This is a genomic window from Nocardioides sp. (assembly GCF_050246775.1).
In the GTDB taxonomy this organism is placed as follows: Bacteria; Actinomycetota; Actinomycetes; order Propionibacteriales; family Nocardioidaceae; genus Nocardioides.
The window spans coordinates 1-113,641 of sequence record NZ_JBFWVK010000003.1; the positions used below are offsets into that span (position 1 = coordinate 1).

At 69.1% G+C, this 113,641-nt stretch carries 112 protein-coding genes and 1 riboswitch (1 of these 113 cut by a window edge); of the genes, 16 read left to right on the top strand and 96 right to left on the bottom strand.

Annotation, left to right across the window (positions count from 1 at the left end; genetic code table 11):
- Positions 1-385: 385 nt before the first annotated feature.
- Genes AB7I40_RS14985 through glpD form a run of 3 tightly spaced genes read right to left on the bottom strand, consistent with a single transcriptional unit; the run spans position 386 to position 4,127 of the window.
- Complete coding sequence (locus AB7I40_RS14985) at positions 386-982, bottom strand: DNA-3-methyladenine glycosylase (protein ID WP_428345891.1); 597 nt, start codon at positions 980-982, stop codon at positions 386-388.
- Positions 975-2,396, bottom strand: a complete 1,422-nt coding sequence (argH, locus tag AB7I40_RS14990; RefSeq protein WP_428345890.1) for an argininosuccinate lyase — start codon at positions 2,394-2,396, stop codon at positions 975-977. The genes AB7I40_RS14985 and argH overlap by 8 nt, the downstream gene beginning before the upstream one ends.
- A 12-nt stretch (positions 2,397-2,408) precedes the next feature.
- Positions 2,409-4,127 carry a glycerol-3-phosphate dehydrogenase gene (gene glpD / locus AB7I40_RS14995; protein WP_428345889.1) on the bottom strand — a complete coding sequence of 573 codons (1,719 nt, stop codon included), beginning with the start codon at positions 4,125-4,127 and terminating at the stop codon, positions 2,409-2,411.
- Between the two features lie 65 nt (positions 4,128-4,192).
- Between glpD and glpK the strand changes: the two genes are divergently transcribed.
- Complete coding sequence (gene glpK / locus AB7I40_RS15000) at positions 4,193-5,713, top strand: glycerol kinase GlpK (RefSeq protein ID WP_428345888.1); 1,521 nt, start codon at positions 4,193-4,195, stop codon at positions 5,711-5,713.
- Positions 5,714-5,719: 6 nt separating this feature from the next.
- Here glpK and AB7I40_RS15005 read toward each other — a convergent pair whose 3' ends face one another.
- Genes AB7I40_RS15005 through argC form a run of 8 tightly spaced genes read right to left on the bottom strand, consistent with a single transcriptional unit; the run spans position 5,720 to position 13,074 of the window.
- The gene (locus AB7I40_RS15005; protein ID WP_428345887.1) at positions 5,720-6,916 is read right to left on the bottom strand and encodes an argininosuccinate synthase; all 1,197 of its coding nucleotides are present in this window, start codon (positions 6,914-6,916) and stop codon (positions 5,720-5,722) included.
- Between the two features lie 35 nt (positions 6,917-6,951).
- On the bottom strand, positions 6,952-7,479 hold the full coding sequence (locus tag AB7I40_RS15010; RefSeq protein WP_428345886.1) for an arginine repressor: 528 nt from the start codon (positions 7,477-7,479) through the stop codon (positions 6,952-6,954).
- Positions 7,476-8,426: an ornithine carbamoyltransferase gene (argF, locus tag AB7I40_RS15015; RefSeq protein ID WP_428345885.1), complete on the bottom strand. Its 951-nt coding sequence runs from the start codon at positions 8,424-8,426 to the stop codon at positions 7,476-7,478. Before argF ends, AB7I40_RS15010 begins: the two co-directional genes overlap by 4 nt.
- A complete protein-coding gene (locus AB7I40_RS15020; RefSeq protein WP_428345897.1) occupies positions 8,423-9,559 on the bottom strand; it encodes an acetylornithine transaminase in 1,137 nt (378 codons plus the stop codon). The genes argF and AB7I40_RS15020 overlap by 4 nt, the downstream gene beginning before the upstream one ends.
- A 32-nt stretch (positions 9,560-9,591) precedes the next feature.
- Entirely contained in the window at positions 9,592-10,485 is an 894-nt protein-coding gene (argB, locus tag AB7I40_RS15025) for an acetylglutamate kinase (RefSeq protein WP_428345884.1), read from the bottom strand.
- The gene (argJ, locus tag AB7I40_RS15030; protein WP_428345883.1) at positions 10,482-11,633 is read right to left on the bottom strand and encodes a bifunctional glutamate N-acetyltransferase/amino-acid acetyltransferase ArgJ; all 1,152 of its coding nucleotides are present in this window, start codon (positions 11,631-11,633) and stop codon (positions 10,482-10,484) included. Before argJ ends, argB begins: the two co-directional genes overlap by 4 nt.
- Positions 11,630-12,040, bottom strand: coding sequence for an ACT domain-containing protein (locus AB7I40_RS15035; RefSeq protein ID WP_428345882.1), 411 nt, complete (start codon positions 12,038-12,040; stop codon positions 11,630-11,632). The genes argJ and AB7I40_RS15035 overlap by 4 nt, the downstream gene beginning before the upstream one ends.
- Positions 12,037-13,074 (bottom strand): N-acetyl-gamma-glutamyl-phosphate reductase, encoded by a 1,038-nt coding sequence (gene argC / locus AB7I40_RS15040; RefSeq protein WP_428345881.1) that lies wholly within the window; start codon positions 13,072-13,074, stop codon positions 12,037-12,039. Before argC ends, AB7I40_RS15035 begins: the two co-directional genes overlap by 4 nt.
- 72 nt (positions 13,075-13,146) lie before the next feature.
- Here argC and AB7I40_RS15045 point away from each other — a divergent pair, with 72 nt between their 5' ends.
- On the top strand, positions 13,147-13,941 hold the full coding sequence (locus tag AB7I40_RS15045; RefSeq protein WP_428345880.1) for a maleylpyruvate isomerase family mycothiol-dependent enzyme: 795 nt from the start codon (positions 13,147-13,149) through the stop codon (positions 13,939-13,941).
- A gap of 4 nt (positions 13,942-13,945) precedes the next feature.
- Here the strand turns inward: AB7I40_RS15045 and pheT are convergent, their stop codons facing one another.
- The 3 genes from pheT to AB7I40_RS15060 form a co-directional block, all read right to left on the bottom strand.
- The gene (pheT, locus tag AB7I40_RS15050; RefSeq protein ID WP_428345879.1) at positions 13,946-16,426 is read right to left on the bottom strand and encodes a phenylalanine--tRNA ligase subunit beta; all 2,481 of its coding nucleotides are present in this window, start codon (positions 16,424-16,426) and stop codon (positions 13,946-13,948) included.
- A complete protein-coding gene (pheS, locus tag AB7I40_RS15055) occupies positions 16,426-17,523 on the bottom strand; it encodes a phenylalanine--tRNA ligase subunit alpha (protein WP_428345878.1) in 1,098 nt (365 codons plus the stop codon). The genes pheT and pheS overlap by 1 nt, the downstream gene beginning before the upstream one ends.
- A gap of 110 nt (positions 17,524-17,633) precedes the next feature.
- Positions 17,634-18,737, bottom strand: a complete 1,104-nt coding sequence (locus AB7I40_RS15060) for a hypothetical protein (RefSeq protein WP_428345877.1) — start codon at positions 18,735-18,737, stop codon at positions 17,634-17,636.
- 49 nt (positions 18,738-18,786) lie between these two features.
- Here AB7I40_RS15060 and AB7I40_RS15065 point away from each other — a divergent pair, with 49 nt between their 5' ends.
- On the top strand, positions 18,787-19,578 hold the full coding sequence (locus AB7I40_RS15065) for a DUF817 domain-containing protein (protein WP_428345876.1): 792 nt from the start codon (positions 18,787-18,789) through the stop codon (positions 19,576-19,578).
- Positions 19,579-19,584: 6 nt separating this feature from the next.
- Here AB7I40_RS15065 and AB7I40_RS15070 read toward each other — a convergent pair whose 3' ends face one another.
- From AB7I40_RS15070 to AB7I40_RS15100, 7 genes are all read right to left on the bottom strand, one after another.
- Positions 19,585-20,640 (bottom strand): ATP-binding protein, encoded by a 1,056-nt coding sequence (locus AB7I40_RS15070; protein WP_428345875.1) that lies wholly within the window; start codon positions 20,638-20,640, stop codon positions 19,585-19,587.
- 27 nt (positions 20,641-20,667) lie between these two features.
- Positions 20,668-21,498, bottom strand: coding sequence for a TrmH family RNA methyltransferase (locus tag AB7I40_RS15075; protein ID WP_428345874.1), 831 nt, complete (start codon positions 21,496-21,498; stop codon positions 20,668-20,670).
- 53 nt (positions 21,499-21,551) lie between these two features.
- Positions 21,552-21,944 (bottom strand): 50S ribosomal protein L20, encoded by a 393-nt coding sequence (gene rplT, locus AB7I40_RS15080; protein WP_428345873.1) that lies wholly within the window; start codon positions 21,942-21,944, stop codon positions 21,552-21,554.
- Positions 21,945-22,018: 74 nt separating this feature from the next.
- Positions 22,019-22,213 (bottom strand): 50S ribosomal protein L35, encoded by a 195-nt coding sequence (rpmI, locus tag AB7I40_RS15085; protein WP_428345872.1) that lies wholly within the window; start codon positions 22,211-22,213, stop codon positions 22,019-22,021.
- Positions 22,214-22,275: 62 nt separating this feature from the next.
- Positions 22,276-23,031: a translation initiation factor IF-3 gene (infC, locus tag AB7I40_RS15090; protein WP_428348110.1), complete on the bottom strand. Its 756-nt coding sequence runs from the start codon at positions 23,029-23,031 to the stop codon at positions 22,276-22,278.
- A gap of 220 nt (positions 23,032-23,251) precedes the next feature.
- Positions 23,252-23,767, bottom strand: coding sequence for an SseB family protein (locus AB7I40_RS15095; RefSeq protein WP_428345871.1), 516 nt, complete (start codon positions 23,765-23,767; stop codon positions 23,252-23,254).
- 4 nt (positions 23,768-23,771) lie between these two features.
- On the bottom strand, positions 23,772-24,752 hold the full coding sequence (locus AB7I40_RS15100; RefSeq protein WP_428345870.1) for a ribose-phosphate diphosphokinase: 981 nt from the start codon (positions 24,750-24,752) through the stop codon (positions 23,772-23,774).
- Positions 24,753-24,840: 88 nt separating this feature from the next.
- Between AB7I40_RS15100 and AB7I40_RS15105 the strand changes: the two genes are divergently transcribed.
- From AB7I40_RS15105 to AB7I40_RS15120, 4 genes are read left to right on the top strand one after another with little or no spacing between them, the layout of a single operon-like run.
- Positions 24,841-25,269, top strand: coding sequence for a hypothetical protein (locus AB7I40_RS15105; protein WP_428345869.1), 429 nt, complete (start codon positions 24,841-24,843; stop codon positions 25,267-25,269).
- A complete protein-coding gene (locus tag AB7I40_RS15110) occupies positions 25,269-26,486 on the top strand; it encodes an amino acid deaminase/aldolase (RefSeq protein WP_428345868.1) in 1,218 nt (405 codons plus the stop codon). Before AB7I40_RS15105 ends, AB7I40_RS15110 begins: the two co-directional genes overlap by 1 nt.
- On the top strand, positions 26,473-27,039 hold the full coding sequence (locus tag AB7I40_RS15115; RefSeq protein ID WP_428345867.1) for a 4-amino-4-deoxy-L-arabinose transferase: 567 nt from the start codon (positions 26,473-26,475) through the stop codon (positions 27,037-27,039). Before AB7I40_RS15110 ends, AB7I40_RS15115 begins: the two co-directional genes overlap by 14 nt.
- A 10-nt stretch (positions 27,040-27,049) precedes the next feature.
- Complete coding sequence (locus AB7I40_RS15120; RefSeq protein ID WP_428345866.1) at positions 27,050-27,967, top strand: aldose 1-epimerase family protein; 918 nt, start codon at positions 27,050-27,052, stop codon at positions 27,965-27,967.
- A gap of 1 nt (position 27,968) precedes the next feature.
- Here AB7I40_RS15120 and AB7I40_RS15125 read toward each other — a convergent pair whose 3' ends face one another.
- The gene (locus tag AB7I40_RS15125) at positions 27,969-29,423 is read right to left on the bottom strand and encodes a hypothetical protein (RefSeq protein WP_428345865.1); all 1,455 of its coding nucleotides are present in this window, start codon (positions 29,421-29,423) and stop codon (positions 27,969-27,971) included.
- Positions 29,424-29,547: 124 nt separating this feature from the next.
- Between AB7I40_RS15125 and AB7I40_RS15130 the strand changes: the two genes are divergently transcribed.
- Complete coding sequence (locus AB7I40_RS15130; protein ID WP_428345864.1) at positions 29,548-30,177, top strand: ABC transporter ATP-binding protein; 630 nt, start codon at positions 29,548-29,550, stop codon at positions 30,175-30,177.
- Positions 30,174-31,658 (top strand): DUF6297 family protein, encoded by a 1,485-nt coding sequence (locus AB7I40_RS15135; protein ID WP_428345863.1) that lies wholly within the window; start codon positions 30,174-30,176, stop codon positions 31,656-31,658. The genes AB7I40_RS15130 and AB7I40_RS15135 overlap by 4 nt, the downstream gene beginning before the upstream one ends.
- On the opposite strand, the gene AB7I40_RS15140 is transcribed toward AB7I40_RS15135, so the two are convergent.
- The 9 genes from AB7I40_RS15140 to rpe all read right to left on the bottom strand — a co-directional run bounded on the left by AB7I40_RS15140 (position 31,659) and on the right by rpe (position 38,431).
- Positions 31,659-32,108 (bottom strand): PH domain-containing protein, encoded by a 450-nt coding sequence (locus AB7I40_RS15140; protein ID WP_428345862.1) that lies wholly within the window; start codon positions 32,106-32,108, stop codon positions 31,659-31,661. It lies immediately after the preceding gene.
- The gene (gene hisG / locus AB7I40_RS15145; protein WP_428345861.1) at positions 32,092-32,949 is read right to left on the bottom strand and encodes an ATP phosphoribosyltransferase; all 858 of its coding nucleotides are present in this window, start codon (positions 32,947-32,949) and stop codon (positions 32,092-32,094) included. The genes AB7I40_RS15140 and hisG overlap by 17 nt, the downstream gene beginning before the upstream one ends.
- 6 nt (positions 32,950-32,955) lie before the next feature.
- Positions 32,956-33,219 carry a phosphoribosyl-ATP diphosphatase gene (locus AB7I40_RS15150; protein ID WP_428345860.1) on the bottom strand — a complete coding sequence of 88 codons (264 nt, stop codon included), beginning with the start codon at positions 33,217-33,219 and terminating at the stop codon, positions 32,956-32,958.
- 132 nt (positions 33,220-33,351) lie between these two features.
- Complete coding sequence (gene ribH, locus AB7I40_RS15155; RefSeq protein ID WP_428345859.1) at positions 33,352-33,840, bottom strand: 6,7-dimethyl-8-ribityllumazine synthase; 489 nt, start codon at positions 33,838-33,840, stop codon at positions 33,352-33,354.
- A complete protein-coding gene (locus AB7I40_RS15160; protein ID WP_428345858.1) occupies positions 33,837-35,084 on the bottom strand; it encodes a bifunctional 3,4-dihydroxy-2-butanone-4-phosphate synthase/GTP cyclohydrolase II in 1,248 nt (415 codons plus the stop codon). The genes ribH and AB7I40_RS15160 overlap by 4 nt, the downstream gene beginning before the upstream one ends.
- A complete protein-coding gene (locus AB7I40_RS15165; protein WP_428345857.1) occupies positions 35,081-35,776 on the bottom strand; it encodes a nicotinamide mononucleotide transporter family protein in 696 nt (231 codons plus the stop codon). The genes AB7I40_RS15160 and AB7I40_RS15165 overlap by 4 nt, the downstream gene beginning before the upstream one ends.
- Complete coding sequence (locus tag AB7I40_RS15170; RefSeq protein WP_428345856.1) at positions 35,773-36,396, bottom strand: riboflavin synthase; 624 nt, start codon at positions 36,394-36,396, stop codon at positions 35,773-35,775. The genes AB7I40_RS15165 and AB7I40_RS15170 overlap by 4 nt, the downstream gene beginning before the upstream one ends.
- Before the next feature lies 1 nt (position 36,397).
- On the bottom strand, positions 36,398-37,432 hold the full coding sequence (gene ribD / locus AB7I40_RS15175; protein WP_428345855.1) for a bifunctional diaminohydroxyphosphoribosylaminopyrimidine deaminase/5-amino-6-(5-phosphoribosylamino)uracil reductase RibD: 1,035 nt from the start codon (positions 37,430-37,432) through the stop codon (positions 36,398-36,400).
- Between the two features lie 76 nt (positions 37,433-37,508).
- A riboswitch (FMN riboswitch) is annotated at positions 37,509-37,661 on the bottom strand.
- A gap of 107 nt (positions 37,662-37,768) precedes the next feature.
- Positions 37,769-38,431, bottom strand: coding sequence for a ribulose-phosphate 3-epimerase (rpe, locus tag AB7I40_RS15180; RefSeq protein ID WP_428345854.1), 663 nt, complete (start codon positions 38,429-38,431; stop codon positions 37,769-37,771).
- Positions 38,432-38,503: 72 nt separating this feature from the next.
- On the opposite strand from rpe, the gene AB7I40_RS15185 reads away from it, so the two are divergent.
- Complete coding sequence (locus tag AB7I40_RS15185) at positions 38,504-38,851, top strand: iron chaperone (RefSeq protein WP_428345853.1); 348 nt, start codon at positions 38,504-38,506, stop codon at positions 38,849-38,851.
- Here AB7I40_RS15185 and ligD read toward each other — a convergent pair whose 3' ends face one another.
- Entirely contained in the window at positions 38,852-39,814 is a 963-nt protein-coding gene (gene ligD / locus AB7I40_RS15190) for a non-homologous end-joining DNA ligase (protein WP_428345852.1), read from the bottom strand. It abuts the gene before it with no gap.
- 22 nt (positions 39,815-39,836) lie between these two features.
- On the bottom strand, positions 39,837-42,170 hold the full coding sequence (gene lon / locus AB7I40_RS15195) for an endopeptidase La (RefSeq protein ID WP_428345851.1): 2,334 nt from the start codon (positions 42,168-42,170) through the stop codon (positions 39,837-39,839).
- Between the two features lie 120 nt (positions 42,171-42,290).
- On the opposite strand from lon, the gene AB7I40_RS15200 reads away from it, so the two are divergent.
- Positions 42,291-43,013, top strand: coding sequence for an AAA family ATPase (locus AB7I40_RS15200; protein WP_428345850.1), 723 nt, complete (start codon positions 42,291-42,293; stop codon positions 43,011-43,013).
- A 29-nt stretch (positions 43,014-43,042) separates the two neighbouring features.
- Here the strand turns inward: AB7I40_RS15200 and AB7I40_RS15205 are convergent, their stop codons facing one another.
- From AB7I40_RS15205 to carA, 15 genes are all read right to left on the bottom strand, one after another.
- A complete protein-coding gene (locus tag AB7I40_RS15205) occupies positions 43,043-44,467 on the bottom strand; it encodes an RsmB/NOP family class I SAM-dependent RNA methyltransferase (RefSeq protein WP_428345849.1) in 1,425 nt (474 codons plus the stop codon).
- Positions 44,460-44,876, bottom strand: a complete 417-nt coding sequence (locus AB7I40_RS15210; protein ID WP_428345848.1) for an MmcQ/YjbR family DNA-binding protein — start codon at positions 44,874-44,876, stop codon at positions 44,460-44,462. The genes AB7I40_RS15205 and AB7I40_RS15210 overlap by 8 nt, the downstream gene beginning before the upstream one ends.
- 1 nt (position 44,877) lies before the next feature.
- On the bottom strand, positions 44,878-45,801 hold the full coding sequence (fmt, locus tag AB7I40_RS15215; protein WP_428345847.1) for a methionyl-tRNA formyltransferase: 924 nt from the start codon (positions 45,799-45,801) through the stop codon (positions 44,878-44,880).
- Between the two features lies 1 nt (position 45,802).
- Entirely contained in the window at positions 45,803-46,348 is a 546-nt protein-coding gene (def, locus tag AB7I40_RS15220) for a peptide deformylase (protein WP_428345846.1), read from the bottom strand.
- Between the two features lie 61 nt (positions 46,349-46,409).
- Entirely contained in the window at positions 46,410-48,449 is a 2,040-nt protein-coding gene (locus AB7I40_RS15225; protein ID WP_428345845.1) for a primosomal protein N', read from the bottom strand.
- A gap of 122 nt (positions 48,450-48,571) precedes the next feature.
- Positions 48,572-51,088, bottom strand: coding sequence for a M4 family metallopeptidase (locus AB7I40_RS15230; RefSeq protein WP_428345844.1), 2,517 nt, complete (start codon positions 51,086-51,088; stop codon positions 48,572-48,574).
- A gap of 133 nt (positions 51,089-51,221) precedes the next feature.
- A complete protein-coding gene (metK, locus tag AB7I40_RS15235) occupies positions 51,222-52,412 on the bottom strand; it encodes a methionine adenosyltransferase (RefSeq protein ID WP_428345843.1) in 1,191 nt (396 codons plus the stop codon).
- 89 nt (positions 52,413-52,501) lie between these two features.
- Positions 52,502-53,707 carry a bifunctional phosphopantothenoylcysteine decarboxylase/phosphopantothenate--cysteine ligase CoaBC gene (gene coaBC, locus AB7I40_RS15240; RefSeq protein ID WP_428345842.1) on the bottom strand — a complete coding sequence of 402 codons (1,206 nt, stop codon included), beginning with the start codon at positions 53,705-53,707 and terminating at the stop codon, positions 52,502-52,504.
- A gap of 13 nt (positions 53,708-53,720) precedes the next feature.
- A complete protein-coding gene (rpoZ, locus tag AB7I40_RS15245; protein ID WP_428345841.1) occupies positions 53,721-54,053 on the bottom strand; it encodes a DNA-directed RNA polymerase subunit omega in 333 nt (110 codons plus the stop codon).
- Positions 54,054-54,063: 10 nt separating this feature from the next.
- Positions 54,064-54,660, bottom strand: a complete 597-nt coding sequence (gene gmk, locus AB7I40_RS15250; RefSeq protein WP_428345840.1) for a guanylate kinase — start codon at positions 54,658-54,660, stop codon at positions 54,064-54,066.
- Between the two features lie 3 nt (positions 54,661-54,663).
- The gene (gene mihF, locus AB7I40_RS15255) at positions 54,664-54,984 is read right to left on the bottom strand and encodes an integration host factor, actinobacterial type (RefSeq protein ID WP_428345839.1); all 321 of its coding nucleotides are present in this window, start codon (positions 54,982-54,984) and stop codon (positions 54,664-54,666) included.
- Between the two features lie 95 nt (positions 54,985-55,079).
- On the bottom strand, positions 55,080-55,913 hold the full coding sequence (gene pyrF / locus AB7I40_RS15260; protein WP_428345838.1) for an orotidine-5'-phosphate decarboxylase: 834 nt from the start codon (positions 55,911-55,913) through the stop codon (positions 55,080-55,082).
- The gene (locus AB7I40_RS15265) at positions 55,910-56,998 is read right to left on the bottom strand and encodes a quinone-dependent dihydroorotate dehydrogenase (protein ID WP_428345837.1); all 1,089 of its coding nucleotides are present in this window, start codon (positions 56,996-56,998) and stop codon (positions 55,910-55,912) included. Before AB7I40_RS15265 ends, pyrF begins: the two co-directional genes overlap by 4 nt.
- Positions 56,995-60,306, bottom strand: coding sequence for a carbamoyl-phosphate synthase large subunit (carB, locus tag AB7I40_RS15270; protein WP_428345836.1), 3,312 nt, complete (start codon positions 60,304-60,306; stop codon positions 56,995-56,997). The genes AB7I40_RS15265 and carB overlap by 4 nt, the downstream gene beginning before the upstream one ends.
- Entirely contained in the window at positions 60,306-61,442 is a 1,137-nt protein-coding gene (gene carA / locus AB7I40_RS15275; protein WP_428345835.1) for a glutamine-hydrolyzing carbamoyl-phosphate synthase small subunit, read from the bottom strand. Before carA ends, carB begins: the two co-directional genes overlap by 1 nt.
- 125 nt (positions 61,443-61,567) lie before the next feature.
- Here carA and AB7I40_RS15280 point away from each other — a divergent pair, with 125 nt between their 5' ends.
- Positions 61,568-62,626, top strand: a complete 1,059-nt coding sequence (locus tag AB7I40_RS15280) for a M4 family metallopeptidase (RefSeq protein WP_428345834.1) — start codon at positions 61,568-61,570, stop codon at positions 62,624-62,626.
- On the opposite strand, the gene AB7I40_RS15285 is transcribed toward AB7I40_RS15280, so the two are convergent.
- The 7 genes from AB7I40_RS15285 to AB7I40_RS15315 form a co-directional block, all read right to left on the bottom strand.
- The gene (locus tag AB7I40_RS15285; protein ID WP_428345833.1) at positions 62,619-63,905 is read right to left on the bottom strand and encodes a dihydroorotase; all 1,287 of its coding nucleotides are present in this window, start codon (positions 63,903-63,905) and stop codon (positions 62,619-62,621) included. The two genes, AB7I40_RS15280 and AB7I40_RS15285, sit on opposite strands and share 8 nt — an antisense overlap.
- Positions 63,902-64,855: an aspartate carbamoyltransferase catalytic subunit gene (locus AB7I40_RS15290; protein ID WP_428345832.1), complete on the bottom strand. Its 954-nt coding sequence runs from the start codon at positions 64,853-64,855 to the stop codon at positions 63,902-63,904. Before AB7I40_RS15290 ends, AB7I40_RS15285 begins: the two co-directional genes overlap by 4 nt.
- The gene (gene pyrR / locus AB7I40_RS15295) at positions 64,852-65,448 is read right to left on the bottom strand and encodes a bifunctional pyr operon transcriptional regulator/uracil phosphoribosyltransferase PyrR (protein ID WP_428345831.1); all 597 of its coding nucleotides are present in this window, start codon (positions 65,446-65,448) and stop codon (positions 64,852-64,854) included. Before pyrR ends, AB7I40_RS15290 begins: the two co-directional genes overlap by 4 nt.
- 109 nt (positions 65,449-65,557) lie before the next feature.
- A complete protein-coding gene (locus AB7I40_RS15300) occupies positions 65,558-65,971 on the bottom strand; it encodes a hypothetical protein (RefSeq protein ID WP_428345830.1) in 414 nt (137 codons plus the stop codon).
- Between the two features lie 149 nt (positions 65,972-66,120).
- A complete protein-coding gene (locus tag AB7I40_RS15305; protein ID WP_428345829.1) occupies positions 66,121-67,506 on the bottom strand; it encodes a hypothetical protein in 1,386 nt (461 codons plus the stop codon).
- 98 nt (positions 67,507-67,604) lie between these two features.
- The gene (locus tag AB7I40_RS15310; RefSeq protein WP_428345828.1) at positions 67,605-68,963 is read right to left on the bottom strand and encodes a dihydrolipoyl dehydrogenase family protein; all 1,359 of its coding nucleotides are present in this window, start codon (positions 68,961-68,963) and stop codon (positions 67,605-67,607) included.
- Positions 68,960-70,312, bottom strand: coding sequence for a dihydrolipoyl dehydrogenase family protein (locus tag AB7I40_RS15315; RefSeq protein WP_428345827.1), 1,353 nt, complete (start codon positions 70,310-70,312; stop codon positions 68,960-68,962). Before AB7I40_RS15315 ends, AB7I40_RS15310 begins: the two co-directional genes overlap by 4 nt.
- Positions 70,313-70,434: 122 nt before the next feature.
- On the opposite strand from AB7I40_RS15315, the gene AB7I40_RS15320 reads away from it, so the two are divergent.
- The gene (locus tag AB7I40_RS15320) at positions 70,435-70,800 is read left to right on the top strand and encodes a VOC family protein (protein WP_428345826.1); all 366 of its coding nucleotides are present in this window, start codon (positions 70,435-70,437) and stop codon (positions 70,798-70,800) included.
- Between the two features lie 7 nt (positions 70,801-70,807).
- On the opposite strand, the gene AB7I40_RS15325 is transcribed toward AB7I40_RS15320, so the two are convergent.
- The 24 genes from AB7I40_RS15325 to AB7I40_RS15440 all read right to left on the bottom strand — a co-directional run bounded on the left by AB7I40_RS15325 (position 70,808) and on the right by AB7I40_RS15440 (position 95,494).
- Positions 70,808-71,632 (bottom strand): DUF1206 domain-containing protein, encoded by an 825-nt coding sequence (locus AB7I40_RS15325; protein ID WP_428345825.1) that lies wholly within the window; start codon positions 71,630-71,632, stop codon positions 70,808-70,810.
- 47 nt (positions 71,633-71,679) lie between these two features.
- The gene (nusB, locus tag AB7I40_RS15330; RefSeq protein WP_428345824.1) at positions 71,680-72,090 is read right to left on the bottom strand and encodes a transcription antitermination factor NusB; all 411 of its coding nucleotides are present in this window, start codon (positions 72,088-72,090) and stop codon (positions 71,680-71,682) included.
- Complete coding sequence (gene efp, locus AB7I40_RS15335; RefSeq protein WP_428345823.1) at positions 72,090-72,653, bottom strand: elongation factor P; 564 nt, start codon at positions 72,651-72,653, stop codon at positions 72,090-72,092. Before efp ends, nusB begins: the two co-directional genes overlap by 1 nt.
- 134 nt (positions 72,654-72,787) lie before the next feature.
- A complete protein-coding gene (locus AB7I40_RS15340; protein ID WP_428345822.1) occupies positions 72,788-73,567 on the bottom strand; it encodes an SIMPL domain-containing protein in 780 nt (259 codons plus the stop codon).
- Between the two features lie 86 nt (positions 73,568-73,653).
- Complete coding sequence (locus tag AB7I40_RS15345) at positions 73,654-74,097, bottom strand: type II 3-dehydroquinate dehydratase (RefSeq protein ID WP_428345821.1); 444 nt, start codon at positions 74,095-74,097, stop codon at positions 73,654-73,656.
- Entirely contained in the window at positions 74,094-75,203 is a 1,110-nt protein-coding gene (gene aroB, locus AB7I40_RS15350) for a 3-dehydroquinate synthase (protein WP_428345820.1), read from the bottom strand. The genes AB7I40_RS15345 and aroB overlap by 4 nt, the downstream gene beginning before the upstream one ends.
- Positions 75,200-75,706, bottom strand: coding sequence for a shikimate kinase (locus tag AB7I40_RS15355; RefSeq protein ID WP_428345819.1), 507 nt, complete (start codon positions 75,704-75,706; stop codon positions 75,200-75,202). The genes aroB and AB7I40_RS15355 overlap by 4 nt, the downstream gene beginning before the upstream one ends.
- The gene (aroC, locus tag AB7I40_RS15360; protein WP_428345818.1) at positions 75,703-76,881 is read right to left on the bottom strand and encodes a chorismate synthase; all 1,179 of its coding nucleotides are present in this window, start codon (positions 76,879-76,881) and stop codon (positions 75,703-75,705) included. Before aroC ends, AB7I40_RS15355 begins: the two co-directional genes overlap by 4 nt.
- Positions 76,882-76,915: 34 nt before the next feature.
- Positions 76,916-77,701, bottom strand: a complete 786-nt coding sequence (locus AB7I40_RS15365; protein WP_428345817.1) for a prepilin peptidase — start codon at positions 77,699-77,701, stop codon at positions 76,916-76,918.
- 10 nt (positions 77,702-77,711) lie between these two features.
- On the bottom strand, positions 77,712-78,521 hold the full coding sequence (locus AB7I40_RS15370; RefSeq protein WP_428345816.1) for a shikimate dehydrogenase: 810 nt from the start codon (positions 78,519-78,521) through the stop codon (positions 77,712-77,714).
- Positions 78,521-79,681 carry an endolytic transglycosylase MltG gene (gene mltG / locus AB7I40_RS15375; protein ID WP_428345815.1) on the bottom strand — a complete coding sequence of 387 codons (1,161 nt, stop codon included), beginning with the start codon at positions 79,679-79,681 and terminating at the stop codon, positions 78,521-78,523. Before mltG ends, AB7I40_RS15370 begins: the two co-directional genes overlap by 1 nt.
- Positions 79,674-80,135 carry a Holliday junction resolvase RuvX gene (ruvX, locus tag AB7I40_RS15380; RefSeq protein WP_428345814.1) on the bottom strand — a complete coding sequence of 154 codons (462 nt, stop codon included), beginning with the start codon at positions 80,133-80,135 and terminating at the stop codon, positions 79,674-79,676. The genes mltG and ruvX overlap by 8 nt, the downstream gene beginning before the upstream one ends.
- The gene (alaS, locus tag AB7I40_RS15385; protein ID WP_428345813.1) at positions 80,132-82,810 is read right to left on the bottom strand and encodes an alanine--tRNA ligase; all 2,679 of its coding nucleotides are present in this window, start codon (positions 82,808-82,810) and stop codon (positions 80,132-80,134) included. Before alaS ends, ruvX begins: the two co-directional genes overlap by 4 nt.
- Positions 82,810-83,223 (bottom strand): DUF6167 family protein, encoded by a 414-nt coding sequence (locus tag AB7I40_RS15390; protein ID WP_428345812.1) that lies wholly within the window; start codon positions 83,221-83,223, stop codon positions 82,810-82,812. The genes alaS and AB7I40_RS15390 overlap by 1 nt, the downstream gene beginning before the upstream one ends.
- Complete coding sequence (locus AB7I40_RS15395; RefSeq protein ID WP_428345811.1) at positions 83,220-83,726, bottom strand: hypothetical protein; 507 nt, start codon at positions 83,724-83,726, stop codon at positions 83,220-83,222. The genes AB7I40_RS15390 and AB7I40_RS15395 overlap by 4 nt, the downstream gene beginning before the upstream one ends.
- Before the next feature lie 11 nt (positions 83,727-83,737).
- Entirely contained in the window at positions 83,738-85,078 is a 1,341-nt protein-coding gene (locus AB7I40_RS15400) for a replication-associated recombination protein A (protein ID WP_428345810.1), read from the bottom strand.
- Positions 85,079-85,104: 26 nt separating this feature from the next.
- Positions 85,105-86,322, bottom strand: coding sequence for an ABC transporter ATP-binding protein (locus AB7I40_RS15405; protein ID WP_428345809.1), 1,218 nt, complete (start codon positions 86,320-86,322; stop codon positions 85,105-85,107).
- Complete coding sequence (locus tag AB7I40_RS15410; protein ID WP_428345808.1) at positions 86,319-87,368, bottom strand: ABC transporter ATP-binding protein; 1,050 nt, start codon at positions 87,366-87,368, stop codon at positions 86,319-86,321. Before AB7I40_RS15410 ends, AB7I40_RS15405 begins: the two co-directional genes overlap by 4 nt.
- A 10-nt stretch (positions 87,369-87,378) precedes the next feature.
- Positions 87,379-88,395, bottom strand: a complete 1,017-nt coding sequence (locus AB7I40_RS15415) for an ABC transporter permease (RefSeq protein ID WP_428345807.1) — start codon at positions 88,393-88,395, stop codon at positions 87,379-87,381.
- 135 nt (positions 88,396-88,530) lie between these two features.
- Positions 88,531-90,270: an ABC transporter substrate-binding protein gene (locus tag AB7I40_RS15420; protein ID WP_428345806.1), complete on the bottom strand. Its 1,740-nt coding sequence runs from the start codon at positions 90,268-90,270 to the stop codon at positions 88,531-88,533.
- Positions 90,271-90,346: 76 nt separating this feature from the next.
- Positions 90,347-91,339 carry an ABC transporter permease gene (locus AB7I40_RS15425; protein WP_428345805.1) on the bottom strand — a complete coding sequence of 331 codons (993 nt, stop codon included), beginning with the start codon at positions 91,337-91,339 and terminating at the stop codon, positions 90,347-90,349.
- A 161-nt stretch (positions 91,340-91,500) separates the two neighbouring features.
- Positions 91,501-93,276, bottom strand: a complete 1,776-nt coding sequence (aspS, locus tag AB7I40_RS15430; protein ID WP_428345804.1) for an aspartate--tRNA ligase — start codon at positions 93,274-93,276, stop codon at positions 91,501-91,503.
- Between the two features lie 166 nt (positions 93,277-93,442).
- The gene (gene hisS, locus AB7I40_RS15435; RefSeq protein ID WP_428345803.1) at positions 93,443-94,777 is read right to left on the bottom strand and encodes a histidine--tRNA ligase; all 1,335 of its coding nucleotides are present in this window, start codon (positions 94,775-94,777) and stop codon (positions 93,443-93,445) included.
- 6 nt (positions 94,778-94,783) lie between these two features.
- On the bottom strand, positions 94,784-95,494 hold the full coding sequence (locus AB7I40_RS15440) for an MBL fold metallo-hydrolase (protein ID WP_428345802.1): 711 nt from the start codon (positions 95,492-95,494) through the stop codon (positions 94,784-94,786).
- Between the two features lie 108 nt (positions 95,495-95,602).
- Between AB7I40_RS15440 and AB7I40_RS15445 the strand changes: the two genes are divergently transcribed.
- On the top strand, positions 95,603-96,922 hold the full coding sequence (locus AB7I40_RS15445; protein WP_428345801.1) for a DUF349 domain-containing protein: 1,320 nt from the start codon (positions 95,603-95,605) through the stop codon (positions 96,920-96,922).
- A 102-nt stretch (positions 96,923-97,024) separates the two neighbouring features.
- On the opposite strand, the gene AB7I40_RS15450 is transcribed toward AB7I40_RS15445, so the two are convergent.
- The 17 genes from AB7I40_RS15450 to pgsA form a co-directional block, all read right to left on the bottom strand.
- Positions 97,025-99,262 (bottom strand): RelA/SpoT family protein, encoded by a 2,238-nt coding sequence (locus tag AB7I40_RS15450; RefSeq protein WP_428345895.1) that lies wholly within the window; start codon positions 99,260-99,262, stop codon positions 97,025-97,027.
- A gap of 195 nt (positions 99,263-99,457) precedes the next feature.
- The gene (locus tag AB7I40_RS15455; protein ID WP_428345894.1) at positions 99,458-99,976 is read right to left on the bottom strand and encodes an adenine phosphoribosyltransferase; all 519 of its coding nucleotides are present in this window, start codon (positions 99,974-99,976) and stop codon (positions 99,458-99,460) included.
- A gap of 41 nt (positions 99,977-100,017) precedes the next feature.
- On the bottom strand, positions 100,018-101,256 hold the full coding sequence (secF, locus tag AB7I40_RS15460) for a protein translocase subunit SecF (RefSeq protein WP_428345800.1): 1,239 nt from the start codon (positions 101,254-101,256) through the stop codon (positions 100,018-100,020).
- The gene (secD, locus tag AB7I40_RS15465) at positions 101,256-103,043 is read right to left on the bottom strand and encodes a protein translocase subunit SecD (RefSeq protein WP_428345799.1); all 1,788 of its coding nucleotides are present in this window, start codon (positions 103,041-103,043) and stop codon (positions 101,256-101,258) included. The genes secF and secD overlap by 1 nt, the downstream gene beginning before the upstream one ends.
- A 1-nt stretch (position 103,044) precedes the next feature.
- Positions 103,045-103,317: a preprotein translocase subunit YajC gene (gene yajC / locus AB7I40_RS15470; protein ID WP_428345798.1), complete on the bottom strand. Its 273-nt coding sequence runs from the start codon at positions 103,315-103,317 to the stop codon at positions 103,045-103,047.
- Positions 103,318-103,393: 76 nt separating this feature from the next.
- Positions 103,394-104,446: a Holliday junction branch migration DNA helicase RuvB gene (gene ruvB / locus AB7I40_RS15475; RefSeq protein ID WP_428345893.1), complete on the bottom strand. Its 1,053-nt coding sequence runs from the start codon at positions 104,444-104,446 to the stop codon at positions 103,394-103,396.
- 28 nt (positions 104,447-104,474) lie between these two features.
- Positions 104,475-105,077: a Holliday junction branch migration protein RuvA gene (gene ruvA / locus AB7I40_RS15480; RefSeq protein WP_428345797.1), complete on the bottom strand. Its 603-nt coding sequence runs from the start codon at positions 105,075-105,077 to the stop codon at positions 104,475-104,477.
- Positions 105,074-105,601 (bottom strand): crossover junction endodeoxyribonuclease RuvC, encoded by a 528-nt coding sequence (ruvC, locus tag AB7I40_RS15485; RefSeq protein ID WP_428345796.1) that lies wholly within the window; start codon positions 105,599-105,601, stop codon positions 105,074-105,076. Before ruvC ends, ruvA begins: the two co-directional genes overlap by 4 nt.
- 166 nt (positions 105,602-105,767) lie before the next feature.
- Complete coding sequence (locus AB7I40_RS15490; RefSeq protein ID WP_428345795.1) at positions 105,768-106,535, bottom strand: YebC/PmpR family DNA-binding transcriptional regulator; 768 nt, start codon at positions 106,533-106,535, stop codon at positions 105,768-105,770.
- 13 nt (positions 106,536-106,548) lie between these two features.
- On the bottom strand, positions 106,549-107,148 hold the full coding sequence (pdxT, locus tag AB7I40_RS15495) for a pyridoxal 5'-phosphate synthase glutaminase subunit PdxT (RefSeq protein ID WP_428345794.1): 600 nt from the start codon (positions 107,146-107,148) through the stop codon (positions 106,549-106,551).
- Between the two features lie 20 nt (positions 107,149-107,168).
- Positions 107,169-108,080: a signal peptidase I gene (locus AB7I40_RS15500; RefSeq protein ID WP_428345793.1), complete on the bottom strand. Its 912-nt coding sequence runs from the start codon at positions 108,078-108,080 to the stop codon at positions 107,169-107,171.
- Positions 108,077-108,670 carry a SipW-dependent-type signal peptide-containing protein gene (locus AB7I40_RS15505; RefSeq protein WP_428345792.1) on the bottom strand — a complete coding sequence of 198 codons (594 nt, stop codon included), beginning with the start codon at positions 108,668-108,670 and terminating at the stop codon, positions 108,077-108,079. The genes AB7I40_RS15500 and AB7I40_RS15505 overlap by 4 nt, the downstream gene beginning before the upstream one ends.
- Positions 108,663-109,292, bottom strand: a complete 630-nt coding sequence (locus AB7I40_RS15510) for an LPXTG cell wall anchor domain-containing protein (protein ID WP_428345791.1) — start codon at positions 109,290-109,292, stop codon at positions 108,663-108,665. The genes AB7I40_RS15505 and AB7I40_RS15510 overlap by 8 nt, the downstream gene beginning before the upstream one ends.
- On the bottom strand, positions 109,289-109,909 hold the full coding sequence (locus tag AB7I40_RS15515; RefSeq protein ID WP_428345790.1) for a signal peptidase I: 621 nt from the start codon (positions 109,907-109,909) through the stop codon (positions 109,289-109,291). The genes AB7I40_RS15510 and AB7I40_RS15515 overlap by 4 nt, the downstream gene beginning before the upstream one ends.
- Positions 109,910-109,929: 20 nt before the next feature.
- Positions 109,930-110,508 (bottom strand): alternate-type signal peptide domain-containing protein, encoded by a 579-nt coding sequence (locus tag AB7I40_RS15520; RefSeq protein WP_428345789.1) that lies wholly within the window; start codon positions 110,506-110,508, stop codon positions 109,930-109,932.
- A gap of 197 nt (positions 110,509-110,705) precedes the next feature.
- A complete protein-coding gene (gene pdxS, locus AB7I40_RS15525; protein WP_428345788.1) occupies positions 110,706-111,596 on the bottom strand; it encodes a pyridoxal 5'-phosphate synthase lyase subunit PdxS in 891 nt (296 codons plus the stop codon).
- A gap of 24 nt (positions 111,597-111,620) precedes the next feature.
- Complete coding sequence (gene pgsA / locus AB7I40_RS15530; RefSeq protein WP_428345787.1) at positions 111,621-112,259, bottom strand: phosphatidylinositol phosphate synthase; 639 nt, start codon at positions 112,257-112,259, stop codon at positions 111,621-111,623.
- Positions 112,260-112,428: 169 nt separating this feature from the next.
- On the opposite strand from pgsA, the gene AB7I40_RS15535 reads away from it, so the two are divergent.
- On the top strand, positions 112,429-112,566 hold the full coding sequence (locus tag AB7I40_RS15535; protein ID WP_428345786.1) for a hypothetical protein: 138 nt from the start codon (positions 112,429-112,431) through the stop codon (positions 112,564-112,566).
- On the top strand, positions 112,563-113,641 hold the 5' portion of the coding sequence (locus AB7I40_RS15540) for a N(5)-(carboxyethyl)ornithine synthase (RefSeq protein WP_428345785.1). The gene runs 64 nt beyond the window's last position; only the first 1,079 of its 1,143 coding nucleotides appear in the window; the start codon lies at positions 112,563-112,565; its stop codon lies beyond the right edge, outside the window. Before AB7I40_RS15535 ends, AB7I40_RS15540 begins: the two co-directional genes overlap by 4 nt.

Genomic DNA, 113,641 nt, shown 5'->3' on the forward strand with positions numbered 1-113,641 from the left:
GCAGAAGACCGATCACTGACAAAATTGTCAGAATTATCGATTAACTACCAAAGGAACCGTCAACTCACACCCCCACCAAAAAGGCAGAGGAACAAGCCAGACGGGTTAAAATTAATTCGTCGACTATGACACACTGTTGAGTTCTCAAGGATCAAGCGCAATCCGCCGCGCAGCCTCTCGGCCTTGCTAACGGGCAACCTGACAAAACTTACCGGAGTTGGAGCAGCCGGTCAAACCGGGCCCTCCGCGTCGCTGTCACCGCGTGCCTCCACCCCGAACACCGGCCAGATGGCCTGTCAGGGGGAGCCGCTTGCGGCGACAAGATGAAACTCTACCAGAGTCCAACCGGTCGCCAAATCCGGGGGCGGACCGGGCAGCGCCACGCTCAGGCCCCGTCGCGGCCACGCCCGCGGGCCAGCGCGGCTCGGTAGCGAGTGACCGTGGGTTCTCCGGGCAACCAGAAGCGCCAGGGCGTGGTGGCAGCCTGGCGCAGCCCTACTCGCGGTCCCGCCGAGGAGTTCGTGGGCGGCTCCGGATCGAGTTCGAGTCGTATCGGACCCCGAGTGAGGTCGGTCCCGTTGGCCGGCAGTTCGATGCCGAGCGCCCGGCAGAGCACCCCGGGCCCGCTCGCGAGCCGGTGATCGGCGACCCCCGGTCGTCGGGTGCGCACGATCTCGACCCCTTCGGTCACCTCGCCGGCGCGCAGCAGAACAGCACCAGCCTCCCCGTCGCGGCCGGTCACCACGTTGGCGCACACATGGATCCCGTAGGAGAGGTAGCAGTACAGGCGTCCCGGTGGCCCGAACATGATGTCGCTGCGCGGCGTACGTCGAAAGGCGTGTGAGCCAGCGTCGTCGGCACCGCCGTACGCCTCGACCTCGGTCAGGCGCAGCGTCACCCCACCGACGCTGAGCCGGGCACCGAGCAGAACCGGTGCCACCTGCGGCGCCGGGTGGGCCAGGGCCTCGAGCAGCTCAGGCAAGCCAATCCCGATGGCCAGCCACCACTGCCGCGACCTCAGCGAGCTGCTCACGTACCCGCTGTGGTGCCGTCCCGCCCCGGGCATCTCGCGATGCCGTGGATCCCTCCACCGTCAGGACCTCGCGAACCGCCGGTGTCAGGTGGGGCGAGATGTCTGCGAACTGCTGGTCGCTGAGATCCTCCAGGCCGATACCGAGCTCCTCACAGCGGCGCACGCAGGATCCAGCCACCTCGTGGGCCACCCGGAACGGCACCCCCTGCTTCACCAGCCACTCGGCCACATCGGTGGCCAGGCTGAAGCCCTGCGGGGCGAGCTCTCGCATGCGGCCGGTGTTGAACGTCAGGGTGGCGATCATCCCGGAGAAGGCCGGGAGCAGCACCTCGAGCGTGTCGACGGAGTCGAAGACTGGTTCCTTGTCCTCCTGCAGGTCCCGGTTGTAGGCCAAGGGCAACCCCTTGAGCGTGGTCAGGAGACCGGTGAGGTTGCCGATGAGTCGACCGGACTTGCCCCGGGCCAGCTCGGCGATGTCCGGGTTCTTCTTCTGCGGCATGATGCTCGATCCGGTCGACCACGCGTCGTGCAACGTGGCGAAGCCGAACTCGCGGGTGGTCCAGAGGATGACCTCCTCGGCGAGCCTGCTCACATCCACCCCGATCATCGCGGTCACGAAGGCGAACTCCGCGACGAAGTCCCGGGCCGCGGTCCCGTCGATCGAGTTCGCACTCGACCCGGTGAACCCGAGCTCGGCTGCCACCGACTCCGGGTCCAGCCCCAGACTCGAGCCGGCGAGCGCCCCGGAGCCGTACGGCGACTCGGCGGCCACCCGGGCGTCCCAGTCGCGCAGCCGCTGGACGTCACGCAGGAGCGGCCAGGCATGCGCGAGCAGGTGATGGCTGAGCAGGACGGGCTGGGCATGCTGCAAGTGAGTGCGCCCGGGCATGATTGCCCCGAAGTGCGCCTCCGCCTGGGCCTGCAGGGCGCCGACCAGGTCAAGGACCCCCGAGGCGACACTGCGCGCGTGGTCACGCAGGAACGCCTTGAACAGGGTGGCCACCTGGTCGTTTCGGCTGCGACCGGCGCGGAGTCGGCCGCCGACCTCGGCGCCGATCTCGTCGAGGAGCAGCCGCTCCAGCGCACCGTGCACGTCCTCGTCCGATGGGTCAGGGTGCAGGTCGCCGGCGGCGAAACGGGCCGCTAGAGCGTCCAGACCTCGGTGCAGCTGCGCCAGGTCGTCGTCGCTCAGCAACCCCGCACCGTGCAGCACGTTGGCGTGAGCGTGAGAACCGGCCAGGTCATAGGGGGTCAGCCGCCAGTCGAAGTGGGTGGAGCGGGACAACGCGTCGAGCTCCGGACTCGGGCCGCCCTCGAACCGGGCTCCCCAGAGCTTGCCCTCGTTGGTCTGTTCGTCGGTCACGGAGCCAGCATGTCAGTCGAGGGCACGGCCGACCGAACGGATCCGGATGTCGGGAGCAGCGAGTCGCTCGGCATTCGCCTCCAGGTCGTCGACCTCTTCCTGGGACTCCCGCTCGGCGGCCACCCGTGCGGTGTAGGCCGCGACCTCATCGGTCACCCGAGCCGCGTCCCACCCGAGCCGAGGTGCCACCAGGTCGGCCACCGATCTCGCCGCAGTGACCCCACGGTCGGGCGTCTCGATCGAGATCCGGGTACGTCGAGTGAGCAGGTCGTCGAGGTGCAGGGCGCCTTCGTGGGTGGCGGCGTACACGAGCTCGACCCGCAGGTACTCCTCCGCGCCGTCGAGCGGCTCGAGCAGGTCAGCAGCTCCCTCGGCGAGCTCGAGCAACTCGGTCATCATCGATCCATAGCGGTTCAGCAGGTGGCTGATGCGCCAGACCGGGAGCCCGTGGCGGGCCGCGAGGCGGTCGAGCTGGTTCACCAGCGCGTGGTAGCCCTCGGCACCCAGGAGCGGGATGTTCTCGGTGACGCTGTCAGGGACCCCGCTGCCCAGGTCGGCGCGGGCCGCGTCGATCGCATCGGCAGCCATCACCCGGTAGGTGGTGTATTTGCCGCCTGCGATCGAGATCAGGCCGGGCTGGGGCCGTGCGACGGCATGTTCACGAGACAGCTGCGAGGTGCCCTCGTCCTCCCCCGACAACAGGGGACGCAGGCCGGCGTACACGCCCTGGATGTCGGCCGGGGTCAGCGGCACCGCCAGAACGGCGTTGACGCGCTCGAGGAGGTAGTCGATGTCGCTCCGGCTAGCAGCAGGGTGCGCCTTGTCCAGCTCCCAGTCGGTGTCGGTGGTGCCCACGATCCAGTGGGTGTTCCAGGGGATCACGAAGAGCACCGACTTCTCGGTGCGCAGGATCAAGCCGGTCTCGGAGTTGATCCGGTCTCGCGGCACCACGATGTGCACACCCTTGGACGCCCGCACGTGGAAGCGCCCGCGACCGCCGGCCATGGTCTGGATGTCGTCGGTCCAGACGCCGGTGCAGTTGACCACCACGCTCGCCCGCACGTCGACCTCGGCATCGGTCTCGACATCGTGCACCTTGGCACCGACCACACGCTCTCCCGCGCGCTTGAGGCTCACGACCCGCGCGGAATTGACGAGGGTGGCGCCGTATGCCGCTGCGGTCCGCGCCACGGTGAGCGTGTGGCGGGCGTCGTCGGTCTGGGCGTCGTAGTAGAGCAGCGCCCCGGTGAGGGCTTCGCGCTTCAGCGCCGGCACCATCTGGAGGGCCTTGCTCCGAGTGAGCTGGCGATGGCGCGGCAGTGAGCTGGCTCCACCCATCGTGTCGTAGAGCGTGAGCCCGGCGGTGACGTAGGGACGTTCCCAGACGCGGTGCTTCAAGGGGTAGAGGAACGACACCGGTTTGACCAGGTGGGGTGCGAGGCGGGTCAGCATCAGCTCACGCTCCTTGAGCGCCTCACGCACGAGCGTGAAGTTGAGCTGCTCCAGGTAGCGCAGCCCCCCGTGGAACAGCTTGGAGCTGCGCGAGGAGGTCCCCGACGCGAAGTCGCGCTGCTCCACCAGAGCCACCGAGAGTCCGCGGGTGGCGGCATCGAGGGCAGCGCCGGCGCCCGTCACCCCTCCCCCGATGATCAGGACGTCGAACTCACGCTCGCCCAGCGAGCGCCACGCCCGCTCGCGGTAGTCGGTGTCGATCCGGCTCGGGGTCGGCATCGCGGGGTGCTCCTTCAAGTCGTCCACTTGGCAGGTACATCATCTCCTGCCTAGGGTCACCTGCCATGGCCGCCCCGACGTACGTCCTCTCGATCGACCAGGGCACCACCAGCACGCGGGCGATGATCTTCGACCACGCGGGGAACGTCATCGCTCGCGACCAGATGGAGCACCAGCAGATCTTTCCGCGCGCCGGATGGGTCGAGCACGACGCCATCGAGATCTGGACCAACACCCGCGAGGTCATCGGCGGCGCGCTCGCGAAAGCCAACCTCAACAGCCGCAACATCGCCGCGGTGGGGATCACCAACCAACGCGAGACCGCCGTCGTCTGGGACGCCGCCGACGGGCAGCCGGTGCACCACGCGATCGTGTGGCAGGACACCCGCACGCAGAAGATCTGCGACGAGCTGGCCGCTGAGCTCGGCACGGACCGCTACAAGGCCACGACCGGGCTGCCGCTGGCGACGTACTTCGCCGGACCGAAACTGAAGTGGATCCTCGACAACGTCGAGGGAGTGCGCGAGCGTGCAGAGGCCGGCGAGCTGCTGTTCGGCACGATCGACACCTGGGTGCTGTGGAACCTGACTGGGGGCGCAGAGAACGGCGGGGTGCACGTCACCGATGTCACCAACGCCAGTCGCACGATGCTGATGGATCTCTCGACCCTGGCCTGGGACCCGCAGATCGCCGAGGACATGTCGATACCGCTCTCGATGCTGCCCGAGATCCGCTCGTCCTCGGAGGTCTACGGCGAGTGCAAGCCCGGCATCCTCAACGGCACGCCCGTCTCCGGCATCCTCGGCGACCAGCAGGCCGCCACCTTCGGCCAGGCCTGCCTGGAGGTCGGCACGGCCAAGAACACCTACGGCACCGGCAACTTCATGCTGCTCAACACCGGCACCGAGCCCATCGCCTCCGAGCACGGTCTGCTGACCACGGTCTGCTACCAGATCGGGGACTCCCCCGCGGTCTACGCGCTCGAGGGGTCGATCGCCGTCAGCGGGTCCCTGGTGCAGTGGGTGCGCGACAACCTCGGGCTGATCCGGTCGGCGGAGGAGATCGAGACGCTCGCCGCGAGCGTCGAGGACAACGGCGGCGCCTACTTCGTGCCCGCCTTCTCCGGTCTCTTCGCGCCCCACTGGCGCGCGGACGCCCGAGGCGCACTCGTCGGCCTCACCCGCTACGTGAACAAGGGCCACATCGCGCGCGCGGTCCTCGAGGCCACGGCCTTCCAGACCCGCGAGGTGCTCGACGCCATGAACGCCGACTCCGGCGTCCCGCTGCGCGAGCTCAAGGTGGACGGAGGCATGGTCGTGAACGAGACCCTGATGCAGTTCCAGGCCGACCTCCTGGGCGTGGACGTGGTTAGGCCCAAGGTGGCCGAGACGACCGCCCTCGGAGCGGCGTACGCCGCAGGGTTGGCCGTCGGCTACTGGGAGTCTGAGGCCGACATCACGGCCAACTGGGGTGAGGACAAACGCTGGCGCCCGCAGATGGACACCGAGGAGCGCGAACGGCTCTACCGCAGCTGGAAGAAGGCCGTCACGAAGACCCTCGACTGGGTCGACGAGGACGTCGACTGATCGGCCTCAGCGGGCCAGCGCTCGCCGCGCCGCGATCTTGCTCGGCAGCCCCCACAGCTCGACGAACCCCTTCGCCAGTGACTGGTCGAAGACGTCACCGGCGTCGTAGGTCGCCAGGTTGAAGTCGTACAGGCTCTCGGCCGAGCGTCGGCCCGAGACCACGGCCCGGCCGGCGTGCAGGGTCATCCGGATCTCGCCGCTGACTCGCTGCTGGCTCTCGGTGATGAAGGCCTCGAGGGCTTCCTTGAGGGGTGAGTACCAGAGGCCGTCGTAGGCCAGTTCGCCCCAGCGCTGGTCGACTCCGCGCTTGAAGCGCGCCACGTCTCGTTCGATCGTGACGTTCTCCAGCTCCATGTGGGCGGTGATCAGTGCGATCGCCCCGGGCGCCTCATAGATCTCGCGACTCTTGATACCGACCAGGCGGTCCTCCACCAGGTCCAGTCGGCCCACACCCTGGGCGCCGGCGCGACGGTTCAGGGTCTGGATGGCCTGCAGGGGCGTCACCGGAACACCGTCGATGCTGGTCGGCACGCCAGCGGTGAACCCGATCAGGACCTCGTCCGCCTCGCGGGGCAGGGCCGGGTCCTCGGTGTAGGAGTACACATCCTCCACCGGCGGGTTCCAGATGTCCTCGAGGAACCCGGTCTCCACGGCGCGACCCCACACGTTCTGGTCGATCGAGTACGGCGACCTCTTGGTGACGTCGATCGGGAGGTCGTGATCGATCGCGTAGTCGATCGCCTTCTCCCTGGTCCACGCGTAGTCCCGCACCGGGGCGATGACCTGCAGGTGCGGCGCGAGAGCACCGATGCCCACTTCGAAGCGCACCTGGTCGTTCCCCTTGCCGGTGCAACCGTGGCTGACCACGTTGGCTCCGTGCGCGGCGGCCGCGGCCACCAGGTGCTTGACGATCAACGGCCGGCTGAGTGCCGAGACGAGGGGGTAGCGATCCATGTAGAGGGCGTTGGCCTGGACCGCGGGGATGCAGCAGTTCTCGGCGAAGTCGTCGCGGGCGTCGACCACGAGGGACTCCACCGCGCCGCACGACAGGGCGCGTCGGCGGATGTCCTCCATGTCCTCGCCGTCCTGGCCGAGGTCGATGGCGACCGCCACGATCTCGGCTCCGGTCTCCTGGGCGAGCCAGCCGATGGCGACGGAGGTGTCGAGACCTCCGGAATAGGCGAGTACGACGCGGTCAGGCATGGGTGTCCGATCTGGTGCTGGAGCGTGGGGGGTGGTCAGCTGTGGTCGGCGTTGGACCGGTCGGCCAACGCCAGGAATCGTCGGGCCAGCTCGGCCCCGCCCTGGGGCTCACGGCCGATCACCAGCACGGTGTCGTCGCCTGCGATGGTGCCCAGGAGGTCGGGCATCTCGGACTTGTCGAAGGCGCTGGCCAGGAACTGGGCGGCACCCGGCGGGGTGCGCAGGACGACGAGGTTCGCACTTGACTCCGCGCTCACCAGGAGCTCGCCGCACAGCCGGGCGAGGCGGGCCGCTGCGAAGGCGGAGTCGCGGGCCGGAGCGGGTCGCCGGTCGCCTCCCTCAGCCGGGACCGCGTAGACCAGCGCCCCATCGCGCGCCCGCACCTTCACGGCGTCCAGCTCGAGCAGATCACGACTCAGGGTGGCCTGGGTGACGTGGACCCCACGCGCTGCGAGGAGTTCGGAGAGCTCGGTCTGGGAATGCACGTCGTGATGGCCCAGCAGCTCGATGATCTGCTGCTGGCGAGCGTTCTTGGTCAGGGGGCTCAGGGCCATGTCGCTCATCGCGTGTCGTCCGGCGCCGTCGCACCGTGCGCCTCGAGCAACCAGGTCAGGATCGCCTTCTGCGCATGGCGCCGGTTCTCGGCCTCGTCCCAGACGACGCTACGGGGGCCGTCGAGGACCTCGGCGTCGATCTCCTTGCCGCGGTAGGCAGGCAGACAGTGCAGCACGATCGCGTCGGCCGTGGCCCCGGCCAGGAGCGTCTGCGTCAGGGAGTACGGCGCCAGCGCCGCGAGGCGCTCTGCTGCTTCCTCCTCCTTGCCCATGGATACCCAGGTGTCGGTGATCACCACGTCACTGCCGCGCACCGCCCTCTCCGGGTCGCGCTCGAGGGTCGCCGAGCCGCCTGTGCGGGCCGCGATGGCCGCTGCCCGGTCCACGACCTCGAGCGAGGGCTCGTAACCCTCGGGAGAGCTGACCACGACGTGCAGACCGGCCGTGGCCCCGGCGAGCAACCACGAGTTGCCCATGTTGCAGGCGCCGTCACCGACGAACGCCACCTTGAGGCCCGCGAGGGCACCCTTGTGCTCCTGGATCGTCAACAGGTCGGCCAACAGCTGGCAGGGATGGAAGTCGTCGGTGAGGGCGTTGACGACCGGCACGCCGGCGTACTGCGCCATCTCGTCGAGCTTGGTCTGCAGGTCGGTGCGCCACACGATCGTGCTGGCCTGGCGGCCCAGGACGCGCGCCACGTCTGCCACCGACTCACGCACCCCGATCCCGGCCAGGCGCCCGTCGAGCGCCATGGGGAAGCCCCCGAGCTCGGCGACGCCGGCCGCGAAGGAGGCCTGGGTGCGCAGGGTCTGCTTGTCGAAGATCAGCGCCACCGTGCGGGGACCCGCCAGCGGCTTGCTCGCATACGGCTCGGCCTTCAGCCTCGCAGCAAGCGCCAGCACCTGCTCCTGCTCCCCCGGTGACAAGTCGTCGTCGCGCAGGAAGTGCCGGGTCATGAGAGGTCCTCCTGCTGGTCGAGAATCGCCGGCCAGGCGCCCAGGAACGCCACCGCATCGTCCTGGGTCAGGACGAGAGGTGGTGCCAGGCGGATGGCGGTAGGCGTCGGGTTGTTGACGATGAAGCCGGCAGCCTGAGCGGCCTCAGCCACGCCGGCCGAGACCGGTGCGGCGAGCTCGATGCCGATCAGGAGCCCTTCGCCGCGGACCTCGATGACGCGTGGGTCAGCGGCCAGGCCGTCGCGCAGCTTCTGGCCCAGCACGGTGACGTGCTCGAGCAGTTCGTCGGCCTCGATCGTCGCGATCACGGCCAGAGCCGCGGCAGCGGCCACCGGGTTGCCGCCGAAGGTGGTGCCGTGATTGCCCGGTTGCAGGAGCGTGGCCGCCTGCCCGAACGCCAGGCACGCCCCGATCGGGATCCCGCCGCCCAGGCCCTTCGCCAGCGTGATGAGGTCCGGCACCACGCCCGAGGCGGTGTGAGCGAACCAGGCACCCGTCCGGCCCATGCCGGTCTGCACCTCGTCGAGCCACAGCAGAGCGCCGTGCTGGTCCGCGATGTCGCGCGCAGCCCGGAGGAATCCGTCGGGAGCGACGATGACGCCGGCCTCGCCCTGGATCGGCTCGACCAGGACCGCAGCGGTCTCCTCGGTGACTGCGGCCGCCAGGGCGTCCACGTCACCGAACGGCACGAAGGAGACCGTGCCTGGCAGCGGCGCGAAGGGGTCGCGGTAGGCGGCCTTGGACGTGAGCGCGAGCGCTCCCATCGTGCGGCCGTGGAAGGAACCCTCCATCGCCACCACGTGCGTGCGTCCGGTGCGGCGCGTGGCCTTGAAGGCCGCCTCGTTGGCCTCGGTCCCGGAGTTGGTGAAGAACACCTTCCCGTCCGGCTGGTCGATGAGCGCGAGCAGCTTCTCTGCCAGCGCGATCTGCGGTTCGCTGGCGAAGAAGTTCGAGATGTGGCCGAGCGTCGCGAGCTGGGTGCTCACCGCTTCGACCAGGGCTGGATGCGCGTGTCCCAGGGCGTTGACGGCTATGCCGCCGAGGAGGTCGACGTACTCCTTGCCGTCGGTGTCCCAGACATGCGCGCCCCGCCCTCTGACGAGGGCGAGCTTCGGCAGCCCGAAGGTGTTCATCACCGAGGCGGTGTAGCGCTCCTGCCATGAGCTCACGGTTTGACCGCCTTCCGGATCCGCGTCTCCACGCCGGGGAGCACCTGCGTGCCGACGCCCTCGTCGGTGAAGATCTCGACCAGTACGGCGTGCGGCTCACGGCCGTCGACGACCGTGGCCCGGGGCACTCCGTTGGTGACGGCTTCCAGGCAGGCTGCCATCTTGGGAACCATGCCGGCGGCCAACGAGGGCATCAGGTCCGCCAGCGACTCGGGGCTGATCTCGCCGATCACGTCCTCACTGGCGGGCCAGTCGCGGTAGAGACCCTCGACATCGGTGAGCACGAGGAGCTTGGCGGCGCCCAGCTCGACCGCGAGCGCCGCGGCTGCGGTGTCGGCATTCACGTTGTGGACCAGTCCGTTGGCGTCCGGCGCCACGCTGGAGATCACCGGGATGCGTCCGGCCGCCACCAGGTCGAGCACCGCCTCGGGGCGGACTTTGGCGACCTCACCGACCAGCCCGAGATCCACCTCTTCGCCATCGACGATGGTGTTGGTCTGCTTGGCCTCGAAGAGGCCGGCATCCTCTCCGGACAGCCCCACGGCCAGCGGACCGTGCTCGTTGATCAGGCCGACCAGCTCGCGCTGCACCTGACCGACCAGGACCATGCGCACCACGTCCATGGCCTCCGGCGTGGTGACCCGCAGCCCGCCCCTGAACTCCGACTTGATGCCGAGCCGGTCGAGCATGGAGGAGATCTGCGGTCCACCCCCGTGCACCACGACCGGCTTGAATCCCGCGAACCGCAGGAACGCGATGTCCTCGGCGAAGGCGCGCTTGAGGACGCCGTCGGTCATCGCGTTGCCGCCGTACTTCACCACGATCACCTCGCCGTGGTACTTCTTCAGCCAGGGCAGGGCGTTGGCCAGGATGCTGGCGCGGCTGCTCATGACGAGTACGCGCTGTTCTCGTGGACGTAGGCGTGGGTCAGGTCGTTGGTCCACACCGTGGCCCGTTCCGGGCCCGCCTTCAGGTCGATCGTGACGCTCACCTCGCGGCCGGTCAGGTCGACCTCGGTCGGGTCGGCGTGCGGGGTCGACCTCCGGCAGACCCACACCCCGTTCATGGCCACGTCGAGATCCGCCGGGTCGAAGGCAGCCGTCGTCGTCCCGATGCTGGCCAGGACACGTCCCCAGTTGGGATCGTTGCCGAAGATGGCGGCCTTGAAGAGATTGGACCGGGCAACCGAGCGGCCGACCTCGATGGCCTCGTCCTCGGAGGCGGCGTTGAGCACGGTGATGGCGATCTGGTGATCCGCCCCCTCGGCATCGCCGAGCAGTTGCATGGCCAGGTCCGTACAGGCCTGCGTCAAGGCGGCTGCGAAGTCGTCCGGACTCGGCGTGATGCCGCTGGCCCCGCTGGCCATCACCGTGACGGTGTCGTTGGTGGACATGCACCCGTCGGAGTCCAGGCGGTCGAAGCTCACCCGAGTGGCTGCCCGCAGTGCCTGGTCGAGCTCGCTCGCGGGCACGATCGCGTCGGTGGTGAGGACGACGAGCATGGTCGCCAGCTGGGGCGCCAGCATGCCGGCCCCCTTGGCCATGCCACCGATCGACCAGCCTGCTCCCTCGACCACGACCTCCTTGCACACCGAGTCGGTGGTCATGATCGCGGTCGCGGCCGCCGTACCGCCGTCGGGGCTGAGCTCGGCGTAAGCCGCGTCGACCCCGTCGAGCAGGTTCTGGCGAGGGTTGCTCAGACCGATGAGTCCGGTCGAGCAGACCACGACGTCGATCGCGCCGATGCCCAGGCGTCCGGCCACCTGCTCGGCAACGGCGTGGGTGGTCTGGAACCCCTCGGGGCCGGTGTAGCAGTTGGCTCCCCCGGAGTTGAGGACCACGGCGCGCACGACGCCGTCCTTGACCACCTCCTGGCTCCACAGGATGGGGTTGGCCTTGCAGCGGTTGGCGGTGAACACGCTCGCGGAGTCGTAGGTGGGACCCTGGTTGACGACGAGCGCAAGATCCTTGCCACCGCTGGACTTGAGTCCTGCGGCGACGCCGGCGGCGACGAAGCCGGCTGGGGTGGTGACGGTCATTTCTTCTTCTTCCGGGCAGGAGTGGCGGGGATCGCGACGGTGACCTCGTGTCCCGATCGTCGCCACACCTCGGCGGCCCGGTCCGCGTCGTCAGCCCCGATGAGGATCCAGTCGGTGTCGTACGTCGAGATCGTGAAGACGCTGATCTCCGCCTCGGCCAGCGGAGTCAACAGCTCGACCAGGACGCCGGTGAGGGCGAAGTCCAGCGGCCCCTCGACCTCGAAAGCCGTGAAGGGGCGCTGGTGCACGGACTTGCGCGGCACGTTGCGCGAGGCGCACACGACCGAGGTCTCCGTGGCGGTCGCAGTCACCGAGAAGATCGAGGACGACTCGGCCCACGACGGGACCTCGGTCCCGGGGCCGAGCCGGACGACGGCGAGGTTCTCGGGGAACTGGTTGAGCTTCATGGTGCGACTCCCACGGTGCTGAGCCCGGTGGTCTCGTCGAGACCGAGGGCAAGGTTCATGCACTGTACGGCGGCACCGGCCGTGCCCTTCGCCAGGTTGTCGATGGCTCCGACCACCACCAACCGACGGGCGGCCACATCCACGGTCACCTGCAGGTGCACGGCGTTCGACCCCATCACGGACTTGGTCTGCGGCCACTGGCCCGCGGGCAGCAGGTGGATGAACGGCTCGTCCGCGTAGGCCTCGGCATAGGCGGCGTAGGCATCCGCCTCGGTGAGCGGCGCCGCGAGAGGGGCACTGCAGGTGGCCAGGATGCCGCGCGACATCGGCACCAGCAGGGGGGTGAAGCTGACCCGCAGGTCGCCGTGGGTCAGGGCGCCCAGGTTCTGCTGGATCTCCGGCGTGTGGCGGTGCACGCCCCCGACCCCGTAGGCGCTGGCGTTGCCCATCACCTCGCTGCCCAGCAGATGGGTCTTGGCGGCCTTGCCGGCCCCCGACGTGCCGGAGGCGGCGACGATGACGACATCGGGCTCGACGAGCCCGGCGGTGATGGCCGGTGCCAGGGCCAGGCTGGAGATGGTCGGGTAGCAGCCCGGGACGGCGACCCGGCGAGCACCTTGGAGCTGCTCGCGCTTGCCCGGAAGCTCAGGGAGTCCGTAGGGCCAGGTGCCCGCGTGGCTGGAGCCGTAGAACTGCTCCCACACCTGCCCGTCCTCCAAGCGGAAGTCGGCGCCGCAATCGATCACCACGGTCTCGGCGCCGAGCTGCTGGGCGAGGTCACCGGACTGGCCGTGGGGCAGGCCGAGGAAGACGACGTCGTGACCTCGCAGTGTCTCGAGCGTCGTCTCCGCGAGGACCCGGTCGGCGAGCGGCACCAGGTGCGGCTGCAGGGCGGCCAGTGACTCCCCCGCGTTCGACCCGCCGGTCAGCGCCCCGATCTGGACCGATGGGTGGCCCAGGAGCAGGCGGAGCACCTCGCCGCCGGCGTACCCGCTGGCACCGGCGACCGCGACGGAGTAGGTCTGCATGTGCATGACCATACATTGTCTTGCATGATTCTGGATAACCCGTTCGCTCTGTGATCCCGAGCCACCTAGCGTGGCCGCATGAGCCGACTCGAATTCAGCGCCTACCGTGACCATCTCGCGGCGGAGTCCCGCCGCTTCCGCGATGTCCTCGCCGACTGCGACCCCGCGGCGAGGGTGCCGGGCTGCCCGGACTGGGACGCCGCCGACCTGCTGTGGCACCTGACCGGCGTCCAGCACTTCTGGGCGAGCATCATCAACCAGCGGCCGACCGGACCCGAGTCCCTCGAGGAGCCGGTCCGGCCCGAGGGGTACGGCGCCCTGCTGGAGGCGTTCGACACCGCCTCCAGCGGGTTGGTGGCGGCCCTGGATGCGGCCGAACCGGGCGAGGTGGCCTGGAGCTGGGCACCGGAGCAGACCGTCGGCTTCACGTTCCGTCGCCAGGCACACGAGGCCCTGATCCACCGTCTCGATGCCGAGCAGACCGCCGGCGAGGTCACGCCCCTGGACACCGCGCTCGCCGCCGATGGGGTGGACGAGGCACTGGCGGTCATGTTCGGCGGGTGCCCCGATTGGGGCACTTTCATCGGTGTCGCGCACTTCGTGCGGGTGGATCTGACCGACACACACGAGTCGATCTGGGTCGAGCTGGGGCAGTTCACCGGGACCGATCCGGACACCGAGGTCACCTACGACGAGCCCGACATCTCCGTCGTACCCGCGCCGGCCGTGGAGGCCGACGCCGTCGTCTCAGGCACCGCCGCCGAGCTGGACGCCTGGCTGTGGCGTCGCGGCGACGACGAGAACATCTCGGTCACCGGCAACCGCGACGTCTACGACAGGTTCCGCGCCGCCGTCAACAACCCCATCAACTGACCTGTCAGCGCTGGGTGGCGCCGAGCCGATCAACGGCGAGCTTGACCGCCGCGTCCCGGGCGGCAGCTGCCTCGCCCTCCTTCAGGGTCCGGTCCGTGGCCCGGAAACGCAGGGCGAAGGCCAGGGACTTCTTGCCGGCGCCGACCTGGTCGCCGGTGTAGACGTCGAAGAGGCGGATCGACTCCAGCAGCGCGCCGGCACCCTCCCGCAGCGCGGCCTCGACATCGGCAGCCGCCACACCCACGTCCACGACGAGCGCGACGTCCTCCTTGGCCACCGGGTAGGACGAGAACCGGGGCCCCGGTGTGATCGCAACCGCGTGCTGCAGGAGCAGCTCGAGGTCGATCTCAGCAGCCCCGGAGCGCTTCGGCAGGCCGTAGGCAGCACACACCCTGGGGTGCAGCTCCCCGGCCCAGCCCAGCCTGGTCTCGCCGACGCGGATCTCCGCGCAACGACCGGGGTGCCAGGGCGCCATCGCCGCCGCGCTGACCTCGAGGCTCACCCCGAGCGCGGAGGCGACCGTGCGAACCGCGCCGATCGCGTCGGCCCAGGATCCCTCCCGACCCTCGCCCCACCATCCGTCGAGCTCACGGTTGCCGGTGAACGCGACCGCCAGGTGCAGCGGCTGGTGAGGCACGGCCTTCTCGATGGCCGCCCACTCGTCCTCGGTCGGGCGCCGGTCGACGCCCAGGATGGGCGCGGCCTCGTTGCCGGTGGGCAGGAAGACCAGGCTGCTCTCGAACAGCGCCGCATCGCCGTTCCCGCGGCCCACGTTGCGGCCCAGAGCACGCAGGATGCCCGGCAGCAGCGTCGTGGTGAGCTGCGGCTCCTCGGCGTTGAGCGGGTTCGCCATCCGCAGGGTGCGGCGCCGCGCGTCATCCTCAGGAAGTCCCAGCTTGTCCCAGTCGGCGTCCCCGACGAAGGGGTAGGTGATCACCTCGGTGAACCCGGCCCCGGCCAGGGCCAGGCCGATCCGCCGGCGCAGGCGCTGCTCGCTGGTGTACCCCCCGCCTGCAGGGGCGGCGGGCAGGACTGACGGCACCTTGTCGTAGCCCACGATCCTGGTCACTTCCTCGACCAGATCGTAGGGATCGGTCAGGTCGGGGCGCCACGACGGAGCCGTCGCGACCAGGTCGGCACCGTCGGTGCGGACGGCACAGCCGACCGCCTCCAGACAGGCCAGGGCGGTCTCGGGCGAGATGTCCATGCCGGTCACCCGCGCCGCAAGATCGGCCGCGACCCGGATGGTACGGCGGGCCGGCGGCGTGCCGACCACGGTGACTCCGGGATCGAGCGTGCCGCCGCCGAGCTCGACCAGGAGGCTGACGACGCGGTCGGCCGCAGCGGCGGACAGTTCGGGGTCGACCCCGCGCTCGTTGCGCTTGCCTGCCTCAGAGGTGAGCTTGTGGCGCTTGCCGGTGCGGAACATCGAGACGGCGTCCCAGTGAGCCGCCTCGACCAGCACCCGGGTGGTCGTGGCAGACAGCTCCGTCTCGGCACCGCCCATGACCCCGCCCAGACCGATGGCTCCTCGGTCATCGGTGACGACCAGGTCCTCCACGTCGAGCGCCCGGTCCACGCCGTCGAGGGTGACCAGGTGTTCGCCGGGCAGCGCGCGGCGTACCCCGAGGGAGCCCCGCAGGGTGTCGGCGTCGTAGCCGTGGATCGGGTGACCGAGCTCGAGCATCACGTAGTTGGTGATGTCGACGGCCAGTGAGATCGGTCGCATGCCGGACTGCTGGAGCCGCCGGGCCATCCAGTCGGGGGTCGGTGCCTGAGCATCGAAGCCGGTCACGAGCCGCGCCACGAACACCGGGCAGCCGATGGGGTCGGCGACCTCCACCGGGTGGCCCTGGTCGTTGGCCGGCGGAACCGACCGGTCTGCCGGATCGAGGAACTCGATACCGTAGGCGAGAGCGGCGTCGCGGGCGATCCCCCGCAGCGAGAGCGCATAGGCCCGGTCCGGATTGATCTCGAACTCGATCACCGCGTCGTCCAGCGCCAGCACCGCGAAGGCGTCGTCCCCGGGCTCACCGGCGTCTGCGGGCAGGACGATGATCCCGTCGTGGTCCTCGCCGATGCCCAGTTCGCGCGCCGAGCAGATCATGCCGGCCGACACGTGGCCGTAGGTCTTGCGGGCGCTGATCTGGAAGTCCCCGGGCAGTACGGCGCCGGGCAGGCACACGACCACGAGGTCGCCCACGACGAAGTTGTGAGCCCCACAGATGATCCCCTGGGGTTCGCCGGTGCCGTTGGCGTCGCCGACGTCCACGGTGCACCAGTTGATCACCTTGCCGTTCTTCTGCGGCTCCTTCTCGAGGGTCAGCACCCGGCCCACGACCAGGGGACCGGTGATGGCGTCACCGGGCTGCTCGATGCCTTCGAGCTTGAGCCCGAGCATGGTGAGCCGGTGGGTGAGGTCCTCGAGGGTCGCCTCGGGGGGCAGGTCGACGTACTCCTGGATCCAGGACAGGGCGGCCTTCATCAGATCTCCACTCCGAACGGCTGGGTGAACCGGATGTCACCGTCGAACACGTCGCGCAGGTCCTCGACGTTGTGGCGGAACATCAGCATCCGGTCGATCCCGAAGCCGAACGCGAACCCCGAGTAGACCTCCGGGTCGATGCCGCAGGCGGTCAGGACGCGCGGGTTGACCACTCCGCAGCCGCCCAGCTCGATCCAACCCTCGCCGCGACAGGTCCGACAGGCGTCACTGTCGACACCGCGACACACGAAGCAGACCATGTCCATCTCGGCTGACGGCTCGGTGAACGGGAAGTAGGAGGGCCGGAACCGGGTCGAGATGCCCTCGCCGAACAGGGCCTGGGTCATGTGGTCCAGGGTGCCCTTGAGGTTGGCCATCGTGATGCCCTTGTCGACGACCAGGCCCTCGATCTGATGGAAGACCGGCGAATGCGTGGCGTCCACCTCGTCGGTGCGGTAGACCCGCCCGGGGCACACCACGTAGATGGGAGGCTCGCGGGTCAGCATGGTCCGGGCCTGTACCGGCGACGTATGGGTACGCAGCACCAGCGCCGCGTCGGCCGGCTCCAGCCAGAACGTGTCCTGCATGGTGCGGGCCGGGTGGTCGGCGCCCATGTTCAGGGCATCGAAGTTGAGCCACTCGGCCTCGACCCACGGACCTTCGGCGACCTCCCAGCCCATCGAGACGAAGACGTCGGACAGGCGCTCGGACATGGTGGTGATCGGATGGCGGGCGCCGACGGGCCGGCGGTCGGTCGGCAGCGTGACGTCCACGGTCTCCTCGACCAGCATCCGTTCCTCGTGCTCGGCCTCCAGCACCACCAGGCGGGCGGCGAGCGCGCCGTTGACAGCACCACGTGCCTTGCCGACCCGCTGTCCGGCCTCCTTGCGAGCCTGGGGCGGCAGCGCGCCGATCTCCCGGTTGGCCAGGGCCATCGGGGAACGGTCGCCGGTGTGCTCGATGCGGGCCTGCTTGAGCTCGTCGAGGTCGGTGGCCGCAGCGAACGCCTGGATCGCGGCCTCCTGCATCGCCTCGATCTCGTCAGCGCGCAGCGGGGTGACCTCGACAGGGTCGTAATCGGTGTTCGGGCCCGACATGACTGCCTTTCCGGCGGTGGATCCCACGAGTGGTGAACGGATGGAACGCGGTGGAACGTGCCAAGTCTAGGAACCCGGTCGCGTCGCCGGCGACCGGGTTTGCCTCCTGGCTACTTCACGATCGAGGAGGTGACCCGCGGGGCCCTCGCACCGAGGAAGAAGATGCCGGGCAGTCCGGCTGTCTCGAAGCCCAGGCTGTCGTTGCGGCGCAGGGTCGAATGGGCGATCGCCATGCGCCCGGTGCGGTCGTTGCTGACGAAGAACACCGCCCCGCCACCTTCGTTGGCCACGTTGTCGGTGATCTCGGTGCCGCGCAACGACAGGGTGAACCGGTTGCCGTCGAGGTAGATCGCTCCCCCGCTGCCGCCACCCTGGGTGCCGCTCCGGGCCGGGTTGGCGCCGTGGCCCACTGCCCGGTTGTTCGTGAAGACACTGTTGAGCACCACCCACGACACCCCGATGCTGCTGATCGCGCTGCCGTTGCTGCAGCGCCCGCCCGAGAAGGAGCTGTTCACGACGTAGACCGGCCGGCCGTCGAACTGCGACAGCACGCGTACGGCGGCTCCGCCGATGTCGGGCCCTCGTCGTTCACACCGGTTGGCGCGGAACTGCGAGTTGACGATCTTGACTCGCCCGCCGCGAACGAAGATCGCGCCTCCTCCGCCACCGTCGTAGGTGGCGCCGGTGGAGTTGCCGTGGGCGAACCGCAGGTTCTGCACCACCAGGCGGGGGCTGTTCTGGTTGTCGCAGTGCGAGGTCGTCCAGCCCTGCCGCGGGTCGCAGGTGTTCATGTAGAGGATGCGCCGGGCGTTGCCGCCGTCGAGCGTGACGAGTCCGCGCCCGTCCAGGACCACCCGCGGACCGTGGGCGTTGACCACCTTCGCGGTGCTCTTGAGGCGAATGGTGACCGGGTCCGGCCCGCAGTTGAACCTGATGACTCCGCCTGCGGCCACCGCCCGCACCACGGCGGCCGACGTACAGCTCGCGGGGGTGCCACGGCCGATGTAGCGGTCGGGGTCGGAGGTGTTGACGGCCCTGGCCTTGGCTGGCACGGGCACCCGCGCCACCCCGTCTCCGGGAGCGGCCCAACCCGAGGTCCTGGTGCTCGGGGTGGGGTTGGGTGCTGCCGTGTCGGCGACCGCGGTGGAGGCGGGCAGGGCCAGTGTCGCGCAGCAGACGAGGGTGACGAGGTGTCGGCGCCGGGGGGAGACCATTCGAGCGATGCTAGCGAAGACGTCGCGCTGCCTCATCTAGGTTGTGCCCGTGACGCATGCACTGATGCAACTCCTGAGGTTCACGTGGCTGGAGTTGAAGTCCTGTGCGTTCGCCTTCGGAATCTTCGCGGGGCTGGTGCTGGTCCGCGTCGTACCGCTGCCGATCGAGGCGTACGACGCGATGCTGGTCTGGTGCCTGGTGCTGACCTTCGGGTTCTGGGCGCTGGGCTGGGAGTCCTGGCGCGAGGTGCTGGTCATCTTCGGCTTCCACGCTCTCGGCCTGACCCTGGAGCTCTTCAAGGTGCACCAGGGTTCGTGGGTCTATCCGGGCGAGGCGGTCACCAAGATCGGCGGGGTGCCACTGTTCGCGGGCTTCATGTACGCCTCGGTGGGTTCCTACATCTGTCAGGCCTGGCGGCACTTCGAATTGCGGGTGTCGCACTATCCCGCCCTCCCGACGACGCTGGTCGCGCTCGGGATCTATGCGAACTTCTTCACCCACCACTACCTGCCCGACGTACGGATCGCCCTCGCGGTCGCGCTGGTGCTGGTGCTCTGGCGGTGCCGGGTGCACTTCACCGTCGGCGCCGAGCGCTACCGGATGCCGCTCTCCCTCTCCTTCCTGCTCATCGGCGCCTTCCTCTGGCTCGCGGAGAACGCTGCGACGTTCCTCGACGCCTGGAGGTACCCCGGGCAGGTGGATGTGTGGGAGGCCGTGCACGCCACGAAGCTGGGTGCCTGGGCGTTGCTGGTCTCGATGAGCTTCGTGCTGGTCGCCAGCGTCAAGGCGCAGGAGGGTCGCCTCTACCACGTGCCGAGCGAACCGGACGTGACCGGCTGAGGGCCGCTACTCGGGCCGACGGTCCTCGGCCGGCCAGGACAGCATCACCCGGGCACCGCCGCTCGGTGAGTCCCCGATCTCCACGGTGCCACCGTGCGCGCGCATCAGACCGTTGACGATGTACATGCCCAGCCCCGAGCCGCCCCGGACCCCGTGCTTCCAGAACTTGGTGAAGACCCGCTGGCGGATCTCGACCGGGATGCCTTCGCCCTCGTCGTCGACGGTGAGGAGCACCCCGTCGTACTCGTGGTCCGGCGGCAGCCGGCGGGCGGTGACGACCACCAGTCCGTCGCCGTGCCGGATGCCGTTCTCGACGAGGTTGGTGACCACCTGGGTGAACTTGTCGGGATCAGCGCTGATCTCGGGCAGGTCATCGGCGAAGTCGGTCTCGATCTCGCGTGCCGTGCCGGCCGCGACGGAGTCGACGATGCGGTCGACCAGCACCGTGACCTTGCTCGGGCGCGGGTAGAGCGACAGTCGTCCGGTGTCGATCCTGGCCACGTCGAGCAGCTCGGTGATCAGTCGGCTCAGTCGATCGGCGTCCGCGTTGACGGTGGCGAGCATCAACTTCTTCTGGTCGTCGTTGAGCTTGTCCCAGCGGTTGAGGAGGGCCTGCACGAAACCCTTGACGCCGGTGAGCGGTGAGCGCAGCTCGTGGGCCACGGTGGCGACCAGGTCCGAGCGCTCCCGGTCGAGTCTGGCCCGGCCACGACCCGAACGCAGGCTCAACGCAACGCCCGTCACGGGTCCGAGCTTCTCGGCGCGCAGGATGCGGGCGGTGACCAGGACCTCGAGCCCACTGGGCAGCGTCCAGGACTGCTCAGGAACGCCGGTCCGGGTGCGGAGGCCGTCATAGGGGCAGTTGACATCGAGCCAGGTGGCCCCGTCCTGGTCCTGCAGGCGCAGTACGTCGCGCAGCTTGCGCCCGACCACCTCGTCGCGCGAGACACCCAGCAGGGAGCAGCCCATCTGGTTGACGAACTCGACCAGACCGGAGTCGTCGGCGATGACGACACCGTCGGCGAGCGAGTCCATCGTGAGTTGCGCGAGCGAACTGGGCACGACGCTCAGCCTACTCAGACAGCGTCGTCAGAGGCTCGGGCTGCGTTGCGCGCGGGCGCTGGCGTAGAGGCAGACGGCGGCGGCGGTGGCGAGGTTCAGGCTCTCGGCGCGGCCGTGGATCGGGATCGACACGCGCTGGTCGGCGGCGCGAGCCAGCTCCTCAGGCAGACCCCATGCCTCGTTGCCGAAGAGCCAGGCGGTGGGTCGGCTGAGCAGGTCATCGGCCTCGAAGAGGTCGACCTCGCCCTTCCCATCGGCCGCGAGCACGACGAGTCCGGCCCTCTGGGCAGCCCGGACCGCGGCGAGCGGGTCCTCCACCGAGGCGATCGGGAGATGGAACAGGCTGCCGACGGTGGCGCGGACGGTCTTGGGGTTGTAGGCGTCCACCGAGTGCCCGCTGAGCACCACCGCATCGGCTCCGGCAGCGTCCGCGCAGCGGATCACCGTGCCGGCATTGCCGGGGTCGCGGACGTCGGCGCACATCGCGACGAGGCGCGGGGCCCCGTCCAGGACGTGCTCCACAGGGCGGTCGAGGAACCGGCAGACCGCCACCACGCCCTGTGGCGAGACGCTGTCGCTCAGCGAGGCCAGCGCCCGCTCGTCGACCAGGTGCCACGGCTCGCCGTCGCGGCGCAGGCCGGCGTACGCCTCAGACGCCTGGGGGGTGGCGAAGACCTCGACCACGCACCCGGGCACCGACATCGCACCCTCGACTGCCTTGGGGCCGTCGGCGAGGAACAGCCGGGACTCGGCCCGAAATGCACGACGGGCGAGCTTGCGCGCGTTCTTGACCCGGGTGTTGCCGCTGGTCAGCGGCACCGGTGGGTCAGCGCGGAAGCTCGCCACGTCCTCGTCCATCGACTCGTGTGGTTGCAAGGAGGTCGCTGAGCGACCTCCTCGACCAGCGAGGGTCAGGCAGTCGCCTCGACCTTGGGGGCGTTGACGTCCTCGGGCAGGGCAGCCTTGGCGGCCTCGACGAGGGTTGCGAACGCGGCCGGGTCATTGACGGCGAGGTCGGCCATGATCTTGCGGTCGACCTCGATGCCGGCCAGGCCGAGGCCCTGGATGAAGCGGTTGTAGGTCATGCCGTTGGCGCGCGCCGCAGCGTTGATCCGCTGGATCCAGAGCTTGCGGAAGTCGCCCTTGCGCTTGCGGCGGTCGTTGTAGCTGTAGACCAGGGAGTGGGTGACCTGCTCCTTGGCCTTGCGGTAGAGCCTGGACCGCTGACCGCGGTATCCGCTCGCCCGCTCGAGGACGACCCGGCGCTTCTTCTGGGCGTTTACTGCCCGCTTGACGCGTGCCACTGTGTTACTCCTTCACGAATTGGTGCGTAGTGCTGGTGTCCGACTGAGCCGACCACCGACTGGGTGGGGCTCGGTCAGAGACCGAGAAGCTTCTTGGCGCGACCGGTGTCGGCCTTGGCGACCTCGACGGTGCCGGTCATGCGACGAGTCACCTTGGAGGACTTCTTCTCCAGGTTGTGGCGCTTGCCCGCCTTCTCGCGCAGGATCTTGCCCGACCCGGTCACCCGGAAGCGCTTGCTGGCACCGGAGTGCGTCTTGTTCTTCGGCATGTGTTTCTCTCTCCTCGGTGATGCAGTGGCCACGCATGGGCGTGGCCACCGACGAACGTGGGTCAGGCTTCGATCTCGGGGTCGAGGTTCTCGGAGCGACCCTTCTCCTTCTTGGGCGCCGGAGCCCCGTGCGAGGCCTTCAACTCGGCGCGCTCCTCCGCCTCGGCAGCGGCGCGCTCGGCGGCGCGGGTCTCCTTCTCGGCCTTCAACTCGACCTTGGCCTCGGCCTTCTTGCGGTGCGGGCCCAGGACCATGATCATGTTGCGGCCGTCCTGCTTCGGGGAGCTCTCGACGAAGCCGAGGTCCACGACATCTTCGGCCAGCCGCTGCAGCAACCGATAGCCGAGTTCGGGACGGTGCTGCTCGCGACCGCGGAACATGATCGTGATCTTGACCTTGTCACCGGCGCGCAGGAAGCGGACGACGTGGCCCTTCTTGGTCTCGTAGTCGTGGGCGTCGATCTTCGGACGAAGCTTCATCTCCTTGATGATCACGTTCGTCTGGTTGCGGCGCGCCTCACGAGCCTTCTGGGCGTTCTCGTACTTGAACTTCCCGTAGTCCATGAGCTTGCAGACCGGGGGGCGTGCCATCGGTGCGATCTCGACGAGGTCCAGGTCGGCCTCCTGCGCGAGCTTGAGCGCCTCGCTCGTGGGAACGATGCCGACGGTCTCGCCACTGGGGCCAACGAGGCGGACCTCGGAAACCCGGATCCGGTCGTTGATGCGGAGCTCTGTGCTGATGTGTCCTCCAAGGTTGGTGGGTGGAGGCCATCGCGCCTGAAATGCACAATGGCTCCCGCTGCTGCCAGCGGAAGCCAGTCACGTCACGTCTCCCACGAGTGGGCAACGCATCGCCGCAGGATCCGACTTGCTGGATCTTGCGTGGACCGGACCCGACGACCTGTGCTCCTCCCCTTGCGGAGAGACTCGGCGGTCGATGCGGGTGGGAGTTCATGGCGAGCCATGGATTCCGCTTGGCGGACTCGCCGTTGCCATGCGGGCATGACAGGACGAGTCGGTCGAGGACCAGATTAGCCGATCAACCCTGGTCGGGGCGAATCCAGGAGGAGCGGCCCGCCATGCGGGCCAGTCGCCACCCGCGGGCCAGGCCCTCGAGGTCCGGGCCGTCGACCACCAGGGTCACCGGGCCGGCTACATCGAGCAGCAGCGCGGCCGCACCATCCTGCAGGGCGGACTGCGCGGCCACCGCCGCTGCGACCGGGACCGGGCGAGCCTCAGGATCCCAGGCCTTCATGCTTGTGAGACTGGTGAACGCGAGCAGCGCCAGGCGTCCGTCATTGCCCTGGAGAAGGACCGCTGCCATGTCACTGGTCTTGTCGTGCGCCAGGCCCTGGTCGTCGTACTCCACCTCCCCGAGCAGGGCGACGACCGGCACCAGCACCCGGCTGCGCTGGAGCTCGGCCAGTGCCTCGGGAAAGCGCCCCGGATCGGCGGAGTACGCCGCGAGCGCGGCGCCCAGGGCGGGTTCGGCGTCCCCGTTGTCGTCGGAGAACCCGGTGTCGAGCAGGCGCCGGTCGGCTGGAGGAGTGCTCACCGCTTCACACCGGGAACGGGAGCTGCGGCTGGGGCGGCCCCAAGGTGGGGTCGACGCCGTCGAACAGGCTGCTGACCGACTCTCCTGCGTGGATCCGGCTGATCGCGTCGGCGAACAGGTCCCCCACACTCAGCACGGTCAGCCCGGGCCAGTCGACGGGCGGAACGGTGTCGGTGGTCACCACTTCGCGGATCATGGGGTGCCCACTGAGCCGGTCCACGGCCTTGCCGACGAACAGGCCGTGGGTGCAGGCGATCGAGGCACCGGTGCAGCCCAGCTCGTCGAGGCGGTCGAGCAGCTCGATGATGGAACCTCCCGTAGCGATCTCGTCATCGAGGACAAGCGCATGCTTGCCTGCGACGTCGCCGACGATGGCGTCGATGACCACCCGGTCATCGGCCAGCCGCTGCTTGCTGCCTGCAGCCACCGGGAGACCGAGGAGCCGGGCGAACTGGGTGGCCGTCTTGGCATTGCCGAGGTCGGGCGAGACCACGACGTAGTCGGTCAGGTCCTGGGACCGGTAGTGGTCGGCCAGCACCCCCAGCGCGGTGAGGTGGTCGACCGGCACGGAGAAGAAGCCGTGCACCTGCGGCGCGTGCAACGTCATCGTCAGCACCCTGGTCACCCCGGCCGTGGCCAGCAGATCTGCCACCAGCCGGCCACCGATCGAGATCCTGGAGGAGTCCTTCTTGTCGGAGCGCGCGTAGGCGTAGTGCGGAATCACGACGGTGATCTGGGAGGCCGACGCGCCCTTGGCCGCATCGACCATCAACAGGAGCTCCATCAGGTGCTCCTGGGTGGGCGGCACGAGGGGCTGGACCAGGTAGACGTCACGTTGTCGACAGTTGGCCTGCAACTGCACCTGGAGACAGTCGTTGCTGAAACGCTTGATCTCCACCGTCGACAGGGGCACCCCGAGGGCGTTGCAGATGGCGGAGGCCAGCGGTCGGTGGGCACTGCCGCTGAACACGACGATCTCGCGCACAAGCACTCCTGACACGCTCGACGGCGGGAACTCCGCCCAGCCTAACGCCCCGGGAATGCACCGTTGCCCGATGTGCGAGGCTTGAGTCGTGGACGACGTGACCTGGGGGGCCCTGGCTCTGGTGCTGACCGTGCTCAGCGGCGGTTACACCTGGTGGGCGTTCCGGCATCGCGGGCTTGCGGCAGGCGCCCGTGGGGCGGCCGTCACCCTGCTGCCTCCCGCCGCCTGGTTGACCGGGACGCTGCGGATGTTCACCCGGATCATCGATGCCATCACCGACTGGGCGACCCACCTGGTGTTCAGTCCCTCGGTCTGGCTGGGGATCATCCTGGCCGGCGTCTCCGTGGTGCTCTTCGGGGTGGCGGGCCGGATGGGCCGCTCCGAGCCGACCCCTGCGAGCGACACCCCGAAGGCCGCACCCCGGCAGGTGAACCCGTCCGCGGGTCGCCCGGCACCCGCGATCGACGACGACCTCGCCGAGATCGAGGCGATCCTCAAGAAGCGGGGCATCAACTGATGTCCCAGGAGTTCGTCGATCGCAATCGCCTGTGGTCGCGGCTCAACTCCGCCGTCGACACTCTCGACGGTTCCCTGTCCACGCCGGCCCTGGTGGTCGACCTCGACGCCTTCGACGCCAACGCCCACGACCTCGTCCGCCGCGCGGCCGGCAAGCCGATCCGGGTCGCCTCCAAGTCGCTCCGGGTCCCGGCGCTCCTGACACGTGCTCTGGGCACCCCGGGCTTCTCGGGGATCCTCGCCTACTCGCTCGCCGAGGCGCTGTGGCTGTTCTCCGAAGGGGTGTGCGACGACATCGTCGTCGCCTACCCCACGGTCGACCGGGGCGCGCTGGCCACGCTGGTCGCCTCCCCCTCGGCGGCCACGGCGATCACCCTCATGATCGACGACGTCGCTCATCTCGATCTCGTCGACTCGGTCCGCTCCTCGCGCGCCGTCCCGATCCGCGTGGCCCTGGACATCGACGCGGGGCTGAGGATGGGGCGACAGCACGTCGGTCCCAAACGCTCGCCCCTCTACGACGCCGACCAGGTGCTCCGCCTGGCCTCGACCGTCGCCAAGCGCAGTGGCTTCCACCTGGCCGGAGTGATGACCTATGAAGGTCAGGTCGCCGGTGTGCCCGACGACGTCCCCGGCGAGCGCGCCAAGTCCCTGGTGATCCGCAAGCTCAAGTCGGCCTCGGTGACCCAACTCGAACTGCGGCGCCGCGAGATCGCGACCGCGCTGTCCCCCTTCGGCCTCAAGTTCTGGAACGCGGGCGGCTCCGGCTCGGTCGAGACCACCGTCGCCGATCCGTCGGTGACCGAGGTGGCGGCCGGCTCCGGACTGCTCGTTCCGGGCCTCTTCGACCACTACCAGTCGTTCGCCCCACGCCCGGCGGCCTACTTCGGGGTGCCCGTCGTACGCCGTCCGTCGCCGCAGGTCGCGACGGTGGCCGGCGGCGGCTTCATCGCCTCGGGCCCGACCGGGGCCACCAGGGCGCCGATCACGTGGGCGCCACCCGGCTTGCACCTGACGGGTCTCGAAGGCGCCGGCGAGGTGCAGACACCCCTCACCGGACACCCGGCCGCACTGCTCAAGATCGGCGACCTGGTCTGGTTCCGCCATGCCAAGTCCGGCGAGCTTTTCGAGCACGGCAACGTCGTGCACCTGCTCTCAGGAGAACGATTCGTCGACACGGTGCCGACCTATCGCGGCGCAGGGCATGCCTTCGGCTGAGGAAGTCGTCGTCTCGCTGACCGGTGCGCGGGAGCCGACGCTCGGCTCCGGCCGGCTGATCTGCATCGACGGACCCGCGGGATCGGGCAAGACCACCCTCGCTGCTGCGATCGCCCGTCTGGAACCGGCGGCGCGGGTGATCCACATGGATGACCTGTACGACGGCTGGGAGGGTCTGCCCCACCTGGGCGACCAGCTCGACGATCTCCTGCTGCCCCTGACTGAGGGCCGTCCGGGCAGCTATCGGCGCTACGACTGGCTCGACGAGGCATTCGCTGAGACCGTCTCGGTGCCTCCCGTCGACCTGTTGGTCCTCGAAGGGGTCGGGTCCGGTGCACTGAGGCACGCCGCACTCATCACCACCTTGGTCTGGATCTCGGTGCCACCGCAGCTGCGCCTCGAACGCGGCCTCACCCGCGACGGCGCCGCGGCGGAGTCGCACTGGCGGCGCTGGATGCTCGGAGAGGCTGCGCACCACGCCCGCGAGCGGACCCGCGAGCGTGCTGATGTCCTCGTGGACGGGACCGGCTCCACAGCGCCTGCGCTCCTCTAGGGTGGAGGACATGGTGGGACCCAGCGGAGAGCAGTTCGAGATCTCTGGCGGTGGCTACCGCGCCGTCGTCACCGAGAGTGGGGCAGCCCTGCGCCTTCTCGAGCACCACGGTCGTCGCCTCGTGGACGGCTTCGACGAGTCTGAGATGTCGTACGGCGGCCGTGGCCAGTTGCTCATGCCCTGGCCCAACCGGATCGAGGACGGCGCCTACTCGTTCGGCGGCCGCGACCTCCAACTGGCACTCACCGAGCCGGCCCGGCACAACGCCTCCCACGGCCTCGCCCGCTGGGCGGCGTGGTCCCTGGAGGAGCTCACCGACAACTCGGTCTCACTGGTGCTGCGACTGATGGCCCAGACCGGCTTCCCGTGGGCCGTCGACCTGCACGTGCTCTACGACCTCTCCGCCGACGGGCTGACGGTCTCCCAGACCGCCACCAACCTGTCGCCGTCTGCGGCGCCCTACGCCAGCGGTGCGCATCCCTATCTCACCGTGGGAGATGGTCCTATCGACGACTGGGAGCTCACCCTGCCGGCGGGACGACGTCTGCTCCTGAACGATCGCAAGCTGCCGGTCGGTGAGGAGGCCGTGGACGACACTGGCTTCGACTTCCGGGTGTCGCGGCCGATCCGCTCGGCCAGTTTCGACCACCCGTTCTGCGACCTCGCCCGCGACTCCTCCGGACGCGCGAGCGTCGTGCTGCAGGGTGAGGGCCGCGGCCTCGTGCTGTGGGTGGACGGCGGCATCAACTGGCTCCAGGTCTACTCCGGCGACGACGTCGCCTCGCACGGGCGGCGTTCCCTGGCCGTGGAGCCGATGACGGCGCCACCGAATGCGTTCCGCAGCGGCATCGATCTGGTGACCCTCGCCCCAGCCGGTGAGAGCGGTGACGAGCACTCGGTGTCGTGGGGCATCCGCGCCGTCGGCTGAGTCACGAGGGTATGCGCGCCCAACGCGAGCCGTTCAGGTTGATGAACGCGTCCAACGAGTCGCCGGGCAGCCTTACGCGGGCGGCTCGGAGGACCACTGGCGCGGCCTCAGAAGTCTCGATCCCGTCCTGTGAGGACAGAGCCGTGGACACCAAGGAATCGTCGACCTGCTCATCCCCGGTCTCGTCCGGTCCCAGTTCGCGCAACTTGGGAGCAGTCGCTTGCCAGCTGCGCAGGTTCTGCACCACATCTGCATAGAAGACATTGACTGCGACGGCTACAGAGTCGATGAATCCACCCCGCCCCCTGCCGCGCTTCGATCCCATCGTGCAACTGGATGCGATCCGGAAGGACCGGATGTCGCGGGTGGGGTCCACGACGAGAACTCTGGGGTTCTCCCGCACGGCTCCCAGAAGCTCGGTCACCCCGTCCCCCCGACCATGCATCACGAAGGCTTCGATCCGAAGGTGATCGGGGGCATCCTTGAGTTGACGCAGCAGCCAATTGACCCGGGTTGATGCGCGCCCCTCACGGGGCGCGTCGAGATCAACGTGACACGTGACCTTCGATGCCCGAAGGTCCGCCGTGACGTGAAGGGGGCCAACCGCTCCAGGAATGCTCAGGCCACCGACCATCGTGCCGTTCGACGTCAACGACGCGATCAGGGATTGTGAACGAACGGCTGCGTCAGCACGCTCCTTTCGCGACAGCAACGGGGTCACCTCCTTTCCCAGGCTGCGACCCAACTGCAGACCGCAATACTGAATCAAAGAATCGAACCGGGCGGTCACGCTGGGCAGGCCCTTGTCATTGCTGCGCAAAGTGCCCGCCGCCAACGCGTCACGCGTCGGCACCCATGCCGGACCCATGTCTTCCATCTCCAACGCCCCTGATCGCGGGTGCTCCAGGTAGCGGATGAGCTCACCCAGGATCCATGCTTGATCCGGATCCGCCACACCTCGATGCTCTTTCTGCATCACCGCCTCGGTCAGGACGTCCATCCACGACAGATGATGCAGGGCAATCTTTCTCGTCTTCCGCCCGTCGACCTTCGTCGGGTGGCTGCCGTCGCCGGGCGGAATCTCGTTGGAGATGGTGAGCAACGCATCGAACCCTTGCTCACGAGCGATGTCGAGGTAATGCTCGAGTTGTTGCGTCTGCAATTCGTTGACGTTCGTCTTGACCTCCACCAAGGCGGTCCACACCGACTTGCCGCGAGTCACGCGGATGAGCCCATCGGGAAAGTAGCGCGTGCCGTCAAGGGTGAAAGGCACCTCAATGAATGCTTCGATCCGTCCCGCCGGCGCGCCCAATGGCTGAGTGATCGCCCGCCCGAACTCTTTGACCGATGTGAGAACAGCCAGGAGCGCGGAGGTGGCACGCCGCTCCTGCTCGTCAGCGCCCGAGATTCCTGAGGTCGGAATCAGTCGGGCCTGATTCCACGTCTCCTCTGACATCGCACTCGTCCTCCCGTTGACGGCATGGTCAGCGCTCATCGTGCACTACATGTGCTTCGCGTGTGCGAACTTCCCTGCGCTGCCTGGCTGACCGGCGTACGAGCCCTGCGGGCATACTGACCCGGTGCCCTTGCTGGAAGTTCGTGGTCTGACTCGCCGGTATGGGGAGATCGAGGTGATCTCCGGGTTCGACCTCGACGTGGAGGCCGGCAGCGCTGTCGCCCTGGTCGGCCGCAACGGGGCAGGCAAGTCCACGGTGCTGCGTTGCGTCACGGGTGTGGACACCCCCACGGCGGGGACCGTCCTGCTGGACGGCGAGCCCCTCGACGAACGCGATCCCGGGGTGCGCGCGGCGCTGGCCAGCGTGCTCGACGGCATGGACTTCTTCCCCGACCTCAGCGTCGTCGAGCACCTCGACCTGTTCGCGAAGGCCCATCGGGTCGAGGATGCCGAGCAGGTGGTCGACCAGTTGCTGCAGAGCATCGGCCTGACTGCGCAGGCGGGTCAACTGCCCGGTTCGCTCTCGTCCGGACAGCGCCGCCGCCTGACGTTGGCGAGCGCGTTCGTGCGACCCAGCCGGCTCATGGTCCTCGACGAACCCGAACAGCGCCTCGACGCCGACGCCGTGATCTGGCTCGCCGACCGACTCAAGCGCGACAAGGCCGCCGGCGTGGGAATCCTCATGGCCAGCCACTCCCCCCAGCTCGTCGATGCGGTCGCCGATCGGGTGGTCGACATCGGCGGCGCCTCGTGACCGCACTGCCCCATCCGACCGCCCGTGAGCTGCGCGGGGACATCCGCCATTGGCGCCGTGGCCGCGCCCAGGCCAGGCTGCGCGACGTCCTCGAGGACGCCTACGTCGCCCTCTTCGCGACCCTGATGCTCAGCGCCATCCTGGTCAACGTCATCCGCACCATCGGGCAGATCTCGGACACCCTGTGTACGTCGCCCGGCTGCCTGGGCGCGCGAGCCCTGCTCCCCTACCTCGTCACCACGGCCGCGTTGGCCCTCGTGCTCAGCGGCGCCCGGCTGTTCGGCCCGGTCTTCGTGCCCCCCGCCGTGGGCTCGTGGCTGCTGAGCTCACCGGTCGACCGCAGATCGCTGCTGCGCCCCAGGCTCGTCGGCACACTGCTGGTCGCCCTGGTCGCCTCCGCCCTCGTGTCCGCGACCGGATCGGTCCTCGGTGGGCTGGACCCGCTTCCGCTGGTCGCGCTCGACGCCACGACGGCGGTGCTGGCCACGGCCACCGTGGCCCTGGCCACCGTCGACCAGACCCGTCGGGGAAGGACCACCCGCGTCGCGGCGGGGGTCATCGCACTCGCGCTCTGGGCCGGCCTCCTCATCACTGCGCTGGGACTCGTCCGGGTGACCAGCCCGACCTCCAGCGTCCCGTCCTGGTGGTGGATCGCACTGGCGGCGGCCGTCGCCATCACCGCCGTCGCCATCCAGCGTGCGATGAGGGCCCTCGCCCGGTTGCGGCAACGACAGATCACCCCCGGCGGCGCCCTGGTGCCCAGTCTCTCCGGGGCACTGGCCGGACTGGACCTCGCCCTCGTCAACGATGTCCTGCTGGCGCACCGCTGGCGCTCCCGCGGTTCGGTCCGGTCGCGTCGCGGCGGGTCGACGGGGCCGGGCGCCCTCATGTGGCCGGAACTGACCCGGATGCTGCGCAGTCCCCAGCAGATCCTGACGGTGTGCGCGGTGGTCGTGGCGCCGTACGCCGCCGCCACTGCCGGCGCTGGCCGTGGCGTCATCGTCATCGGTGGACTGGCCGGGTTCTTCGCCGCGCTGCCGACCCTGACCGGGCTCCGGGTGCTGGAACGCACACCGGGGATCCGGCGCAACCTCCCCTTCACCAACAGCCAGATCCGGCGTGCGGCCCTCGTGGTGCCCACGGCGTTGATGTGGCTCTACGGGCTCGCCATCGCCCCGGCCGTGCACGAGGCCGTCGGGGAGCCGGTGTCGCAGACCCTCCTGCTCGGGGTCGCGGTGGGCTTCGCATCGCTGACCGCGGCTGTCCGCTGGATGACCGGACGACCACCGGACTACAGCAAGCCGTTGGTCTCGACCCCGGCCGGCGGGGTCCCGACCAACCTCTACGGCAGCGTCGTACGAGGGATGGACGTGCTCCTGCTGACCCTGGCACCGATGCTGCTCTCGCCCAGCGACGCCGCAGCGTGGGTGTCCATCCTGCTCTCGTTCGCGATCCTCGCCTACTTGGTCAGTCGAGACTGATCAGGAGATCAGCGCGCGAATCTGACGCACCGCGTTCCTGGCCCTCGGGCCGTCGGACCCCTGGAGGGCCAGGGCCGAGATGGTGGTGCCATCGGCCAGATCCAGTGTGGCCCACGGTGCGCCCCGGACCAGGCTGATCGACACCACCTCGGCCCACTCGTAGGAGTGGCTGCGGTAGCCGTTGACGATCAGGAGGCGGGCGTCCTCAGCGACCACCCGCGATCGGACCAGGGCGAACCACGCCGCGAAGGCGAGCCCGAACAGGAAGAGCATCGTGAGCTTCTGGAACACCGTGAACTGGGCCCGAATCTCGGGTGGGAAGGCGATCCATGCGAACAGGCAGACGACCAGGAGACCGATCCCGGCGACCGTCGCTGCGATCCGGGCACCGTAGGGACGCCAGGTGTGGGGCAACACCAGCTCGCGGCGGGGCTCAGAGTCGGCAGGCATGGATGTCGGTCAGGAGGATGGCCCGCGCGCCCAGGTCGTAGAGCTCGTCCATGAGTCGCTGTGCGCCGGAACGAGGGACCATCGCCCGGACAGCGACCCAGCCCTCGCGCCGCAACGGCGAGATGGTCGGGCCCTCGAGCCCGGGCGTCAGCGCCACCGCGTCGGCCACCCGGTCGGTGTGGATGTCGTAGTCCATCATCACGTAGCCACGCGCCACCAGGACCCCGTCGAGGCGGCGCTTGAAGACCTCGAAGCCGTCCGGCTGGGCAGTCCCGGCACGGGTGATGAGCACCGCCTCGGACTCCAGGACGACGTCACCGAACACCTCGAGCCCGGCCGCCCGCAACGTGCTGCCCGTCTCCACCACATCGGCGATGGCGTCAGCCACGCCGAGCTGGATGCTGGTCTCGACCGCACCATCGAGGCGGGTCACCGTCGCCTCGATCCCGCGCTCCTGGAGGTAGGCCTGCACGACGCCGACGTACGAGGTGGCGATCCGCTTGCCGGCCAGCTGGCCGACATCGGTGAACCGGCCGATCGGTCCGGCGAAGTGGAACTTGCTGCGCCCGAATCCGAGGTCGAGCATCTCCTCGGCCTTGGCGCCGGAGTCGAGCAGGAGGTCACGGCCGGTGATCCCGACGTCGAGGGTGCCCTCCCCGACGTACAGGGCGATGTCTCGTGGGCGCAGGTAGAAGAACTCGACACCGTTCTCGGCGTCGGTGAGGGCCAGCTCCTTGGCGTCCTGGCGCTGGCGGTAGCCCGACTCACGCAGGATCTGGGAGGCGGCCTGGGACAGCGCCCCCTTGTTGGGTACGGCGATCCGCAGCAGCTTGTCGGTCATGGTTCCTCAGAGGTGGGCGTAGACGTCGTCAAGGGTGAGGCCGGCGGCGATCATCATCACCTGGGCGTGGTAGAGCAGTTGGCTGATCTCCTCCGCCGCCCGGTCCTTGCCCTCGTGCTCGGCGGCCATCCAGGACTCGGCAGCTTCTTCGACCAGCTTCTTGCCGATCGTATGCACGCCGGCGTCGAGCTCAGCGACCGTGCCGGAACCTGCGGGGCGGGTCAGGGCCTTCTCCGTGAGCTCGGCCCACAGCCCTTCGAACGTCTTCACGATCCCCAACCCTACGGCGTGCCCCGACCTGTCGCAGATGCGCGTCCAGATCGCGCCGACCTGTCGCAGATGTACATGGCTGATGTACATCTGCGACAGGTCGGCGAGTTTGCGACGTACATCTGCGACAGGTCAGTCGTCGTAGCCGCGCTTGATCCGCCGCAGCACCTGGGCCGTCACCAGCGCGGCGGCCGCGGCCTCGTAGCCCTTGTCCTCGTGGGAGTGCGCCAGACCGGCTCGATCGAGGGCCTGCTCCTCGTTGTCGGTGGTCAGCAACCCGAACCCGATCGAGGTCGTGTAGTCCAGCGCCACCCGGGTCAACCCGTCCGTGGCGGCGTTGCAGACGTAGTCGAAGTGCGGAGTGCCGCCCCGGATGACGACACCGAGAGCCACCACGGCGTCGTACCCCTGCGCGGCGAGCGCCGCAGCCGCCACCGGCAGCTCGAACGCGCCAGGGACCCGGTGGACGACGGGTGCCTCCACCCGATAGGCGCGCATCGCTCGATCGGCGCCGTCCAGCAGCCCGTCCATCACCTGCACGTGCCAGCTGGACGCGACGATGGCCACCCGCAGCTCGCGGCAGTCGATCGGCTTCGCATCCGGGGCTCCGGCTCCACTCATGGCACGAGTCCTTCCGAGATCTCCAGATCGGGCAGTTGATGTCCCATCCGATCACGCTTGGTCTGCAGGTAGGCAAGATTGTGCCCGTTGGGGTGCGGGGCCAGCGGCACCCGCTCGACGACGCTGACGCCGTAGTCCTCCAGGCTCGAGGTCTTGGCCGGGTTGTTGGTCAGCAGTCGCACCGTCAGGACTCCCAGGTCCTTGAGGATCTGGGTCGCCGTCCCGTAGTGCCGCGCATCGGCCGGAAGACCCAGGTCGAGGTTCGCGTCCACGGTGTCGCGGCCGCCGTCCTGCAACTGGTAGGCCTGCAGCTTGGCCACGAGCCCGATTCCCCGGCCCTCGTGGCCGCGCAGGTAGACCACGACTCCCACGCCCTCGGCGACCACACGCTGCAGCGCCTCGTCGAGCTGCGGCCCACAGTCGCAGCGTTCGCTGCCGAACACGTCGCCGGTCAGGCACTCGGAGTGCACCCGGGTCAGCACCGGCTCGTTCCGGGCCACCGCGCCGGCCAGGTCGCCGTAGACCAGCGCGATGTGCTCGGAGCCGTCGATAGTGATGGTGTAGCCGAACGCCGTGAAGTCGCCCCACCTGGTCGGCAGCCTGGTCTGTGCGGAGCGGACCACGTGGCGCTCGTGGCGACGGCGGTAGCGCACCAGGTCCTCGATCGAGATCATGGCCAGCCCGTGCTCGTCGGCGAAGGCCCGCAGCTCGGGAGCACGCTTCATCGTGCCGTCGTCGTTGACCACCTCGACCAGCACCCCCGCCGGCGTGAGCCCGGCAAGCTTGGCCAGATCGACCGCCGCCTCGGTGTGCCCGCGCCTCACCAGCACGCCGCCCTCGCGGTAGCGCAGCGGGAAGACATGTCCGGGCCTGGTCAGCTCCCACGGCTCGGTGGCCGAGTCGGCCAGCACCCGTGCCGTGTGTGCACGATCGGCCGCGCTGATCCCCGTCGAGACGCCATCGCGGGCGTCCACCGAGATCGTGTACGCCGTGCGCAGCTTGTCCTTGTTGTGCGGCGTCATCAGGGGGATCTCGAGCCGGTCCAGCATCTCGGCAGGCATCGGCACGCAGATCACCCCGCTGGAGTGCCGGATCGTGAAGGCCATCAGCTCGGGGGTCGCCTTGGAGGCGGCGAAGATGATGTCGCCCTCGTTCTCGCGGTCCTCATCGTCGACGACCACCACCGCCTTGCCGGCAGCGATGTCGGCCACGGCACGTTCGATCGAATCCAGACGCACGCTCATGCGTTCACCTTCTCGGGTTGATGTAGTTGTGGTTCAGTGCGCGAGACCCGGAGCCACACGACGAAGCCGTAGGTCACCAGGGCGCCGTACACGAGGAACAGGACGGCTGTCGGGTAGTAGCCGGAGTGCCAGAGGAGTGGGACGCCGACCGCGTCCACCGCGATCCAGACCAACCAGAAGTCCGTCCAGCCCCGCGCCATCGCGTACGTCGCGAGCATGGAGCCGACGAAGATCCAGGCGTCGCACCAGAAGTACCACCGGGGTGCGGGCCACCCGGCCCCGATGACGGCGAACACCCACTGGAGCACCAGGACGCCGGCGGCCGCGGCCACCAGACACGCCAGGCGCTCGCTGGTGGTCGCCCAGCGCGGGGTGATCGCGGTCCCGTCGACGCGGCCACGTCGCAGCTCCTGCCAACGCCACCACCCGTAGAGGCTGGTCAGGATGAAGAACACCTGCCGGCCGGCCTGCCCGAACAGCGGCACCTGCGCATGGGCATCGAAGGTGGCGGCCAGGAAGACACTCAGGAGCAGCACGTTGCCGACGATGCCCACCGGCCAGGCCCAGACCCGACGGCGCAGTCCACCGATCGCCGAGGCGAAGCCGAAGCCGTTGCCGATGATCTCGCGCCAGGTGATCGGGTGTCCTGCGATGGACACCTGGGCGTCGTACAACCAGGTCAGGACGCTCATGACTGCGTCCTGGTGTGCGGCAGCAGCCGCTCGACGTACTTGGCCAACACGTCGACCTCGAGGTTGACGCGATCACCCGGCTTGCGGAACCCCAGAGTGGTCCGGGCGAGCGTCTCGGGGATCAGGCTGATCGTGAACGAGTCGTCCTTCGCCTCGACGACGGTCAGGCTGACACCGTCGACGGTGACAGAGCCCTTGTCGACCAGGTAGCGCGACAGCTCCGCGGGGATCGAGACCTCGACGACCTCCCAGTGCTCGCTGGGGGTTCGAGACAGGATCGTGCCGACCCCGTCGACATGTCCCTGCACGATGTGGCCACCCAGCCGGGTGCCCGCAGTCACCGCGCGCTCGAGATTGACCCTGTCTCCTGGACCGGCTCCCAGCAGTGAGGTCTTGTCCAACGTCTCCTGCATCACGTCGGCGGTCCAGAGGTCGGCCTCGCCGGAGTCGGCGGACGAGGCCGTCGAGACGACGGTCAGGCAGCACCCGTTGACCGAGATCGAGTCGCCGAGGGCGACGTCCTCGAGCACGGTGGTGGCGCGGACGGTGAGCCGGACGGCATCTCCCTGCTCCTCGACCGCTTCGACTGTGCCGAGTTCCTCGACGATCCCGGTGAACATGTCAGTTGCCTCTCATCGTGATGCGGACGTTGGTGTCACTGTCGTCATGGCTGGTCAGCGCGGTGACGTCGGTGACCGCGAAGTGCCGGGCCTGGGCGATGGTGGTGATGCCGAGGTCACCCACGGCCGCACGTCCGGCGCCCAGCAGCATGGGAGCGACGTAGGTGACGATCTCGTCGACGAGGCCGGCCCGCAGGAAGGACGCGGCCAGCGTCGGCCCGCCCTCCAGGAAGACATGGCGGCGATCGAGCTCGAACAGCTGCTGCAGCGCGGCCTGAGGGTCGCGGGTCAGCAGCCGCACCGATTCCGCGCGCTCGTTGAACACCCGACGACCTGCGGGCAGGTCGCGCAGTCCCATCACCGCGCGCAGCGGCTGGTGGCTGAGCGGTACGTCGAACTCGTCGCGCACCGTCAGCTCGGGGTCGTCGACCTCGACGGTGCTGGTGCCGACCAGCATCACGTCACAGGCCCCCCGCAACAAGTGCGTGTCGCGCCGGGCAGCCGGACTGCTGACCCACCGGCTGGTGCCATCGGCTGCGGCACTGCGGCCGTCGAGGGTGGTCGCGAACTTCCAGGTGACGAACGGACGCCCGTGGTCGAGGGCGAAGGTCCAGGCACGGTTGACGCGTCGCGCGTCGGGCTCGAGAAGGCCCTGGTCGACCTCGATGCCGGCCGCGCGGAGAGTGGCCGCTCCCCCAGCAGCCTGCGGATTCGGGTCCGCCTGCGCGAACACCACCCGGCGTACCCCGGCTGCGATGAGCGCCTGGGCACACGGCCCGGTCCGGCCGGTGTGGTTGCACGGCTCGAGGGTCACCACGGCCGTCGTGCCACGAGCCGCGTCGCCGGCGCGCAGCAAGGCGTCAGCCTCGGCGTGAGCGGTGCCGGCGCCCCGATGGAAGCCCTCGGCGACCTCGGTCCCGCTGTCGTCGAGCAGGACGCAGCCGACCCGGGGATTCGGACCGAGGGGTACGCCGGGGCTCTGCGCCAGGACGAGGGCGCGGCGCATCGCCGCCGTCTCGCCTGCTGTGAAGCCCATCTGCCCGCCCTTACGTCCGATCGCGGACTCCGGGGCTTGACGTGAGGGCGCCCTCCCATGGAGGGCACGGGCTCACTTGCGTGCGCTTCTCATCCGGACTTTAACCGTCGGTCCAGGAATTTCACCCGGTCAACCGGTCACTGGCAGTGACCGGGTCGCGGACTTCTGAAGGATGGAGTGTCCTTCAGTCACCGCCGGTTCGGAGTTACACCGACCCCAGAGCACGCGAGTTTTGAACTCGTCGCCGCAAGTCTGCCACAGCCCGGCCGATGCCGAACGTGACATGTCTCACCGTGACACCCTGCGGTGATCCTCACCCAGCCCGGCCGGCGAGGGCTACGGCGTTGCGGACTCGGCCCTGGCCCGCAGGTCAGCCACCATCGCGTCGGGATCGCTGGCCGAGTAGACCGCCGAGCCCGCCACGAAGACGTCGGCACCGGCCTCGACGCAGCGTTCGATGGTGTCCAGGGAGATCCCGCCGTCGATCTGCAGCCACGTCTGCACGCCGTGGCGGTCCATCATGGCCCGGGCCCTCCTGATCTTGGGCAGGCACAGGTCGAGGAACTTCTGACCGCCGAAGCCGGGTTCGACCGTCATGATGAGCAGCATGTCGAGCTCGCCTAGGAGATCCTCGTAGGGCTCGATCGGCGTGGCCGGCTTGAGCCCCATGCTGGCGCGGGCCCCTTGGTTGCGGATCTCGCGGGCCAGGCGAACGGGGGCCTTCGCGGCCTCCACATGGAAGGTGACGCTGCCGCAGCCTGCCTCGGCGTACGCCGGCGCCCAGCGGTCCGGGTCCTCGATCATCAGGTGCGCGTCGATCGGCAGGTCGGTATGTGCCTTGAGGCTCTCGATGACCGGGAGGCCGAGCGTGAGGTTCGGGACGAAGTGGTTGTCCATCACGTCGACGTGGACCCAGTCCGCACTCGGGATGCGCCCGACCTCGGCGCCCAGGGCGGCAAGGTCGGCGTTGAGGATGCTCGGAGTGATCTGGATTCCCACGAGGGCGATCCTAGGGGGTGGGACCCGTCGCTTCGCATCGCCAGGGCACGGACGAGAAGTTAGGTTGTGCCCATGTCCGTGTTCGACGACTACCTCACCGGGCTGACCGCACCGGCCGACCGGGCCGCCCTGCAGCGCGTCCGCGAGGTCGTCGCCGCCGAGGAGCCAGGAGCCCAGGAGGCAATGAGCTACGGCATGCCGGCCTTCAGGCTTCACGACCGGCCCCTCCTGGGGGTGCTGGCCTCCACGAAGCACCTGAGCGTGGCGCCTTTCAGCCCCCGGGTGATCGAGGCGGTGCGGGGCCGGCTCGACGGCTTCTCCCTCACGAAGGGGACGATCCGGTTCACGGCCGATGCGCCGATCCCGGACGACGTGGTGCGCGACCTCGTCCGCCTCAGACGGGACGAGATCCGCGACTGATCATGCGTCCGGCTCGGCCGGTGGTGCCGCGCCGTCCGCCTCGTCGCGAGCAGCCCACTCGATCAGCGGTGCGATGTCGAACACGTGGTCGTCGATGTCGCCGTGCAGGTCACCGAGCTCGGCGAAGCGTGGCGGCATGGTGTCGATGGTGAAGTCGCCGGGGACCACCGTGTCGATCTCGTCCCAGCGGATCGGCGCGCTCACCCGGGCATCGGGCACCCCGCGGACCGAGTAGGCCGCGGCGATCGTGTGGTCGCGGGCGTTCTGGTTGTAGTCGACGAACAGCTGAGCCGGATCCCGATCCTTGCGCCACCAGGTCGTCGTCACGTCGCCCTCGGCTCGTCGCTCGACCTCGCGGGCAAACGCCAGCGCTGCCCGCCGTACCTCCTTGAAACCGTGGTCGGGCCGGATCCGCACGTAGATATGCATACCCGATCCGCCACTCGTCTTCGGGAACCCTGTGGCTCCCAGCTCGTCGAGCACCTCATGGGCCACGTGTGCGACGCGGCGCACAGTGGCCCAGTCGCACTCCGGTCCGGGGTCGAGGTCGATGCGCCACTCGTCCGGCTTCTCGGTGTCGGCCCGGCGGCTGTTCCACGGGTGGAACTCGACGGTCGACATCTGCACCGCCCAGATCACGCTGGCCAGCTCGGTGACGCACAGCTCGTCGGCGGTGCGGTTCCAGCGCGGGAAGTGCAGCTGCACGGTCTCCAGCCACGGTGGCGCGCCCCCGGGGATCCGTTTCTGGTGCACCTTGTCGCCGGCGAGCCCCTTGGGAAACCGGTGCAACATGCACGGCCTCTCGAAGAGCGCGTTGACGATCCCCGGGCCGACCGCCAGGTAGTAGTCGACCAGGTCGAGCTTCGTCGCACCGGTTTGGGGGAAGTAGACCCGGTCGGGGTTGCTCACCCGGACCACCCGGTCGTCGATCTCGATCTCGACTGCCGGGGGCTTGGTGGGCATGGCCCCAACCTACCGACTGGCCTCAGGCGGCCACAGACGTGGCCGCCGTCGGCTCCAGCGCGGTCGCGAGGATCTCGCGAACGTCCGAGACCAGGTGCACGGTCACCGCGGCCAGGACCTCGGCCGGGACGTCGTCCAGGTCGGGTTCGTTGCGCCGGGGCACGTAGACCTCCGTCAGCCCGGCCCGTTGGGCGGCGAGCAGCTTCTGCTTGAGCCCCCCGATGGGCATCACGCGGCCGGTGAGCGAGACCTCACCGGTCATGCCGACCTCACCGCGCACCGGTCGACCGGTGGCCAGGGAGACCAGGGCCGTGGTCATCGTGACCCCGGCGGACGGCCCGTCCTTGGGTACGGCGCCGGCCGGCACGTGCACGTGCACGGGTCGGTCCAACCGTTCCGGGTCGATCCCGAGCTCCTCGGCGTGTGCCCGCACGTAGTTCAGCGCGATCTGTGCCGACTCCTTCATGACCTCGCCCAGCTGACCGGTCAGGTTGAGGCTCGCCGAACCCTCCGACAGTGCGGTCGCCTCGATGTAGAGCACGTCTCCCCCCAGGCCGGTCACGGCCAGTCCGGTGGCCACACCGGGGACATCGGTGCGCTCGTGGGACTCGGGGGTGAAGCGGGGGCGCCCGATCAGCTCGGTCAACGTGGGCACATCGATCAGCACCGGGGCCGCCGTACCGGTGGCGAGCCTGGTGGCCGCCTTGCGGAACGCCTTGGCGATGACCCGCTCGAGCTGGCGCACGCCCGCCTCCCGGGTGTGGTTGGCCGCGATCTCGCGCAACGCCTCGTCGGTCACCGAGACCTCCTCGGACCCGAGCGCCGCACGCTCGAGCTGCCTGGGCACGAGGAAGTCGCGGGCGATGGCGACCTTGTCGTCCTCGGGGTAGCCGTCCAGCGTGACCAGCTCCATCCGGTCCAGCAACGGACCGGGGATCTGCTCGACGACGTTGGCCGTCGCGATGAAGACCACGTCGGACAGGTCCAGGTCGAGCTCGAGGTAGTGGTCGCGGAACGTGTGGTTCTGGGCGGGGTCCAGCACCTCCAGCAGGGCGGCGGCCGGGTCTCCGCGGTAGTCGGACCCGACCTTGTCGACCTCGTCGAGCAGGACCACCGGGTTCATGGACCCGGCCTCCCGGATCGCCCGGACGATGCGCCCGGGCAGAGCGCCGACGTAGGTGCGTCGGTGGCCGCGGATCTCGGCCTCGTCGCGCACACCGCCGAGCGCCACGCGGACGAAGTTGCGACCCATGGTGCGGGCCACGGACTCGCCGAGCGAGGTCTTGCCGACACCGGGAGGGCCGGCCAGCAGGATGACCGCACCGCTGCCGCGTCCACCGACGACGTCGAGCCCGCGCGCGGTGCGACGGGCGCGCACGGCGAGGTATTCCACGATGCGGTCCTTGACGTCCTCCAAGCCGTGGTGGTCGGCGTCCAGGATCGCCCGGGCCGCCTCCATGTCGGTGGTGTCGTCGGTGCGGCTGTTCCAGGGAAGTTCGAGGACCGTGTCCAGCCAGGTCCGGATCCACGCTGTCTCCGGGGACTGGTCGCTGGAGCGCTCGAGCTTGTCGACCTCGCGCTCCAGGGCAGCATGCACGGTCTCGGGGACATCGGCCTTCTCGACCCGAGCCCGGTAGTCGTCGGTCCCCTCCGGCTCGCCCTCGCCCAGCTCCTTGCGGATGGCGGCGAGCTGCTGGCGCAGCAGGTACTCGCGCTGCGTCTTCTCCATGCCCTCGCGGACCTCACTGCCGATCTTGTCGTTGATCTCGACCTCGGCGGCGTGGGCCCGGGTCCACTCGATCAGCTTCTCGAGTCGCTCCTCGAGCCCAGCGGTCTCCAGCAGCTCGCGCTTGCGCTCGTTGTTGAGGTACGGCGCCCACCCGGCTGAGTCGGCGATCTGCTCGGGATCGGTCATCGCACTGAAGGTGTCGACGATCTGCCAGGCCTCCCGGCGCTGCAGCTCCCCGATCACCAGCTTCTTGTATTCCGCGGTCAGCTCAAGGACCCGCTCGGTCGCCTCACCCCGGGCCACGGGCACGGCCTCCACCCACAGTGCTGCACCGGGTCCGGTCACGCCGGAGCCGATGGCTGCTCGCTGACGGGCCCGCAGGACCGCCGCGGGACCGCCGCGGCTGAAGCGGCCGACCTTGTCGATGCTGGCGATCACCCCGTACGTCGCGTAGCGGTCGTCGAGTCGTGGGGCGACCAGGAGCTCGGACCGCTCACTGGCCTGGGCGGCGTCGACCGCCGCCTGGGAGGCCTCGTCCAGCTCGATCGAGACGACCATGCCCGGCAGGATCACCACGTCGGACAGGAACAGCAGAGGGAGCTCCTGGTTCAGCTTCTCTTCGGACATTCGTCACCCTCACTCATACGTCTTGATAGATACCGACTCAACTTCTGGGGCGAGGCAAATGTTCCTGCCGGACGGACTGTTCACTGCCGGCGAACACGGCAGCCACGTAGGTTCCCGGGCATGGACTTCGACCAGCCCCCCGTCGTACGCATCAGCGCCGGGGCGCATCGGCTGGCTGAGGACGCCTGGCCGATGACGATCCCAGCCGTCACCCAACTGATGAGCGAGGGACTCACGTTGGACAAGGGGGTCACCTTCCTGGTGGGTGAGAACGGGTCGGGCAAGTCCACGATCGTGGAGGGCATCGCGGTCGCGTTCGGGTTGTCCCCGGAGGGCGGCACCCCGTTCGGCAGGCACACCACGCGTGCCACGGAGTCCCCGCTGTCGGGCGCCCTGCACCTGCAGCGCGGGATCGGCACCGGCAGATGGGGCTTCTTCCTGCGGGCCGAGACGATGCACGGCTGGTACACCTACTTCGACACCCACGGCGGTCCACGGGACCCGGACTTCCACGCGATGAGTCACGGCGAGTCGTTCCTCTCGGTGCTAGAGCATCGCTTCGACTCCCCCGGCTTCTACTGCCTGGACGAACCCGAGGCCGCCCTGTCCTTCTCCTCCACGCTCGCCCTGATCGCCACGCTGCAGCGCGTCGTCGCGGACGGTGGCCAGGTCCTGTGTGCGACGCACTCACCGGTGTTGGCCGCACTCCCGGGCGCACGACTGCTGGAGGTGGGCGAGTGGGGCCTGCGCGAGGCCGTGTGGGAGGACCTCGAGCTGGTCTGGCACTGGCGTCGCTACCTGGAGACCCCGCAGGCCTACCTGCGGCATCTGCGAGACGAGTGAGGGGCTGCCACCCCGGAGTCAGGGGCCACTCAACGGCGGGTCAGCAGCGCCAGGAACATCGCATCGGTGCCGTGCACGTGCGGCCAGAGCTGGACCGTCCCGGGAAGCGGGCCGTCGCTGTCCGGCACCGGGAGGCCGGTGCCGGCCTCCAGGGCGGAGCCCGCATCGAGGAGCTCGACGTCGCGACGTTCCTCGAGCACTGACGTGACGATCTCGGCGGTCTCGGCCAGGAGCGGGGAACACGTGACGTAGGCGACCACACCGCCGTGGCGGACGCTGTCCAGCGCAGTGCTCAGCAGTGAATGCTGCAGCGACACCAGGTCCTTGACGTCGCCGGGCGTACGCCGCCAGCGCGACTCCGGGCGACGCCGTAGGGCTCCCAGGCCCGAACAGGGGGCGTCGAGGAGGATCCGGTCGAAGCTGCCCGGCCGCCAGGGCGGCCGGGTGCCGTCGGCGGTGATGACACCCAGCAGGCCACCCGAGAGCTGACGGGTGCCCCGGGCCACCAGCCCAGCGCGGTGATGTTGCAGTTCGGAGGCCAGGACCTTGGCTCCGCGCTCGCGGGCCAGCGCGGCCAACAGGGCGGACTTGCCGCCCGGCCCGGCGCAGAGATCGAGCCACCGTTCGTCCCGCCCGGCCATCGGGGCCCGCGCCAGCGCCAGGGCGACCAGCTGCGATCCCTCGTCCTGCACGCCGGCACGGTCGTCAGTGACCGCGGGGATCACCCCGGGATCACCCGCCTCGAGCTGGACGGCGTACGGCGACCACTGGCCCGGCGTCCCTCCCAGGGCCAGCAGCTCCTGCGGGGTGCACAGTCCGGGACGCGCCACCAGCATGACCTTGGGTGGCAGGTTGTCGGCCGCCAGGAGGGCGTCCAGGTCGCCGTCCGGGCCCAGGGCGTCGCGCAGACCACCGACCACCCAACGCGGGTGCGAGTGCGCGAGGGACGCGAAGCCGATCGGGTCCTGTGCGGGGTCGGGGGCGACCCGACGGATCCAGCCGGCCAGGTCGTGCGCGGCCACCTTGCGCAACACCGCGTTGGTGAAGCCTGCCGGTCCCTGCCCCACCTTGGCCCGCACCAGGTCGACGGTCGTGCTGATGGCGGCGTGCGCCGGCACCCGCATGGAGAGCAGCTGATGGGCGCCCAGACGCAGCGCATCGAGGACCTTGGCCTCCACCTTCGGCCGGTCCAGGCACGCCATGATGATCGCGTCGTAGGTGCCTTGGCGGCGGATCGTGCCCGAGACGAGCTCGGTCGTGAAGGCGGCGTCGCGACCGGTCAGCTCATGCTCGCGCAGCACGTGCGGGAGCACCAGGTTGGTGTAGGCGTCGTCGAGACGCACTGCCTTGAGCACGTCATAGGCCGCTGACCTGGACGGATCGCTGGCCGGCCCGGCGCGTCGGGCCGGGGGGCGGCCACCGGGCCGACGGTTCCTGGCACGGGGATCAGCCATCGGCGAAATACTTCCTGACCAGCGCCTTGGGGGCCCGTGCTGCCCACGCATCGGTGATCACCTCGGTCAGCTCGTCGACGTCGATCTCGCCGAGGCGCGACTGTCGCACCAGGACCGCCTTGAACCCGTTGAAGTGATCGATGGTGAAGAACGGCGTCGCCGGGTCGTCCACGAGCTCCTGCTTGGCCTCCAGGGTCGGCGTGTGGATGACCAGGAGGTCGTCGTACTCCTCGCCGGTCTCGGGATCCACGGCCGTCTTGTGCGGCATCCGGTAGAGCAGGAACCCCTTGCCCTTGGCACCGGTGGGGACCTTGTAGGTCGGCCGGTCCCCCCAGGAGATGCCCAGTTCGACCTCGGGCAGGCCGCGGCAGATCGCGTCAACGTCGTCCGGGGTCGCCGGGCGGGCCATGTCAGTCCCCCAACCGCTGGTCGCGCTCGAAGGTGACGCCGCGGGCCCAGTCGGCCGCCGCCATCTCCTTGCGGCCGTGGGGCGTCACGGTTCCCAGCCTCAGTGCAGTCGTCGCGGTGCCCACCAGCACCGAGCTCTTGGTCACCTCGAGTGCCCCGGGCGCGATCACGACGTCACTCGGGCTGACCCGACCCACCTTCATCCGCACGCCCCCGAATGTGGTCCAGGCCCCCGGGTCGGGGGTGCAGGCGCGGATCTGGCGGTCGATGGCCGCGGCGGGCGCCGACCAGTTGACGTGGGCGTCCTCCACCAGGATCTTGGGCGCCAGGCTCAACCCCTCCGGCTGCTGCTCTCGCGGATCCAGTCCGCCCTGGGCGATCCCGTCCAGCGTCGCGACCAGGAGCTGCGAGCCTCCTTCGGCCAGCCGAGCCAGCAGGTCACCGGCGGTGTCGGTGTCGCGGATGCGCTCGGTCATCACACCGTAGGTGGGGCCAGCATCGAGCTCCTTCACGATCCGGAAGGTGGTGGCACCGGTGATCTCCTCCCCGGCCCAGATCGCGTGCTGGACCGGCGCCGCCCCGCGGTAGGCCGGCAGACACGAGAAGTGCAGGTTGACCCAGCCGTGGGTCGGGATGTCGAGCACCTCCTGCGGCAACAGGGCCCCGTAGGCGACCACCGGGCAGCAGTCAGGTCGCAGCGCCGCCAACTGGGTCTGGAAGTCCGGGTCGCGCGGATGCGGGGGCTTGAGCACGGGCACGCCCAGCTCGGTGGCACGCACCGCCACCGGACTCGGCACCAGCCTGCGGCCTCGTCCCGCCGGAGCATCGGGCCGGGTCAGCACGGCGACGAGGTCGTGGCTGGACTCGGCGATCGCGTCCAGCGACGGCAGAGCCGCGGCCGGGGTGCCGGCGAAGACCACCCGCACGCTAGAGCCCCAGACCGTTGGTGGCGTGGGGTGAGAGCTTGACCGTGGGCTGTTCCAGACCGAACCAGTCGGACTCCCGGATGGCCTTCATGGCGGCCTTGCGCACGTCTGCGTCCAGCCGGTCGACGAACAGGACGCCGTCGAGATGGTCGGTCTCGTGCTGGATCGCTCGGGCCAAGTAGTCCGAACCGTTGATCGTCACCGGCTCGCCGTGCACGTCGAAGCCGGTGGCGACCACCGACAGGGCGCGCTGACACTCGAAGGTCAGCTCCGGGATCGACAGGCAGCCCTCCGCACCCGACTGGGTCTCGTCGGAGAGTTGCAGGCGGGGGTTGATCAAGTGGCCGACCTCGCCGTCGACGTTCCAGGTGAACACCCGCAGCCCGACGCCGATCTGAGGAGCCGCGAGTCCGGCACCGGGCGCATCGAGCATGGTGTCGGTGAGGTCCTCGACCAACTTGCGGACCTCCCGGTCGAAGTCGACGACCTCGAGAGCGGGTCTGCGCAGGATCGGGTCACCGAAGAGACGGATCGGCTGAATGGCCAAGGAAGCACGCCTTGTGGTTCGGGGGTGGACGGGACGCCCAAGTCTAGTCAGGCACAGTCGTTCAGCCGAGCGACGGCGGATCCACCTGCACCCGCACGGCGGCGAGCTTGCGGCTCGACCGGACGCGCTGGAGGTCGCCCAGCGCCGCGGACAAGTCGTCGCCGAGCGCCCGGGGCACCCTGACCACCACGCGCACCTCACTGCCCTCGCCGGTCGGCACAGGGCCGAGCACCTCGGCCCCTCTCGGCGCGTCGAAGGCCTCGAGTGCCTGCTCCAGCGCGGTCGGCTCGCCGCTCACCGTGGCCAGTCGGCTGGCCGGCGGGAGATGGGCTGACTGACGCTCGGCCATCTCCCGTCGGGCGAAGCCGGCGGGGTCCCAGCGCACGAGTGCCTGAAGAGCCGGTGTGGACGGGTCACCGACGGCTACCACGTGGCCGCCAGGACGGACCAGGGCCGCCGCATTGAGCCAGCGCCGGACGGCCTCCTCCTGGGCGCGCAGATCGGTGCGCGCGAGTGCCAACCAGGTGTCGAGCAGGACCACGGCCGCGTAGCCGGACGGCGCCACCGGTTCGGCACCGGGCGTGGCCACCACGATGCTGGGCCGGTCCTTGACCGTGGCCAGGACAGCGCCGCCGCTCGAGGTCAGCACCCGAGCCCCGGGGAAGCTGCGGCCGAGCTCCTCGGCGGTGCGCGCATCGCCCACCACCGGGGCCCGCAGCCCACGATGCCCGCAGGTCGCGCAGGCCCAGTCGGGGAACTGGGTGCCGCACCACCGGCAGGCCGGAGGCGTGGCCGGCCCGGTCAGGCGCAGCGGTCCGGCACAGGTGGCGCAGCGGGCCGGGGTGCGGCAGCGCTCGCAGGCCAGCGAGGCGGCGTAGCCGGTGCGGGGAGTCTGCACGAGCACGGGCCCGCTCTCCAGTCCAGTCCGAATCACGTCTCCGGCCTGTCGGGGCAGGCGAGATGCCCGCGCGGCTGGATCCCGGGCGAGCTCGCGATCCGACGCCCCGGTGATGGCCACCGACACCCGCTGTCGGACGAGATCACGCGACGGCAGCAGCTCTCGTGCCCAGCCGGTGCGCACGAGGTACTCAGCCTCCACGGTGCGGGCGAAGCCACCGATCAACACCGCCGCCGGCCGGGCTGCGGCACGCAGCAGCAGCACCTCGCGGGCATGCGGGTAGGGAGCGCGGGGCTCCGAGTGGAGGTCGTCACCGTCGTCCCACAGCGCGAGCAGCCCGAGGTCGTGGACGGGGGCGAAGGCGGCGGCACGGGTCCCGACCACGACCCGACGAGCACCCCGCGAGACCGCCAGGAAGTCGCGGTAGCGCTTGCTCGGACCACTGTCGGCACGCAGCGCCACGTGGTGCCCGGCGCCCAACAGCTCGGTGAGCGCGACGTCGACCCGATCGACGTCCTTGCCGTCGGGGACCACGATCAGGGCGCCGCGGCCCCCGGCGTACGTCGCCGCAGCCGCGGCCGCCAGCAGGGCCGGCCAATCGGTGGCCGGTGCGGCCGACCAGACGGCGTGCAACGGATCGCCGCGCCGCAGTCCGTCGAGGAACGCGGGACCCGGCAGGTGATCGGCCCACAGCGACGCCAGGGCTTCGGGCTCCAGTGTGGGTGGGACAGCTGGCTCGGCGGGCGGAGACTTCTCCACCGTGGCGTGGCGCGGTGGCAGCGCCAAGCGCAGGACGTCGGAGCGGGCGCCGGCGTAGCGATGCGCGACAGCCTCGGTGAGCGCGGCGATGTCCGCACTCAGCACGCGTTCGGGGCTCACCAGTCGACGGATGGGGGTCAGCCGCCCGGTGTGCTCCGAGGAAGCCGTCCGACCCACGACATAGCCCTGGACATCCTGGCCGGCGAAGCGCACCTTCACCCGCACCCCTGGCTGAGCCGTCTCGGCCATCGTGGCGGGCACGGCGTAGTCGAACGGGCGGTCGAGGTGGGCGAGCGGGACGTCGACCAGCACCTGCGCGACCGGATCGTCAGCGGCCAGCTCGATGCTCGGCCGGGTCGGCTGGGCCGGCTGCCGCGGCATCCGGGGCGAGAGACCGGGGAGCAGGTCCTGCTGCCCGGGCTCGTCGGCTCCTGGATCGGTCATGGCCGCAATCCTGTCAGCAGCCACCGACGATCACCCTCGCCGCGGGCGACGAGCGGCTCCCCTCATGGCCACGAGGCCCGATTGCCGGGCCATGGGGCACCACTCAACGGATGGGCAGCAGGTCACTTCACCTTGGGGGTGCGGGCCGAGAGCGCGGACGCCGCGCGGTAGCCCGCCTTGGTGCCGGTGACCTTGACCGAGATCCGCTTGCCCCGGTCGGCGGCCTTCAGCACGTAGGTGCGCGCCGTCGCCCGGGCGATGGCCTTGCCGTTGCGCAGCCAGCGGTAGGTGAAGTGCACCCCGGCGGGCTTCCAGGTGCCCGGCCTGGCGGTCAGCTTCTTGCCGACCTTGGCGGTGCCGGCGATCGTCGGCTTCTTGGTGTTGGACACCTTCGGCAGGTCGCAGGTGTAGACCCGCACGTCATCGAGGAACCAGCCGTAGTACTCGACCGTCGAGTCGGTGTGCATGGTGAACCGGGGCTTGATGGTCTTGCCCGCATACGACGACAGGTTCACCCGGCTGGCGATCCAGCCGAAGCTGTCGCCGCCGAAGCCCACCTTGTTGGCGATGGCCGTGATGGGCTGAGTGGGCCCGTTGACCCAGGGCAGCCCGGCAGCAGACACGGCACCCCCAGCGGTGGCCACATCATCGATCTCGACGGTGCCACCGTCGAAGTAGGTGCCGTTGAAGTAGTCGAGCAACCGCCAGTGCTGGAACCACAGGTAGCTCTGCTGACCCTTCGGCAGAGCGAGTCCGGTGCGCGTCACCAACGCACTGGTGGTGATGGTCGACGGGTCGTAGGAGAACCAGGAGGTCCGCCCCGAGGTCGCATTGGGCTGGATCAGCCCGTCCGGGACCCGGGTCCAGGTGCTGCCGGCGACGAACTTGGTGGCGGGGGTGCCCGTCTCGCTGTCGAAGAGCACCCGTTTGGTGGTGCCGGCCGGGCACGGGGCCGTGGCCGACGGGGGCTGCGGGGCCTGCGTGGGCGTGGTCCGCAGCTCGGTCGCGAGCGTCGCCGTGTGCACGGCCGTGCAGTCCGCCGAGGTGAACCCGTGGGTGCCGACCAGGTCGGCGCAGCTCTGCTCCAGCACCCGGGCCAGGTCGGCGTAGTCGCTGCCGGAGGTGAGGCTCTGGATGACGTCGAGGTAGAGGGTCGCGGTCTTGGTCAGCCCCGCCTCGGTGTCGATCCCGGTGACGCTCTGCCCGTTGAAGGTGCCGCCCTGGGAGATGAGGTACGCCGTCTTGTTGCCGACGCCGCTGTTCGTGTGCACCCCACCGGCATCGCCGTAGTTCAGGTCGGCGGTGTAGTCGGGGCTGGTCATCCGGTCCGGCTGGCCGAAGTCCCCAGGGGTCTCGAGGTCACGGATCGCGCCGATGGGCAGGTCCTCACCGAGCCGCCAGTCACCGGCGGAGTCGCCAACAGACACGTAGCGGTGGTCCAGGATCTCTCCCATGATGTCGGCGATCGACTCGTTGATCGCCCCGGACTGACCCCAGTAGAAGAGCTCGGAGTTGTGGTCGATCACCCCGTGGGTCATCTCGTGTCCGACCACGTCGTCGGCCCCGGCGTACCCGTCGCCGTAGTACATCTGGGTGCCGTCCCAGAACGCGTTGTTCAGCGGGCAGTTCGTGTTGGGGTTCGACACGGGGTAGCAGAACCTGACCGTGGAGGCCAGCTTCTTGACCCCGCTGACCGTGATGCCCAGCAGGTCGGTCAGGTCGATGCCGCCGATCTGGTCGTAGTAGTCCGACACCTCGCCGCTCAACTCGAAGGCGCTGTTGACCTCAGGCACGCCGCTGGGTCCACTGCCCTCGGTGCGTGCGAACGGTGCCGCACACGGCTCCGCGGCGGCCCGGACGTTGTTGCGGTCACAGACCACCCGATCGGCATGCTGGAGGTCGTCGAGGTTGAGCCGCACTCCCCCGGTGCGGTCATCGATCAAGACCAGGCGCCGCACCCCGACTCCGCCGTCGACCACCATTCGCCACACCGTGTGAGCACCCTGCGGCGCTGCGGCGCCGAAGATGGCCGGGTCGAAGATCCACCGACCCTGACTCGTCGCCGTCAGGGTCGCCGGTGCCACATGCAGCGCCTTGGCGGCCGCGCGGATCGCGGCTCGCTGCGCCGCCGCCAGGTTCACCGCCGGGTCGCCGACGCTCGCACGCGGGGTCAGCGATCCCAACATCGATCCCAGCTGTCGATCCGGGCGCAGGCTGACCACGACGTCGCCGCCGATGACTGGAACGCCGTCGATGCTCTGCGCGTAGCGCACGACGTCCTGCCCCGAGACGGTGTGCGTCGTGCGCACCACGTCGAACGTGCTCCCCGCGGTGCCGAACGCCGGGCCGTAGCGCGTGAGGTGGGCGCTGGCGGCGGCCTCGACGCCCAGGCCGGCGTTCACGGCAGGATTGTCCACGCTTCCCTTGCCGGCACCAGCGAAGACCACGCGGCCGTCCCGGCCACGGTCCAGGGTCAGGGCGCCCTCGGAGTCGGCAGCCAGGCGTTGCCCGGCGATTCCGGCCGGGTCAGCTGGCTGCGGCGGGCTCGAGGACGCCGTGCCCTGTCCGAGCGAGAGCGTCGCGCTGGCGAGTGCCATCGTGACTGCAACCCCGACGACCACGCGCGCTCGCTTGCCCATGACTGCCCCCACTCCACGGCGCGATCACGGAGCGGCCCCCACGACCGACCATCATCATCACGCTGCTCGGCAGCCTAGGCAGCGCGCAAGATGTCTGGATATGCCCAGTTTGGGCTATTGCCACAACCTCGGGTCAGACGCCGACCGCAGCCTTCAGCGCGTCGGCACGGTCGGTGCGCTCCCAGGTGAAGTCGGGCAGCTCACGGCCGAAGTGACCGTAGGCCGCCGTCGCGGCGTAGATGGGTCGCAGCAGGTCGAGGTCACGGATGATCGCGGCGGGCCGCAGGTCGAAAACCTCCAGCACCGCCTCCTGGATCGCCTCGTCGCTGGCCGTCCCGGTGCCGAAGGTCTCGATGAAGACCCCCACGGGCTGGGCCTTGCCGATCGCGTAGGCGACCTGCGCCTCGCAGCGCCGGGCCAGACCCGCAGCGACGACGTTCTTGGCCACCCAGCGCATCGCGTAGGCAGCGGACCTGTCCACCTTCGACGGGTCCTTGCCGGAGAACGCGCCGCCGCCGTGACGGGCCATGCCGCCGTAGGTGTCGACGATGATCTTGCGACCGGTCAGTCCGGCGTCACCCATCGGCCCGCCCACCACGAAGCGTCCGGTGGGGTTGACCAGCAGACGGTAGCCCTCGGACGGGATCTCGAAGGTGTCGAGGACCGGGTCGATGACGTGCTTCTTGATGTCGCTCTCCAGCGTGTCCAGCTCGGTGTCCTCCGAGTGCTGCGTGGACAGCACGACGGTGTCGACCCGCACCGGACGGTTGTCGGCGTCGTACTCGATCGTGACCTGGGTCTTGCCGTCAGGACGCAGGTAGTCGAGCGTGTGGTCCTTGCGGACCGCGGAGAGGCGTTCGGCCAGGCGTTGCGCGACCACGATCGGCAACGGCATGAGCACGTCGGTGTCATCGCAGGCGTAGCCGAACATCAGGCCCTGGTCGCCGGCGCCCTGCTTGTCCATGGCGTCCACCGAGCCGGTGCGGCTCTCGTGACCGGTGTCCACCCCCTGGGCGATGTCGCCGGACTGGCCACCGATGGCGACCATGACGCCGCAGGAGGCCCCGTCGAAGCCCTTGTCGGAAGAGTCGTAGCCGATGTCCAGGATCTTCTGGCGCACCTTCTGCTTGATGTCGACGTAGCCGGTGGTCGTCACCTCTCCGGCCACCACCACGAGGCCGGTCGTGAGCAGCGTCTCGACAGCCACCCGGCTGTGGGGGTCCTGTTCGAGCATCGCGTCGAGCACGGCGTCGCTGATCTGGTCGGCGATCTTGTCGGGGTGACCCTCGGTCACGGACTCCGACGTGAAGAGTCGTCCTGTCACTTGTCGCTCACTCTTTCCAGGGGATTCAGGGGTACGTCGCACCCACGATAATGGTCGCATCGACAGCGTCGTGCTTCGTCCCAGCGTTATCAGGCCAACAGCCCGGCGACCTGGTCCCAGATCACCTGGGCGAGGGCTGACTTGCTCCCGCGAGGCACCTCCACCGGGTCGTCGGTCCGCGACAGGATCACGGCCTCGTTGTCGGGACTGCCGAACACGGCCCCGGCACTCACGTCGTTGACCACCAGCAGGTCACAGCCCTTGCGGTCGAACTTGGCCCGGGCGTGGTCCAGCACCGAACCCGTGTCGTCGCCTGTCTCCGCGGCGAAGCCCACGATGACCTGACCTGCGCGGGCGCGCTGGTGGGAGATCTCGTGGAGGATGTCGGGGTTCTGGGTCAGGGTGATCGGGGCAGCAGTGCCGTCATCCGCCTTCTTGATCTTCGCGGCACTCACCGAGGTCGGCCGGAAGTCGGCGGGTGCGGCAGCCATCACGACGGCGTCGGCGGACCCGGCGGCGGTGACCACCTCGTCGCGCAGCTGGGCGGTCGTCTCCACGTGCACGACCTTCACACCGGCAGGGTCAGCCAGCGTCACGTTGGCGGCCACCAGGGTCACCTGTGCACCGCGAGCGGCAGCAGCACGGGCCAAGGCGTAGCCCTGGCGCCCCGAGGAGCGGTTGCCCAGGAAGCGCACCGGGTCGAGGTACTCGCGCGTGCCGCCGGCAGAGACCACGACATGGCGGCCGGTCAGATCCGGCCCACGGACCCCGAGGGCTGCGATCTCCAGGGCCAGCTCGAAGATCTCGGCCGGCTCCGGGAACCGGCCCTTGCCGGTGTCGGCGCCCGTCAGACGGCCCTCCGCAGGCTCGATCACGATCGCTCCGCGCGAGCGCAGCGTGGCCACGTTGGCCCGGGTCGCGGCATGCTCCCACATCTCGGTGTGCATCGCCGGGGCGAAGACGACCGGGCAGCGCGCGGTGAGCAGGGTGTTGGTCAACAGGTCGTCGGCCAGCCCATGGGCGGCCTTGGCGAGCAGGTCGGCGGTGGCCGGCGCCACGACCACCAGGTCGGCGCCCTGCCCGATCCGGACGTGGGGGACCTGGTGGACGTCGGTCCACACGTCGGTCGCGACCGGCTTGCCGGACAGAGCCGCCCAGGTGGGCGCTCCCACGAACTCGAGTGCAGCCGCCGTCGGCACCACGCTCACGTCATGACCGGCTTCGGTGAAATGCCGCAGCAGGGACGCCGCCTTGTAGGCAGCGATCCCGCCACTGACACCGAGCACGACGCGCATGGTGCTCAGGAGTTCACTCGGAGAACGTGGCCGAGCCCGCGCTCGGAGCGCGGCCGGCAGCAGCCTCCATGGCGGCAACCTCGGCGGGGCTGATGTCCTCGCAGGTCAGCAGGTCCTCGTTGATCTCGCGCAGCGCGATCGACAGGGGCTTCTCCTGGACGTGGGTGTCCACGAGGGGACCGACGTACTCCAGCAGGCCCTCGCCGAGCTGGGAGTAGTAGGCATTGATCTGGCGGGCGCGCTTGGCTGAGTAGAGGACCAGCTTGTACTTGCTGTCCGTCTTGGTGAGCAGGTCGTCGATCGAGGGATTGGTTACGCCCTCGCCGGCGGGGTTGGGGGCAGACACGAAGCAGGCCTCACAAGTCGTTGGTGGTCGACTCCCCCGGCTGATCCGCGGGGAGCCCAAGCAAGGCTACCAACTCGTCGGCCGCAGCGTTAACTTCGAGGTTGACGACGGTCCGGTCGAACTCGGGCTCGGCGGCCAGTTCGGTGCGTGCGGTCTCCAGCCGACGCTCGCGTTCGGACTCCGTCTCAGTGCCTCGCCCGACCAGGCGGCGGACGAGTTCGTCCCAGCTCGGCGGCTTGAGGAACACGAACAACGCCTCGGGCATGGTCACCCGCACCTGACGGGCGCCCTGCAGGTCGATCTCCAGCATGGCCGGTCGGCCCGCGGCCAGGGCCTCCTCGACAGGGGCTCGCGGGGTGCCGTAACGGGCCGCCTGGTGCACGACCGCCCACTCCAGCAGGGCGTTGTCGTCGATCATCTGGTCGAACTCCTCGTCGGAGACGAAGAAGTAGTGCACCCCGTGCACCTCGCCGGGTCGCGGTGTCCGGGTGGTCGCCGAGACCGACACCCAGACCTCCGGGTGGCGCTCGCGGACCGCTGCCGCGACCGTGCCCTTGCCGACCGCCGTGGGGCCTGCCAGCACCACCAGCCGGGAGGGGCCGGTCACAGGTCAGTCACCGGCGCTGAACTCGCGCTCCAGGGCGGCGACCTGCTTGGCACCCAGTCCCCGCACCCGACGGCTCTCGGCGATGCTCAGGCGCTCCATCAGCTGACGGGCGCGGACCTTGCCCAGCCCCGGCATCGACTGCAACAGGTCGATGACGCGCATCTTGCCGATGACCTCGTTCACCTGGCCCTCGTGCAGCACCTCCAGGATCGAACCCCCGGCGTGCTTCAGACGATTCTTGACCTCGGCCCGTTCGCGGCGTGAGGCCGCGGCCTTGTCCAGGGCCGCTTGGCGCTGTTCGGGAGTGAGCTGGGGCAAAACCACAGGTGAAGGTCCTCGTCGAGTGAGCGCGGCAGATGGAGTCGCCAATCTAGTCAGTAGTCCGACGGACCTGCAATGCGGGGATGGCTGTCCGGGGTTCAGGCGGTCGTGAGATCGGCCACGGCCGCCTGGGTACGCCGGGTCGCCTCGCGCAGCGCCTCCAGCGACGGGCCGGCACGCAGGATCTCCCGCGAAGAGCTCGGCAGGACCCGCGACGCCTGCGCACCGAAAACCCTGCGCAGATCGTCAGCGGTGCCCCCCTGCGCCCCGAAGCCCGGGGCCAGCAACGGGCCGTTGATGTCGAGGTCGTCGCCGGTGTCGTCGATGGTCGCGCCCACCACGGCCCCGAAGGAACCCATCGGCACGGCCTGCCCGTTGAGGGCCCGCAGGTGGGCCAGGACGGACGCGGCCACGCTCCGGCCGTCCGCACCGATGGCGTGCTGCACCTCAGGGCCCTCCTTGTTGGACGTCAGGGCGAGCACGAACAGGCCGGCGTCGTGCCGGATGGCCGAGTCGACCATCGGCTGCAGCGAACCGAAGCCCAGGTAGGGGCTGGCGGTGATCGCGTCCACCGCCAAGGGCGAGGACGGGTCGAGGTAGGCGTCCGCGTAGGCCTGCGACGTCGAGCCGATGTCGCCTCGCTTCACGTCCAGCAGCACTAGCGCCCCCGCTGCGCGGGACGCGGCGATCACTCTCTCCAGGACCGCGATGCCCGCACTTCCGAAGCGCTCGTAGAACGCCGACTGCGGCTTCACGACCGACACCTGCCCGGCCAGTGCCTCGACGACGGTCATCGCCATCGTCTCCAGACCGTTGACGTCGTCGTTGAGCCCCCACTCGAGCAGCAGGGCGGCATGCGGGTCGATCCCGACACAGAGCGGGCCGCGCTGGTCCATGGCCCGGCTCAACCGGTGGCCGAAGGGGTCACTCATGACGTGCTCCTCGTCTGCAGGCCGCTGACGATGCGGCTGGGCCACCCCGGGCCCTCGTAGATGAACGCGGTGTAGCCCTGAAGCAACGTTGCTCCGGCATCGAGGCGGTCCTGAGCGTCCTGGAGGGTCGTGATCCCACCGACGCCGATGAGCGTCAGGTCGGATCCGACCCTGCCTCGGAGCATGCGGATCACCTCGCAACTGCGCGCGGTCAACGGCCTTCCGGACAGTCCCCCGGCGCCGGCCCGCTCGATCTCGGCCGCACGGGACCTCAGCCCGGAGCGACTGATCGTCGTGTTCGTGGCGATGATCCCGTCGAGTCCGATCGCCGTGGCCAGGTCGGCCACCGCCAGCACATCGCCGTCGGCCAGGTCCGGGGCGATCTTCACCAGCAGCGGAACCCTGGACTCGGTGACCTGGTCCGCCCGGCGCCGTACCGCTTGGAGGAGCGGTTCGAGGCGTTCCACGGACTGCAGGTCGCGCAGGCCGGGGGTGTTGGGCGAGCTCACGTTGACCACCAGGTAGTCCGCGAAGGGAGCAAGCAGGCCGGTGGACTTCTCGTAGTCGGCCTGCACGGCCGCCTGGTCGTCGTCGGGGACGAGCTTGGTCTTGCCGATGTTCACCCCCAGCACGACCTGTCGCAGATGTACGTCGTCTCCGCGTCGACCTGTCGCAGATGTACGTGCTTGGCGTGCGGCCAGCCGACGGGCCACCACCTCGGCGCCGTCGTTGTTGAAACCCATCCGATTCACGATCGCGCGATCGGCCTTCAGCCGGAACAGCCGAGGCTTCGGGTTGCCTGGTTGCGGCTCCCCGGTCACGGTGCCGATCTCGACGTGACCGAACCCCAGAGCAGCCAGGGCGTCGATGCCCACTGCGTTCTTGTCGAAGCCGGCCGCAAGCCCCAGCACATGCGGGAAGGACAGTCCCATCGCGTGTACATCTGCGACGGGTCGGCGCGAATTCGCCGTACTTATGCGACGGGTGAGGGGTTCGGCCAGCCGGAGCGCGCGGAAGCCGACGTGGTGGGCCAGCTCAGGATCGGTCCGGCTCAGGACATGGTCGAAGAGGAACGGGTAGATCACGACGGTGCGTTCCCCGCGGACGCTCGGGCCCAGTCCTGCAGCGAGCGTACCGAGATGTCGCCGCGTTTCAGGGCCTCGATGCCCTGGACGGCGGCGCCGAGCCCCTGGACGGTCGTGATGCACGGGATGTTGGCCATGATCGCCGCCGTCCGGATCTCGTAGCCGTCGATCCGCGCAGACCCACCGCTCGTGGAGCCGTTGGGTGTGTTGATCACCAACTGGATCTCACCGGCCAGGATCAGCTGCACCGTGGTTTGTTCCCCGGCCGGACCCTCACCCTCGAAGTGCTTGCGTACGACGGTCGCCTGGACGCCGTTGCGCCGGAGCACCTCGGCGGTGCCCTGGGTGGCGAGGATCTCGAAACCGTGATCGGCCAGCACCTTGATCGGGAAGATCATGTGGCGCTTGTCGCGGTTGGCCATGGAGACGAAGACCCGCCCCGAGGTGGGCAGCGAGCCGAAGGCCGCGGCCTGGGCCTTCGCGAACGCGGTGCCGAAGTCGGCGTCGAGCCCCATCACCTCGCCGGTCGACTTCATCTCGGGGCCCAGCACGGAGTCGACGTTCTTGCCGTCGGGGGTCTTGAACCGGTTGAACGGCATCACGGCCTCCTTGACCGCGATCGGCTGGTCGGCCGGCAGCGTGCCACCGTCGCCGGTGGCCGGCAGCAGGCCCGACGCCCGCAGCTCGGCGATCGTCTCCCCCAGCATGACGCGCGCCGCCGCCTTGGCCAGGGGCGTGGCGGTGGCCTTCGAGACGAACGGCACCGTGCGGCTGGCGCGCGGGTTGGCCTCGAGCACGTAGAGCACATCGGAGCCGAGCGCGTACTGGATGTTCAGCAGTCCACGGACCCCCACCCCGCGTGCGATCGCCTCCGTGGCCACCCGGATCCTCTTGATCTCCGCGGCGCCCAGCGTGATCGGCGGCAGCGCACAGGACGAGTCGCCGGAGTGGATCCCGGCCTCCTCGATGTGCTCCATGACGCCCCCGAGGAACAGTTCGGTGCCGTCGAAGATGGCGTCGACGTCGATCTCGACCGCGTCGTCGATGAACCGGTCGACCAGGACCGGGTGCTCCGGGCTGATCTCGGTGGCGCGCATGATGTAGCCCTCGAGCGAGGCGTCGTCGTACACGATCTCCATGCCGCGCCCGCCCAGGACGTACGACGGGCGCACGAGCACCGGGTAGCCGATCTCGGCGGCGATCTCCTGCGCCTCATCGAAGGACGAGGCCATGCCGTGCTTGGGGGCCGGCAGTCCGGCCTCGTGGAGCACCCGCCCGAAGGCGCCGCGCTCCTCGGCCAGGTGGATCGCGTCGGGCGAGGTGCCCACGATGGTGACCCCGTTGGCCTCCAGCCCCTTGGCCAACCCCAGCGGCGTCTGCCCACCGAGCTGGCAGATCACTCCGGCGATCGGTCCGGCCAGGGACTCGGCGTGGACGATCTCGAGCACGTCCTCCAAGGTGAGCGGCTCGAAGTAGAGCCGGTCGGAGGTGTCGTAGTCGGTGGACACGGTCTCGGGGTTGCAGTTGACCATGATGGTCTCGTAACCGGCCTCGCTGAGGGTCAGCGAGGCGTGCACACAGGAGTAGTCGAACTCGATGCCCTGCCCGATCCGGTTGGGACCACTGCCAAGGATGATCACCGCCTCCTTGGTGCGCGGCTCCACCTCGCTCTCCTCGTCGTAGGAGCTGTAGTGGTAAGGCGTCGTGGCCGCGAACTCGGCGGCGCACGTGTCGACGGTCTTGTAGACCGGCCGGATCCCGAGGGCGTGGCGCACGCCGCGCACCACGTCGGCACTCATCCCGCGGATCTTGCCGAGCTGCTCGTCGGAGAACCCGTGCCTCTTGGCCCTCCGCAGGATCGTCGGCGTCAGCTCGGGCGCGGCGGCCACCTCGACGGCGATCTCGTTGATCAGCTCCAGCTGGTCGATGAACCAGGGATCGATGCCGGTGGCCTCGAACACCTCCGAGGCGGTGGCGCCGGCGCGCAGGGCGTCCATCACCCGCTTCAGCCGGCCGTCGGTGGGGATCTTGATCTCCTCGAGCAGGGCGTCCTTGTCGAGGTCGACCCACTGGTGGTGCCAGTCGAAGACGGCCGACCTGCTCTCCAGGGAGCGCAGGGCCTTCTGCAGCGCCTCGGTGAAGTTGCGGCCGATCGCCATGGCCTCACCAACGGACTTCATGTGCGTGGTCAGCGTCGGGTCCGCTGAGGGGAACTTCTCGAAGGCGAACCGCGGGACCTTCACCACCACGTAGTCCAGGGTCGGCTCGAAGGAGGCCGGCGTCTTGAGGGTGATGTCGTTGGGGATCTCGTCGAGGGTGTAGCCGATCGCCACCTTGGCCGCGATCTTGGCGATCGGGAAACCGGTGGCCTTGGACGCCAGGGCGCTCGAGCGCGAGACCCGCGGGTTCATCTCGATCACGACGACCCGGCCGTCGGCCGGGTTGACCGCGAACTGGATGTTGCAGCCACCGGTGTCGACGCCCACCGAGCGGATGATGCCGATGGAGAGGTCGCGCAGGTGCTGGTACTCCCGGTCGGTGAGCGTCAGGGCCGGCGCGACGGTGATGGAGTCACCGGTGTGCACGCCCATCGGGTCGAGGTTCTCGATGGAACAGATGATCACCACGTTGTCCGCGGTGTCGCGCATCACCTCGAGCTCGTACTCCTTCCACCCGATGATGGACTCCTCCAAGAGGACCTCGGTCGTGGGCGACGCGGCCAGCCCGGCTCCGGCGATCCGCTCCAGGTCGGTCTCGTCGTAGGCCATCCCCGACCCGGTCCCGCCCATCGTGAACGACGGGCGCACGACCATCGGCCAGCCCAGGTCCTCCGAGGCCACGACACACTCCTCGATGGTGTGACAGACCACCGAACGGGCCACCTCCCCGCCGAGCTCCTCGACGATCGCCTTGAACGACTCGCGGTTCTCGCCTCGGTTGATGGCCTCGATGCTCGCGCCGATCAGCTCGACGTCGTACTTCTCCAGCACGCCGGCGGCATCCAGCGCCATCGCGGCGTTGAGGGCGGTCTGGCCGCCGAGGGTGGCGAGCAGTGCGTCGGGTCGTTCCTTGGCGATCACCTTCTCGACGTACTCGGGGGTGATCGGCTCGACGTAGGTCGCGTCCGCGAACTCCGGGTCGGTCATGATCGTGGCCGGATTGGAGTTGACCAGGATCACCCGGATCCCCTCGGCCTTGAGCACCCGGCACGCCTGGGTCCCGGAGTAGTCGAACTCGCAGGCCTGGCCGATGATGATCGGGCCGGAGCCGATCACCATGACCGAGGTGATGTCCTCGCGCTTCGGCATCAGGCGGTACCTTCCATCAGGTCGCAGAATCGGTCGAAGAGGTAGGCAGCGTCATGTGGGCCGGCAGCCGCCTCAGGGTGGTACTGGACCGAGAAGGCCCTCAGGTCTCCCTCGGGCGAGCGCAGCTCCAGGCCCTCCACCACGTCGTCGTTGAGGCAGACGTGGCTCACCGTGGCCTCGCCGTACGGCGTCGTGGTGCTGCCCTCCAGCGGCGCGTCGACAGCGAACCCGTGGTTGTGCGCGGTCACCTCGACCTTGCCCGTGGTGCGGTCCATCACCGGCTGGTTGATGCCGCGGTGACCGTAGGTGAGCTTGAAGGTCCCGAAACCGAGAGCGCGACCGAACAGCTGGTTGCCGAAGCAGATCCCGAAGTAGGGGATCTGGGCGGCCAGTGCGCCCTTCAGCAGCTCGACCTGCCCGGTGGTGGCGGCCGGGTCTCCGGGGCCGTTGGAGAAGAACAGGCCGTCCGGGGCCAGCGCCTGCACCTCGGCCAGCGACGTCGTGGCCGGGAGCACGTGCACCTCGATGCCGCGCTCAGCCATCATCCGGGGGGTGTTGGCCTTGATGCCGAGGTCCAGCGCCGCCACGGTGAACCGCTTCTCGCCCACGGCAGGGACGACGTAGGAAGTCGCGGTCGAGACCTCGCCGGCCAGCTCGGCCCCGCTCATCTCGGCAGAGGTCAGGACCCGTGCCAGAAGAGCCTCGGGATCGGTCTCGGTCGAGGAGATGCCGACCCGCATCGCACCGCGCTCGCGCAGGTGCCGGGTCAGGGCGCGGGTGTCGATCCCGGAGATGCCCACGACCCCTTGGTCGCGTAGCTCGTCGTCGAGGGTGCGCACCGAACGCCAGTTCGAAGGCACCCGGGCGGGATCGCGCACCACGTAGCCGCTCACCCAGATCCGGCGGGATTCGGGATCGTCGTCGTTCATCCCGGTGTTGCCGATGTGCGGAGCCGTCATCACCACGACCTGGCGGTGGTAGGACGGATCGGTGAGGGTCTCCTGGTAGCCGGTCATGCCGGTGGAGAACACCGCTTCGCCGAAGGTCTCCCCCACGGCGCCATAGGTCTCGCCATGGAAAGTGCGGCCGTCCTCGAGCACGAGGAGCGCTGGGCCGGCGGGGGCATGCAGTGGCACGCCGTACCTCCTTCTCCGCCTCACTGGACGGATCGTTAAAGGATGTCGAGCGGTTCTGACCCTATCAGCCGAGCCGGGCCGCTCCCGACTCGTATCACGCCTGTGCGCGGTGCCTCTTGACGTGCATGAGCACACCGAACAGCCTCCACTGCATCGTCCCGCCGCACATGCTCGAGTCCATCGAGCGCAACGGAACAGTCGCCCAGCAGGAATGGGCGAGCGCCACCCTCGCCGCCGACGTCGTGGCCCGTGAGGAGCGCGCCGCCCAGGCTGCGGTGATCCGTGACCAGCCGGTCCAGCCCGCGGTCGGACCACCGCGCAAGGACCGCTCCATCCATGACGGCGGCAACGGAGCCACGCTGCCCGGGAGGCGGGTCCGCGGTGAAGGCGCAGCTCCCACCGGGGACGGCGACGTCGACCGCGTGTACGACGGTTTCGGCGCCACCTGGGATCTCTACTTCGACGTCTTCGGGCGCAATTCCTTCGACAACGCCGGGGCCAGCCTGGTCGGCACCGTGCACCACCGCAGGCGCTACAACAACGCCTTCTGGAACGGCACCCAGATGGCCTTCGGCGACGGTGACGGCACCCTGTTCGTGAGCTTCACGACCGCCGTCGACGTCATGGGGCACGAGCTGACCCACGCGGTCACCGAGCGCAGCTCGGGGCTGGAGTACCACGACCAGCCCGGTGCGCTCAACGAGTCGCTCTCGGACGTGTTCGGGTCGCTGGTCAAGCAGCGGGGGGCCGCCCAGAGCGCCACTGCGGCCGACTGGCTGATCGGTGCGGGGATCCTGGGGCCCACCATCAACGGCGTCGCCCTGCGCTCCATGAAGGCCCCGGGCACGGCGTACGACGACCCGACGCTGGGCAGGGACCCGCAGCCGGCGCACATGGACGACTACGACCCGACCCCCGATGACAACGGCGGGGTGCACATCAACTCCGGCATCCCGAACCACGCGTTCTACCTGTTCGCAGTGGCCCTCGGAGGGAACGCCTGGGAGCAGGCCGGACAGGTCTGGTACGCCACCGCGACCGACCCTGCCCTCAGCTCCAGCGCGAGCTTCCAGGAGTTCGCCGAACTGACGGTCTCCCACGCCCAGGACCTCTACGACACCGAGGTCGCAGGATCCTGCAGCGACGCCTGGGCCGGCGTGGGGATCGTCGTACCGCTCAGGTGAGCTTGCCGTCGAGGACGGTGGGAACCCCACGCAGGAAGGTCGCCATCACCTGCCCGGGCAGCTGCCGCCCCGCGTACGGCGTGTTGCGCGACAGGGAGACCGAGGCGGCGGCATCGACCACGCGACGTACCGCCGGGTCGTAGAGCACGACGTTCGCCGGCGAACCGACCTCGAGGGGCTGGCCGTGATCGGCGACCCGGCCGATCCGGGCGGGCGCATAGGACATCCGCTCCGCGACCCCCGCCCAGTCGAGCAGCCCGGGGTCGACCATGGTCTCCTGCACGATCGACAGTGCGGTCTCGAGCCCGAGCATGCCGAAGGCCGCGGCCGCCCACTCGCAGTCCTTGTCCTCGTGGGGGTGCGGGGCGTGGTCGGTGGCGACGATGTCGATGGTGCCGTCGGCCAGGCCGGCCCGTAGCGCCTCGACGTCGGCGGCCGAGCGCAACGGTGGGTTGACCTTGTAGATCGGGTCGTAGGTCGCGGCAAGCTCGTCGGTGAGCAGGAGGTGGTGCGGACAGGCCTCGGCGGTGACGTTCCAGCCCTTCTCCTTGGCCTGGCGCACGATCTCCACCGAACCGGCGGTGGAGACGTGACACACGTGCAACCGGGAGCCGACGTGAGCGGTGAGCAGGCAGTCCCGGGCGATGATCGCCTCCTCGGCCACCGCGGGCCAGCCGGCCAGGCCAAGGCGACCGGAGAGCTCTCCCTCGTTCATCTGCGCGTCCGGGGTGAGCCGGGGCTCCTGCGCGTGCTGGGCGATGACACCGTCGAAGGCCTTCACGTATTCCAGCGCCCGGCGCATCAGGGCCGGGTCGCTGACGCACTTGCCGTCATCGGAGAAGACCCGAACCCGCGCCGCGGAGTCCGCCATCGCGCCGAGCTCGGCGAGATGCTCGCCGGCGAGGCCGACGGTGACCGCGCCCACCGGGTAGACGTCGCAGTAGCCCGCCTCCCGGCCCAGGCGCCACACCTGCTCGACGACCCCGGCGGTGTCGGCCACGGGATCGGTGTTGGCCATCGCGTGCACCGCGGTGAACCCGCCCATGGCCGCCGCCTGGGTGCCGGACTCGACCGTCTCGGCGTCCTCGCGACCGGGCTCACGCAGATGGGTGTGCAGGTCGACGAGGCCGGGCAGCGCGATCAGCCCGGTGGCATCGATGACTTCGGCGCCCTCGACACCTTCGGTGGCTGCGCCGAGCGCCGCGATCACCCCGCCGTCGATGAGCAGGTCGCCCGGCGCTGCGCCGAGGATCGAGACGTTCTTGATCAGGTAGCTCACAGCGTGTCCTCACTGGTCGATCCGACGGCGGGTTCACTGCCGCCGAGCAGCAGGTAGAGCACGGCCATCCGGACGGCGACGCCGTTCGTGACCTGCTCGACGATGACCGAGCGGTCGGAGTCTGCGACATCGGCGGAGATCTCCATGCCGCGGACCATCGGTCCGGGGTGCATCACGATCGTGTGGTCCTGCAGCTGGCCCATCCGGCGACCGTCCAGACCGTAGCGGCGGGAGTACTCCCGGGCCGTGGGGAAGAAGGAGGCGTTCATGCGTTCGCGTTGGACACGCAGCATCATCACCACGTCGGACTTCGGCAGCACCGCATCGAGGTCGTACGACGTCTGCACCGGCCAGCCGTCGATCCCGACCGGCAGCAGCGTCGGCGGGGCGACCAACGTGACCTCGGCACCGAGAGTGTGCAGGAGCAGGGCGTTGGAGCGTGCGACCCGGCTGTGCAGGACGTCGCCCACGATCGCGACGGTGCGACCGTCGAGCGGGCCCAGATGCTTCCACATGGTGAAGGCGTCGAGCAGCGCCTGCGTGGGATGCTCGTGCGTGCCGTCACCGGCATTCACCACGTTCGAGCGCACCCAGCCCGAGTGCGCGAGCCGGTGTGGAGCACCACTGGCCGAGTGCCGCACGACCACCGCGTCGGCCCCCATGGCCTCCAGGGTCAGGGCAGTGTCCTTGAGGCTCTCGCCCTTCGACACCGACGACCCCTTGGCCGCGAAGTTGATCACGTCGGCCGACAGCCGCTTGGCGGCCGCCTCGAAGGAGATGCGGGTGCGGGTGGAGTCCTCGAAGAACAGGTTGACCACCGTGCGGCCGCGCAGGGCGGGGAGCTTCTTGATCGGCCGGTCGGCCAGGGCGAGCATCTCGGCCGTGGTGCTCAGCACGAGTTCCGCATCGTCGCGGCTCAGGTCCGCGGCGCTCAGCAGGTGACGCTTCACTCGGACGCTCCCTCGACGGCGCCCAGGGCAGCCCCCTCGATGGTGACGGCGTCGACGTCGTCGACGCCCTGCAGCGTGACCCGAACCGTCTCGACCAGGGACGTCGGCAGGTTCTTGCCGACGAAGTCGGCACGGATCGGCAGCTCGCGGTGTCCGCGGTCGACCAGCACGGCCAACCGGACCGCCTTGGGTCGGCCCAGGTCGTTGAGTGCGTCCAGGGCCGCCCGGATGGTGCGACCGGAGAAGAGCACGTCGTCGATCAGGACCACCACCTTGCCATCGATCCCCCCGGGCGGGATCTCGGTGTGCAGCAGCGCCCGGGCGGGCTTCAGGCGCAGGTCGTCGCGGTACATGGTGATGTCGAGCGATCCGACCGGGACGTCGTACCCCTCGACGGAGGCGATCCGCTCGGCGATCCGCTGGGCGAGCGGCACGCCCCGACTGGGGATGCCGAGCAGCAGCAGGTCGTCGGCACCCTTGTTGCGCTCGAGGATCTCGTGCGCGATGCGGGTCAGGGCCCGGGAGATGTCACGGGCGTCGAGAACGACCCGGCCGTCGGTCAGGTCATCGGGTGTGGCATGCGGGGCAGGCATCAGCGTGCCGGACCTCCTTCTCCGCCTCACTGGACGGCTCGTTAAAGGATGTCGATCGAGGCGACCCTACCAGCGTCGACCGCTACCTCGTCGGTCTGTGCACCGTGGGTCACTTGGGGGCCGCGACCGGCCAGACATTTCCCCAGAGGTCGACATCCAGGCGGATCCGTTCCTGCTTCTTCGTGGCCACCACCACCAGCCAGACGATGCCCCACAGTCCCCCGGTGATCAGCGTCATCAGGAAGTGGGCCAGATGGTTGACCGGTTTCACGTAGCCGAGGATCACGCCCTCGCTCGTGCGGCGTACGACGGTCGCTCCCGCCAGCACCTCCGCGTCCACGGCCTTGGTGAGGATCCGCTCGCGCGTTGCCGCCGGCAGCATCTGATGCTGGTCGAACGGGATCGCCGAGCGCAGTCGCGCCGGCTGCACCGAGTAGGTGGCACTGGCCCAGCGTCGCCCACTCCACCGCCGCCACCGGCCGCGGTCCCACTTCATGGTGCCTACGTGCGTCGTACTGCTCACGGGCGCAGCCTAACCCTGCGCGTGCCCCCGGGCGGCGTGACGCCTGCTCCAGGAATCCCCGGTCGACCGGGGAATCCCGCGGTTGTCAGCCGTTGCAATCCCTGACATCCGCATGTCTCCCCGGTCGACCGGGGAATCCCGGAGCCGGCCTACAGCGCTGCGGCCATCCCCGCACAAGCCTTGAGCCACGACATGCGTGTGCCCGAGGAGAGCTGGTTGTAGGGCACCACGGAGCCGGGCACCAGCACCGGGTCGTAGGGCACCCGGTAGACGGCGCGGGTCCGCTGGCCGTAGACGTCGACCAGGTCACGGGTGAGCTGGGGGTCGACGTGCTCGGAGGGATCCGACAGCACCGTGACGGTCTTGTACTTGAGGTTCGGGTAGCCGGCGTCCTGCAGCGCATCGAGCATCCACAGGCCGCTGTAGCCGGTGTCCTCGCGGACCGTTGAGGTGACCACGAGCAGGTCGGCGGCTTCGGCCGCGGCCAGCCAGTTCTCCGCGCGCAGGTTGTTGCCGGTGTCGACCAGGATGATCCGGTAGAACCGCTCGAGAAGCTTGTGCACCTCCACGAAGTCCTGCGCGCGGATCGTGCCCGTCACGTCGGGTCGCTCGTCGGAGGCGAGGACGTCGAAGTGGGCGTCGCCCTGCGAGCGGACGAATGCCCCGAGGTCACCGATCCGTGACTGGGTGACGTCGTTGAAACGCTCGAGGTCGCTCAGCAGCTCCCGGGTCGTGTTGCGGTGGTTGCCACGGATCCCGCGGATGCCTAGCGTGCCCCGGGTCTCGTTGTTGTCCCAGGCGACGACTCCGCCGCCGCGCACGGTCCCGAAGGTGTAGCCGGCGGCCAGCACACCCGTGGTCTTGGCGGCCCCACCCTTGGGGTTGATGAAGGCGATGGTGCGCGGTCCGTCGAAGTCCTGCTGGATCGCTGCCCGGTCCTGCTCGTAGGCCACCTCGGCCTGACTCCGGCGCGGCCGGATGATGCCACCGCTCCACCGGCGCACACTGCCCTGCCAGCCCCACGCCGCCGGCCCGTCCTCGGTCGAGGCGACGCGACGGTCGAGGAAGTCGCTGGCGCTCATGAAGCGCCGTACCTCGGGCTTCGCCTCGGTCGGCGCACTCTGCGCCGCGGCGATCGCGGCCGCCGGCATCGCGGGAGGTACGGCGACCTCGGACAGCGCCGGCGCCTCAACCTCAGCCTCAGGGGCAGGCGCAGCGGCAGCGGGTACGCCGACAGCCTGCTGACGTGGCAACGGCACGCCGTTGGGGCGCTCGGCCGGCCTCGGCAGCCGCACGGGCTGGGTGGCCTCCGGCTCGGAACGCGCTGGCTGCGCAGGGCCTGGTTCGACCTGCTCGTCGGCCACGGCGTCAGCATCGGACTCCCCGCTCGCGGGCCGTGCCTCGGGCAACGGATCGGTGAGGGGATCGTCGAGCTGGTCGGTCAGGGGCTGCGCTGCGGGCGGTTCCGGCTCGAAGCCCGGGATGAGGGCTGCGAGTGGTGAGGAAGTGGGTTCCTGGGGCGGTTGTGGAGTCATGCTGGGCCTCCTCCGAGAGGGCGGATCATGAGCAGCCTATTGCAGGTGGACTGCCCTGTGACCAACCCACCCTTCCCGATCCGGACTGGTGAGGGCCGCTATCCGAGGCGATGCAAGGCGGTCTCGATGGCCCGGTGGAAGGTCGGATAGGCGTACATCATCGTGGTCAGGTCGGTGAGCGGGATACGGCTGTGGACAGCGGTCACGAGCATCGAGAGCATCTCCCCGCCGGCCGGTGCGACGACGGTCGCGCCGATCAGGATTCCGCGTTCGGCGTCCGCCACCAGCTTGACGACGCCGTCCTCCTGTGCGATCCACCCGCGACCGCCGAGGTCGGCGGTGCTGGTCCACAGGGTGGTCCCGGCCTCACGCGCCTGGGTCTCGGTCAGTCCCACGGCCCCGACCTCGGGCGCGGTGTAGGTCACCCTGGGCACGGCGCGATAGTCGGCCCAGGGCCCGGGCTCCTTCAGCAGGTCGCGGACCGCCACCCGCGCCTGGTAGTTCGACACGTGCGTGAACGCTCCCTTGCCGGTGATGTCGCCCACGGCCCACAGCCGTTCCCCGGCTCGCATCCGTTCGTCGGTGTCCACGGTCGGCGCCGAGGGGTCGAGGCCGACCGTCTCGAGCCCGATGTCGGCGAGGTTGTTGCGGCGACCGGCAGCGACCAGCAATTTCTCGACCGCGAGGTCCCGCGACCCGACGCGCACCTCGAAGCGTCCGTCGTGGTGCACCACCCGGTCGATCTCGTGACCGGTGAGGATCTGGACGCCGTCGCGGGCCAGGGACGCCGCCACGACGGCGGACGCCTCGGGCTCGTCGCCCTCGAGAATCCGCTCGGCGACCTCGATCAGGGTGACCTCGACCCCGAAGCGGGCGAACGTCTGGGCGAACTCGGCCCCGATCGGGCCGCCACCGATCACGCCCAGGGACGAGGGCAGGTCGGTGACCTTCACGATGTCGCGGTTGGTCCAGAAGGGCGTGTCAGCCAGACCGTCGATGGGTGGCACGGCAGGAGCCGTGCCGGTGTTGAGCACGACACCCCGGCTGGCGTCGTACTCCTCGACCGTGCCGTCAGCGAGGCGGACCGCCACGCGACCCGGCGCGATCAGGCGGCCGCGGCCGCGCACGAACTGGGCTCCGTTGCGCTCGAGTCGCGCCACGAACTCGGCGTCGTCCCAGTCGTGGGTGGCCTCGTCGCGCACGCGTGCCGCCACCGGGCTCCAGTCCGGGCGCACCTCGACGGAGCCGGCGCGGCCGGGGATCCTGCGCGCCTCGCCGAGCGTGTGGGCCGCGGCGATCATCATCTTGGACGGGACGCAGCCGTAGAAGGGGCACTCGCCCCCGACGAGGTGCTCGTCGATCGCGACGACGCGCAGCCCCGCCTTCCCGAGCAGCCCGGCGGCGGTCTCGCCGCCGGGTCCGAGACCGAGGACGACGACGTCGACGGCTGTCGTCACAGGTCCGCCAGGGCGCTCTGCACGGCACGGTGGAAGGTCGGGTAGGCGAAGTGCATGGTCTTCAGGGTCGAGACCGGGACCTCGGCGTGCACCGCGGTGGCCAGCATCGACATGATCTCCCCGCCGCTCGGGCCCACCGCGGTCGCGCCGACCAGGATGCCCCGATCGGCGTCGGCGACCAGTTTGATCACGCCGTCCGCCTTGGCGATCCAGCCTCGGGTGGAGTCGCCGAGTGCGGTGGTGCCCGTGGTGACCTGGAGCCCCGCCTCCCGCGCCTGCTTCTCGCTCAGGCCGACGGAGCCGACCTCGGGATCGGTGAACGTCACCCGCGACACGGCACGGTAGTCGGCCCACGGACCGTCCTGCCCCAGGATGTCGCGCACGGCGACCTCGGACTGGTACATCGACACGTGGGTGAAGGCACCCTTGCCCACGATGTCGCCGATCGCCCAGAGCTTGTCGCCTGCACGCATCCGCTCGTCGGTCTCGATCGCGCGCGCCGACGGGTCGAGACCGACGGTCTCCAGGCCCACGTCGCCCAGGTTGGGCCGGCGCCCTGCCGCCACCAGCAGCTTGTCGGCCGACACGACCTGGTCCTCGAGGTGGACCGAGAACGTGCCCTCGGCGTAGGACACCGATGAGATCGTGGCCCCGGTGAGGACCTGGATGCCGTCGTGGGCGAAGGCCGCCGCGACCACAGCACTCGCCTCGGGCTCCTCGGGAGCGAGGATCCGCTCCGCCACCTCGATGAGGGTCACGGCGACGCCGAAGCGGGCCATGACCTGCGCGAGTTCCGCCCCGATCGCTCCGCCACCGATGACCACCAGGGTGGCCGGCAGCTCGCGGAGCTGCATGATGTCGCGGTTGGTCCAGTACGGCGTGTCTGCCAGCCCGTCGACCGGCGGCACCCCCGGCTCGGTGCCGGTGTTCAGCACCACGCCACGCGAGGCGACGTACGTCGTGCCGTCCACCTCGACGCGGCCCGGGCCGGTCAGCCGGCCGTGCCCGCGGACGAACGTGGCTCCGGCCTTCACCAGGCGCTCGACGGCTACGGCGTCGTCCCAGTCGTCGGTGGCCTCGTCGCGGATCCGGTCCGCCACGATGCCCCAGTCGGGACGCACCTCGACGGCACCGCTGAGCTCCGGGACGCGGCGGGACTCGGCCAGCGCGTCCGCGGCACGGATCATCATCTTCGACGGCACGCAGCCGAAGTAGGGGCACTCGCCGCCCACCAGGCGGCGGTCCACTCCCACGACCTTCAGGCCGGCCTGGGCGAGCTGCCCGGCGACCGCCTCGCCTCCCGGCCCAAGCCCGAGGACCACGACATCGACTTCGGTGTGTTCGCTCATGGTTTCAGCATTGCGTAGTGGTCAAGACCCGACTGTCGAATTGAGGCCAGGACCTGACCGCTTGACCCTTTAGCGTGGTGGAGACAGCCCCGGAGAAGCCGGGCGCGAGGAGAGGAGCCGTCATGGACTGGAAGATCGAGCTGCTGAGCGTCCCCGTCGTGGATGTCGACCGGGCCATCGCCTTCTACGTGGACCAGGTGGGGTTCCACCTCGATCACGACCACACGGTGAGCGAGGAGATCAGGTTCGTCCAGCTCACGCCGCCCGGTTCGGCGTGTTCGATCCTGGTGGGCGGCCTGACCGACATGCCGGCCGGGAGCCAGAAGGGGATCCAGGTGGTGATCGCGGATGCTGATGCGGCGCGCGAGCACCTCCTCGCCAACGGCGTGGCCTGTTCCGAGGTCGACGAACAGCCGTGGGGGCGCTTCGTCTACTTCTCCGACCCCGAGGGAAACGCGTGGGCGCTCCAGCAGGTGGCGCTCGGCTGAGCGCAGGTCAGCGCGAGAGGTGCCGGGCACGCGCGAAGCAGAAGAGGCCGTAGCAGGCGATCCCGATCGCGATCGCGCCGAGCAGGAACGGTCCGAACGGCTGCTGCAGCACCTTGTGCAGGGCCTGATCCAGGCCTCCTGACTTCTTGGCCTCGTGGGTGATGGCGGCGTACCCGAAGAGCCCGCCGACGACCATGAAGGCCACCCCCTTCGCGGTGTAGCCGGCCTTGCCGAACATCACGTAGGCCCGGCCGACCTCGCCGCTGGTGCCCTCGGCGCTGAGGTGCTCGCGGAACTTCTCGTTCCAGGCGCGGCGCACGAGGTTCGCGCCGTAACCGATGATGGCCAGACCGACGGCGCCCACGATGAACTGGCCCCCGGGCCAGTCCATGACCTTGGCGGTCACGGTGTCGGAGCTGCTGCCACCCGAGCCGGCCCCGACGGCGATCTTGACTGCGGAGAGGCACAGGGTGCCGTAGATGACGGCCTTGCCCAGCGAGGTCAGCCGCTTGCGCAGTCGCTTGCCGTCGTCCTGCTCCTCACGAAAACCGGCGAAAGTCTCGATGAGCCGCCACACGACGAGCAGGAACATGCCCACGGCGATCATCCAGATCAGGACGACGCCGTAGGACTCCTGGGCGAGCTGCTTGAGCGCACCGGTGCTGGAGGCCGAACCGCTCTGGTCACCCAGGGCCAGCTGGAGGGCCAGCCAGGCGATCATGAGGTGCACGATCCCGTAGGTCACCAGGCCCAGTCGGACGGCACGGTCCAGCCAGTCGCTGTCGTCGGCTTGTTTCCCGAGGTTGCCCGCCTGCTGGCCCACATTGCTCATCGGGTCAGTCAACCACTCGGTCTGTGGCTGCGGCACACCCCAACGGGTCAGGCGATGAGAGTTGCCTTGTCGCGCACGATGCCACCCAGGACACCGTTGACGAACGAGGGCGAATCGTCGGTCGACAGGTCCCGGACCAGGTGCATCGCCTCACTGACCGCCACCGCGTCGGGGACGTCGTCGGCGTACAACAACTCCCAGACGCCGAGCCGCAGGACGTTGCGGTCCACGGCCGGCATCCGGTCCAGGGACCAGCCCTGGGCGTAGGTGGTCAGGAGCTTGTCGATGCGCCACTGGTGCTCGACGACCCCACGAACGAGCTCGGCGGTGTAGTCGTTGGTGGGCCCCTCACCGTCCACAATGGCCCGGTCGAGGGCCCCGGTCGGGCTCTCGCTGCGCATCTCGGAGGCGTAGAGCAGGTCGAGAGCGCGCTTGCGGGCCTTGCTGCGAGCCGACATCAGGAGGTGACGCGACCCAGGTACGACGAGTCGCGGGTGTCGACCTTGATCTTCTCGCCGGTCGTGATGAACAGCGGCACCGCGATGGTGTGACCGGTCTCGAGCGTGGCGGGCTTCGTGCCCCCCGTGGAGCGGTCGCCCTGGAGGCCCGGCTCGGTGTAGGTGATCAGCAGCTCGACGGAGGCGGGCAGCTCGACGTACAGCACCCGGCCGTCGTTCGTGGCCACGATGGCCTCCTGGTTCTCCAGCAGGAAGTTGCTCGCCTCGCCCACGATCTCGGGGCTGATCTCGAGCTGCTCGTAGGAGCTGATGTCCATGAAGACGTAGGAGCTGCCGTCGTTGTACAGATACTGCATCGTGCGCTTGTCGACGTTGGCTGTCTCGACCTTGGTGCCGGCGTTGAACGTGCGGTCCACGGTCTTGTTGGACTCGACGTTCTTGAGCTTGGTCCGCACGAACGCCGGGCCCTTGCCGGGCTTGACGTGCTGGAACTCGACAACGGCCCAGAGCTGGCCGTCGATGTTGAGAACCATGCCGTTCTTCAGGTCATTCGTGGATGCCATGCGCGCGAGTGCCTCTTCGATCTGACTGGTCGAGATGGGATGGGGGTGAGCAGCGCCCAAGTCTAGACGCACCCGCGGACGTCATACGAAATGGTCACCACCACCACCGGTTCGTATGACGTCCGCGGGAAGGATCAGCTGAACTCCCACACGACCTGGACCCGGACCGCGAGGTCATCGCTCCCGGCCCGGATCGGCACCGCCTTGGCCGCCTCCAGGTCGTAGGTCGCACGCTGGTTCCACAGCGGCGACTGCGCCGCGGGCGCGGAGACCTCACGCAGGCTGACCACGTCGCCGAGGCTCTGGCCGGTCGCGGCGGCGTACTCCTCGGCCTTGGCCTTCGCCTGCGCGACGGCGGCGTCGCGCGCCTGCTTGAGTACGGCGTCCGGGTCGCTCACCTGGAGCCGGATGTTGCTCACCTTGACCCCGTTGCCCCCTGCGGCCACGGCGGCCCCGATGGCCCTCCCACCAGCCTTGAGGTCGTCGATGCTCACGGTGGCGCGCTGCGAGACCCGGTAGCCGACCAGGACGGGCGAGGAGTACGGGGGGTAGTCGTAGACGGGGTTCATGCTCAGTCCCGAGGTCTGGATGTCCTTGGCGGCCACGGAGTTGTCCTCCAGCGCGGCGAAGACCTTCTTCATCGCAGTACTCGAGTCGTTGAGCGCGGTCTCCAGGTCCGGTCGGGTCAGCGCCACCGCGACCGAGAACGACAGCTGGTCGGGAACAGCGGTGGCCTCCCCCTTGCCGGTCAGCGAGATGGTCCGTCGATCGGTGCTCGTCGAGGTCGTGCCCGCGGCCTGCGCCGGGGAGGACGCACCGCCGGACGCCCCCACCAGGTAGGCCGCCAGCAGGGCCAGCAGCACCAGCCCCGTGATCAGGATCCCCCGCACACTCAGTGTCACTTTGCCGTCCATGGCCCCGTCCTCTCCAGCCTGTGCCGATGCACTGTCCTGGGTCGGACGCGGCTGGGCAGGTGCGGGTTCCGCGGATCCGGGCCGGTTCAGCCCCGGGCGAGGAACTCGAGTGCGAGCCGGTAGCCGTCCACACCGTGCCCGACGACCACCTCGGCTGCGTGAGGGGTGACCACCGAGGTGTGCCGGAACACCTCGGGACGCTCACCGGGATCGGAGATGTGGACCTCGACCAGCGGCGCCGACAGTTGGGCGCAGGCATCGAAGATCGCGTAGGAGTAGTGGCTCCACGCAGCCGCGTTGAGGACGATCGGGGTGGCCTCGTCGGCCGCGGTGTTCAGCCAGTCGAGCATCTCGCCCTCATGGTTGGTCTGGCGGACCTCCACCTCGAGCCCGAGCCCGGTCCCCCAGGCGAGGCACTTCTCGACCAGCTCGGCGTAGGTGGTGTGCCCGTAGATCTCGGGCTGCCGACGCCCCAGCCGACCCAGGTTGGGTCCGTTGAGGATCAGGACCCGGGTCCGTGGGGCGCTCATCGCGGCACCTTCGTCATGACCGCATAGGCCGCGCGCAGGGCGCGGTCGGTGGGGCCGGCCAGGATCCGCGGGTCGGCCAGGTCGTGCAGGACCACGAACCGCAGCTGGGAGCCGCGCGACTTCTTGTCCACCCTCATCGTGGTCTCGAGCTCGTCGAACTCGGCGCCGTCGAAACCGATCGGCAGGCCGACGGCTGCGAAGGCCGTACGGTGCCGGTCGGCGACCTCATCGCTCAGCAGTCCCGAGGTCCGGGCCACCTCGGCTGCGAAGCAGCAGCCGATGGCGACGGCCTCACCATGCCGGATCCCGTAGGACGTGGCTCGCTCGATGGCGTGCGCCATCGTGTGGCCGTAGTTGAGGATCTCCCGGCCCGGGTGCCCATCGACGCCCCCGGTCTCCTTGAGGTCCGCCACCACGACGTCGATCTTGACCCTGACGGAGCGCTCGACCAGCTCGCGGAGCACCGGTCCGTCGACGTCGAGGGCCGCCGAAGGGTCGGCCTCGACCAGCCGGAGGATCTCAGGGTCGGCGATGAAGCCACACTTGACGACCTCGCCCATCCCGGCCACCAGTTCGGGTCCGGGCAGGGTGCGGAGCAGGTCGAGGTCACACAGCACCCCGGCCGGCTCATGGAAGGAGCCGACGAGGTTCTTGCCGGCAGCGGTGTTGATCCCGGTCTTGCCCCCGACCGACGCGTCGACCATGGCAAGCAGCGTCGTGGGCACATGGATGACCCGGACGCCGCGCAGCCAGGTGGCCGCCACGAAGCCCCCCATGTCGGTCGTGGCCCCGCCACCGAAGGTGACGATCGCGTCGGACCGGGTGAAACCAGCCTCGCCCAGCGCCTCCCAACACTGGTAGGCGACCTCGGCGGACTTGGCACGTTCACCATCGGGTACGCCGAGCGCGAGCACGTCGAAGGAGTCGTTGAGCCGGGTCAGCAGTGGTGCCACCAGCTCGTCGAGGCGTTCGGAATGGATCAGCGCGACCCGTTGCACCGACTCCCCCAGGATCCCCGGGAGCCGGTCGGCCAGGTCCCGGCCGATCACGACGTCGTACGGCGCCGCACCGCCCACGTGCAGCACCGTGTCCTGGATGTCACTCATGCCAGCACCTTCCGGATCTCGTCGGCGACGTCCTCGGGGCTGCGGCCGTCGGTGTCGATGCTGTGCACCGCGACGGACTCGTAGATCGGCGTCCGTTCGTCGAGCAGGCCCTTGATGCGGGCCCGGACGTTGCCGAAGAGCAGCGGCCGGGAGCTGCCCAGCCCGACCCGCTTGACGGCGTCACCGAGTCCGACCCGGAGGAACACCACGGTGTGTCCGGACAGCAGTTCGCGGGTCCCGGGATCGAGCACGGCACCACCACCGAGGGCCAGGACGCCGTCGTGAGTGGCCAGGGCGGTGGCGACCGCATCGCGTTCGAGACCCCTGAAGTGCTCCTCGCCATCGTCGACGAAGATGTCGGAGATCGCGCGGCCGGCAGCTGACTCGACGTCCTGGTCGGTGTCGCGCAGCCCGACTCCCCAGCCCTCGGCGAGCAGGCGGCCCACCGTGGTCTTGCCGGCACCCATCGGACCGACGAGCACCACGCGTGGGCGACCGGTCACGAGAACCTCAGGGTGTCGAGGTAGCTCTGCACGTTGCGCTTGGTCTCCGCGACCGAGTCGCCGCCGAACTTCTCCAGCACCGCGTCGGCCAGCACCAGGGCCACCATCGCCTCGGCCACGATGCCGGCCGCCGGCACCGCGCAGACGTCCGAGCGCTGGTGGTGGGCCACGGCTTCCTCGCCGGTGGCCACGTCGATGGTGCGAAGCGCGCGCGGAATGGTGGCGATCGGCTTCATCGCGGCCCTGACCCGGAGCACCTCGCCGGTGGACATGCCGCCCTCGGTGCCGCCGGAGCGGCCGCTCGTGCGCCGGATGCCACCCTCGGTCTGCACGATCTCGTCGTGGGCCTGGGAGCCGGGCACGGCGGCCAGGCCGAAGCCGTCGCCCACCTCGACGCCCTTGATGGCCTGGATGCCCATCAGGGCGCCGGCCAGCTTGGCGTCGAGTCGACGGTCCCAGTGCACGTGCGAGCCCAGGCCCGGCGGCAGTCCGTGCACCACGACCTCGACGACGCCGCCGAGGGTGTCACCGTCCTTGTGGGCCTGGTCGATCGCGGCGACCATCTGCTTCGACGCATCCGGGTCCAGGCAGCGCACCGGGTCCTCGTCGAGCCGGGCCACGTCGTCGGGGCCGGGCACGGAGCCGTAGGGGGCTGGTACGCCGCCGAGCTCGACCACGTGGGACACGATGCGAGCACCCGTCGCCTGCGCGAGGAAATTGCTGGCCACTCGGCCCAGGGCGACGCGCGCCGCGGTCTCCCGGGCCGAGGCACGCTCCAGGATCGGTCGTGCCTCGTCGAAGTCGTACTTCTGCATGCCCACGAGGTCGGCGTGACCCGGGCGCGGCCGGGTCAGCGCGGCGTTGCGGGCGAGGGCGTCGAGCTCGGCCTGGTCGACGGGGTCGGCCGACATCACCTTCTCCCACTTGGGCCACTCGGTGTTGCCGACCTCGATGGCGACCGGGCCACCCATCGTCTCGCCGTGTCGGACCCCACCGGTCAACGTGACCTGGTCCTGCTCGAACTTCATGCGGGCACCGCGACCGTGACCGAGGCGGCGCCGGGCCAGGGATTCCTGGATGTCGGCGGTGGTCACCTCGACATGGGCCGGGAGGCCTTCGAGGATCGCGACGAGTGAGGGGCCGTGGGATTCACCCGCGGTGAGCCAGCGAAGCATGGCCTCAGTCTTTCACGCGCGCTCGCGCCCCCGGTCAGGGCTGGGTGTCGACGAGATGCGAGAGCACGTCGTCGCCCCAGATCACGCCGACCAAGGCGCCCAGCAGCATGAACGGGCCGAACGGGAAGTGCCTCGAGGTGGTGAGCCTGAGCAGCCGCAACGGCACCCACGCCAGAGCGCCCATCAGGAACCCGATCCACAGACCGAACGTCCACTCGCCCCAGCCCAGGTATCCCAGGGCCAGCCCGAGGATGTTGGAGAGCCGGACGTCACCGAACCCCATGCCACCACCGGGCAGGAACCAGAGCAGGAAGAAGACCACGAGGGCGATGGCCTGGCCGATCAGCCCCCGCACCAGGTCGTCGAAGCCGTCGGTGACGACACTGCCGACCGCGGCGAGCAGGAGGACGACGGCGTAGGCGGGCCAGATGATCTTCGTGGGCAGCAGCCAGGTCCGGAAGTCGACCACGGCCAGAGCGACGCCGACCGGTGCCAGGAAGACCAGGTAGGTCACCGGCCACACCCAGCCCAGGACCAGGCCGATGATCCCCGCGATCACGCCGGCGGCGAGCGCACACTTCCAGGCGAGGCCGGGCAGGGCCGCCATGTCGGCGTAGAGCTCCTTGGGCGGGATCGGATCGCTCGCCGCGGCGACCTCCGCAGCCTCCACCGCGCTCGGGTCGGACACCTGGTCGGACCCGGGGTCGGGCACTGGCTCGAGCACCGGTTCCGGCTCGGGCACCCAGCGGATCAGGGCGGGCACGAACCAGCCGCCCACGACCCCGATCAGCGCACACACCAGCGCAGCGTCCACCTGCATGAGCCGAACCCTATCCAGCCAGGGCGGCGTTGCCAGCCGTTCGCAGAACCTCGACCGGTACGGCGTGCCCGGTGAACAGGGCGACCTGCAGCGCGGCCTGGTGGACGAGCAGGTCGAGCCCGCTGACCAAGGTGCGACCCGACGCCTGCGCCGCGGCCGCCAGCGGCGTCGGCCAGGGGTGGTAGAGGACGTCGAAGACCACCGGCGCGTCCCTCCAGCGCTCCACCAGGGCCTGGTCCTGGGCCTCGGCCGGGATCGTGGAGACGAGGAGGTCGGTCGCGTCGCCGGGCCCCGCCAGGTCGACGTACCTCACCTGGGGGGCCGCCGGGTGCCCGGCGACCAGGCGCAGGGTCTCCTCGGCTCGCTCGGCGCTGCGCGCCATCACGGTGATCTCGGTGCAGCCGAGATCGGCGAGCGCGAGCCCGACCGACGTCGCCGTCGCACCGCCTCCCAGGATGGTGGCCCGGCCCAGCGGGCCGGCATGGTGTTCGCGGATCGCGGCTGAGGCCCCCGGGACGTCGGTGTTGTGCGCGACGCGGCGGCCGTCGTCGAGGACCAGGGTGTTGGCCGCAGCGGCCAACCGCGCGGTCGCGGTGAGCTCGTCGGCCAACGGCACCAGCTCGCGCTTCAGGGGCATCGTGAGCGACAGGCCGCGCCAGGAGTCGTCCAGGCCGTCCAGGAAATCGCCCAGGCCACCTGAGGCCACCCGGATCGCCTCGTAGGTCCAGTCCAGACCGAGCTCGGCGTACGCCGCTCGATGCAGGACCGGAGACAGCGAGTGGGCGATCGGGTCACCCAGGACCGCGCAACGGGTGGTCATCAGCAGGCGTCGGAGGTCTCGCAGTACTGCAGGTACTCCGCCTTGTAGGTGTTGAACTCCTCGAGCGTCGAGGCGAACTTCGTCTTGCCGGTCTTGAGGTTGACCGTGACGTAGAACAGCCAGTCGCCGTCGGCCGGATGGGCAGCGGCATCGATGGCGTCGTCGCCTGGCGACTCGATGGGTCCCGGCGGCAGCCCGGGGTATTTGCGGGTGTTGTACGGCGAGTCGACGTCGAGCTCCTCCTCGGTCAGTGCGACGCCGAGCTGCTTGCCCAGGGCGTAGCTGACGGTCGCGTCGATCTGCAGCTTCCCGTTGGTGATGCCGTTGTCGGGGTTGTCGAGGCGGTTGTAGATGACCCGGGAGATCTTCGGCATGTCGTCGCCGCGGCCCTCGGCCTCGATGAGGCTCGCGATCGTCATCAGCTCGGCGGGCGTGCGGCCCAGGGCCTCGGCCGATGCCTCGAGGTCGGCGGCCTCGGCGGCCTGTCGCCAGCGGTCGACCATCGCCTTGAGCATCGATGTCGGCGTCGCGGTCGGCGCGAAGGCATAGGTCGCCGGGAAGAGGTACCCCTCGGCGTTGCCCTCGGCGTAGGCCGGCAACCCGAGCTTGCCTGGGGAGTCGAGGACTTTGTTGAACTGCTTCTTGGTGAAGTCGGTCTTCTTGGCCAGGGTCGCCACGATGTCGACGAGGCGCAGGCCCTCGGGGATGGTGACGCTGTTCTCGATGAGGTTCGCCGGGTCGACCATCAGCTCGACGGCGTCACTGGCCTTCATCTCCTTGCGGAGCTGGTAGTAGCCGACCTGGATGCCGGTGGAGTCGGGGTTGGCGGCGAAGGCATCGGTGAAGGCGGTGACGCTCTTGACCACACCCTTGGCCTTGAGGGTGTTGCCGATGTCAGCACCGGTGTCGCCCTCCTGGACCTCGACCAGCACCTGCCCGGTGCCTGGGCCTGGGTAGTCCTCGGGGCCGCCGAACCGGTCGGAGATGGCCTCGACCCCCTTCGAGATGGCGAAGTAGGCGACGCCGGCAAGCAGGGCCAGCGCAACCAGGACGGCGAGGCATCCGGAGAGCCCCCGTCCCTTGCGGTGACCTCGGCGATCCTTCGGCCGCGGGTTCCCCGAGGACTGTTCGTCGTCAACGCCCAGACCCAGCTCACTCATTGTCAACCTCGACGATCTCTCCGGGCACGCGCCCGGAGCTCCGTTCGGTGTCCAGCGCATGCTGGAGGATCACCACTGCTGCTACCTGGTCCACCACGGCCCGTCGCTTGGTCCCCTTGCGTCCCCGCTCACGCAACATCGACTCCGCTGACACCGTGGTCAGGCGTTCATCACACAGCCTCACCGGCACGGGAGCAATTCGGCGCGCCAAGGTCAGCGCGAACTCCCGGGCCTTCACCGCGGCCGGACCCTCCCGGCCGGACAGCGATCTGGGGAGTCCCACGACCACCTCGACGGCCCCCTCCTCCAGGACGATCGCCGCCAACCGGGCGAGGTCGCCGGAGGCCCGAGGGACCGTCTCGACCGGCGTGGCCAGATAGCCGGACGGGTCACTGCGGGCCACCCCGATGCGGGCGTCGCCCGGGTCGATGCCGAGACGGGTACCGTGCCTCACGCGGGCTGATCCGAGAGGCGGGCGACCTCGGTCCGCACCAGGGCGAGAGCCTCGTCCAGGCGACTGGCATCGGCTCCACCCCCCTGGGCGACGTCGTCCTTGCCACCGCCCTTGCCCCCGATCAGGGGGCCGACGGCGCGCACGAGCGCGTTGGCCGAGACCCCGCGTTCGCGGGCGGTGTCGTTGACGGCGGCCACGACGGACACCTTGTCGTCCACGACCCCCATCACCACCACCACACCGGGATCTCCCGCGGGCAGCCGGCCGCGGACGTCGAGGGCCAGCTGGCGAGCATCACCGGCACTGGCGCCGTCGGCACGGTGGGCCACGACGCGGACCGGTCCGACCAGGGTGGCCTGCTCGGCCAGCTGGGCACCGGCGCCCAGCAGCTGCTTGACCCGGAACTGCTCGATCTCCTTCTCCGCGGCGCGCAGCCGTCCCACGATGTCGCTGACGCGCTCGGGCAGCTGCTCGGGGCGCACCTTCAAGACCTCGGAGAGCTGGTTGACGAGCACATGCTCGCGGGCCAGGAACCGGTAGGCATCGCCACCGACGAGCGCCTCCACCCGGCGTACGCCGGAGCCGATGGAGGACTCCCCCATCAGCTTGACCACGCCGAGCTGGCCGGACCGGCCGGCATGGGTGCCGCCACACAGCTCGCGGGCCCAGTCACCGACCGAGACGACGCGGACCTGGTCGCCGTACTTCTCACCGAAGAGCGCCATCGCCCCCGACTTCACGGCCTCGGCCTGCGTCATCACCTCCGCCTGGACGGCGAGGTCGGCGATGACCAGATCGTTGACCCGCGCCTCGACCTCACCCATCACCGAATGGGGGACCGCGCCGGTCGCGGAGAAGTCGAAGCGGAACCGCCCGGGGGCGTTCTCGGAACCGGCCTGGGTGGCCGTCTCGCCCAGGGCTTCACGGAACGCCTTGTGCACCATGTGGGTGGCTGTGTGGGCGCGCGAGATGGACAGCCGTCGTTCGGTGTCGACGAGTCCCTGGGCGCTGTCACCCAACGCGACCTCGCCGGACAGCACCCGGACCCGGTGGACGATGAGCCCGTTGATGGGCGACTGCACGTCGCGCACCTCGAGGCGAGCACCGTTCTCGAGCTCGATCAGCCCCTGGTCGGCCAGCTGGCCACCGCCCTCGGCGTAGAACGGCGTCCGGTCGAGCACGACCTCGAGCTCGTCGCCCTCGGTCGCGGAGGACACCACCTCACCGTCGGCCACCAGACCACGCACGGCCCCTTCGGAGACCACGTCGGTGTAGCCGGTGAACTCCACCGCGCGTCCCAGCGAGTCCGCCACCTCGCGGTAGGCGTGGGCATCGACATGGGTGCCCTTCTTGGCCTTGGCATCAGCCTTGGCGCGGTTGCGCTGCTCGGTCATGAGCCGTCGGAACTCGTCCTCGTCGACCGTCAGTCCCTGCTCGGAGGCCATCTCCAGCGTGAGGTCGATCGGGAAGCCGTAGGTGTCGTGCAGCGCGAAGGCCTCGGCTCCGGCCAGCCGGTCGCCGCCCGAGCTCTTCAGCCGGGTGGTGGCGAGATCGAAGATCTGGGTGCCGGCGCGCAGGGTCTGACGGAACGCGTCCTCCTCGGCGTAGGCCACCGACGAGATCCGCTCCCAGTCGCGGTGCAGCGCGGAGTAGGTCTCACCCATCTTGTCGCGACTGACCGGGAACAGCTCGGGCAGGGCGCGGTCCTCGTAGCCCAGCAGCCGCACCGAGCGCACCGCACGACGCAGGAGTCGACGCAGGACGTAGCCGCGGCCCTCGTTGCCCGGGGTGACCCCGTCGCCGATCAGCATCATGGCCGACCGGACGTGGTCGGCGATCACCCGGAAGCGGACGTCATCGTCGTGGTCGGCACCGTAGCGGCGCCCGGTCAGCGCTTCGGCTCGTTCGATCACCGGGAACATGACATCGATCTCGTACATGTTGGGCTTGTCCTGCAGCAGGAACGCGACCCGCTCCAGCCCCATCCCGGTGTCGATGTTCTTCTTCGGCAGCGAGCCGATGATGTCGAAGTCCTCCTTGCTGCGGACCGCGCTGAGCTCGTCCTGCATGAAGACCAGGTTCCAGAACTCCAGGTAGCGGTCCTCCGCCCCGAAGTCACCGTCGGCGCCGTAGTCCGACCCACGGTCGATGAGGATCTCCGAACAGGGGCCACCGGGTCCCGGCACGCCCATCGACCAGTAGTTCTCGGACTTGCCCAGCCGCACGATGCGATCGTCGGGCAGTCCGGAGATCTTCTTCCAGAGGGCGACGGCCTCCGGGTCGTCCTGGTAGACGCTGGGATAGAGCCGGTCCTCGGGGAAGCCCCACCCACCATCGGCCACGGGCTTGGTGACCAGGTCCCAGGCCAGCTCGATGGCACCTTCCTTGAAGTAGTCACCGAAGGAGAAGTTGCCGCACATCTCGAAGAACGTGCCGTGCCGGGTGGTCTTGCCGACGTCCTCGATGTCGGGAGTGCGCACACACTTCTGCACACTGGTGGCGCGCTTGTAGGGCGGTGTCTCCTGCCCCAAGAAGTAGGGCTTGAACGGGACCATGCCGGCGTTGACGAAAAGCAGGTTGGGGTCGTCGAGCAACAGGGAGGCCGACGGGACTGCCGTGTGGCCGGCGGCTTCGAAGTGCGCAACGAAGCGGCGGCGGATCTCGGCGGTGTCCATCAGTGCTGTCCTCTGTCCTGGTCGTGTATGTCGGTGGTCGAGCTTGTCTCGGTGGTCGAGCTTGTCTCGGTGGTCGAGCCCGTCTCGGTGGTCGAGCCCGTCTCGGTGGTCGAGCCTGTCTCGGTGGTCGAGCTTGTCTCGGTGGTCGAGCTTGTCGAGACCACAGCCCGATGCCGACCCCCCTCCAGCTCGGGAGTTCCATGAGGCACCAGACCGAACCGCACCCGCAACTCGGTTTCCTTCTCCGCGCTGCCCTGGGCCACCTCGTCGCGCAGCATCCGGGCACCCAGGGACAGGGCGTGGACCCGGTCACGCATGCCGTCGACGGTGAGCGCTTCGGCGGCTCGGCGTCCGCGCACCATCGCATAGATGCCCGCGCCCGCCCCGGCCACGAACCACAGGCCTCGACTCATGCGGCGTCCTCGTCGGCGGTGTCGAGTCCCGCGCGCTGGCGGGCCTCCCACTCGCGCAGGGCGGCCTTGGTGTCGGCACGACGCTGCTTGCGCGACCGCTTGACCTCACGTTTCATCTCGAACCGGATCCGGTTGCGGCTCTCCGGTGACAGCGCCCGCCGTACGCCGTGCGAGAGCGACGCGGCGCGCAGCACCGTCTCGCGCAGCACGATGTCGGCGAAGAGTCGGCCCTCGATGCGGGTCGGCACCGGGGGCTCGTCGGCGACCTGGCCGATGCCGGTGATCAGGAACTCCGGGGCATCGACCTGGCTCGTCGGCTCGGGAGGCGGCTTCACCTGGGCGGCGAGGAGGTCGACACGCGAGCGGAGTTCGAGCGCCTCGAGACGGGCCTGCTCCAACTCGCCCCGCGTGCGGCGCAGCTGCACGAGGATCGCAACGACGGCAAGGCCCAGCACTGCCACGAGGGCAGCCCCCAGGATCTCCACCACCACAGGCCCGTTCACAGTGCCCGACCCTATCGCGGCGAGCCTGAGCCGCGAATGAGCCGTCGGATCCTCTCCCATCGCTCCTTGATCGCGGCCTCTGCCCCCAGCGCGGTGGGTTCGTAGTACTCGGCGTCGAGCAGTTCGTCGGGGGCGTACTGCTGCTCGGCCACCCCGAACGGCTCGTCGTGGCTGTAGAGGTAACTCGACCCATGGCCGAGGTTCTTCGCCCCGGCGTAGTGGGCGTCGCGCAGGTGGGCGGGGACCGCGCCGATCTTCCCGGCCTTGACGTCGCTCTGAGCCGCGTTGATGGCCTTGATCACCGCGTTCGACTTGGGGGCGACCGCCAGGGCGATGGTGGCCTGGGCCAGCGTGAGCCGGCCCTCCGGCATCCCGATCAGCGCGACGGCCTGGGCTGCAGCCACCGCCGTGGTGAGGGCCGTCGGATCAGCGAGCCCGATGTCCTCACTGGCCAGGATCACCAGACGGCGCGCGATGAAGCGCGGGTCCTCGCCTGCCTCGACCATGCGCGCGAGGTAGTGCAGCGCCGCATCAGCGTCGGAGCCGCGCACGGACTTGATGAAGGCCGAGGTGATGTCGTAGTGCTGATCGCCCTGACGGTCGTAACGAACCGCTGCCTGATCGACGGCGGTCTCAGCGGTGCTGAGGTCGATGACGGTGGAGCCCTTGGACTGGGCGGCACCCGCCGCGGCCTCCAGATAGGTCAGGGATCGCCGTGCGTCTCCGCCGGCGAGGCGGATCAGATGAGCCGCCGCGTCGTCCTCGAGGGTGAAGGCGCCGTGCAGACCCCGTTCGTCGACGAGAGCCTGCTGCATCACCGAACCGACGTCGTCATCGGTCAGTGACTCCAGCCGCAGCAGCAGGCTGCGCGAGAGCAGTGGCGAGATGACGGAGAAGAACGGGTTCTCGGTCGTCGCTGCGACCAGGGTGACCCAGCGGTTCTCCACGCCGGGCAGCAGCGCATCCTGCTGGGCCTTGGTGAACCTGTGGACCTCGTCGATGAACAGCACCGTCTCGCGGTTGGTCTGCACGAGCTCGTGGCGCGCAGCCTCGATCGCCGCGCGCACCTCCTTGACGCCCGCCGACACCGCCGAGACCTCCACGAACCGGCGGTCGGTCTGCTGGCTGAGGATCGAGGCGATCGTCGTCTTGCCGGTGCCGGGTGGCCCCCACAGCAGCAGGGACATCGACTGATCGCCCTCGATGAGCTGCCTCAGCGGCGAACCCTCGGCGCGCAACTGTGACTGCCCCACGAGTTCGTCCAGGGTACGTGGGCGCATCCGCACGGCCAAGGGTGCTGCCGCATGGCGAGCTGAGGACAGCGAGCCCGACCCGCCAGTCGAACCGGCCATGTCGAACAAACCGTCCACCGTCAGGCTCAGGCCTTCTTCATGGTCTTGGCCTCGAGGTCGAACCAGGTGTCGGAGTAGCCCGGGTTGTTGCCGAGGTCGGTCGCGGGTGCGACGCCGGGGTCGGGGTTGCCGCTGTCGTCCACGCCGAGCAGCCGTGCGGTCATCGGCTTGTCCGGGTGGTCACCGAGCGGCCCCGGGAAGTGGCAGGCCACCTTGTGCCGAGGCCCGATCTGCATCAACGGCGGCTCGACCCGCGCACAGATCTCCTGCGCGAGCGGGCAACGCGTCCGGAACCGACAGCCCGAGGGCGGGTTGATCGGGCTCGGCACGTCGCCGGTGAGGCGGATGCGCTCGCGCCGACCGCCCACCGAGGCCTGCTTGACGTCCGGTACAGCGGAGAGCAGTGCCTGCGTGTAGGGGTGGTTGGGTCGACCGTAGAGCGACTCACGGTCGGCGATCTCCACGATCTTGCCGAGGTACATCACCGCCACCTCGGGGCAGAAGTGACGCACGATCGCGAGGTCGTGGGCGATGAACAGGAACGCGATCCCGAACTCTTTCTGCAGATCCTGGAGCAGGTTGATGACCTGGGCCTGGATCGACACGTCGAGGGCCGAGACGGGCTCGTCGGCCACCAGCAGCTTGGGCTGCAAGGTGAGGGCGCGGGCGATGCCGATGCGCTGACGCTGGCCGCCGGAGAACTCGTGCGGGTAGCGGTTGTAGTGCTCGGGGTTGAGGCCCACGACCTCGAGGAGCTCCTGGACCCGGGCCAGGACCTTGTTCTTGGGCACGACCTTGTGGATCAGGAGCGGGGCAGCCACGATCGCGCCAACACTGTGTCGCGGGTTGAGCGAGGTCGCCGGGTCCTGGAAGATCATCTGGATCTCACGGCGCAGCGGCAGCAGCTGGCCGGCGCTGAGGTTCTCGATCTGCCGGCCGTCGAACTCGATCGAGCCGCCGGTCGGTTTGTACAACCGGGTGATCAGCCGGCCCGTGGTCGACTTGCCGCAGCCGGACTCTCCCACCAGGCCCAGCGAGCCACCCGTGGGCACTTCGAAGGAGACGCCGTCGACGGCCTGCACGTGACCCACGACGCGGCGGATGACACCGCTGCTCTTGATCGGGAAGTACATCCGCAGGTTGTCGACCGTCAGGATCGGCTTGGCGGAGAAGTCGGCCTGGGTGGCGGCGTGGCCGACCACTTGCTCGACGGGTGGCGTCACGGGACTGGCGGACTCGGTCATTTGTCCTCCTCGACCAGATCAGGTGCGATCTCGGGCAGGATCTCGGTCTGGTAGACCGCGTCCGGGTTGGTGAGATGGCAGCGTTTGGTGTGCTGTCCCCCGCTGCGAGCCGGGGTGAGCTCGGGCAGCTCGGTGCGGCACAAGTCTCCGGGCACCTTGTCCCGGTGCATGCACCGGGGGTGGAAGGCGCATCCCGGCGGCGGGTTGAGCAGGCTGGGCGGGTTGCCCGGGATCGGGATCAGTCGCGCGTTGGTGTCACCCATGACGTCGGGCACGCTGGAGAGCAGGCCCCACGTGTACGGCATCTCCGGGTGCGTGAGGATCTCCTTGCAGGGGCCGTACTCGACCGCCCGGCCGGCGTACATCACCAGGACGTCGTCGGCCATCTCAGCCACGACTCCTAGGTCGTGGGTGATGATGATGACCGCGGAGTTGAACTCACGCTGCAGGTCCTGGAGCAGGTCGAGGATCTGAGCCTGCACCGTCACGTCGAGCGCCGTCGTCGGCTCGTCGGCGATCAGCAGACCCGGGTCGTTGATCAGGCCCATGGCGATCATGGCGCGCTGGCGCATGCCGCCGGAGAACTGGTGGGGGTAGTCATCGACCCGACGGTCCGGCTGCGGGATGCCGACGCGCTCGAGCATCTCGATGGTGCGGGTGCGGGCCGCCTTCTTGGTGACGTCGTTGTGCACCCGATAGGCCTCGGAGATCTGGTTGCCCACGGTGTAGTAGGGGTGCATCGCCGACAGCGGGTCCTGGAAGATCATGGCGACCTCACCGCCACGCAGCAGCCGCATCTCCTCGTCGCTCACCGTGAGGAGATCCTCGCCCTCGAGCAGGATCTTGCCGCTGACCTGGGCCGAGGTCCCCCGCTGCAGGCCCATGATGGCCGAGCTGGACACCGACTTGCCGGAACCCGACTCCCCCACGATGCCGAGGGTCTCGCCCCGCTCGAGGTCGAAGGAGAGGCCGTCGGTGGCCTTCACGATCCCGTCCGGGGTCGGGAAGTGCACTTTCAGGTCCTGGACGGACAGGAAACTGGTCACAGGGGCCTCCTCAGCCGACGCGGACGCGCGGATCGATGACGGCGTACAGCAGGTCGACGATGATGTTCGCGGTGATCACGAAGAAGCCCACCAGGACCACGATCCCGATGATGGTGGGCAGGTCGAAGGTCTTGTTGGCGTCGTAGAACAGCTTGCCGAGACCGTTGTAGTTGAACACCGTCTCGGTGATGATCGCGCCGCCGAGCAGACCTGCGAAGTCCAGGCCGGCCATCGTGACCAGCGGCGTGAGTGCTGCGCGGAGGCTGTGCTTGAAGAGCACCCGGCGCGGCTTGAGCCCCTTGGACATCGCGGTGCGCACGTAGTCCTCGTGCATGGACTCCAACACGAACGCCCGCGTCATCCGGACGTAGGCAGCCATGAACAGCACGGCCAGCGTGATCCCGGGTAGGAGCAGTCCTTGCAACCAGGTGAGGACTCCTCCGTCCGCGATCGAGGTGTAGGTCGGAATCGGGACGACTTGCCACTTGATGGCTAGGAACTTGAGGAGGAAGAGCCCGGTGAAGAAGGCCGGGAAGGCGAACAGCACCAGGGAGACGCCCACGATGCCGCGGTCTATGATCGTGCCCTTTTTGACCGCTGCCAGGACTCCGAACCCGACGCCCCCGAGAATCCACATGATGAACGCGGCCAGCGTCAACGACAGGGTGATGGGGAAGGCGTCCTTGATCTCGTCGGCCACGAGTTTGGAGTTGACCACCGAGTAGCCCATGCACGGCGCGGGACACGAGGTCACCAGCTGCGGTGCGGCTTCACGGATCGAGGGGTCGTCGGGGTATTCGCGTCCGGCCACGATGCCGCGCAGGAAGTCGGTCCACTGCTGGACTGCTGGCTTGTTGTAGCCCAGGGCCTTGCTGGTCTGCTCCTGGAGCGCCGGCGAACAGTTCTTGCCGCAGGCGTAGCGCGCCGGGTCGATGGGCGAGGCGAAGAAGAGGATGAACGTCACGAGGCTCATCACCAGCAACATGATGACGCCGATGAAGCCACGGCGAATGATGTACGCGAGCAAGGGACCACCTCGGAGATTCAGATAGCACGAGTGGGTGGGGAAGAAGGCCCTGAGAGACCTTCACCCCTGTCGGGCGACCGCCGAAGCGGCCGCCCGACCGGGTGTATCAGTGTGATGCTAGTTGTTGCTCGGTGTTCAGTTCTCCACGCCGATGGGGCCGAGGTCGGGGAACATCGACGAGGCAGGAGTGCCCACGAAGCCCGTGACCTTGGAACCGTTGAGGAAGTAGAACTGAGCGATCTCGAGCGGGATGTAGGCAACATCCTTGCCGAGCTGGATGTCAGCCTCCTGCAGGGCGGCCGTCTGGTCATCCAGGTTCGCCGCGTTGGCGGCCTTGTCGACCAGAGCGTTGAACGCGTCGCTCTTGTAGGCGCCGTAGTCCTGACCATTGGAGTTGGCGGTCAGGTTCGGGCGGCTGTCGAACAGCGGCGCCGTGACGGTGATGGCCGACGGCCAGTCAGCACCCCAACCGCCCCACATCACGTCGCTGTCGTTGTCCGGCTTCTGGATGACGTCGTAGTAGGTGTCACCCAGGGCGTCGAGTGTGACGTCGAAGCCCGCCTTGTCCCAGGTCTCCTTCAGCGCAGCGGCCTGCTTGTCAGCAGTGTCGGTCTGCGGGTAGGTGAACTTGATCGGGTAGGGCAGCGTCACGCCGGCCTCTTCGAGCAGCGCCTTGGCAGCCTCGGGGTCACCGGACTTGTCGCCTTCGAACGCGGGGTTGGGCTGGTAGCCGACCACGGCCGGGTTGACGATGGAGTCAGCCGGAGCGTAGGCCTTCTCGCCACCACCGGCGTTGATCCAGCCGGTGGCGTCAGTGGCGACCTTGAGCGCTTCGCGCACCTTCGGGTCGGTCAGGCGGTTGAAGTTCGGCACCAGGTAGTCGACGTACGGCGACGCGAACAGGCTGGAGCGCTCAGCGACCGCACCCTCGATCTGGGTGTAGTAGGCCGGGGGGATGCGCTGGCTGGTGACGGCGTACTGGTCGTCGCCGCTGTCAGCGATCAAGCGGTCGTAGATCGTCTCGGTGGTCTGACCGATGTCCATCTTGATGGTGTCGGGCAGTGCCTTGCGGACGTCGGTCGAGTCGGTCGCCGGGTCGTAGTTCTCGTTGCGAACGAACGTGGCGCCCTTCTGCTTGTCCCACGGCGCCTGCAGCTTGTAGGGGCCGTTGGAGAAGATCTGGTAGTTCGACTTGTCGCCCTGGTCCTTGTCGGCACGGTAGGGGTCCATCATGTGCAACGCGGCGATGGCCAACGGGAAGTCGGGCCACGGCTTGTTGAAGTTGTAGGTGATGGTCTGACCGTCGCAGGTCACAGCCTTGTCGAACAGGTCCTGGCCGTCGCCCTTGTAGGGACCGTTGTAGGCCGGCAGGCCGGTCTTCGGGTCGGTCGGGATGTCGAGGTAGCTCAGGAGGTAGTTGGGACCACCGGTGATGACGTCGGTCGCGAACACACGCGAGGCGCCGTACTTGAAGTCCTCACACGTGATCGGCTTGCCGTCTTCCCACTTCACGTCGTCCTTGACCGTGAAGGACCACTTCTTGCCGCCGTCCTCGGACGTGCCGGTGTCGGTGGCCAGGTCTGGGACCGGCGTGTTCGAGACCTCGGGGTCCTCCGAGATCGGGAAGGTGACCAGCTGGCGGTAGGTGAGCCGGCTGAAGTTCGAGATGTCGCGCCCGACGTAGATGCGCTGAGGGTCGACGTGCTCGATCGGCGCAAACATGTAGTAGATCAGGTTTCCGCCAGCGGTTCCCTCCTTCGACCCGGAGGCATTGTTGGTGTTGTCGTCACTCGAACCGCCACCGCAGGCAGCGAGGCCGGTCGCCAACGCCACAGCGGCGGTGACCGCGAGCATCCGCTTTCGATAGTTGACCATTACTTCTCCTTGAGTGTGTGTCGCGCCTGGTAAGGCGGCACAATCGACGACTCTGTGTCGCCGAAACCAGTGGTGATCAACGCCCCGACTTCGGGTCGAGAGCGTCACCCATTCCGTCGCCGAGCAGGTTGAAGCTCACGACGATGATCATGATGAGGAAGGCAGGGATGAAGAAGAACAGGAAGTCGGCCGACGAGTAGGAGATCGACCCCTTCAGGATGTTGCCCAGCGTCGGGGTCGGCGGCTTGATGCCGACGCCCAGGAAGCTCAGGGCGGCCTCGGCCGAGATGTAGGTCGGCATGGTCAGCGTGAAGGTGACCAGCAGCGGCGCCCACAGGTTCGGCAGGATCTCCTTGAAGTAGAGCCGCCGACGCGAGGCACCCAGCAGGATGGCGGCGTCGATGAACTCGCGCTCGCGGATCGACAGCACCTGGCCACGGATCAGCCGCGCGACGTAGGGCCAGCCGAAGAGGCCGAGCACCAGCATCACGTAGAGACCGTTGGACACGTCTCCGGCCGGCACTCCCCAGTCCTCCAGGACCTGCACCGCGGGACCCGAGAGGGCCAACAGCATGAGGGTGGAGGGGAAGGACAGCGTCAGGTCGATGCCGCGGCCGATGATCGAGTCGGTCCAGCCCCCGGTGTAGCCCGAGATGATGCCGAGCACGGTGCCGATGATCATCGCCACCAGCGTGGCCGACAGCGCGATCGTCAGGGAGAAGGTGATGCCGTACCAGACCCGCGACAGCACGTCACGTCCGGTGCCGGGCTCGAGACCGAGGGGGTGACTCCAGCTGATGCCGCCGAAGGCCCCGATCGGCAGGCCACCGTTGGACGGGTCGAGCTTGTCCTGGTGGAAGGTCGTCGGGTCGAGGACGCCGAAGTGCACGAGGAAAGGTGCCGCGATGCCGGCCATCAGATAGACCGCCACCACCGTGAACGAGATCATCGACAGCCGGTCCTTGCGGAACCGGGTCACGGCCAGCTGAGTGGGAGACCGGCCGGCAATCGGTGCGGGAGCCGCCTTCTCTGCTGGAAGCGTCTCGAGCTCAGATCCCGGAGAAGTCATGTCACCCCGTCAAGGTCGGTCGGGCCGCGGACAAGTGTTCAGCACGTGTTGCGGTCAACCCCGCGCCGTGGGCGACTCTATGTGACCTTTACCCCACATGCGATCACCGACCGGTAACAATCTGGTCTCGACCACTGAGACGTCGGCGGAGAAGTTCTCCCCTAGTGCATGTCCGGCGACGAAATTTCTTTCGGCTTCGCATCCACACCGGCTTCCTTGCGCTGTTCTGGCGTGATCGGAGCCGGAGCAGCGGTGAGCGGGTCGAAGCCGCCACCGGACTTCGGGAACGCGATCACGTCGCGGATCGATTCGCTGCCCGACAGCAGCGCCACGATTCGGTCCCACCCGAAGGCGATCCCACCGTGCGGCGGCGCACCGAAGGCGAAGGCGTCCAGCAGGAAGCCGAACTTCTCCTGGGCCTCCGCCTCGCCCAGCCCCATCACACTGAAGACCCGGCGCTGGATGTCCTCGCGATGGATACGGATCGATCCACCGCCGATCTCGTTGCCGTTGCAGACGATGTCGTAGGCCCAGGCCAGTGCGTTGCCCGGGTCGGTGTCGAAGCCGTCCATGTCCTGCGGTGAGGTGAAGGCGTGGTGCACCGCCGTCCAGGCACCGCTGCCGACAGCGACGTCACCGGCCGCCGTCGCGTCCCCGGCAGGCTCGAACAACGGGGCGTCGACCACCCACAGGAAGCTCCAGGCGGACTCGTCGATCAGCCCACCTCGGCGGCCGATCTCGAGGCGGGCGGCGCCGAGCAGCGCACGACTGCTCTTCACAGCACCCGCGGCGAAGAACACACAGTCACCGGGGGCAGCGCCCACGTGAGCGGCAAGACCCGCCTTCTCGGTGTCGCTGAGGTTCTTGGCCACCGGGCCGCCCAGCTCACCGTCCTCCTGGACCAGCACGTAGGCCAGGCCGCGGGCGCCGCGCTGCTTGGCCCACTCCTGCCAGGCATCGAGCTGCTTGCGGGGCTGGCTGGCGCCCCCCGGCATCACGACGGCACCCACGTAGTCGGCCTGGAAGACCCGGAACGGGGTGTGGGCGAAGTAGTCGGTGCACTCGACCAGCTCGAGACCCATCCGCAGGTCGGGCTTGTCGGACCCGAAGCGGGCCATCGCCTCGGCGTACGTCATGCGCGGCAGGGGGGTGGGCACGTCATACCCGATCAGCTCCCAGAGCGCCACCAGGATCTTCTCGCCGACAGCGATGACATCGTCCTGCTCGACGAAGCTCATCTCGATGTCGAGCTGGGTGAACTCGGGCTGTCGGTCGGCGCGGAAGTCCTCGTCGCGGTAGCAGCGCGCGATCTGGTAGTAGCGCTCCATGCCGGCGACCATCAGGAGCTGCTTGAACAGCTGGGGGCTCTGGGGCAGGGCGTACCAGCTGCCCGGCTGGAGTCGAGCCGGAACCAGGAAGTCCCGAGCACCCTCGGGCGTGCTGCGGGTCAGGGTCGGCGTCTCGATCTCCACGAAGTCCTGGGAGTCGAGGACGTCGCGGGCAGCCTTGTTGGCCTTGCTGCGCAGCCGCAGAGCAGCCGCGGGCCCCGTGCGGCGCAGGTCGAGGTAGCGGTGCTTGAGTCGCGCCTCCTCACCCACGTCGATGTGGTCGTCGATCGGGAACGGCAGCGGGGCGCTGGTGCTGAGCACCTCGACGTCGCTGGCGATGACCTCGATCTCGCCCGAGGGCAGGTTGGGGTTGGCATTGCCGTCGGGTCGGCGGCTGACCTCCCCGGTGATCTTGAGGCAGAACTCGCTGCGCAGGCTGTGGGCCACCTCCTCGTCGCGGATCACCACCTGGACGACGCCGCTCGCCTCGCGCAGGTCGATGAAGGCGACGCCGCCGTGATCGCGACGGCGTGCGACCCAGCCGGCGAGGGTGACGGTCTGTCCGACGTTGTCGGCGCGCAGGGCTCCGGCGTCGTGGGTGCGGATCACTTCAACTGCTCCTTGATGGTGGTCGTGCTGGCTCGGTGGTGGGTGCGGAGGCTGACCTTGGTCCACAACCGTGCATCGCGCACGATTGTGCCTCCGATCTGGGTCCTGGCGGCGTTCAGACCGTGCACTGTGCACGGTTGCGACGAGGCCGGGAGACCAGCGCTGCTCATGGGCTGAGTACGACGCTCGGCCGGAGGTCGCGTTCCGGCGGCGTCCACGCGGTCGGATCGGCAGCGACCTGATCACCGGTGCGGATGTCCTTCACCTCGTGGCCGCCCTCGGCATTGGTGAACCAGACGTAGGGGATACCGCGGCGCTCGGCGTACCTGATCTGCTTGCCGAACCGCTGGGCACTCGCCGCCACCTCGCAGGGCACCCCGTTGGCGCGCAGCTGGGTGGCGATGGCATCGCTGGACGCGCGCGACTCCTCGTCGACGAGGGCGACCAGCACGACCGACGGCACCTTTCGGTCGGCGCTGAGCAGGCCCCGCGACATCAGCGGCACGAGGGTGCGGGAGATCCCGAACGACATGCCCACCCCGGGGTAGGTGCTCTTGCCGTCCGACGCCAAGGCGTCGTAGCGACCTCCCCCACCGACGGACTTCAGGAACTCGAAGCCGACCATGAAGATCTCGAAGACCGTCCCGGTGTAGTAGTCCAGCCCCCGAGCCAGGCTCAGACTGGCCTCGATCCCGAACCGGTCGGTGACCAGGTCCGCACAGCCGTCGATGACCGCGGCGAGCTCGGTCAGACCTGTCTCGAGCAGGTCGTTGTCGACGCCCAGGCCACGCACCTGCTCGACGAAGGAGCTGTCGGAGGTGGAGATCCGGGCCAGGCTCAGGCACTGCGCGGCCTGGGCCTCGCTCAGGCCGGCCTCGCTCGTGAGGAGTGCGCTGACCTGCTCGGCCGAGAGCTTGTCGAGCTTGTCGATGATCCGGATGACCGACTGCGGCTCCTCAGCGCCGATCCCCCGGTAGAAGCCCTCGATGAGCTTGCGGTTGTTGACACGCAGCCTCATCGGCGGCAGCGGCAGGTGCGCGAGCGCCTCGGCCATCACCCGAGCGACCTCGATGTCGGCGTGGAAGGGGAGCTCGTCCTTCATCACCACGTCGATGTCGGCCTGCGTGAACTCGCGGTACCTGCCCTCCTGCGGCCGCTCACCTCGCCAGGCCTTCTGGATCTGATAGCGCCGGAACGGGAACTCGAGCTTGCCCGCGTGCTCCAGCACGTAGCGCGCGAAGGGCACGGTCAGGTCGAAGTGCAGGCCGACCCCGGCATCGGTGCCGGCCTGTTCGGCCTGCAACCGCTCGAGGAGATAGATCTCCTTGGACGTCTCCCCCTTGCCGAGCAGGGTCTCCACCGGCTCGACCGCACGGGTCTCGATGCCCGCGAAGCCGTGCAGCTCGAAGGTACGGCGCAGCAGGTCGATCACCTGCTGCTCGACGAAACGCTCCTCGGGCAGGAGTTCGGGGAAGCCGCTGAGCGGCGTGGGCTTGCTCATGGTGGTTCAGAGACCTCGGGTCACTCGCCCTGCCGAGCCCTCGTCTTGCAGCTCCAGCAGGTAGGGGTTGGTCGCGCGCTCGCGACCGATGGATGTCTGCTCGCCGTGGCCGGGGAGGACGACGATGTTGTCGGCAAGCGGCAGGACCTTGTCAGCCAGGCTCCGCAGCATGGCGGCATGGTCGCCGCCGGGCAGGTCGGTGCGGCCGATGGAGCCCTGGAAGAGCAGGTCGCCGGAGAACATGAGCTCGGCGACGTCCTGCTCGTCGTACGGGCTACGGAAGACGACCGACCCTTCGGTGTGGCCTGGCGTGTGGTCGACGGTGAACTGCAGGCCCGCCAGCTCCAGCACCTGGTTGTCAGTCAGTTCCCGGACGTCGTCAGGCTCCGCCCAGGTGTAGTTGCCGCCGAGAAGCATCTGCCCGGTCTCGGGGCTCAGTCCGGCCACCGGATCGGTGAGCAGGTGTCGGTCGCGCGGGTGGATCCAGGCGGTCGCGTCGTACGTCCCGGCGACCGGGGTCACGCACCACATGTGGTCGACGTGACCGTGGGTCAGCAGCACGGAGACCGGCTTGAGCCGGTGCTCGCGGACGATGTCGGCGACTCCGGCCGTCGCGTCCTTGCCGGGGTCGATGACCACACACTCCGAGCCGGGAGCGGTCGCCACGACGTAGCAGTTGGTCCCCCACGGCCCGGCAGGGAAGCCGGCGATGAACACTCGAGATCCTTTGCTTCGTCAAAAAGGCGCTGTCGCACGTCATTTCAGCACGTTGTCGAACACGACCCTATCGGGGGCCGCATCTGCTTTTGACTACGATGGTTGATCATGAGTGCACAGCAGGATCCCGGGACACCCCCTGAGACCAGATCCGAGACCCGTCCGGTGCCAGTTCCCCAGCCGCCCATGAAGCCGCGGGCCTCGGCCGCGTCCGACTGGGGGCGAGTCGCTGACGACGGCACGGTCTACGTGCGCACGGCTGACGGCGAGCGCTCCGTGGGGCAGTACCCGGAGGGTGACCCGGCTGAGGCGATGAAGTTCTTCACCGACCGCTACGACGCTCTCGCGTTCGAGGTGGAGCTGCTCGAGCGCCGGATCAAGACCGGCGCCCTGTCCCCCGACGAGGCCGCCGCGTCCGTGAAGACCGTGGTCGCCCAGGTGACTGACGCCCATGCGGTCGGTGATCTCGCAGCGCTGTCGGGACGACTCGACGCCCTGGGGGTCGTCATCGCCGAACAGCGCGAGACCCGCAAGGTCGAGCGCGCCGCCAAGGTCGCCGAGGCCAAGGTGGCGAAGGAGAAGATCGTCACCGAGGCTGAGAAGCTGGCCGAGGGTTCCGACTGGCGCAACGGTGCCAACCGGCTGCGGGTGCTGCTCGACGAGTGGAAGGCCCTGCCGCGGCTCGACCGGGCTGCCGACGACACCCTCTGGCGACGCTTCTCCAGTGCCCGCACGTCCTACACCCGCCGCCGCAAGTCGCACTTCTCCGAGCAGCACGAGAAGCGCGACGCGGCCCGCGTGATCAAGGAGCGGCTGACCGTCGAGGCCGAGTCGCTGGCCGACTCCACCGATTGGGGAGCCACGGCAGGCCGGTTCCGCGACCTCATGCGCGACTGGAAGGCTGCCGGCCCGGCCCCTCGCGAAGTGGACGACGCTCTGTGGAAGCGCTTCCGGGGCGCACAGGACACCTTCTTCGAGTCCCGCGACGCGAGCAACGCGCAGCTCGACCAGGAGTTCGCGGCCAACGCCGAGGTCAAGGAGCAACTTCTCGTGGAAGCCGAGAAGCTGGTGCCGGTCACCGACCTCGACGCCGCCAAGCGTGCGTTCCGCGACATCGCGGACAAGTGGGATGCAGCCGGCAAGGTGCCGCGTGAGCGCATGAAGGATCTCGAGAGCCGGATCCGCAAGGTCGAGCAGACCATCCGGGGCGTCGAGGACGACCAGTGGAAGAAGTCAGACCCCGAGAAGTCGGCCCGGGCCTCGGACATGGTCACCAAGCTGGAGAAGGCCATCGAGGGCATCGAGGCCGATCTGGCGAAGGCTCAGGCGGCCGGGAACGCCAAGAAGGTCAAGGAGCTCGAGGACAACCTGGCCTCGCGGCGTACCTTCCTGGAGATGGCCCTCAGGGCCAGCGAGGAATTCTCCTGACCTGACTCTCCGCTCTGGATAGTCCCGAACGTTTGGCACGCGACACGCCGTGCCCCCGAGCCCAAGTGTTCTGGACTATCCCGGGCAGAGGGACGGGCCGCGCTACTGGGTCACGCGGTAGACGTCGAAGACGCCGGGCACCGAGCGCACGGCCTTGAGCACCGAGTCCAGGTGCTTGGCGTCGGCCATCTCGAAGGTGAAGCGGCTCTTGGCGATCCGGTCACGGGTGGTGTTGAGCGTCGCGCTGAGGATGTTCACGTGGACGTCGGAGAGCGCCATCGTGATGTCCGACAGCAGGCGGGCCCGGTCGAGCGCCTCCACCTGGATGTTGACCAGGAAGGTCGACTGCGCCGTGGGCGCCCATTCCACCTCGACGAGCCGCTCGGACTGCGACTTGAGAGAGGATGCGTTCGTGCAGTCCTGGCGGTGCACCGAGACTCCCCCGCCCTTGGTCACGAAACCGAGGATCTTGTCCGGCGGGACCGGGGTGCAGCACTTGGCCAGCTTGACCCACACGTCGGCCGTGCCCTTGACGATGACTCCGGAGTCCCCGCCGCCGGAGGTGATCCGTCCCGAACGACGACGACCGGTGATGGTCACGCCCTCGGCCAGGTCCTCGGCGGCCCCCTGGTCGCCGCCGTGCAACTCGATCACCCGGCGTACGACGGCCTGGGCCGACAGGTTGCCCTCCCCGACCGAGGCGTAGAGCGCGGTCACGTCAGCGAGCTTGAAGTGCAGGGCGGCCAGCGTCAGCGATTCGTGCGAGAGCAACCGCTTGAGGGGCAGCCCCTCCTTGCGCATCAGCTTGGCGATCTGGTCCTTGCCCCGCTCGATCGCCTCCTCGCGGCGCTCCTTGGTGAACCAGGCGCGGATCTTGGAGCGGGCCCGCGGTGACTTGACGAACCCGAGCCAGTCGCGCGACGGGCCGGCGTTCTGCGCCTTGGAGGTGAACACCTCGACCACGTCGCCGTTGTCGAGCGTCGACTCCAGCGGGACCAGCCGCCCGTTGACCCGGGCACCGATCGTGTGGTGCCCCACCTCGGTGTGGACGGCGTAGGCGAAGTCGATCGGGGTGGCACCGGCCGGCAGCGGCATCACGTCGCCGCGCGGGGTGAACACGTAGACCTCGGAACGGTTGATCTCGAAGCGCAGCGACTCCAGGAACTCACCCGGGTCCTCCACGTCGGACTGCCAGTCCAGCAGCTGGCGGACCCAGGTCATGTCGTCGCCGTCGGCCAGGCGGTCGGTGTCGACCCCCGTGCGGGAGTCCTCCTTGTACTTCCAGTGCGCCGCGACGCCGTACTCCGCGCGACGGTGCATGGCGAAGGTGCGGATCTGCAGCTCGACCGGCTTGCCCTGGGGGCCGATCACCGTCGTGTGCAGCGACTGGTACATGTTGAACTTCGGCATCGCGACGTAGTCCTTGAAACGTCCCAGGACCGGGTTCCACCGCGAGTGGAGTACGCCGAGCACCGAATAGCAGTCGCGATCGTCCTCCACGAGGACCCGGATCCCGACCAGGTCGTAGATGTCGGAGAACTCGCGACCACCCACGATCATCTTCTGGTAGATCGAGTAGTAGTGCTTCGGTCGGCCGGTGACCTTCGTCTTGATCTTGGCGTCCTTCAGGTCCGCCTCGACCTGCGTGATCACCTCGGCCAGGAACTGGTCGCGCGAGGGCGCCCGCTCGGCGACCATCCGCACGATCTCGTCGTAGATCTTGGGGTGGAGGGTGGCGAACGCGAGGTCCTCGAGCTCCCACTTGAGCGTGTTCATGCCCAACCGGTGGGCCAACGGAGCGTAGATGTCGAGGGTCTCGCGTGCCGTCCGCTCCTGGCTCGCCTGCGGCACGTAGCGCAGTGTGCGCATGTTGTGCAGGCGGTCGGCGAGCTTGATGACCAGGACCCGGATGTCGCGCGACATCGCCACGATCATCTTGCGGATCGTCTCGGCCTGCGCCGAGTCGCCGTACTTCACCTTGTCGAGCTTGGTCACGCCGTCGACCAGGATCGCCACCTCGTCGCCGAAGTCCTTGCGGAGTTGCTCGAGGGTGTAGGCGGTGTCCTCGACGGTGTCGTGCAGCAGGGCGGCCACAAGCGTCGGCTCGGTCATGCCGATCTCGGCCAGGATGGTGGTCACCGCGAGCGGGTGGGTGATGTAGGGGTCCCCGCTCTTGCGCATCTGGGGGCCGTGCATCTTCTCGGCCGTCAGGTAGGCGCGTTCCAGCAGGGCGAAGTCGGCCTTCGGGTGATTGGCTCGCACGACGCGGAACAGTGGGTCGAGCACCGGGTTGCCGGCTGTCGAACTGCGGGTCCCGATCCGGGCCAGGCGAGCCCGCATGCGGCGTGCGGAGTGGGCGCCGATCGGCTCGGGGGCGGCCCCCTCCTCGGGGGCCGGCGCCGGCGTCGACGTGCGAGGAGGCTGTTGGGCGGACTCGGCGACCTGCCCTCGAGGCTGCTCGATCGTCTTGTCGTCGGTCACTTCGTCAGTCTAGATGAGTGCACGCAACCTCGACGGCCGGGCGAGGGAGGCGTCTCAGACCTGGTCGAGGGCCGTCAGCGACAGGTCACCGATCGCCTCGCGACCGGGCAGGAAGCTCAGCTCGAGCAGTACGCCGAGCGCGTGGGCGACGCCGCCGCACGACTCCACCAGCTGCCGGGTCGCCACAGCCGTGCCACCGGTGGCCAGGACGTCGTCGATGAGCAGCACCCGCTCGCCGGGTGCGATGGCGTCCTGGTGGATCTCCAGCGTGGCTTCGCCGTACTCGAGGGCGTAGGAGACGGCGTGGGTGGCGCGTGGAAGCTTGCCGACCTTGCGGACTGGCACGAAGCCGGCCCCCAGAGCGAGCGCGACCGGGGCAGCCAGGATGAACCCACGGGCCTCCATGCCGACGACCTTGTCGACGACCGGTCGCCCGTCGTCATCCCGCCCGGCGTCAGCCAGGGCAGCGACGACGGCGGAAAGCCCGGCGTGGTCGGCCAGCAGCGGTGAGATGTCCTTGAAGACGATGCCGGCCTCGGGGAAGTCCTTGACGTCCACGATGAGTCGACCCATCGCCTCCCGGGCGACCCCGGCGTGGTCGCCCCGGTCGCTCACTACTTGCTCCGCTTGCTGCGCGGTTGACGACTGGGCTGGGCCCGACCCGAGGACTTGCTCTCCTGGACGGGGGCCGGCGAAGGCGGGACGGTGCGCCCGCTCCCGGATGCGGGCGGCTTGCGCGTGGCCGCGGGGGTGCGCGCCGGTTCGCCCGCTTCCTCCTCGGCGTAGCCGAGATCCTCGTCGAGCTCCTCGGGCTCTTCGGCGACCGGCAGGTCGTCCTTGAAGGTCGGCACGCTTGCGTAGCGGTCGGCACTCGCACGGCGGGCAGCTGCCCGCTTCTCGGCAGCCAGCACGTCCTTCTCGCCGGCCTTCAACTGTGCCAGCAGCGGCGTGGCGATGAAGATCGAGGAATAGGCACCGGCCGCCATGCCGACGAACAGGGCCAGCGACAGGTCCTTGAGGGCACCCGAGCCCAGCTGGACGGTGCCGACGTACAGCAGCGCGCCGACCGGCAGCAGCGCCACGATCGAGGTGTTGATCGAGCGGACCAGGGTCTGGTTGATGGCCAGGTTGGCGGCGTCGGAGTAGGTCGTGCGGGAGGTCCGCAGGTGGCGAGTGTTCTCCCGGACCTTGTCGAAGACCACCACCGTGTCGTAGAGCGAGAAGCCCAGGATGGTGAGCAGTCCCGTGACCGTGGCCGGGCTGACCTCGAAGCCGGACCACGCATAGATGCCGACCGTGATGAGGACGTCGTGGATGAGCGCGACGATGGCCGCGACCGACATCTTCCATTCTCGGAAATAGCCCCAGATCAACAGCACCACGAGGACGAGGAACACCACGAGGCCCTGGATGGATCTCTTGGCGACTTCCTTGCCCCAGCTCGCGCCGATGTCTTGGCTGGAGAGGCTGGCGTCGGGACCGGCGGTCGCGAGGATGGCCTCGCTCACCGTCCTGGACTCGGCCCCGGTGAGGCTCTCGGTCTGGATGAGGATGGCCTTCGCGCCCGAGGTGGTGACGATCGGTGAGGAGGCGGCGTCCACGCCGGTTGCTGCCACATCGTCGCGCAGCTGGTCGGCGAGACCCTGGGTGACCTGGTCGGCCGGCAGGCTGACCCTGTACTCGTTCCCACCGACGAACTCGATGCCCATGTTGAGCGGCTTGAACCAGAGGCCGAGGACGGCGAAGAGGATGATCAGCCCGGAGATCGCATACCAGATCTTGCGCCGACCCATGAAGTCGATCGAGACCCGACCGTCGTACAGGTCATTGCCGAGGCGAGAGAACTTGCCCATCAGGCCTTACCTCCAGCAGCCACGCCGGGAAGGCGATCGAGGCCGAGACTCTCGGCGTCGAGCCCGGACAGCTTGTGGCCCTTGTTGAAGAAGGCGAACTGGCCGAGCCAGGACACCATCGGTTTGGTGAACCAGAAGAACACCACCAGGTCGATGAGGGTGGACAGACCGAGCGCGAACGCGAAGCCCTTCACGACACCGGCGGCGAAGAAGTAGAGCACGACGGCGGCGAGCAGCGAGACCGCGTCGGCGGCCAGACAGGTGTTCCGAGCGCGCACCCAGCCACTCTCGACCGCGACGCGCATCGACTTGCCGTCGCGCATCTCGTCGCGGATGCGTTCGAAGAAGACGATGAACGAGTCCGCGGTGATACCCACCGCCACGATCAGACCGGCGATGCCGGGCAGTGTCAGCGTGAAGCCGGCGGTGGCGCTCAGCAGCAGCACGAGGCCGTAGGTCAGGGCACCGGCCACGACCAGCGAGGCGATGACCACCAGGCCCAGGCCGCGGTAGTAGAGCAGGCAGTAGAGCATCACGAGCAACAGCCCGATCGCGCCGGCGGTGATGCCGGCAGTGAGCTGGTCACCGGCCAACGACGGCCCGATCTCCTCGCTCGACGGGTCGCCGTTGAAGGCGATCGGCAGCGAGCCGAACTTCAGGCTGGTGGCCAGGTCGGCAGCTTCCTGCTGGGTGAAGTCACCGGTGATCTGGGGACGACCGTCGGTGATGACGCCGGTGAAGCCCGGGTGCGAGATGACCTGGCCGTCGAGGGTGATGGCGAAGGTCTGGTTGGTGGCCTGCCCACCGACGAGCGCGCGGCTCACCTCGGCGAGCTGGTCGGCGCCCTTGGAGTCCAGGGTCAGGTCCACGGCGTAGGAGACGCTGTTCTGCGGGATCCCGGAGCTGGCGGACTTGACCTGGGTGCCCTCGATGATCGCCACCGACAACAGGAACTTCTGTCCGGTGTTGTCACAGGTGATGAGGGGCTTGTCAGGGTTGTCGTCGACCTCGGCCGGCTTGCCGTCGGCCGGGCAGGAGAACGCCGCGAACGCGGCCTGCGACTTGGCGTCAGGACTGGCCTGCCAGGCCAGCGCATCGGCGATCGAGCCTTTGCCGGTCGCCGACTGCGTGGAGTCGCCGTCGGTGTTGCTCGCCGTCGCCCCGTCGGTCGGGGACGCTGTCGCTGTCGGGCTGGCCGACGCGCTGGCCGTCGCCTTGGTGGTGGCCTTCTTGGTGGGCGTGGCGGTGGGTGCGGCGTAGCCGGGCAACGGCCGGTTCTTGGGGGTGGCGGTGGCGCTGGGCCTGGTGGTGGCCTTCTTGGTCGCCTTCGCCGTGGGCGTCGCGCTGGGTGCGATCACGCCCGAGCCCGGGGTCTCGCTCGGCGACGCCGAGGGTGAGCCGGTGGCGGCCGGCGCGGTGCCGTCGGCAGCGAGTGCGACGAGCCGGAAGCGCAGCTGCGCCTGCCGGGACACGACGTCCACCAGGCTGCTGTCCGGCGGGCCGGGCAGTTCGACGATGATGATGTTGCTGCCCTGCGTGGTCACCTCGGCCTCGGAGTACCCCGACCCGTTGACCCGCTGGTCGATGATGTCAGCGGCCTCCTGGAGACTGGCCGAGTTGAGTCCGGGGGTGTCCTTCGCCGTCAGGGTGACGCGGGTGCCGCCCTGCAGGTCGAGCCCGAGTTCGGGCTTCCACTTCCCCCCGAGAGCCACCAGGCCGAAGACGACCGCGGTGGCCAGGAAGAACACCACGATCGTGCGGCCCGGATGGGCAGACTTCTTTGCCACTTCACTTGCTCCCTTCGGCGTCGACGACATCGACGACCGCGCCGCGGGCGGCCGTCACGACGACGCCGTCAGCCACCTCCAGCGAGATCTTGTCGCCATCGACGCTGCGGATGATGCCGTACAGGCCAGCTGCGAGCAGGACCTGGGTGCCCACCTCGAGGGACTGCTGCACGGACCGCAACTGCGCCTGGCGGCGCGATGCAGGGCGCACGATCAGCAGCCAGAAGATCAGCGCGATACCGACCAACGGCAGCACGGCAACAAGGTCCGGCACAGTCAACAACCTCTCGGAGGGCAGGAAAGAACGGCCGAGCACAAGGTGGCGGCCACGTCCGACCGAGAAGTCTATGTCACTGGTCGAAGAGGGTGACGTCCGCCTCGTCGGCGGAGCCTGGTGTCGTCGGGGGCACGAGGCCCAGGTGCTGCCAGGCCCCCCGGGTGGCGACCCGGCCGCGCGGCGTGCGCGCGAGGAGGCCCAGGCGCACGAGGAACGGCTCGGCCACCTCCTCCACCGTCTCGCGCTCCTCGCCGACGGCCACGGCCAACGTGCTGATGCCCACCGGTCCACCGCCGAAACGCCGGCAGAGTACGTCGAGCACGGCCCTGTCGAGCCGGTCGAGACCCGACTCGTCGACCTCGTAGAGCTCGAGTGCCCGCTGGGCCACCGCCAGCGTGACGACGCCGTCTGCCCGAACCTGGGCGTAGTCGCGCACCCGGCGCAGCAGGCGGTTGGCGATCCGAGGGGTCCCCCGCGAGCGAGAGGCGATCTCCACCGAGCCGTCGTCGCGCAGCTCCACTCCCAGCAGACCTGCCGAGCGGTGCACGATCTTGTCGAGATCCTCCGGCTCGTAGAACTCCAGATGGCCGGTGAAGCCGAACCGGTCGCGCAACGGGCTGGGCAGGAGCCCGGCCCGGGTCGTCGCGCCGACCAGGGTGAACGGCGGGATGTCGAGCGGGATGGCAGTGGCTCCCGGACCCTTGCCGATGACCACGTCGACGCGGAAGTCCTCCATCGCCATGTAGAGCATCTCCTCGGCCGGGCGCGACATGCGGTGGATCTCGTCGACGAACAGGACGTCGCCCTCGTTCATCCCCGACAGGATCGCGGCCAGGTCGCCGGCGTGCGTGATGGCCGGCCCGCTGGTCAGGCGCAGCGGCGTACTCATCTCATGGGCGATGATCATCGCCAGCGTCGTCTTGCCGAGACCCGGTGGCCCGGACAGCAGCACGTGGTCGGGGGCGCGACCGCGCTTCTGGGCGGCCTCGAGGACGAGACCGAGCTGTTCGCGCACCCGTGCCTGTCCGATCACCTCGTCGAGGGATCGCGGTCGCAGGGCGGCCTCGATCGCGCGCTCGTCGCCCTCGGCGTCGACCTCCGCGACCGTCAGGTTCGACAGGTGCATCGCCTCGGCGGCATCGAACTGGTCCATGTCAGGCCCTGCTCAGGGTGCGCAGCGCGGCCCGGAGGAGGACGCCGACCTCGGGGGTCTCCCCCGCTTCGGGTGCGACGGCGTCCACAGCCTTGTCGGCCTCCTTGGTGGACCAACCCAGACCCACCAGTCCCTCGTGGACCTGGTCGCGCCAGGTCGCCTGGGCCGCGAACCCGATCCGGGCCGCACCGGAGGCGCCGACCGGGGCACCGAGGCGGTCCTTGAGCTCGAGGATGATCCGCTGGGCGCCCTTCTGGCCGACGCCGGGCACGCGGGTCAGGGTCTTGACGTCCTCCCCCATGACCGCGCGACGGAGGTCGTCGGGAGCCAGGACGGCCAGCATCGCCTGCGCGAGCTTGGGCCCGACCCCGCTCGCGGTCTGGAGCAGCTCGAAGCAGGACTTCTCGTCCTCGTCGAGGAACCCGAAGAGGGTCAGGGAGTCCTCGCGCACGACCATGCTGGTCTGCAGGGTGGCCCTGGAGCCGGTGCGCAGCGTGGCCAGCGTGTTCGGCGTACACATCAGTTGCAGGCCGACGCCGCCGACCTCGAGGACGGCACTGGAGAGGGCGACCTCGGCCACCTCACCACTGACGAATGCGATCATCTGGACCTCCCGGCGGCCGCCTTGGCGATCGCCATCTCGATGCGGTTCTGGGCGCCTCCGCGCCAGATGTGGGTGATCGCGAGCGCCAGCGCGTCGGCGGCGTCGGCAGGCTTCGGGACCTCGGTGAGCCGCAGCAGTCGGGCGACCATGGCACCGACCTGGGCCTTGTCGGCCCGGCCGTTGCCGGACACCGCCGCCTTGACCTCACTGGGGGTGTGCAGCGCGACGGGCAGGCCGCGGCGGGCGGCGGCCACCATGGCCAGGCCGCTGGCCTGCGCGGTGCCCATGATGGTGCTCACGTCCGAGCGCGCGAAGACCCGCTCCACGGCGACAGCATCGGGACGGTGCTCCTCGAGCCAGAGCTCGATCCCCTGCTCGATCTGCATCAGCCGCTGCGGAATCGGCAGGTCTGGCGTGGTGCGGACCACTCCGACCGCGATCAGCGTCAGCGGACGGCCGATGTCACCCTCGACGATGCCGAGTCCACATCGAGTCAGACCGGGGTCGATGCCGAGCACCCGCATTGCATCTCCCGCCGCCTCGTCGTCCGAACACCTGTTCGGACCAACGCTAACGTGACCCGGCGACTGTTCGGGGTGCGACACGCAACGCGCTGGATAGTCCCGAACGTTCGGCACCCCAGATCGGCGTGTCGCGGTGCGAAACGTTCGGGACTATCCAGAAAAGAGGTCACTCGTCGTCGAGCTGAGCCATGACCTCGTCGGGGACGTCGAAGTTGGCGAACACGTTCTGCACGTCGTCGAGATCCTCGAGGGCCTCCACGAGGCGGAACACCTTGCCGGCGCCCTCCTTGTCGAGCTCGACGTGCAGATCCGGCACGAAGGAGGCGTCGGCCGAGTCGTAGTCGACACCGGCGGCCTGGAGCGCGGTCCGTACGGCGACCAGGTCGGTGGCCTCGCTGATCACCTCGAAGGACTCCCCCAGGTCGTTGACCGCGTCGGCACCCGCCTCGAGGGTCGCCTCGAGGACATCGTCCTCGGTGACCGTCTTGGCCTCCTGCTCGACCGGAACGATGACGACGCCCTTGCGGTGGAAGAGGAACGACACCGACCCGGGGTCGGCCAGCGAGCCACCGTTGCGGGTCATCGCTGTGCGGACCTCCATGGCGGCCCGGTTCTTGTTGTCGGTGAGGCACTCGATGAGCATCGCGACACCGGAGGGGCCGTAGCCCTCGTACATGATCGTCGTGTAGTCCGCCCCGCCGGCTTCGGCGCCCGAGCCGCGCTTGACCGCCCGGTCGATGTTGTCGTTGGGGACCGAGGACTTCTTGGCCTTCTGGATGGCGTCGTAGAGCGTCGGGTTGCCGGTGGGGTCGCCGCCACCCATCCGTGCCGCCACCTCGATGTTCTTGATGAGCTTGGCGAACATCTTGCCGCGGCGAGCGTCGACGACGGCCTTCTTGTGCTTGGTCGTCGCCCACTTGGAGTGGCCTGACATGGAGCGTCCTTCCCTACGACTGACGGATCAGGTCGATGAAGAGCCGGTGGATGCGATCGCCGCCTCCCACCTCGGGGTGGAAGGAGGTCGCCATCAGCGGACCCTGTCGAACCGCGACGATCCTACCCACGGCCGGTCCGTGCTCGACACGGGCGAGCACCTCCACGCCGTCACCGGCCTCCTCCACCCACGGAGCACGGATGAAGACCGCGTGGACCGGCCCCTCGATGCCGTGGAAGTCGAGGTCGTCCTCGAAGGAATCCACCTGGCGACCGAAGGCGTTGCGACGCACCGTCACGTCCAGGCCGCCGATGGTCTCCTGGTCGCTGGTCCCACCCTCGATCCGGTCGGCGAGCAGGATCATGCCCGCACAGGTCCCGAAGGTGGGCATGCCCGCGGCGATCCGCTCCCGCAGCGGATCGACCAGGTCGAAGGTGCGCGCCAGCTTGATCATGGTGGTGGACTCCCCACCGGGGATCACGAAGGCGTCGCACGCTGCGAGCTCGCTGGCACGGCGTACGCCGATGGCCCGGGCACCCAGGCTGGTCAGCACCCGCAGGTGCTCGCGGACGTCGCCCTGGAGGGCGAAGACACCGATCGTCGCAACAGGCACGCGGGGAATGCTAGAGGGAGTCAGTCGCAGGAGCTGCGGAAGCCCAGGGTGTAGTCGCGGGTGACCGAGGCGACTGACGTCCACGAGACGGAGCCGAAGGTGCGCTTGACCTCGACCCAGGTCACGCCCGAGGCCGTGCCACTGGCCAGCGACAGCGTCGCCGTGGTGCTGGTGCGCTCGTTGGTCGTCTGGCCCGTGGTGCCGTAGTGGAAGATGTAGCTGTCGGCGCCGGGCACGGCGGCCCAGGTGAAGGTGGCCGTGCGGTTGCCCGTCGTACACGTGAAGGTCGGCGTGGTCGGCACGGTGTAGGCCTGCACGTCGCCGGACTTCATGCTCGCGGTGTCCGACCAGCGAGCCAGGGTGGAGACGGTGGGCGCGGCCAGTGCTCCCACGGCGAGGGCGGTCACGACGCCGGCCACGAGCACGACGCGGTGACGGCGTACGGCGGCCCCTGCCAGCGACCCGGCGAAGCCGAGCCACAGCAGGCCACCGACGGCGCCGACGCCGAGGAGCACCCCGATCGGACTGGCCGCAGCCGACACGACGTAGCCGAGCAGCGGCACGTCGAACAGCACCCGGTCGACCTGCGTGACCCGGTAGGTCGAGGCGTCCGGGGACTGGTTGGCGTCACCGCGGAGCGTGAGTACGACGGCGTCGCCGTCCAGGCGCGCCTGCTCGACCCGGTGGGTGACCCGGACACCGTCGGCGCCGTCGACGCTGACGACGTCGCCCACCCGCACGTCACTCGCCGGGACCTCGGTGGCCAGCCCCAGGGCACCGGTCGAGATCGCCGGTGACATGGAGCCGGAGCGGAACACCAACGGGGTCAGGCCGAAGGCAGCGGCCGCGAACGTCCACAGGATGCAGAGCACGCCCAGGGTGGCGCCGAGGTTCAGGGCCCACTCGCGGGCCCGGTTGCGCGTGCCCATCATGGCTGCACCGCGTTGAAGGCGAAGGTCGCGGTGGCAGCGTCGCCCTGGGTGCTACTGGCCGCGGTGCTGACGAGCTGGACGATGACACAGACGTTCTGGGTCGCGGACGGGTTGAGCGTCTGCGCGGTGGAGATGACGTTGGCCGCGGTGCCGCTGAGGGTCTGGTTCGTGCTGGCCGCGCTGCCCGAACAGGTGCCCACCCGGTTGTCGTTGGTGGCGTTGCCGCTGTTGCTGGCCGTTCCCCCGGTGTAGGTCGAGAACCTCAGTTGCGGGGCGAGCGCACCGGTCGCCGTCGCGGTCGCGGTGTAGGTGAAGCCGGTGGTCCCGTCGTTGCGGACCGGGAAGCTGACCGCGAGGCTCTCACCGGGCGTGATGTCGGAGATGGCGAGGCTGGCGTTCGTCCAGGTCCCGCCCTGACCGACGTTGTTGCCGGAGGCGTTCAGGCGCACGTCGAGCGAGCCGGTGGTGAACGAGCCTGCGTTGGCGTCGCCGCTGGCGGTGAAGCGAGCCATGGTGCCGACCGAGCCCACGCCGAGCAGGATGCCGACCGAGAGGAGCGCGCGCACCTGGGCGGAGTTGAAGCTACGCATCGGGCTGCTCCTTCCTACGGCGGGTGACGAGGGTCAGGCCCCAGCCGAGGGCGGCTGCGCCGACGGCGGCGAGCCACCACGACGGCCCGCCGGTGGCGGGCAGGGGCTGGGTGCCCGGCTCCGGGTTGTCGCCGGGGACGGCGATGCCCGAAGCCTGGGTCAGGCGGACCTCGAAGTCGAGGTCGAACGGAAGCTGTTGGGTCTGGTTGTCGGCGGCCTCGTCGAAGGTGGCGCGCACGCTGATCCTCTCGTGCTGACCCACGGCCAGCCGGAGGTCGGAGGACACGGGCACGGAGCCACCGGAGAACGCCTTCCACGGCTGGTTGCCGACCTTGGCGTCGAGGTGCAGGTCGCCGGTGGCGAGCAGTCCCTCGACCATGGTGTTGGTGATCTCGACGTCGAGCGTCGAGGCGGTGCTGCTCTGGTTGCGGACCAGGAACGACTCCACCCGGGTGTCCCCGGGAGCCCAGCGGATGGCCGGGTCGAAGAGCGGATCGGTCAGATCACTCGACCACGAGGTGCCGTCGAGGCTCAGCCCGATCTCGTCGCCGGCAGCCATGGCCGGCGTACCGGCCAGGACGATGACGGCGGCGAGCCCGAAGGGAACGACAAGGCGGATCATGCGTCGACCAGTTCCCTTTCGGTCTCGGAGATGGTTGCGGTGGTGGTGACAGTGGTGGTGGCAGTGGCCTTGCGGCGCCGGTCCCGGACAGCCCCGAGGAACATCCACGCGGCGTACCCGAAGAGGCCGACGACGACGACCATGGTGAAGACCTGGCGCTGACTGCCGGTGACGAGGTTGGTCAGGTAGCCGACGTACGGCACGTAGTACCAGCGCTCGCCCTTGACCTGGACCGGTCGGACCAGCTTGGCGTCGGCCGCATCGTTGGCATCACCCTTGGTCTGGAACCGGTACTCGCCGGTCGAGGTGATGCTCACCTCGGTGATCCGGTGGGTCACCACAGTCGGGTCGCCGGAGTTCAGCTGGTAGGTGATCACGGTGCCGACGCCCAGCGTCTCGGGGTCCACCGGCTTGGCGACCACGAGGGTGCCAGGCGGCATCGCCGACTGCATGGAGCTGGTCAGGATCACGTACGGCGTCGCTCCGCCGATCCGCGGGATGAGCACCGAGATCGTGATGATCGCGGTGAAGCCCAGGATGACGACCCAGGAAAGAACCTGTCCGCACCACCCGAGGGCCGCCCGAAGGCGGCCACCCGGGTGGCGATCAACGTTCATCGCCTCTGCGTTTCAGCGGATCAGGCGTTCGGGTTGTTGCCCGAGGACTGGTCCTGCGTCAGCGTCACGGTGAGCTGGTTGAGCGTGGCGGTCAGGCCCTGGGTGTCGTTGGCGTTCACGGTGGCCGAGCCGTAAGGCATGGTCACGACGAACTTCGCGGTGATGACCTTGCCGTTGTCCGACGAGGTCAGCACGTCACCGTTGACGAGCGTCGCCGGCGTGGAGCGGTTGATCTGGTACGTCGAGGCGACGTTCAGGCTGTCCGTGGTGGCGCCGGCCGGGGTCTTGGTGTAGGCCAAGGTGCCCGGTGCGGTGAGCTTCGCGGTCAGGTGGTCGCCGGTGGCGCCGACGGTGAACGTGCAGGACTTGGTGATCGAGTCACCCGGCACGACCAGGCTGGCGGTGCTGCCGGCGGCGGTGCCGCTGGCGTACTTCCATGCGGAGTCGCAGGAACCGTTGGTCAGGCTCAAGCTGCCGCTGGTGATCGAGCCGCCGTTGGCGGTGCCCGTCGCAGTCCAGTAGGCAAGCGACCCAGCGCCACCCATCAGCAGTACTCCAGCAGCTCCAGCCGCCAGGGCGCCCTTAGTAGACTTCTTCATGATTGTTCCCCACCCCTTGATGAAGGCCTTCCCCCACGGAAGGCCATGAAAACGCCCTCCCCCACGGAGGGCGCCACCAGCCGCAGTGGGCTGGTTCTCACCAAGTAAACGACGATTCAACTACTTCATGATGCGGAATGAAGAAGGTCAAACCGTGTGCTGCGTCACATAGCCCGTCCGGGCTATGCCTCCCCTAGTCACCAACCGCGCTCGGCGAGCCGGTGCGGCTGCGGGATGTCCTCGACGTTGATGCCCACCATCGCCTCGCCCAGCCCCCTGCTCACCTTCGCGATGACATCGGGGTCGTCGTAGAAGGTCGTGGCCTTCACGATCGCCTCAGCGCGCTGCGCCGGGTTGCCGGACTTGAAGATGCCACTGCCCACGAACACGCCCTCGGCACCCAGCTGCATCATCATCGCCGCGTCGGCGGGGGTGGCGATGCCGCCGGCGGTGAAGAGGACGACGGGCAGCTTGCCTGCCTCCGCGACCTCCTTGACCAGGTCGTAGGGGGCCTGCAGCTCCTTGGCGGCGACGTAGAGCTCGTCGGGCTCCAGGCCGTGCAGTCGCTTCAGCTCGGCCCGGATCGTGCGCATGTGGGTGACCGCGTTGGAGACGTCACCGGTGCCGGCCTCGCCCTTCGAACGGATCATCGCCGCGCCCTCGGTGATCCGGCGCAGCGCCTCACCCAGGTTGGTGGCACCACACACGAACGGCACGGTGAACTTCCACTTGTCGATGTGGTTGGCGTAGTCGGCCGGAGTCAGGACCTCGGACTCGTCGATGTAGTCGACCCCGAGGCTCTGCAGCACCTGCGCCTCGGCGAAGTGCCCGATGCGCGCCTTGGCCATCACCGGGATGCTCACGCTCGCGATGATCGAGTCGATCATGTCGGGGTCGCTCATCCGCGACACGCCACCCTGCGCGCGGATGTCAGCAGGCACCCGCTCGAGGGCCATCACGGCGACCGCGCCGGCGTCCTCGGCGATCTTCGCCTGGTCAGCGGTGACGACGTCCATGATGACGCCGCCCTTGAGCATCTCGGCCATCCCGCGCTTCACGCGCGACGTACCGGTCGTGTTGTCAGCCATGACGCCAGCGTAATGCTGTGGTGATCAGGCGGCGGGACCGGGTTCGCCCGCCTCAGGGGTCTCGGCGTACGCCTGCTGACGGACCACCCAGATCCTCTGGATGACGGTGACGGTGGACGCGGCGGCCAGAGCCCAGAGCACGATCTCGAGCAGGATCGGCAGGTTGAGCAGGTCGCTCAGCCCGGTCGCCACCAGGATGGCCACCAGTCGGTCGGCCCTCTCGGCGATGCCGACCTTGGCCTGCATGCCCAGGCCTTCGGCGCGGGCCCGGGCATAGGAGGTGACGTTGCCCATGACCAGGCAGATCAGGCTGAGCACCATGTAGAGGTCGGAGTCCCCAGGACCCGCGTAGAAGAGCACCAGTCCCCCGAAGACCGCGGCGTCGCCGACCCGGTCGAGGGTGGAATCGAGGAACGCGCCGAACTTGTTGGACGTCCCCGTCGTGCGCGCCATGTAGCCGTCGATCATGTCGCTGAAGACGAACAGGCTGATCACCAGGACCCCGATCAGCAGCTTGCCCTGCGGGAAGAAGACCAGTGCTCCCGCGCAGACGCCAAGGGTGCCGACGATCGTGACCGCGTCGGCGCTGACCCCCAGCCGGATGAGCAGGTGGGCTATCGGGGAGACGACCTTCGTCCAGAAGGCTCTGAATTGTTCCATCATCGCGAGTTGAGGGTATCTGGTCTGCCGGTTTCCCCGGTCGGCTGGGGAAACTCGCGGTTGTCAGCCTGTGCAACCCCTGACGACCACCAACAGTCCCTGACCACCCCTGGGGTGGATGCGCGTACGGTGGGCACACGGAGCCAGTCAGGCTTCCAACCAGGGAGCCACGATGGCCGACAAGTCGCCACGACAGGGCATGACCAAGAAATCCGGCAAGTCGCTCAAGGAAAAGCGGGCCGACAAGCGCGGCAAGACCGAGCAGGGCAACACGCTCGCCGACGCGGTGGCCGCCAAGCGGAAGAAGTGACGGCGCTCAGCCTCGGAGTCATCGGCACGTCGGCCAAGGAGAACGAGTACCGCCTCCCGTTCCACCCCGAGCACTTCGAGCGCATCGAGGAGTCCATCCGGCGCCGGACCACCCTCGAGCACGGGTACGCCGAGCGCTTCGGCCGCTCGGATGCCGACCTCGCCGAGTTCGTGGCCGGGTTCGCGACCCGTGAGGAGATCCTGGCCAGCGCGGACGTCGTACTCCTGCCCAAGCCGCAGCACTCCGACATCGCCGCCATGCACGCCGGTCAGGTGCTGTGGGGCTGGCCGCACTGTGTGCAGGATCCTGAGCTGACCCAGCTCGCGATCGACCGGGAGCTGACACTGATCGCGTTCGAGGCGATGAACCACTGGACGGTCGACGGCGCGGTGGGCCTGCACGTGTTCCACAAGAACAACGAGCTCGCCGGCTACAGCTCGGTGCTGCAGTCCCTGCAGCTCACCGGCATGACCGGCAACTACGGCCGACGTCTGAGCGCCGTGGTGATCGGTTTCGGCGCGACGGCTCGGGGGGCGGTGACCGCACTCAGCGCCCTGGGGGTGCACGACATCGCCGTGCTCACCAACCGGGGTGTGGCCGCGGTGGGCTCACCGATCCACTCGGTGTTGATCCGCCAGTTCGACCACGATCCCCAGGCGCCACATCTCAGTCATGTCATCACCGACCGTGGTCGGGTGCCGCTGGCGCCGTACCTCGCCGAGAACGACATCATCGTCAACTGCACGCTGCAGGACACCGCGCAGCCGCTCACCTACCTCACCACCGAGGATCTGCCGCTCTTCCGTCGCGGCAGCCTGATCGTGGACGTGTCGTGCGACGAGGGCATGGGTTTCAGCTGGGCTGTCCCGACGACCTTCGACGATCCGATGTTCGAGGTGGGCGGGCACGTCAACTACTACGCCGTCGACCACAGCCCGTCGTACCTCTGGAACTCCGCGACCTGGGAGAACAGCGAGGCCACCTTGCCGTTCCTCGACATCGTGCTCGCCGGCGGCGAGGCGTGGGACGCCAACGAGACCATCAGCCGGGCGATCGAGATCCGCGCAGGGCACAT

Coding starts and splice junctions, on each gene's coding strand:
- AB7I40_RS15200 (WP_428345850.1), top strand. CDS start 42,291: ATGGACTTCGACCAGCCCCCCGTCGTACGCATCAGCGCCGGGGCGCAT.
- AB7I40_RS15320 (WP_428345826.1), top strand. CDS start 70,435: ATGGACTGGAAGATCGAGCTGCTGAGCGTCCCCGTCGTGGATGTCGAC.
- AB7I40_RS15345 (WP_428345821.1), bottom strand. CDS start 74,097: ATGAGCGCCCCACGGACCCGGGTCCTGATCCTCAACGGACCCAACCTG.
- AB7I40_RS15110 (WP_428345868.1), top strand. CDS start 25,269: ATGTCCCAGGAGTTCGTCGATCGCAATCGCCTGTGGTCGCGGCTCAAC.
- AB7I40_RS15365 (WP_428345817.1), bottom strand. CDS start 77,701: ATGCAGGTGGACGCTGCGCTGGTGTGTGCGCTGATCGGGGTCGTGGGC.
- AB7I40_RS15340 (WP_428345822.1), bottom strand. CDS start 73,567: ATGGACGGCAAAGTGACACTGAGTGTGCGGGGGATCCTGATCACGGGG.
- AB7I40_RS15210 (WP_428345848.1), bottom strand. CDS start 44,876: ATGGCCCGCCCGGCGACCCCGGACGACGTTGACGCGATCTGCCGCGGC.
- AB7I40_RS15010 (WP_428345886.1), bottom strand. CDS start 7,479: ATGAGCGACATGGCCCTGAGCCCCCTGACCAAGAACGCTCGCCAGCAG.
- aroB (WP_428345820.1), bottom strand. CDS start 75,203: ATGAGTGACATCCAGGACACGGTGCTGCACGTGGGCGGTGCGGCGCCG.
- AB7I40_RS15305 (WP_428345829.1), bottom strand. CDS start 67,506: ATGACTCCACAACCGCCCCAGGAACCCACTTCCTCACCACTCGCAGCC.
- AB7I40_RS15165 (WP_428345857.1), bottom strand. CDS start 35,776: ATGAGCGTCCTGACCTGGTTGTACGACGCCCAGGTGTCCATCGCAGGA.
- AB7I40_RS15115 (WP_428345867.1), top strand. CDS start 26,473: ATGCCTTCGGCTGAGGAAGTCGTCGTCTCGCTGACCGGTGCGCGGGAG.
- AB7I40_RS15325 (WP_428345825.1), bottom strand. CDS start 71,632: ATGAGCAATGTGGGCCAGCAGGCGGGCAACCTCGGGAAACAAGCCGAC.
- AB7I40_RS15005 (WP_428345887.1), bottom strand. CDS start 6,916: ATGCCTGACCGCGTCGTACTCGCCTATTCCGGAGGTCTCGACACCTCC.
- pheT (WP_428345879.1), bottom strand. CDS start 16,426: ATGAAGGCCGCCCTGTCCTGGATCCAGGAGTACGTCGACCTGCCCCCC.
- ribD (WP_428345855.1), bottom strand. CDS start 37,432: ATGGGCTTCACAGCAGGCGAGACGGCGGCGATGCGCCGCGCCCTCGTC.
- AB7I40_RS15400 (WP_428345810.1), bottom strand. CDS start 85,078: ATGGCCGGTTCGACTGGCGGGTCGGGCTCGCTGTCCTCAGCTCGCCAT.
- ruvB (WP_428345893.1), bottom strand. CDS start 104,446: ATGCACCTGTCGAACCTGACGGTCGCGGAGGTCGACGCCGAGGGCGAC.
- AB7I40_RS15455 (WP_428345894.1), bottom strand. CDS start 99,976: ATGGGTCGACTCATCGTGGACGTCAAGGACTTCCCCGAGGCCGGCATC.
- AB7I40_RS15315 (WP_428345827.1), bottom strand. CDS start 70,312: ATGAGCGAACACACCGAAGTCGATGTCGTGGTCCTCGGGCTTGGGCCG.
- AB7I40_RS15020 (WP_428345897.1), bottom strand. CDS start 9,559: ATGAACACCTTCGGGCTGCCGAAGCTCGCCCTCGTCAGAGGGCGGGGC.
- efp (WP_428345823.1), bottom strand. CDS start 72,653: ATGGCATCCACGAATGACCTGAAGAACGGCATGGTTCTCAACATCGAC.
- AB7I40_RS15160 (WP_428345858.1), bottom strand. CDS start 35,084: ATGAGCGTGCGTCTGGATTCGATCGAACGTGCCGTGGCCGACATCGCT.
- AB7I40_RS15520 (WP_428345789.1), bottom strand. CDS start 110,508: ATGAAGAAGTCTACTAAGGGCGCCCTGGCGGCTGGAGCTGCTGGAGTA.
- argJ (WP_428345883.1), bottom strand. CDS start 11,633: ATGACCGTCACCACCCCAGCCGGCTTCGTCGCCGCCGGCGTCGCCGCA.
- AB7I40_RS15170 (WP_428345856.1), bottom strand. CDS start 36,396: ATGTTCACCGGGATCGTCGAGGAACTCGGCACAGTCGAAGCGGTCGAG.
- AB7I40_RS15185 (WP_428345853.1), top strand. CDS start 38,504: ATGTCCGTGTTCGACGACTACCTCACCGGGCTGACCGCACCGGCCGAC.
- hisS (WP_428345803.1), bottom strand. CDS start 94,777: ATGAGCAAGCCCACGCCGCTCAGCGGCTTCCCCGAACTCCTGCCCGAG.
- aroC (WP_428345818.1), bottom strand. CDS start 76,881: ATGCTTCGCTGGCTCACCGCGGGTGAATCCCACGGCCCCTCACTCGTC.
- AB7I40_RS15225 (WP_428345845.1), bottom strand. CDS start 48,449: ATGACCGATCCAGGAGCCGACGAGCCCGGGCAGCAGGACCTGCTCCCC.
- ruvA (WP_428345797.1), bottom strand. CDS start 105,077: ATGATCGCATTCGTCAGTGGTGAGGTGGCCGAGGTCGCCCTCTCCAGT.
- AB7I40_RS15425 (WP_428345805.1), bottom strand. CDS start 91,339: ATGACTTCTCCGGGATCTGAGCTCGAGACGCTTCCAGCAGAGAAGGCG.
- AB7I40_RS15500 (WP_428345793.1), bottom strand. CDS start 108,080: ATGATGGGCACGCGCAACCGGGCCCGCGAGTGGGCCCTGAACCTCGGC.
- ruvC (WP_428345796.1), bottom strand. CDS start 105,601: ATGCGGGTGCTCGGCATCGACCCCGGTCTGACTCGATGTGGACTCGGC.
- AB7I40_RS15125 (WP_428345865.1), bottom strand. CDS start 29,423: ATGTCAGAGGAGACGTGGAATCAGGCCCGACTGATTCCGACCTCAGGA.
- AB7I40_RS15490 (WP_428345795.1), bottom strand. CDS start 106,535: ATGTCAGGCCACTCCAAGTGGGCGACGACCAAGCACAAGAAGGCCGTC.
- argF (WP_428345885.1), bottom strand. CDS start 8,426: ATGACCCGGCACTTCCTGCGCGACGACGACTTGTCACCGGGGGAGCAG.
- pyrR (WP_428345831.1), bottom strand. CDS start 65,448: ATGCCTGCCCCGCATGCCACACCCGATGACCTGACCGACGGCCGGGTC.
- AB7I40_RS15505 (WP_428345792.1), bottom strand. CDS start 108,670: ATGCGTAGCTTCAACTCCGCCCAGGTGCGCGCGCTCCTCTCGGTCGGC.
- AB7I40_RS15510 (WP_428345791.1), bottom strand. CDS start 109,292: ATGATCCGCCTTGTCGTTCCCTTCGGGCTCGCCGCCGTCATCGTCCTG.
- secF (WP_428345800.1), bottom strand. CDS start 101,256: ATGGGCAAGTTCTCTCGCCTCGGCAATGACCTGTACGACGGTCGGGTC.
- glpD (WP_428345889.1), bottom strand. CDS start 4,127: ATGCCGACCCCGAGCCGGATCGACACCGACTACCGCGAGCGGGCGTGG.
- lon (WP_428345851.1), bottom strand. CDS start 42,170: ATGTCCGAAGAGAAGCTGAACCAGGAGCTCCCTCTGCTGTTCCTGTCC.
- hisG (WP_428345861.1), bottom strand. CDS start 32,949: ATGACCGACAAGCTGCTGCGGATCGCCGTACCCAACAAGGGGGCGCTG.
- ribH (WP_428345859.1), bottom strand. CDS start 33,840: ATGAGTGGAGCCGGAGCCCCGGATGCGAAGCCGATCGACTGCCGCGAG.
- AB7I40_RS15390 (WP_428345812.1), bottom strand. CDS start 83,223: ATGAGTCGAGGCCTGTGGTTCGTGGCCGGGGCGGGCGCGGGCATCTAT.
- AB7I40_RS15140 (WP_428345862.1), bottom strand. CDS start 32,108: ATGCCTGCCGACTCTGAGCCCCGCCGCGAGCTGGTGTTGCCCCACACC.
- AB7I40_RS15120 (WP_428345866.1), top strand. CDS start 27,050: ATGGTGGGACCCAGCGGAGAGCAGTTCGAGATCTCTGGCGGTGGCTAC.
- AB7I40_RS15075 (WP_428345874.1), bottom strand. CDS start 21,498: ATGGACGAGGACGTGGCGAGCTTCCGCGCTGACCCACCGGTGCCGCTG.
- pdxS (WP_428345788.1), bottom strand. CDS start 111,596: ATGGCTGACAACACGACCGGTACGTCGCGCGTGAAGCGCGGGATGGCC.
- AB7I40_RS15035 (WP_428345882.1), bottom strand. CDS start 12,040: ATGAAGCTCAACCAGTTCCCCGAGAACCTCGCCGTCGTCCGGCTCGGC.
- AB7I40_RS15370 (WP_428345816.1), bottom strand. CDS start 78,521: ATGACCACCCGTTGCGCGGTCCTGGGTGACCCGATCGCCCACTCGCTG.
- AB7I40_RS15535 (WP_428345786.1), top strand. CDS start 112,429: ATGGCCGACAAGTCGCCACGACAGGGCATGACCAAGAAATCCGGCAAG.
- AB7I40_RS15450 (WP_428345895.1), bottom strand. CDS start 99,262: ATGCGGGCTCGCCTGGCCCGGATCGGGACCCGCAGTTCGACAGCCGGC.
- coaBC (WP_428345842.1), bottom strand. CDS start 53,707: ATGCGCGTCGTGCTCGGTGTCAGTGGCGGGATCGCTGCCTACAAGGCG.
- nusB (WP_428345824.1), bottom strand. CDS start 72,090: ATGTCGGCTCGCAGCAAGGCCCGCAAGCGCGCTCTCGACCTGCTCTAC.
- AB7I40_RS15445 (WP_428345801.1), top strand. CDS start 95,603: ATGAGTGCACAGCAGGATCCCGGGACACCCCCTGAGACCAGATCCGAG.
- argB (WP_428345884.1), bottom strand. CDS start 10,485: ATGAGCAGCCGCGCCAGCATCCTGGCCAACGCCCTGCCCTGGCTGAAG.
- ligD (WP_428345852.1), bottom strand. CDS start 39,814: ATGCCCACCAAGCCCCCGGCAGTCGAGATCGAGATCGACGACCGGGTG.
- AB7I40_RS15205 (WP_428345849.1), bottom strand. CDS start 44,467: ATGGCTGATCCCCGTGCCAGGAACCGTCGGCCCGGTGGCCGCCCCCCG.
- pgsA (WP_428345787.1), bottom strand. CDS start 112,259: ATGATGGAACAATTCAGAGCCTTCTGGACGAAGGTCGTCTCCCCGATA.
- glpK (WP_428345888.1), top strand. CDS start 4,193: ATGGCCGCCCCGACGTACGTCCTCTCGATCGACCAGGGCACCACCAGC.
- carB (WP_428345836.1), bottom strand. CDS start 60,306: ATGCCGAAGCGCGAGGACATCACCTCGGTCATGGTGATCGGCTCCGGC.
- pheS (WP_428345878.1), bottom strand. CDS start 17,523: ATGTCGGGCCCGAACACCGATTACGACCCTGTCGAGGTCACCCCGCTG.
- AB7I40_RS15230 (WP_428345844.1), bottom strand. CDS start 51,088: ATGGGCAAGCGAGCGCGCGTGGTCGTCGGGGTTGCAGTCACGATGGCA.
- argC (WP_428345881.1), bottom strand. CDS start 13,074: ATGCACATGCAGACCTACTCCGTCGCGGTCGCCGGTGCCAGCGGGTAC.
- pyrF (WP_428345838.1), bottom strand. CDS start 55,913: ATGAGTGACCCCTTCGGCCACCGGTTGAGCCGGGCCATGGACCAGCGC.
- alaS (WP_428345813.1), bottom strand. CDS start 82,810: ATGGACACCGCCGAGATCCGCCGCCGCTTCGTTGCGCACTTCGAAGCC.
- AB7I40_RS15060 (WP_428345877.1), bottom strand. CDS start 18,737: ATGGTCTCCCCCCGGCGCCGACACCTCGTCACCCTCGTCTGCTGCGCG.
- AB7I40_RS15280 (WP_428345834.1), top strand. CDS start 61,568: ATGAGCACACCGAACAGCCTCCACTGCATCGTCCCGCCGCACATGCTC.
- AB7I40_RS15045 (WP_428345880.1), top strand. CDS start 13,147: ATGAGCCGACTCGAATTCAGCGCCTACCGTGACCATCTCGCGGCGGAG.
- mltG (WP_428345815.1), bottom strand. CDS start 79,681: ATGAGTGAGCTGGGTCTGGGCGTTGACGACGAACAGTCCTCGGGGAAC.
- AB7I40_RS15420 (WP_428345806.1), bottom strand. CDS start 90,270: ATGGTCAACTATCGAAAGCGGATGCTCGCGGTCACCGCCGCTGTGGCG.
- AB7I40_RS15515 (WP_428345790.1), bottom strand. CDS start 109,909: ATGAACGTTGATCGCCACCCGGGTGGCCGCCTTCGGGCGGCCCTCGGG.
- AB7I40_RS15405 (WP_428345809.1), bottom strand. CDS start 86,322: ATGACCGAGTCCGCCAGTCCCGTGACGCCACCCGTCGAGCAAGTGGTC.
- rpmI (WP_428345872.1), bottom strand. CDS start 22,213: ATGCCGAAGAACAAGACGCACTCCGGTGCCAGCAAGCGCTTCCGGGTG.